The organism is Bradyrhizobium sp. SZCCHNRI2009 (assembly GCF_032485115.1).
Taxonomy (GTDB): domain Bacteria; phylum Pseudomonadota; class Alphaproteobacteria; order Rhizobiales; family Xanthobacteraceae; genus Bradyrhizobium.
On sequence record NZ_JAUEUH010000008.1, the window covers coordinates 1 to 114,220 of the forward strand.

General features: G+C 64.9%; 103 protein-coding genes and 2 riboswitches (1 of these 105 cut by a window edge). Of the genes, 46 read left to right on the top strand and 57 right to left on the bottom strand.

Annotation, left to right across the window (positions count from 1 at the left end; all coding sequences use genetic code 11):
- Window positions 1-518 precede the first annotated feature (518 nt).
- The 4 genes from QX041_RS25590 to QX041_RS25605 all read right to left on the bottom strand — a co-directional run bounded on the left by QX041_RS25590 (window position 519) and on the right by QX041_RS25605 (window position 3,795).
- Complete coding sequence (locus QX041_RS25590; protein WP_316166938.1) at window positions 519-956, bottom strand: hypothetical protein; 438 nt, start codon at window positions 954-956, stop codon at window positions 519-521.
- 260 nt (window positions 957-1,216) lie between these two features.
- Window positions 1,217-1,444 (bottom strand): hypothetical protein, encoded by a 228-nt coding sequence (locus QX041_RS25595; RefSeq protein ID WP_315718641.1) that lies wholly within the window; start codon window positions 1,442-1,444, stop codon window positions 1,217-1,219.
- 330 nt (window positions 1,445-1,774) lie between these two features.
- A complete protein-coding gene (locus tag QX041_RS25600; protein ID WP_315718640.1) occupies window positions 1,775-1,984 on the bottom strand; it encodes a PRC-barrel domain containing protein in 210 nt (69 codons plus the stop codon).
- Between the two features lie 143 nt (window positions 1,985-2,127).
- Window positions 2,128-3,795 carry a tannase/feruloyl esterase family alpha/beta hydrolase gene (locus tag QX041_RS25605; protein ID WP_316166939.1) on the bottom strand — a complete coding sequence of 556 codons (1,668 nt, stop codon included), beginning with the start codon at window positions 3,793-3,795 and terminating at the stop codon, window positions 2,128-2,130.
- A gap of 186 nt (window positions 3,796-3,981) precedes the next feature.
- Here QX041_RS25605 and QX041_RS25610 point away from each other — a divergent pair, with 186 nt between their 5' ends.
- Window positions 3,982-5,340, top strand: a complete 1,359-nt coding sequence (locus QX041_RS25610) for an LLM class flavin-dependent oxidoreductase (protein WP_316166940.1) — start codon at window positions 3,982-3,984, stop codon at window positions 5,338-5,340.
- 12 nt (window positions 5,341-5,352) lie between these two features.
- Here the strand turns inward: QX041_RS25610 and QX041_RS25615 are convergent, their stop codons facing one another.
- Both QX041_RS25615 and QX041_RS25620 read right to left on the bottom strand, forming a co-directional pair.
- On the bottom strand, window positions 5,353-6,003 hold the full coding sequence (locus QX041_RS25615) for an aspartate/glutamate racemase family protein (protein ID WP_316166941.1): 651 nt from the start codon (window positions 6,001-6,003) through the stop codon (window positions 5,353-5,355).
- A gap of 115 nt (window positions 6,004-6,118) precedes the next feature.
- On the bottom strand, window positions 6,119-6,781 hold the full coding sequence (locus QX041_RS25620; protein ID WP_316166942.1) for an O-methyltransferase: 663 nt from the start codon (window positions 6,779-6,781) through the stop codon (window positions 6,119-6,121).
- A 93-nt stretch (window positions 6,782-6,874) separates the two neighbouring features.
- On the opposite strand from QX041_RS25620, the gene QX041_RS25625 reads away from it, so the two are divergent.
- From QX041_RS25625 to QX041_RS25665, 9 genes are all read left to right on the top strand, one after another.
- On the top strand, window positions 6,875-7,525 hold the full coding sequence (locus QX041_RS25625) for a TetR family transcriptional regulator (RefSeq protein WP_316166944.1): 651 nt from the start codon (window positions 6,875-6,877) through the stop codon (window positions 7,523-7,525).
- Window positions 7,526-7,983: 458 nt separating this feature from the next.
- Window positions 7,984-8,742: a hypothetical protein gene (locus tag QX041_RS25630; protein ID WP_316166946.1), complete on the top strand. Its 759-nt coding sequence runs from the start codon at window positions 7,984-7,986 to the stop codon at window positions 8,740-8,742.
- A gap of 116 nt (window positions 8,743-8,858) precedes the next feature.
- Window positions 8,859-9,140 (top strand): hypothetical protein, encoded by a 282-nt coding sequence (locus tag QX041_RS25635; protein WP_315802670.1) that lies wholly within the window; start codon window positions 8,859-8,861, stop codon window positions 9,138-9,140.
- Between the two features lie 1,123 nt (window positions 9,141-10,263).
- Window positions 10,264-11,193, top strand: a complete 930-nt coding sequence (locus QX041_RS25640) for an aliphatic sulfonate ABC transporter substrate-binding protein (protein ID WP_316167223.1) — start codon at window positions 10,264-10,266, stop codon at window positions 11,191-11,193.
- A gap of 80 nt (window positions 11,194-11,273) precedes the next feature.
- A complete protein-coding gene (locus tag QX041_RS25645) occupies window positions 11,274-11,894 on the top strand; it encodes a nitroreductase family protein (protein ID WP_316166948.1) in 621 nt (206 codons plus the stop codon).
- A 92-nt stretch (window positions 11,895-11,986) separates the two neighbouring features.
- Entirely contained in the window at window positions 11,987-13,282 is a 1,296-nt protein-coding gene (locus QX041_RS25650; protein ID WP_316166950.1) for an O-acetylhomoserine aminocarboxypropyltransferase, read from the top strand.
- A 4-nt stretch (window positions 13,283-13,286) separates the two neighbouring features.
- A complete protein-coding gene (locus QX041_RS25655; protein ID WP_316166952.1) occupies window positions 13,287-14,069 on the top strand; it encodes an alpha/beta hydrolase in 783 nt (260 codons plus the stop codon).
- A gap of 123 nt (window positions 14,070-14,192) precedes the next feature.
- Window positions 14,193-14,597 carry a BA14K family protein gene (locus QX041_RS25660; RefSeq protein WP_316166953.1) on the top strand — a complete coding sequence of 135 codons (405 nt, stop codon included), beginning with the start codon at window positions 14,193-14,195 and terminating at the stop codon, window positions 14,595-14,597.
- Window positions 14,598-14,737: 140 nt separating this feature from the next.
- Window positions 14,738-15,250, top strand: a complete 513-nt coding sequence (locus tag QX041_RS25665; RefSeq protein WP_316166954.1) for a hypothetical protein — start codon at window positions 14,738-14,740, stop codon at window positions 15,248-15,250.
- Window positions 15,251-15,310: 60 nt separating this feature from the next.
- Here QX041_RS25665 and cyoB read toward each other — a convergent pair whose 3' ends face one another.
- From cyoB to QX041_RS25730, 13 genes are all read right to left on the bottom strand, one after another.
- Complete coding sequence (gene cyoB / locus QX041_RS25670) at window positions 15,311-17,314, bottom strand: cytochrome o ubiquinol oxidase subunit I (protein ID WP_316166955.1); 2,004 nt, start codon at window positions 17,312-17,314, stop codon at window positions 15,311-15,313.
- A gap of 15 nt (window positions 17,315-17,329) precedes the next feature.
- The gene (locus QX041_RS25675) at window positions 17,330-19,099 is read right to left on the bottom strand and encodes an SDR family oxidoreductase (RefSeq protein WP_316166956.1); all 1,770 of its coding nucleotides are present in this window, start codon (window positions 19,097-19,099) and stop codon (window positions 17,330-17,332) included.
- A 171-nt stretch (window positions 19,100-19,270) separates the two neighbouring features.
- Complete coding sequence (locus tag QX041_RS25680; RefSeq protein WP_316167225.1) at window positions 19,271-20,179, bottom strand: flagellin; 909 nt, start codon at window positions 20,177-20,179, stop codon at window positions 19,271-19,273.
- A 15-nt stretch (window positions 20,180-20,194) separates the two neighbouring features.
- A complete protein-coding gene (flgK, locus tag QX041_RS25685) occupies window positions 20,195-21,952 on the bottom strand; it encodes a flagellar hook-associated protein FlgK (protein WP_316166958.1) in 1,758 nt (585 codons plus the stop codon).
- 27 nt (window positions 21,953-21,979) lie between these two features.
- On the bottom strand, window positions 21,980-22,432 hold the full coding sequence (locus QX041_RS25690; RefSeq protein ID WP_315739743.1) for a flagellar protein FlgN: 453 nt from the start codon (window positions 22,430-22,432) through the stop codon (window positions 21,980-21,982).
- A 15-nt stretch (window positions 22,433-22,447) separates the two neighbouring features.
- A complete protein-coding gene (locus QX041_RS25695) occupies window positions 22,448-22,717 on the bottom strand; it encodes a hypothetical protein (protein WP_315718456.1) in 270 nt (89 codons plus the stop codon).
- Between the two features lie 2 nt (window positions 22,718-22,719).
- On the bottom strand, window positions 22,720-23,958 hold the full coding sequence (gene flgE / locus QX041_RS25700) for a flagellar hook protein FlgE (protein ID WP_316166959.1): 1,239 nt from the start codon (window positions 23,956-23,958) through the stop codon (window positions 22,720-22,722).
- Window positions 23,959-23,980: 22 nt separating this feature from the next.
- Window positions 23,981-24,646 (bottom strand): flagellar hook assembly protein FlgD, encoded by a 666-nt coding sequence (locus tag QX041_RS25705; RefSeq protein ID WP_316166961.1) that lies wholly within the window; start codon window positions 24,644-24,646, stop codon window positions 23,981-23,983.
- 364 nt (window positions 24,647-25,010) lie between these two features.
- Window positions 25,011-25,283 (bottom strand): hypothetical protein, encoded by a 273-nt coding sequence (locus tag QX041_RS25710; RefSeq protein ID WP_315754497.1) that lies wholly within the window; start codon window positions 25,281-25,283, stop codon window positions 25,011-25,013.
- Between the two features lie 231 nt (window positions 25,284-25,514).
- On the bottom strand, window positions 25,515-25,940 hold the full coding sequence (locus tag QX041_RS25715; protein ID WP_316166963.1) for a flagellar export chaperone FliS: 426 nt from the start codon (window positions 25,938-25,940) through the stop codon (window positions 25,515-25,517).
- Complete coding sequence (gene fliD / locus QX041_RS25720; RefSeq protein ID WP_316166965.1) at window positions 25,940-27,655, bottom strand: flagellar filament capping protein FliD; 1,716 nt, start codon at window positions 27,653-27,655, stop codon at window positions 25,940-25,942. Before fliD ends, QX041_RS25715 begins: the two co-directional genes overlap by 1 nt.
- 61 nt (window positions 27,656-27,716) lie before the next feature.
- Window positions 27,717-28,541: a flagellin gene (locus QX041_RS25725; protein ID WP_315718450.1), complete on the bottom strand. Its 825-nt coding sequence runs from the start codon at window positions 28,539-28,541 to the stop codon at window positions 27,717-27,719.
- A 138-nt stretch (window positions 28,542-28,679) separates the two neighbouring features.
- Entirely contained in the window at window positions 28,680-29,384 is a 705-nt protein-coding gene (locus tag QX041_RS25730) for an RNA polymerase sigma factor (RefSeq protein WP_315754502.1), read from the bottom strand.
- A 940-nt stretch (window positions 29,385-30,324) separates the two neighbouring features.
- Between QX041_RS25730 and QX041_RS25735 the strand changes: the two genes are divergently transcribed.
- Both QX041_RS25735 and QX041_RS25740 read left to right on the top strand, forming a co-directional pair.
- A complete protein-coding gene (locus tag QX041_RS25735) occupies window positions 30,325-31,656 on the top strand; it encodes a hypothetical protein (RefSeq protein WP_316166967.1) in 1,332 nt (443 codons plus the stop codon).
- 18 nt (window positions 31,657-31,674) lie between these two features.
- Window positions 31,675-32,400: a formyltransferase family protein gene (locus QX041_RS25740; protein WP_316166968.1), complete on the top strand. Its 726-nt coding sequence runs from the start codon at window positions 31,675-31,677 to the stop codon at window positions 32,398-32,400.
- Here QX041_RS25740 and bluB read toward each other — a convergent pair whose 3' ends face one another.
- Window positions 32,401-33,057: a 5,6-dimethylbenzimidazole synthase gene (gene bluB / locus QX041_RS25745; RefSeq protein WP_316166969.1), complete on the bottom strand. Its 657-nt coding sequence runs from the start codon at window positions 33,055-33,057 to the stop codon at window positions 32,401-32,403.
- Window positions 33,054-34,394: a cobyrinate a,c-diamide synthase gene (locus QX041_RS25750; protein WP_316166970.1), complete on the bottom strand. Its 1,341-nt coding sequence runs from the start codon at window positions 34,392-34,394 to the stop codon at window positions 33,054-33,056. Before QX041_RS25750 ends, bluB begins: the two co-directional genes overlap by 4 nt.
- Before the next feature lie 47 nt (window positions 34,395-34,441).
- On the opposite strand from QX041_RS25750, the gene QX041_RS25755 reads away from it, so the two are divergent.
- Entirely contained in the window at window positions 34,442-35,572 is a 1,131-nt protein-coding gene (locus QX041_RS25755; RefSeq protein ID WP_316166971.1) for a cobalt-precorrin-5B (C(1))-methyltransferase, read from the top strand.
- Here QX041_RS25755 and cobM read toward each other — a convergent pair.
- The 3 genes from cobM to cbiE are packed head-to-tail and all read right to left on the bottom strand — an operon-like array spanning window position 35,542 to window position 37,936.
- Window positions 35,542-36,303 carry a precorrin-4 C(11)-methyltransferase gene (gene cobM / locus QX041_RS25760; protein ID WP_315718443.1) on the bottom strand — a complete coding sequence of 254 codons (762 nt, stop codon included), beginning with the start codon at window positions 36,301-36,303 and terminating at the stop codon, window positions 35,542-35,544. The two genes, QX041_RS25755 and cobM, sit on opposite strands and share 31 nt — an antisense overlap.
- Window positions 36,300-36,704, bottom strand: coding sequence for a cobalamin biosynthesis protein (locus QX041_RS25765; RefSeq protein ID WP_316166972.1), 405 nt, complete (start codon window positions 36,702-36,704; stop codon window positions 36,300-36,302). The genes cobM and QX041_RS25765 overlap by 4 nt, the downstream gene beginning before the upstream one ends.
- Entirely contained in the window at window positions 36,701-37,936 is a 1,236-nt protein-coding gene (gene cbiE / locus QX041_RS25770; RefSeq protein ID WP_315754517.1) for a precorrin-6y C5,15-methyltransferase (decarboxylating) subunit CbiE, read from the bottom strand. The genes QX041_RS25765 and cbiE overlap by 4 nt, the downstream gene beginning before the upstream one ends.
- Before the next feature lie 14 nt (window positions 37,937-37,950).
- Between cbiE and QX041_RS25775 the strand changes: the two genes are divergently transcribed.
- The gene (locus QX041_RS25775; protein WP_316166973.1) at window positions 37,951-38,724 is read left to right on the top strand and encodes a cobalt-precorrin-6A reductase; all 774 of its coding nucleotides are present in this window, start codon (window positions 37,951-37,953) and stop codon (window positions 38,722-38,724) included.
- Here the strand turns inward: QX041_RS25775 and cobJ are convergent.
- From cobJ to QX041_RS25815, 8 genes are read right to left on the bottom strand one after another with little or no spacing between them, the layout of a single operon-like run.
- On the bottom strand, window positions 38,688-39,455 hold the full coding sequence (gene cobJ, locus QX041_RS25780; RefSeq protein WP_316166975.1) for a precorrin-3B C(17)-methyltransferase: 768 nt from the start codon (window positions 39,453-39,455) through the stop codon (window positions 38,688-38,690). The genes QX041_RS25775 and cobJ overlap by 37 nt on opposite strands.
- Window positions 39,452-40,210 (bottom strand): precorrin-2 C(20)-methyltransferase, encoded by a 759-nt coding sequence (locus QX041_RS25785; protein WP_316166977.1) that lies wholly within the window; start codon window positions 40,208-40,210, stop codon window positions 39,452-39,454. Before QX041_RS25785 ends, cobJ begins: the two co-directional genes overlap by 4 nt.
- Entirely contained in the window at window positions 40,207-40,839 is a 633-nt protein-coding gene (locus QX041_RS25790; protein ID WP_315718437.1) for a precorrin-8X methylmutase, read from the bottom strand. Before QX041_RS25790 ends, QX041_RS25785 begins: the two co-directional genes overlap by 4 nt.
- Window positions 40,832-42,106: a precorrin-3B synthase gene (gene cobG / locus QX041_RS25795; protein WP_316166978.1), complete on the bottom strand. Its 1,275-nt coding sequence runs from the start codon at window positions 42,104-42,106 to the stop codon at window positions 40,832-40,834. The genes QX041_RS25790 and cobG overlap by 8 nt, the downstream gene beginning before the upstream one ends.
- Window positions 42,103-45,522, bottom strand: coding sequence for a cobaltochelatase subunit CobN (gene cobN / locus QX041_RS25800; protein ID WP_316166979.1), 3,420 nt, complete (start codon window positions 45,520-45,522; stop codon window positions 42,103-42,105). The genes cobG and cobN overlap by 4 nt, the downstream gene beginning before the upstream one ends.
- 9 nt (window positions 45,523-45,531) lie before the next feature.
- Window positions 45,532-46,569, bottom strand: coding sequence for a cobalamin biosynthesis protein CobW (gene cobW / locus QX041_RS25805; protein ID WP_315718434.1), 1,038 nt, complete (start codon window positions 46,567-46,569; stop codon window positions 45,532-45,534).
- 20 nt (window positions 46,570-46,589) lie between these two features.
- Window positions 46,590-46,985, bottom strand: coding sequence for a DUF1636 domain-containing protein (locus tag QX041_RS25810; protein ID WP_316166980.1), 396 nt, complete (start codon window positions 46,983-46,985; stop codon window positions 46,590-46,592).
- Window positions 46,986-46,988: 3 nt separating this feature from the next.
- Complete coding sequence (locus QX041_RS25815; protein WP_316166981.1) at window positions 46,989-47,621, bottom strand: HupE/UreJ family protein; 633 nt, start codon at window positions 47,619-47,621, stop codon at window positions 46,989-46,991.
- A 118-nt stretch (window positions 47,622-47,739) separates the two neighbouring features.
- Window positions 47,740-47,933: riboswitch (cobalamin riboswitch) on the bottom strand.
- Between the two features lie 34 nt (window positions 47,934-47,967).
- Here QX041_RS25815 and cobU point away from each other — a divergent pair.
- The 3 genes from cobU to QX041_RS25830 are packed head-to-tail and all read left to right on the top strand — an operon-like array spanning window position 47,968 to window position 50,627.
- Window positions 47,968-48,504: a bifunctional adenosylcobinamide kinase/adenosylcobinamide-phosphate guanylyltransferase gene (gene cobU, locus QX041_RS25820; RefSeq protein ID WP_316166982.1), complete on the top strand. Its 537-nt coding sequence runs from the start codon at window positions 47,968-47,970 to the stop codon at window positions 48,502-48,504.
- 16 nt (window positions 48,505-48,520) lie between these two features.
- Window positions 48,521-49,129 (top strand): cob(I)yrinic acid a,c-diamide adenosyltransferase, encoded by a 609-nt coding sequence (cobO, locus tag QX041_RS25825; RefSeq protein ID WP_316166983.1) that lies wholly within the window; start codon window positions 48,521-48,523, stop codon window positions 49,127-49,129.
- A 4-nt stretch (window positions 49,130-49,133) separates the two neighbouring features.
- Complete coding sequence (locus tag QX041_RS25830; protein ID WP_316166984.1) at window positions 49,134-50,627, top strand: cobyric acid synthase; 1,494 nt, start codon at window positions 49,134-49,136, stop codon at window positions 50,625-50,627.
- Here QX041_RS25830 and cbiB read toward each other — a convergent pair.
- Entirely contained in the window at window positions 50,614-51,585 is a 972-nt protein-coding gene (gene cbiB, locus QX041_RS25835) for an adenosylcobinamide-phosphate synthase CbiB (RefSeq protein WP_315828433.1), read from the bottom strand. The genes QX041_RS25830 and cbiB overlap by 14 nt on opposite strands.
- A 37-nt stretch (window positions 51,586-51,622) precedes the next feature.
- Between cbiB and cobD the strand changes: the two genes are divergently transcribed.
- A complete protein-coding gene (cobD, locus tag QX041_RS25840) occupies window positions 51,623-52,654 on the top strand; it encodes a threonine-phosphate decarboxylase CobD (protein ID WP_315828434.1) in 1,032 nt (343 codons plus the stop codon).
- On the opposite strand, the gene QX041_RS25845 is transcribed toward cobD, so the two are convergent.
- Genes QX041_RS25845 through cobT form a run of 3 tightly spaced genes read right to left on the bottom strand, consistent with a single transcriptional unit; the run spans window position 52,651 to window position 55,015 of the window.
- Window positions 52,651-53,370: an adenosylcobinamide-GDP ribazoletransferase gene (locus QX041_RS25845; protein ID WP_316166985.1), complete on the bottom strand. Its 720-nt coding sequence runs from the start codon at window positions 53,368-53,370 to the stop codon at window positions 52,651-52,653. The two genes, cobD and QX041_RS25845, sit on opposite strands and share 4 nt — an antisense overlap.
- A complete protein-coding gene (locus tag QX041_RS25850; RefSeq protein WP_316166986.1) occupies window positions 53,367-53,960 on the bottom strand; it encodes a histidine phosphatase family protein in 594 nt (197 codons plus the stop codon). The genes QX041_RS25845 and QX041_RS25850 overlap by 4 nt, the downstream gene beginning before the upstream one ends.
- A complete protein-coding gene (gene cobT, locus QX041_RS25855) occupies window positions 53,960-55,015 on the bottom strand; it encodes a nicotinate-nucleotide--dimethylbenzimidazole phosphoribosyltransferase (protein ID WP_316167226.1) in 1,056 nt (351 codons plus the stop codon). The genes QX041_RS25850 and cobT overlap by 1 nt, the downstream gene beginning before the upstream one ends.
- Window positions 55,016-55,158: 143 nt before the next feature.
- Between cobT and QX041_RS25860 the strand changes: the two genes are divergently transcribed.
- A complete protein-coding gene (locus QX041_RS25860) occupies window positions 55,159-57,516 on the top strand; it encodes an Orn/Lys/Arg decarboxylase N-terminal domain-containing protein (protein WP_316166987.1) in 2,358 nt (785 codons plus the stop codon).
- Window positions 57,517-57,524: 8 nt separating this feature from the next.
- A complete protein-coding gene (locus QX041_RS25865) occupies window positions 57,525-58,097 on the top strand; it encodes a GNAT family N-acetyltransferase (protein WP_315718423.1) in 573 nt (190 codons plus the stop codon).
- Between the two features lie 9 nt (window positions 58,098-58,106).
- On the opposite strand, the gene QX041_RS25870 is transcribed toward QX041_RS25865, so the two are convergent.
- Entirely contained in the window at window positions 58,107-58,319 is a 213-nt protein-coding gene (locus tag QX041_RS25870) for a hypothetical protein (protein WP_315754543.1), read from the bottom strand.
- A gap of 431 nt (window positions 58,320-58,750) precedes the next feature.
- The gene (locus tag QX041_RS25875; protein WP_316166988.1) at window positions 58,751-59,800 is read right to left on the bottom strand and encodes a hydroxyacid dehydrogenase; all 1,050 of its coding nucleotides are present in this window, start codon (window positions 59,798-59,800) and stop codon (window positions 58,751-58,753) included.
- Window positions 59,801-59,951: 151 nt separating this feature from the next.
- On the opposite strand from QX041_RS25875, the gene QX041_RS25880 reads away from it, so the two are divergent.
- The 3 genes from QX041_RS25880 to QX041_RS25890 all read left to right on the top strand — a co-directional run bounded on the left by QX041_RS25880 (window position 59,952) and on the right by QX041_RS25890 (window position 61,583).
- Window positions 59,952-60,503, top strand: coding sequence for a thiamine pyrophosphate-binding protein (locus QX041_RS25880; protein WP_316166989.1), 552 nt, complete (start codon window positions 59,952-59,954; stop codon window positions 60,501-60,503).
- Complete coding sequence (locus QX041_RS25885) at window positions 60,500-61,099, top strand: thiamine pyrophosphate-dependent enzyme (RefSeq protein WP_316166990.1); 600 nt, start codon at window positions 60,500-60,502, stop codon at window positions 61,097-61,099. Before QX041_RS25880 ends, QX041_RS25885 begins: the two co-directional genes overlap by 4 nt.
- Before the next feature lie 130 nt (window positions 61,100-61,229).
- The gene (locus QX041_RS25890; protein WP_315718418.1) at window positions 61,230-61,583 is read left to right on the top strand and encodes a VanZ family protein; all 354 of its coding nucleotides are present in this window, start codon (window positions 61,230-61,232) and stop codon (window positions 61,581-61,583) included.
- Window positions 61,584-61,635: 52 nt separating this feature from the next.
- On the opposite strand, the gene QX041_RS25895 is transcribed toward QX041_RS25890, so the two are convergent.
- Window positions 61,636-62,025, bottom strand: coding sequence for a DUF1236 domain-containing protein (locus tag QX041_RS25895; RefSeq protein WP_316167227.1), 390 nt, complete (start codon window positions 62,023-62,025; stop codon window positions 61,636-61,638).
- A gap of 878 nt (window positions 62,026-62,903) precedes the next feature.
- Window positions 62,904-63,512 carry a hypothetical protein gene (locus QX041_RS25900; protein WP_316166991.1) on the bottom strand — a complete coding sequence of 203 codons (609 nt, stop codon included), beginning with the start codon at window positions 63,510-63,512 and terminating at the stop codon, window positions 62,904-62,906.
- Window positions 63,513-63,898: 386 nt separating this feature from the next.
- Here QX041_RS25900 and QX041_RS25905 point away from each other — a divergent pair, with 386 nt between their 5' ends.
- The gene (locus QX041_RS25905; protein WP_316166992.1) at window positions 63,899-65,302 is read left to right on the top strand and encodes an ABC transporter substrate-binding protein; all 1,404 of its coding nucleotides are present in this window, start codon (window positions 63,899-63,901) and stop codon (window positions 65,300-65,302) included.
- Between the two features lie 171 nt (window positions 65,303-65,473).
- On the opposite strand, the gene arr is transcribed toward QX041_RS25905, so the two are convergent.
- The 4 genes from arr to QX041_RS25925 all read right to left on the bottom strand — a co-directional run bounded on the left by arr (window position 65,474) and on the right by QX041_RS25925 (window position 68,066).
- Window positions 65,474-65,887, bottom strand: coding sequence for an NAD(+)--rifampin ADP-ribosyltransferase (arr, locus tag QX041_RS25910; RefSeq protein WP_316166993.1), 414 nt, complete (start codon window positions 65,885-65,887; stop codon window positions 65,474-65,476).
- 122 nt (window positions 65,888-66,009) lie between these two features.
- Entirely contained in the window at window positions 66,010-66,642 is a 633-nt protein-coding gene (locus QX041_RS25915) for a glutathione S-transferase family protein (protein ID WP_316167229.1), read from the bottom strand.
- A 271-nt stretch (window positions 66,643-66,913) separates the two neighbouring features.
- Window positions 66,914-67,276, bottom strand: a complete 363-nt coding sequence (locus QX041_RS25920; protein WP_316166994.1) for a hypothetical protein — start codon at window positions 67,274-67,276, stop codon at window positions 66,914-66,916.
- A 319-nt stretch (window positions 67,277-67,595) separates the two neighbouring features.
- Window positions 67,596-68,066 (bottom strand): GNAT family N-acetyltransferase, encoded by a 471-nt coding sequence (locus tag QX041_RS25925; protein WP_316166996.1) that lies wholly within the window; start codon window positions 68,064-68,066, stop codon window positions 67,596-67,598.
- A gap of 45 nt (window positions 68,067-68,111) precedes the next feature.
- Window positions 68,112-68,221: riboswitch (SAM-I-IV-variant riboswitch) on the bottom strand.
- 189 nt (window positions 68,222-68,410) lie between these two features.
- On the opposite strand from QX041_RS25925, the gene QX041_RS25930 reads away from it, so the two are divergent.
- Window positions 68,411-68,890, top strand: coding sequence for an energy transducer TonB (locus tag QX041_RS25930; RefSeq protein ID WP_316166997.1), 480 nt, complete (start codon window positions 68,411-68,413; stop codon window positions 68,888-68,890).
- A gap of 143 nt (window positions 68,891-69,033) precedes the next feature.
- On the opposite strand, the gene hyi is transcribed toward QX041_RS25930, so the two are convergent.
- From hyi to QX041_RS25960, 6 genes are all read right to left on the bottom strand, one after another.
- Window positions 69,034-69,825 (bottom strand): hydroxypyruvate isomerase, encoded by a 792-nt coding sequence (gene hyi / locus QX041_RS25935; protein ID WP_316166999.1) that lies wholly within the window; start codon window positions 69,823-69,825, stop codon window positions 69,034-69,036.
- A gap of 34 nt (window positions 69,826-69,859) precedes the next feature.
- Window positions 69,860-71,647, bottom strand: a complete 1,788-nt coding sequence (gene gcl, locus QX041_RS25940; RefSeq protein WP_316167000.1) for a glyoxylate carboligase — start codon at window positions 71,645-71,647, stop codon at window positions 69,860-69,862.
- Between the two features lie 171 nt (window positions 71,648-71,818).
- Window positions 71,819-73,621 (bottom strand): adenine deaminase, encoded by a 1,803-nt coding sequence (locus tag QX041_RS25945; protein WP_316167001.1) that lies wholly within the window; start codon window positions 73,619-73,621, stop codon window positions 71,819-71,821.
- Between the two features lie 203 nt (window positions 73,622-73,824).
- Window positions 73,825-74,835 (bottom strand): hypothetical protein, encoded by a 1,011-nt coding sequence (locus QX041_RS25950; RefSeq protein WP_315828563.1) that lies wholly within the window; start codon window positions 74,833-74,835, stop codon window positions 73,825-73,827.
- A 281-nt stretch (window positions 74,836-75,116) separates the two neighbouring features.
- On the bottom strand, window positions 75,117-75,941 hold the full coding sequence (locus QX041_RS25955) for an IclR family transcriptional regulator (protein WP_316167003.1): 825 nt from the start codon (window positions 75,939-75,941) through the stop codon (window positions 75,117-75,119).
- Window positions 75,942-76,067: 126 nt separating this feature from the next.
- Entirely contained in the window at window positions 76,068-78,209 is a 2,142-nt protein-coding gene (locus QX041_RS25960; protein WP_316167005.1) for an acetate--CoA ligase family protein, read from the bottom strand.
- Between the two features lie 188 nt (window positions 78,210-78,397).
- On the opposite strand from QX041_RS25960, the gene QX041_RS25965 reads away from it, so the two are divergent.
- The 3 genes from QX041_RS25965 (at window position 78,398) to frc (ending at window position 82,268) form a co-directional block, all read left to right on the top strand.
- The gene (locus QX041_RS25965; protein ID WP_315828566.1) at window positions 78,398-79,129 is read left to right on the top strand and encodes a GntR family transcriptional regulator; all 732 of its coding nucleotides are present in this window, start codon (window positions 78,398-78,400) and stop codon (window positions 79,127-79,129) included.
- A 61-nt stretch (window positions 79,130-79,190) separates the two neighbouring features.
- Window positions 79,191-80,924: an oxalyl-CoA decarboxylase gene (gene oxc / locus QX041_RS25970; protein ID WP_315754568.1), complete on the top strand. Its 1,734-nt coding sequence runs from the start codon at window positions 79,191-79,193 to the stop codon at window positions 80,922-80,924.
- A gap of 66 nt (window positions 80,925-80,990) precedes the next feature.
- Entirely contained in the window at window positions 80,991-82,268 is a 1,278-nt protein-coding gene (frc, locus tag QX041_RS25975) for a formyl-CoA transferase (protein WP_315718405.1), read from the top strand.
- Between the two features lie 157 nt (window positions 82,269-82,425).
- Here the strand turns inward: frc and QX041_RS25980 are convergent, their stop codons facing one another.
- The 3 genes from QX041_RS25980 to QX041_RS25990 form a co-directional block, all read right to left on the bottom strand.
- The gene (locus tag QX041_RS25980) at window positions 82,426-83,025 is read right to left on the bottom strand and encodes a hypothetical protein (RefSeq protein WP_316167007.1); all 600 of its coding nucleotides are present in this window, start codon (window positions 83,023-83,025) and stop codon (window positions 82,426-82,428) included.
- Window positions 83,026-83,383: 358 nt separating this feature from the next.
- Window positions 83,384-84,115 carry a PRC-barrel domain-containing protein gene (locus tag QX041_RS25985; protein ID WP_315828658.1) on the bottom strand — a complete coding sequence of 244 codons (732 nt, stop codon included), beginning with the start codon at window positions 84,113-84,115 and terminating at the stop codon, window positions 83,384-83,386.
- A gap of 87 nt (window positions 84,116-84,202) precedes the next feature.
- Complete coding sequence (locus QX041_RS25990; protein ID WP_410051891.1) at window positions 84,203-85,339, bottom strand: HWE histidine kinase domain-containing protein; 1,137 nt, start codon at window positions 85,337-85,339, stop codon at window positions 84,203-84,205.
- A 1,903-nt stretch (window positions 85,340-87,242) separates the two neighbouring features.
- Here QX041_RS25990 and QX041_RS25995 point away from each other — a divergent pair.
- The gene (locus QX041_RS25995) at window positions 87,243-89,039 is read left to right on the top strand and encodes an ATP-binding protein (RefSeq protein ID WP_315716175.1); all 1,797 of its coding nucleotides are present in this window, start codon (window positions 87,243-87,245) and stop codon (window positions 89,037-89,039) included.
- 306 nt (window positions 89,040-89,345) lie between these two features.
- On the opposite strand, the gene QX041_RS26000 is transcribed toward QX041_RS25995, so the two are convergent.
- Entirely contained in the window at window positions 89,346-89,822 is a 477-nt protein-coding gene (locus QX041_RS26000; RefSeq protein WP_315753028.1) for a peptidoglycan-binding domain-containing protein, read from the bottom strand.
- A gap of 483 nt (window positions 89,823-90,305) precedes the next feature.
- Here QX041_RS26000 and QX041_RS26005 point away from each other — a divergent pair, with 483 nt between their 5' ends.
- The 8 genes from QX041_RS26005 to QX041_RS26040 all read left to right on the top strand — a co-directional run bounded on the left by QX041_RS26005 (window position 90,306) and on the right by QX041_RS26040 (window position 98,688).
- Entirely contained in the window at window positions 90,306-90,443 is a 138-nt protein-coding gene (locus tag QX041_RS26005; RefSeq protein WP_315716173.1) for a hypothetical protein, read from the top strand.
- Between the two features lie 390 nt (window positions 90,444-90,833).
- Window positions 90,834-91,832, top strand: coding sequence for a tripartite tricarboxylate transporter substrate binding protein (locus tag QX041_RS26010; protein ID WP_315828284.1), 999 nt, complete (start codon window positions 90,834-90,836; stop codon window positions 91,830-91,832).
- Window positions 91,833-91,841: 9 nt separating this feature from the next.
- Complete coding sequence (locus tag QX041_RS26015) at window positions 91,842-92,336, top strand: tripartite tricarboxylate transporter TctB family protein (protein ID WP_315828283.1); 495 nt, start codon at window positions 91,842-91,844, stop codon at window positions 92,334-92,336.
- Window positions 92,337-92,377: 41 nt separating this feature from the next.
- Entirely contained in the window at window positions 92,378-93,877 is a 1,500-nt protein-coding gene (locus QX041_RS26020; RefSeq protein ID WP_315828282.1) for a tripartite tricarboxylate transporter permease, read from the top strand.
- 208 nt (window positions 93,878-94,085) lie between these two features.
- Complete coding sequence (oxlT, locus tag QX041_RS26025; protein ID WP_315716169.1) at window positions 94,086-95,372, top strand: oxalate/formate MFS antiporter; 1,287 nt, start codon at window positions 94,086-94,088, stop codon at window positions 95,370-95,372.
- 243 nt (window positions 95,373-95,615) lie between these two features.
- Window positions 95,616-96,935, top strand: coding sequence for an oxalate/formate MFS antiporter (gene oxlT, locus QX041_RS26030; protein ID WP_315716168.1), 1,320 nt, complete (start codon window positions 95,616-95,618; stop codon window positions 96,933-96,935).
- Window positions 96,936-97,162: 227 nt separating this feature from the next.
- Window positions 97,163-97,582 carry a CBS domain-containing protein gene (locus QX041_RS26035; protein ID WP_015665845.1) on the top strand — a complete coding sequence of 140 codons (420 nt, stop codon included), beginning with the start codon at window positions 97,163-97,165 and terminating at the stop codon, window positions 97,580-97,582.
- A gap of 137 nt (window positions 97,583-97,719) precedes the next feature.
- Window positions 97,720-98,688, top strand: coding sequence for a zinc-binding dehydrogenase (locus QX041_RS26040; protein WP_315828281.1), 969 nt, complete (start codon window positions 97,720-97,722; stop codon window positions 98,686-98,688).
- A 74-nt stretch (window positions 98,689-98,762) separates the two neighbouring features.
- Here QX041_RS26040 and QX041_RS26045 read toward each other — a convergent pair whose 3' ends face one another.
- A complete protein-coding gene (locus tag QX041_RS26045; protein WP_315716165.1) occupies window positions 98,763-98,891 on the bottom strand; it encodes a hypothetical protein in 129 nt (42 codons plus the stop codon).
- Between QX041_RS26045 and QX041_RS26050 the strand changes: the two genes are divergently transcribed.
- From QX041_RS26050 to QX041_RS26065, 4 genes are all read left to right on the top strand, one after another.
- Window positions 98,872-100,185, top strand: a complete 1,314-nt coding sequence (locus QX041_RS26050) for a cation diffusion facilitator family transporter (RefSeq protein ID WP_315753035.1) — start codon at window positions 98,872-98,874, stop codon at window positions 100,183-100,185. The genes QX041_RS26045 and QX041_RS26050 overlap by 20 nt on opposite strands.
- A gap of 207 nt (window positions 100,186-100,392) precedes the next feature.
- Window positions 100,393-102,717: a PAS domain-containing sensor histidine kinase gene (locus QX041_RS26055; RefSeq protein WP_315753037.1), complete on the top strand. Its 2,325-nt coding sequence runs from the start codon at window positions 100,393-100,395 to the stop codon at window positions 102,715-102,717.
- 308 nt (window positions 102,718-103,025) lie between these two features.
- Window positions 103,026-103,538, top strand: coding sequence for an isoprenylcysteine carboxyl methyltransferase family protein (locus QX041_RS26060; protein ID WP_315828280.1), 513 nt, complete (start codon window positions 103,026-103,028; stop codon window positions 103,536-103,538).
- A 114-nt stretch (window positions 103,539-103,652) separates the two neighbouring features.
- The gene (locus QX041_RS26065; protein ID WP_315828279.1) at window positions 103,653-103,994 is read left to right on the top strand and encodes an antibiotic biosynthesis monooxygenase; all 342 of its coding nucleotides are present in this window, start codon (window positions 103,653-103,655) and stop codon (window positions 103,992-103,994) included.
- A 206-nt stretch (window positions 103,995-104,200) separates the two neighbouring features.
- Here the strand turns inward: QX041_RS26065 and QX041_RS26070 are convergent, their stop codons facing one another.
- Window positions 104,201-105,094: a LysR family transcriptional regulator gene (locus QX041_RS26070; protein ID WP_315716160.1), complete on the bottom strand. Its 894-nt coding sequence runs from the start codon at window positions 105,092-105,094 to the stop codon at window positions 104,201-104,203.
- A gap of 261 nt (window positions 105,095-105,355) precedes the next feature.
- On the opposite strand from QX041_RS26070, the gene QX041_RS26075 reads away from it, so the two are divergent.
- The 5 genes from QX041_RS26075 to QX041_RS26095 are packed head-to-tail and all read left to right on the top strand — an operon-like array spanning window position 105,356 to window position 111,372.
- On the top strand, window positions 105,356-105,832 hold the full coding sequence (locus QX041_RS26075) for a formate dehydrogenase subunit gamma (RefSeq protein WP_315753146.1): 477 nt from the start codon (window positions 105,356-105,358) through the stop codon (window positions 105,830-105,832).
- Window positions 105,829-107,385, top strand: coding sequence for an NADH-quinone oxidoreductase subunit NuoF (locus QX041_RS26080; protein WP_315753040.1), 1,557 nt, complete (start codon window positions 105,829-105,831; stop codon window positions 107,383-107,385). The genes QX041_RS26075 and QX041_RS26080 overlap by 4 nt, the downstream gene beginning before the upstream one ends.
- A 25-nt stretch (window positions 107,386-107,410) precedes the next feature.
- A complete protein-coding gene (gene fdhF, locus QX041_RS26085) occupies window positions 107,411-110,290 on the top strand; it encodes a formate dehydrogenase subunit alpha (RefSeq protein WP_315768112.1) in 2,880 nt (959 codons plus the stop codon).
- Window position 110,291: 1 nt separating this feature from the next.
- A complete protein-coding gene (gene fdhD, locus QX041_RS26090) occupies window positions 110,292-111,140 on the top strand; it encodes a formate dehydrogenase accessory sulfurtransferase FdhD (protein WP_315768114.1) in 849 nt (282 codons plus the stop codon).
- Window positions 111,130-111,372 carry a formate dehydrogenase subunit delta gene (locus tag QX041_RS26095; RefSeq protein WP_315716156.1) on the top strand — a complete coding sequence of 81 codons (243 nt, stop codon included), beginning with the start codon at window positions 111,130-111,132 and terminating at the stop codon, window positions 111,370-111,372. Before fdhD ends, QX041_RS26095 begins: the two co-directional genes overlap by 11 nt.
- Before the next feature lie 33 nt (window positions 111,373-111,405).
- Here the strand turns inward: QX041_RS26095 and QX041_RS26100 are convergent, their stop codons facing one another.
- Window positions 111,406-114,220: the 3' portion of a bifunctional [glutamine synthetase] adenylyltransferase/[glutamine synthetase]-adenylyl-L-tyrosine phosphorylase gene (locus QX041_RS26100; RefSeq protein ID WP_316167009.1), read on the bottom strand. The gene runs 143 nt beyond the window's last position; only the last 2,815 of its 2,958 coding nucleotides appear in the window; the start codon falls outside the window, past its right edge; its stop codon occupies window positions 111,406-111,408.

The window sequence follows — 114,220 nt, forward strand, 5'->3', positions numbered from 1 at the left end:
CAAATACCATGGTGTTACCTTTGAAACATTGTCCGCCGAAGTCTTCTCGTCCGATCCCAGAACCAAAAGCCGAAGCCTTCAATCCCGAGACCCGCAAGGACTCCGCCGTCCACGTTTCTCTTTCTTCATCTTCACTTGTCAAACAGCCCGCACTTGTTAGTTCGCTTCGAACTAATTAGTGCATCAACTTCTTTGGTCTCTTTCACCGTGGAAGTCCCGATTGCCGGGGCGCTTCACATAGCTGATTTTGAGAGACCGTCAAGAGCCTTTCTGAAGAAAAACTCAGGAGCCAGTCGGAAGAAGAAACATCAAAGAAAACAACGTTGGTCCCGAAAGTCGGGGGCCTCAGTCATCAGTGATGTCCGGCTGGCGTGGTGGTGAGATAGTGCGATGCCGCATCCCGCGCAAGAACTTTTTGCGACGGCTGTGCAGAAATGTGGATAGCGCTGTCGCCGCCCACGCTCGGCCTCCTCACACGCCGTTTCTGTTCCATTTTGGAGCGGCGGGCGCGCGCAGCGTCAGGAATTGCTCGCCTTCGGTTGCACCAGCGCACGATGCGAGTGCGGCATGGGCATCAGGACGAGATCCTTCCGCCGGACGAGGTTGGTTGGACAGACGCTGTCGAGATTGCTGGTGCCGATTTCGAGGGTCGCGATCCCCTCCCCCGCCTGCGACGATCGCGGCGCGGCGGGGAACGCCAATGGTTCCGGACCGAACGGGCCGCTGAGCCCGGGATCGAAGTTCGCGGCGTCGCACACATTCGCGAATGCGAACTGGCATTGGTCTCGCCACCGCGAGCACGGAAGTGATGCCAGGGATACGATCGGCGATATCCGCAAGCCTGGCGGTGACGCGGCCGGGAATGGCTCGGCTGTCCCGGCCGGATCGGTCAGCCCTGTTGCCGCAAGCTCCGGAAATACCGCCAGCCCGACGAGGGCGCCCTCGCCACCAACCAAACATGCTTCAATCAGCGCGGGCTTGGAATTGGTTCATCGTGCTCGCGTCTCTGGACTGACTTGCCCAACGCACGGACGTTACGGTCGCTTGGGACGTCGATCCTGTCGAGCGCGTCGTTGCAGCGATGCCAGCATCAATTCGAGCCCGCATGCAGCAAGAGCAGCCGCGGCATTGTTGCTTGGTCGACATTGTTGCCTGGTGACCTGCCGCGTGGTGACCTCCGCGGCGCCGCGTCGTCCGAGGCCGGCGCGAGACGGCGTCAACGCGATCGCGGCGGCGTGCTGCGTGCTGGAGCCGTCAGGAAGCGATCGAGCTCGACGATCGCTTCGGCCTCGCGGGCGCGCCGCAGCTGCCTGGCCTGCTCGATGCCCGGGGGCAGACGTTTCGCCCTGTCTCGCGCTTCGCGCGCCATCTCCAGCAACCGCTCACCCAACGACATCGTCTGCTTGACACGCCGGCGCCGCTTCTTTTGACCTTCTACGTCCATGCGGGATTGCATCCAGTTTCATTGATGCGTATCGACGACTCTAGATCAGGAGCTGCCGCGCGCATCAACATAAGTGAATCGGCCGTGACCAACGAAGTCCGGGCGGCAGAGCAGCAGCGGCCGGCCGCGCCGGGAGCATCGAGGCTAGCCGCAGCACCGCCGACGGCTCCTTCGCACGGCTGGGATGCGTGGACCGGGGGCGGTCTCTGCCCGCCCCGGTCCCATCGGCTGATGCGCGCGGTTGGGCAGAACGAGCATGCGCTTTCGCCGCAGCGTCCGGAGCCAGTCCAGCACGTCGTTGCGCGACCTAAGTGGACGAGGCAATGCCACTCAGGCCTGCGCGAACTTGATGGTCGACACCGGCCAGCGGCCGTCATGGCCACCGATGGTGATGCGCAGACCGTGGAGTTCGTCAAGATGGACGTACTCCACTGTTCCGGCCTTGCCGTCGCTCAGCGCCACAGCCTTGCCGACCAGCTCGGTCTGCGCCCGTTCGAATTCGCGCAGGATGCAGAAGGCTCGCGTCTTGACGGCAACCATGAGGAACTTCGAGACCTGAGGGGGGAACCGCCGGGCAGCACAGGCCGCTCGACGGTCGTTCAAGTCGGCACGCGGACGCCGAACGTCAACCCGTCCTCAAGCAATCGTGCGCGCCGCAAGGCAGCGAGCGCCGGGCTTGCCCATCAGCGGCACTCGAAATTCGCCGCATCCTCGAGGCTGCCGCTGCCCTTGTAGGTCAGCACCCTCGGGAACGCGCAGAGATCGCGTGTGCGCCCGGGCCATGGCACATCGGGCGCGCGACGCGCGGTGGCCCGGATCGCATCGGGCGCCGCGGCCGTGCCCTCCACCCATCGGTCCAACGCGGTCAGCAAGTCGAACTGATCGGTGGCGGGTCCGCCGCCGCAATGGTTCATGCCGGGAACCAGGAACAACCGTGCGAAGCCGTCGGCATCAGCGCCGTATTTGGTCTTGAGCTGATCGACATAGTCGACGGTGTCGAGCGCCGAGAAGATCGGATCGGCCGTGCCGTGATAGAATAGCATCTTGCCGCCCTTCGCCTTGAAGGCGTCGAGATCGGTCGAGGTCGCGGCCTCATATTCCATGCCGGCGTCGAAGCCGCCGGCGCCCTTCATCACCTTCCGCGTATCGCGGTCGAGATCGAAGTTGCGCACCCAGGCGACGAGATCCTCCGGCGTCTCCGGCGGGCTCATGAAATCATAGGCGACGCCGCCGGGAATGAGCGTGAGGTTGCGCGCATTGGGCGGACTCGCTTTGGGCGTACCGAGCTTCCAGGCGCGCCAGCCGGGCGCGGCGAGGCCGGGATCATACGGCCAGCGCGCATAGATCAATCCGCCCATGGAATTCCGGCTGCCGTCGAACATCAGCTTGACGGCTTTCAGCTTGGGGACAGGCAGGCACTGCGAACTCTGGCCCTCCTTGCAGGCGAGCACGGCCGGATCGAAGCGGCAGGCCATGACGTCCTGCACCATGCCATCCTTGGCGCCGTCGGCGCCATCGCACGACGCGGTCACGGCATCGGCCACCAGCTTCAGGTCCTCGTCGCTCAGCGCGCTGCCGACATCGGCCTTGCCGTCCGGGCCGGGCGGCGCGATCGCCAGCAGCGCCTGCTCCTGCGCGATCACATCGATGCCGGCCAGCGGCACGCGATAGGCCGGCGCGCCGGCGATGACGCCGTCGAACAGCTCCGGGAAGCGCTGCGTCACCGCCATCGCCTGGCGGCCGCCGTTGGAGCAGCCGGCGAAGTAGGACCGGCGCGGCGCCTTGCCGTACAGCTTCTCGGCCGCGGCCTTGGCGGCAGCAGCCACCGGCGGAATCGAGCTGTAGCCCTTGTCGCGCCGCGCCTGCGGATCGAGGCCGAACAGATAGGGCCCGAGCGGCCCCGGCTCCTCGAGATGGCCTGCGTCGGTCGAGGCCACGGCATAGCCGTTGGAGAGTCCATTCGGCGGCGTGGCGCCGGTGAGCAGGCCGAGTGCCGGGCGCAGCACACCGTCGACGCCGCCGCCGCCCTGAAAGACGAACTTGCCATTCGACGTCGCAGGCAATCGCAGCTCGTAGCCAACAGCATAGGGCTTGCCGTCGATGCCGGTACGCTCGTTGATCTTGCCCCGGATCAGGCAGTGATCCGGCGCAGGTGCGGTCGCGCCCGCAGGCGCGGGCGGCGCCAGTTGCACGCCGCCCGCAGCGACGAATTCCGCCGTGACGATGCGGCCGCTGCCGGAGAAGCCCTGAGCCAGCGTGGCGCAGCTCGCCTTGAAATCCTCCGCCTGCGCGGACGCCATGGCCGACGTCGTCAGCAAGACCGCGGTCAGCGCCGTCACACGGATCGTCATCACGGTCGTCCTCACACCTGCGGGCCAAGGCCCGTCACGCATCGTCGTTGCTTCGCGGCGCGCTCGATCGCTTCCGACCATAGCCAAGCCTGCGCCCGCCGCAAGCGGCCGTGCGCATGGGTGCGATTGAAAACGTCAGCCGAAGCGTGCCATCTGATGGGTGTCAAGGAAGCGTCGAGGGACATCATGGCTGCGGACATCAGGTTGAATGCGTTTGCGATGAACTGCGTCGGGCACCAGTCGCCCGGCCTGTGGCGGCATCCGCGCGACCGTTCCTCCGACTACAATCGCCTGCCCTATTGGCTCGACCTCGCCAAGACCTTGGAGCGCGGCCGCTTCGACGGACTGTTTCTCGCCGACGTGCTCGGCGTCTACGATGTCTATGGCGGCAACCCCGACGCGGCGCTCCGCCACGCCATCCAGGTGCCGGTGAACGATCCGATGATGCTGATCTCGGCGATGGCCGCCGCGACCTCCCATCTCGGCTTCGGCGTCACCTGCACGCTGTCCTATGAGCCGCCCTACCCGTTCGCGCGGCGGATGTCGACGCTCGATCATCTCACCGAGGGCCGCATCGGCTGGAACATCGTCACCGGCTATCTCGACAGCGCCGCACGCGGCATGGGCAGGGAGCGCCAGACCGCGCATGACGACCGCTACGACGTCGCCGACGAGTACATGGAGGTCGTCTACAAGCTATGGGAAGGCAGCTGGGAGGACGACGCCGTCAAGCGCGACCGGACCAGCGGCGTGTTCACCGATCCCACGAAGGTTCACCGCGTCAGCCACCGCGGCGAGAACTACCAGCTCGACGCCATCCATCTCTGCGAGCCGTCGCCGCAGCGAACGCCGGTGCTGTATCAAGCCGGCACCTCGCCGCGCGGCCGCGTGTTCGCCGGCCGGCATGCCGAATGCGTGTTCATGTCCGGCCCGTCCGCCAAGATCATCGCGCCGCGCGTCGCCGCGATCCGCCAGGCCGCCGCCGACGCGGGTCGCGCGGGCAGCGACATCGTCATCTTCAGCATCGCCACCGTCGTGCTCGGCGAAACCGACGCGGCGGCCGAGGCGAAGTTCGCCGACTATCGCCGCTACATCGACCACGAGGCGTCGCTGACCCTGATGTCGGGCTGGACCGGCGTCGACTTCTCGACCTACGACCTCGACCAGCAGGTCCGCCACGTGCTCAACGATGCCGGCCGCAGTGCGATGGACAACGTCACGCGGGCCGATCCGGACCGGGTGTGGACCGTGCGCGAGGTTGCCGAGCATGTCGGCATCGGCGGTATCGGCCCGGTGTTCGTCGGCTCACCGGCGAAGGTCGCCGATCTCATCGAGAGCTGGATCGAGCAGACCGGCGTCGACGGCCTCAACCTCGCCTTTGCGCTGTCGCCGGAGAGTTTTGCCGATGTCGCCGACATGCTGGTGCCGGAGCTGACCAGACGCGGCCGCTACAAGCAGGCCTACCGGCCGGGTACTTTGCGCGAGAAGATGTTCGGCCGCGCCCGGCTCGCGGCACCGCATCCGGCGGCGAGCTACCGGCCGTAATGCCGCTGGCACTCAGCCCGACAGACGCGACAGCAACACGGCCACCGCCGCCTCGATCGGCTTGATGATCGGCACGGCGAATTGCCGCTGCAACTGATCGGCGGCCTGCGCCAGCGGCCCGCCGCCGATGATCACGGCCTCGGCGCCGTCCTCGGCAATACAGGCGCGCGTGGCGTCAGCCAGGGCGGCAGCAAGCCGCGCCGGATCGACGGCGAGCGCGGCCGGGTCGCCCTGCGTCAGACGCGTCCCGGTGAACTGCGCCGACAGGTTCAGCCTGTCTGCAAGGCCCGCGATGCTCGCGACCAGCGCGGGCGTCACCGTGGCAACGCCGAAGCGCCGCCCGCCCTCTGCGGCCTCGCGCATCGACGCCTCGCCGATGCCCGCCACCGGCAGCGAGCACTGGCTGCCAAGCTCCGCGGCGCCGGGATCGCCGAACGCCGCGACGATGATGCCGTCGCAGGCATCGCGATGCGCGCGGCCGATATCGACCACTTCCGCCGCCGATGCGGCCAGCGCCTCGGCATCCACGATCATGGCCGGCGCCCGCGTCGCGGTCGCGCCGACCACCTCAGCCCGGCCGGCGCAGCAGGCGGCCGCAATCGACACCATCATCGCGGTGGTCGTGGCCGAACTGTTGGGATTGATCAGGAGGATGCGGGGCATGAGGACGGTTGCTCAGATGACGAAGCTCTCCTCGTGAACAATCGTCGGCCAAAGGTCAACTCCAGGCCCATTCGCCTATGAGGGTGGCGGGCATCCGCCGTTCGTCGCCGGCCGCTCACCCGATCCGCATCGACAATTCGACTTCGTCGCCGAACGGCACCGACAGATAGCCGTTAGCCGGCGAACGGACGTAGGCGAGGTAGTCGGGGCTGTGGTCGGCATTGTCAGCGACGATGAACGCGCCGGCGCTGAGCCGGCTCTCGAGCAGCGCCAGGATATCGCCATACAGCGGCTTGGCGCCGTCGAGCAGAACCAGGTCGATCGCGTCCGGGAGATCACCGCTCAGCGTCTGCATGGCGTCGCCCTGGCGGATCTCGACCAGATCGGCCAGGCCGCCCTCCGCGAGGTTGGCACGGGCACGGGCAACCTTGGACGGCTCGAACTCCGTGGTGATCAGCCGGCCGCCGCCATTGTCGCGCAGCGCCGCGGCGAGGAACAGCGTCGAGATGCCGAACGAGGTGCCGAATTCGACGATCGATCGCGCATTGACGCCGCGCACCAGCATGTAGAGCAGCATGCCGGTGTCGCGCGACACGGGCAACGGAAAGTCCTTGAGCTGCGTGTAGAGCTCGACATGGCCGGACCTGCTGCGCATCAGTTGCGCGCCCCGTTCGGCCATGCCGGCGAAGATCGGGCTCGTCTCCGGCCGCAGCAACGTGGCCTCGGCAAGCAGGCGATCCAGCAGCGGCGCCACCGGCTGAGTGGTCAGGGTGATCATTGATATTCTCCGTGTTCTCGATACGTGTCGTTTGCGTCGAAGTCAGAATACGAATAATAATTCGCATTCGCTAATCGCATTTCGGAACGCTCCATGGCCCCGGCTCGAAAAGCCCCGATTTCCCCGCGAAAACTGCCGCAACAGACACGGTCGGCCGACCTCGTCGCGGCCATTCTGCAGGCGGCTGTTCAGGTTTTGACCAAGGAAGGCGCGCAACGTTTCACCACGGCCCGTGTCGCCGAGAAGGCCGGCGTCAGCGTCGGCTCGCTCTATCAGTACTTCCCGAACAAGGCGGCGATCCTGTTCAGGCTGCAGAGCGACGAGTGGCAGCAGACGACGAAACTGCTGCACAGCATTCTGGAGGACACGCGCCGTCCGCCTCTGACGCGATTGCGCGCACTCGTTCACGCGTTCCTGCAATCGGAGTGCGACGAGGCCGCGGTGCGCGGCGCGCTCGACGACGCCGCCCCGCTCTATCGCGACGCGCCCGAGGCACGCCAGGCCAGCGCCAGTGGCCGCCGCGCCATGCTCGCCTTCATGCGCGAGGTGCTGCCTGGTGCCGGAGAGGCCGAGCGCGCGCGGACCGCCGATCTGATCAAGACGACGCTCGGCCAGGTCGGCAAGCACTTCTCGGAGACACCGCGCAGCCGGGCCGAGATATCGGCCTATGCCGATGCGATGGCCGACATGTTCTGTGCGTACCTCTCCACCGCGAACAAGCCTCACAGACGTAAGGCCGGGTAGTCCTAGAGCCGGCGTCTCTCCGGTCAAGCGGCCTCTTGGGGCACTCCCGCCATGCGCGGGCTTGTCCCGAGCATCCACGCCTCTCCCACGCAGACTGGGAACCTCTGCACGGCCACGGGCTGCCGCGACGCTACGTTGACTTGATGCCGTCGTATCCCAGATCGCCTCCGACTTGATGCAGCGCCGCAGGTCGGAGGCCCGCAGCCAACAACGGACCTCTCATCAGACTCCGGGAGTGCCCGTTAAGGGCGATTATCGGACTCCAGCGCATCGAGGGCGGACGAGAACCATAAGCCAAATGCGCCATGGCATGCCGGCCACCATTGGCCCGGCCCCGCTCGGCTTAAAGCCGAGAAGCCGGAGGAGATGCTGGTTTCGGATAGTGATCATGCGAATTGCAATTATCTGGCTCCGGCCCCAGATAACCAGCTTTGATAAACTGGCTTATGGAGCCAAAAATGATTGATTCTCCGGAACAGGCGCTGTCCCCGGCATCCGGACCCTCGCCAGATAGGCGGAGATTTCTGAAGCTTATCTCGGCGTTTGGTATCGACCGTTGGATCGAGCTGTTTCTCGCCCTAGGGATCTTTGCTGTGACTGCCTCACAGTGCAGCATCAGCAAAGACCAGTGGAAGGCGATGATAGAAAGCAACAAAATAACGCGAGACGGCTACAGCGCGGGAAACCGCGCATTTATCACAGCCAACAGCTACGACCTCGTGAACTATGGCCAGCATGATCCGGATGACAAGGACAACGCGAACCCGATCTGGATCATCACGCCGCGCATCGAAAATACGGGCAACACGCCGACGAGGTACCTCAACTTTTCAAGCGACACCGGCTTAGGCGCTAAACCTATGAGCGCTGAAACCTTCGATAAATTGAGTCCATACAATGAACGCTTCAGTTCTGCAGTAATCGGACCTAAGGCCAGCGTGAACGGCGCGATCTTTTTGATTCGTCCCCCGATGCTCAACCAGCTCGTCAAGCGTCAGGCCTTCGTCGGTACCACGGGAGTGGTACGGTACGAGGACGTGTTCGGCGAGAAGCATCTGACCGAGTTCTGTTTCGTCGCTCAATTGCTTCCAATCAATTTTTCTACTTTCCCGGCCGGGCAACCGATCAGAGTCGGTGGAATACCATGCGATCGTCACAACTGCTCAGACGCTGAGTGCGGCCCAGATTGGGAGAAGCGTGCCGCAGGCAAAAGCTAAAGGAAATCCTCGCCACGTGCCCCTCGAAATCGTACTCGCGCCGATCGTAGATCGCCCGGATCGACAGGCCCAGTCATTACACTTAAACTTTGGCACCCCTTATCCAGGAGGCATCCATGCCGAAAGAGCAAAAGACGCTCGCCGAGCTCGACGACATCGTCCACAAACACATCGAGCGAAACCACCGCGGGCCGCTAGGCGGAGCGCAATTCTTGAAGATCGTGCCGGTCGAGGGTAACCCCGACCGCACCTGGCGCATCGCCCACGGCGGCCAGGCTGGCGGATTCGGCGTGGCCCTCGACGAGGCCGAGGCAGAGCTCGTCAAGCTCTACGATCTAGTCCGTCACACCGCCGGTGGGTATCAGACCCAAGTAACAAATCAGCCGGATCGGTACTAACGTCCGAGAGGGGCTGAATGTGGACGCCGCTGACTCGGTCGCGGAGGTCTGCCGTAGTCACAGGCTGTCCTCCCGAATGCGCTTGTCCGCGGCTCCTGCCCCCAATGGCTGCCGATTTGCTGCACCACGTAAGTCGGAGGCCTCAGGCCAAATCCGCTCATGAGCTTCCGCGCTTCATTTCGGCCGGCAGTTGCAAGGCCGTTCGATCGCCCCCCCAACCCTCCGTGGAGAGTTGCTAAGACGTAGGTGGCCGGAACGAGGCCCGGCCATGACGTGGGGGCAGAGGGGCACAAGCTGATTGTGATATGCCGAAGCCCCAGGGCTTGCGTGACGAGCCAATGGCTTCTCCTCGCGCGTGCGCGACGAAACGGAATTCGCCTGCATTCTCAGGCTGATTTGCCCTGTCCAGTCCCGCGACGAAAAATATTCTTGTTTCTTTTTTTTCAGAATTCATGGTTGAATCACCCCATCCCGCCCGATCGAGAGGGGCGCTTCGCGAACGTCACGAAACGTTGGTGCGGGATGCGATGGCCGGTTCTCGTCGCAGCGTGCGTCAAGCGCGCGGACGAACGATGGGAGCCGGACGGCGAAATCGCGTGGTCCTGATACTCCGACGCTAGTATCAAGTTCGCGGAGATGCTTGCGTGTCTCGTGGATGACGGTGGCCAGAAAGCCCGGCGCACCGGGGAGATCGCGTATAAGCCGTAAGCCCGTTGCGCAGGGAAGGCCGGATGTCCGGCTGATCCTGTGGTAACCGCCGCGTGCTTCCTTTTTTGCACGCGGGCCATGGGTGTCAGTCGACGCCCGGCCTTCCCTGTGCCCTCTCTCGATGGAGGGACGAACGGCAGACATCTCTCGGACGCTCTGCGCGTGGCGAGGATGCGAACGGCTGTCTCGTCAGATCTCGCGCGCCAAGAAAACAAAACTTCTCGCGGCATGGGCACATGAGAAACTTTCCTCTCCATATGAACAGATCTGCAAAATTGCGCAGGGCTGACGATCCTGCGAATGATCCTGGACATTGCATGCAACCGCCTGTTTGGGAGATTGCCGAATGACACCGTCCTTCAGCGGCCTGCGTCGCGCGCGGCCCTTGCATCTCGCCCGTCGCGGCGTCCTGATGATGGCCGCGGCCCTGCTCGGCGCGCTCGCCACGTCGCAAGCCGATGCAGCCGAGACGCTGCGCATCGGCTATCAGAGATCCTCGACCCTGATCGCCCTCCTCAAGACCAATGGCGAGTTGGAGAAGGCGCTGGCGCCGCTCGGCATCAAGGTGTCGTGGCACGAATTCTCCAGCGGCCTGCCGCTGCTGGAAGCGATCAACATCGGCAGCATCGATGTCGGCGCCGATGTCGCCGATACCGTCCCGGTGTTCGCGCAGGCCGCGGGCGCGAGGCTCGCTTATGTCGCCGAGGAGGCCGCCTCGCCGTCGGCGCAGGCGATCCTCGTGGCAACGGCTTCGCCGACCAAGACGCTCGCTGAGCTGAAAGGCAGGAAGATCGCGGTGACCAAGGGCGCCGGCAGCCACTATCTGCTGCTCGCCGCGCTCGCCAAAGCGGGTCTCACCTTCAAGGACATCACCCCCGCCTATCTGCCGCCCGCCGACGGCAGGACCGCTTTCGTCAGCAACAATGCCGATGCCTGGGTCGCGTGGGATCCGTTCCTGACCAGCACCATCCGCCAGTCAGGGGCGCGCGTGCTCGCGGACGGCAGCGACGGGCTTGCCAGCTACAAGCGCTACTATCTCGCATCCGCCGACTACGCCGCCGGGCATGGCGACGCCCTCAACGTCATCTACGGCAAGCTCGTCGAAACCGGCAAATGGGTGAAGGCCAATCCGGCCGCCGCGGCGAGCCAGCTCGCTGCCCTGTGGGGCATCGATGCCGCCACCGTCGAGGAGGCCAACAGCCACCGCTCCTACCAGGTCGGCGCGGTCACCGCGGCCGGCCTGTCGGAACAGCAGAAGATCGCGGACGCTTTCCTGGCGGAGCGCGTGCTGCCGGCGAAGGTGGACACATCGGCGTTGGCGATCTGGACTCCCAAAGCGCCGTGAGCCACACAGGAGCCGAGATTGTGCCCGGCAGCGAAGCGCGGCACGAGGCCCGACGACGGGCCTGAACGAAGGAGACCCCCGTGACTGCCCATCTTCCTCCCCCGACCGGCCGCATCACCGAGCATCCGGCGCATCGCATCTTCGTCGATCGCTGGTCGCCGCGCGGCTTCAGCGACGAGGCGCTTCCCGAGACGGAGCTCCTGACCTTCATCGAGGCGGCACGCTGGGCGCCCTCCTCCTACAATTCGCAGCCCTGGCGCTTCCTCTACGCGCTGCGCGGCTCGGCCGAGTTCGACACCTTCCTGGCGCCGCTGGTCGAGTTCAACCGCGGCTGGGCGCAGCATGCCGCGGCGATCGTCTACGTGCTGTCGAAGAAGACCTTCATCCCGGCGGGCAAGACCGAGCCGGCACCGACGCGCACGCATTCCTTCGATGCCGGCGCGGCCTGGGCCAATTTCGCCAACCAGGCCGCGTTGTCCGGCTGGATCACCCATGGCATGAGCGGCTTCGACGTCGCCGCCGCGCAGACGGCCCTCGGGGTGCCCGCCGGTTTCGCCGTGGAGATCGCGATCGCGGTCGGCCGCAAGGGCGATGGCGAAAAGCTGCCGGCCATGCTCAAGGAGCGCGAGAAGCCGAGCGCACGCCTGTCCATCGCCGAGATCGCCTCGGCCGGCCTGTTCCCGCAGCGCTTCGGCGGCTGATCGATGTCGCAGGGGCGGCGCACCGCGCCGCTCCTGACGGACCGCGAAATCTGTGGCAGAAGATGCGATCTGCTTGAGGAGAGTTGATCCGCATGCCGCCGCCGAAACCGCCCGCCTTCGAGACCCTGAGCCTGCACGCGGGCCAGCACCCGGATCCCGCGACCGGCGCCCGCGCGGTGCCGATCTATCAGACCACGTCCTATGTGTTCGACGACACCGAGCACGCCGCGGCGCTGTTCAATCTCGAACGCGCCGGCCACATCTATACCCGCATCTCCAACCCGACCACGGCCGTGCTCGAAGAGCGGCTCGCCGCGCTCGAAGGCGGCGTCGGCGCGGTCTGCACCGCGAGCGGCCAGGCGGCGCTGCATCTGGCCATCGCCACGCTTCTGAATGCGGGCGATCACATCGTGGCCTCCTCCTCGCTCTATGGCGGCACCATCAACCTGCTCGCGCACACGCTGCCGCGCTTCGGCATCACCACGAGCTTCGTCAAGCCCAGGGATCACGACGGTTTCCGCGCTGCGATCAAGCCGAACACGCGGCTCCTGATCGGCGAGACCCTCGGCAACCCCGGCCTCGAGGTGCTGGACATCCCCAAGGTCTCGGCGATCGCGCACGCGGCCGGCGTGCCGCTCCTGATCGACAACACCTTCGCCACGCCCTATCTGAGCCAGCCGATTTCCCAAGGCGCCGACATCGTGATGCACTCCGCGACCAAGTGGCTCGGCGGCCATGGCATCGCGATCGGCGGCGCGATCATCGATGGCGGCCGGTTCGACTGGCGCGCCTCGGCCAAGTTCACGCAGCTCACCGAACCCTATGCCGGCTATCATGGCATCGTCTTCGACGAGCAGTTCGGCGCGGCCGCCTTCATCATGCGCGCGCGGACCGAAGGCCTGCGCGATTTCGGCGCCTGCCTGTCGCCGACCAACGCGTTCCATCTGCTGCAGGGCGTCGAGACGCTGCATCTGCGCATGGAGCGGCACGTCACCAACACCCGCGCGGTGCTGGAGGCGCTGACCGCCAACAAGGCCGTCGACTGGGTGCTGCATCCTTCGCTCGAGACCCATCCGGACCATGCGCTCGCCAAGGAGCTGTTGCCGCGCGGCGCCGGCTCGATCATCTCGTTCGGTATCAAGGGCGGACGTCCCGCGGGACGCAAATTCATCGAGAGCCTGAAGCTGATCAGCCATCTCGCCAATGTCGGCGACGCCAAGACGCTGGTGATCCACCCCGCCTCGACCACGCATCAGCAGATGGACGCCGCCCAGCTCGCCGCGGCCGGAATCGGCGAGGAGCTGATCCGGCTCTCGGTCGGCATCGAGGCGGCCGGCGACATCATCGACGATCTCGGACAGGCGCTGCGCGCCTCGCAGAAGGTGTGAGCCCATGCAACTGTCGATCGGAGATCATGAGGTCTTCGCCGCCACGGGCGGCCGCGAGTTCGATTCGTCCCTGCCCGCCGTCGTCTTCATCCATGGCGCCGGCTTCGATCATTCGGTCTGGGCGCTGCACAGCCGCTGGTTCGCCCATCACGGCTTTGCCGTGCTGGCGCCCGATCTGCCGGGCCATGGCCGCTCGACGGGGCCGGCGCTGCCGACCATCACCGCCATGGCCGATTGGATCGTCGCGCTGTTGCAGGCGGTGAACGCGAAGCCCGCTCACCTGATCGGGCATTCGATGGGATCGCTGATTGCGCTGGATGCCGCGGCGCGCCATCCCGATCGCGTGTCGGCGCTCAGCCTGATCGGCACCGCGGCAGCGATGACGGTCGGACCTGACCTCCTGAAGGCCGCCGAAGCCAACGATCACGCCGCCATCGACATGGTCTCGATCTGGGGCCTCGGTTTTGCCGCCGAGCTCGGCGGCAGCCGCGCGCCCGGGCTGTGGATGCATGGCGGCGCGCAGGCGACCCTGGAGCGCTGCGCGCCGGGCGTGCTGTTCAACGATCTCTCCGCCTGCAACGACTATCAGGATGCGCTGGCAGCGGCGGCCAGGATCAAGGTGCCGACGCGGCTGATCCTCGGCGAAAAGGACATGATGACGCCGCTGAAGGCCGGCAAGGCGCTGGCGGCTGCAATCGCGCAATCGCGCACCATCGTGCTGCCCGGCGCGGGGCATACGATGATGACGGAATGTCCGGATGCGCTGCTCGACGCGCTGATCGAGTAGCTTGCGGTCACGGTTCGCTCTTGGCTGCGACCTCGTGCCGCCGACATGCTCCTTTGCAGCGCGGAACGGAGGGCGACGGCGAGCCGTTGCCCTCCGGCACAACGAACAGAAAGGAGCACGCAGATGGATCTGCGCAAACTTTTGACGGTCACCACCATCGGAACGATGTCGCTCGCGGCCGCATCGCCGCTCGCCGCCGCGCCGTTGCTGCCGAACCACGCGGCGCCGGCCGCCGCCACGCAGAACGCGACCGAGCTGCAGCAGGTGCAATATCGCCACTGGCGCGGCGGCTACGGTCATCGCCACGGCTATTACGGCCATCGCTATGGCGGGCATCGCCACGGCTACGGTGCGGGTGCCGCCGCCCTGGGCGGTCTCGCGGCCGGCGCGATCATCGGTGGCGCCATCGCCAACAGCCGCGCCGAGGCCGCCAACGCCCAGGCCTATTGCGCCCAGCGGTTCCGATCCTACGACCCGGGCTCCGGCACCTATCTCGGCAATGACGGCCTGCGCCATTCCTGCCCGTAGCGACATCAAGGCCGATGCCGGTCTCCGGCATCGACCGCCGCCTGGACCCATGGCGCGCGACAAAACGTCCGCCGCGACAAATGCAACGAAGTGCGTCTCATCCGGTTGAGTATGAGCCTGAATCAACGGGAGACATCGGGATGGTCACCTTCAAAGCCGCCGCGACGCTCGCCATCGCCGGCGCACTTTCTTTGTCCACGCTGCACTCGGTCTCGGCTGCGCCGCTGACGTCGCTGTCGGCAGCCGCCAAACCGGGCGCCGAAAGCTCGAATGCCGTCCAGGTCCGCTACGGCGGCTGGCATGGCGGCTGGGGCGGCGGTGCCGCAATCGGCGCGGGGCTGTTGGCGGGTGCCCTGATCGGATCGGCGATCGCCGCCCCCTCCTACTATGGCGGCTACGCGCCCTATCCCTACTACGGCGGGTATCGCTACGCTGCCTATCCCTACGGCTATGGCGGCTACTACCCGGCCTACCGCCCCTATTACGGCGGCTACGGCTACGGCTACAGCTACGTGCCGCGCCCGATCTATCGCAGCTACGGCTATTCCTATGGCCCGCGGCCGTGGCGCCACAGCTACGGCTATTACCGCGGTCCGGGTTGGGGCCATCACCGCCACGGCCATGGCGTGATCCGCGCCCATCATCGCTGGTGATGTGAATTCGCCGGTGCGTGCGGTTGGCCCGACGCACCGGCAGCTTCCCTTCGATGGGTCTCAGGCCCCGGCAGCCGCTGACGACGAGAATCCCTGCCGCGCTTCGATGATGCCCCGATCGATCCGGGCGACCTCCGCCGCAGGGATGACGTACTCGTCGTGATCGCGCCAGGCAAACACGACGAATGTCGCCAACGCGCCCATTGCGCCGAGCGCCACCATCCACCAGATGTGCCAGATCAGCGCGAAGCCCATGACCGTGGCGAAGAAGGCGCAGACGAATCCCGTGGGGGAGTTTTTTGGCAGCTCGATGTCTTGGTAGTCCTTTTCCCGCGTATGGAGCTGCTGGTCTTTTGCATTTTCCTTGATCCGCCAATACGCATCCTGCCCCGTCACATTCGGCAGCACCGCAAAATTGAACACCGGCGGCGGTGAGGACGTGGCCCATTCGAGCGAGCGGCCGTCCCAGGGGTCGCCGGTCGTATCGCGTAGGAGCTCGCGATCGCGGATGCTGAAGACCAGTTGGAGAATCTGAAGAATGACGCCGATCGCGAGCAGCGCCGTGCCGAACGTTGCAGCTGCAAGCCAGGGACGCCATTCCGCGACATCGTAGTGCTGCATCCGTCGGGTCATGCCGAGCAGGCCGACGACATAGAGCGGCATGAAGGTCACGTAGAAGCCAATGAGGGTGAACCAGAACGCCGCCTTGCCCCAGCTCTCATACAGCCGAAAGCCGAACGCCTTTGGAAACCAGTAAGTGACACCCGCGAACACCCCGAACAGCACGCCGCCGATGATGACGTTGTGGAAATGGGCGACTAGGAACAAGCTGTTGTGCAGCAGGAAATCCGCCGGCGGCACCGCGACAAGCACGCCGGTGAGCCCGCCGATCATGAAGGTGATCATGAAGCCGACCGACCACAGCATGGGCGTCGTGAAGCGCACCCGCCCGCCATACATCGTGAACAGCCAATTATAGATCTTCACGCCCGTAGGCACCGCGATGATCATGCTCGCAATGCCGAAGATCGCGTTCACGTTGGGGCCCGCCCCCATCGTGAAGAAATGATGCAGCCAGACCATGAAGGAGATGACGCAGATCGCCATGGTCGCCAACACCATCGAGCGATAGCCGAACAGCGACTTGCTCGAGAACGTCGCGACCACCTCGGAGTAGATCCCGAACGCCGGCAGAACCAGGATGTAGACCTCGGGATGTCCCCAGGCCCAGATCAGGTTCATGAACATCATCATGTTGCCGCCGGCCTCGTTGGTGAAAAAGTGGAAGCCGAAATAGCGGTCGAGCATCAGCATCGTCAGCGTCGCCGTGAGGATCGGAAACGCCGCGACGATCAGCAGGTTCGTTGCCAGCGTGGTCCAGCAGAACATCGGCATGCGCAGATAGCTCATGCCCCGGGTGCGCAGCTTGAGGACGGTGGTGACCAGGTTGATGCCGCTGACCAGGGTCCCGACGCCGGAGATCTCCAGCGCCCAGATGTAATAGTCCACGCCGACTCCCGGCGAGTAGGTCAACTCCGACAAGGGCGGGAACGGCAGCCAGCCGGTGCGCGCGAACTCGCCGACCACGAGGGACACGTTGACCAGCAGCGCGCCGGTGGCCGTGAGCCAGAAGCCGACGGAGTTCAGCGTGGGAAAGGCGACATCCCGTACCCCGAGCTGCAGCGGCACGACCAGATTCATCAGCCCGATCACGAACGGCATCGCCACGAAGAAGATCATGATAGTGCCGTGGGCGGAGAAGATCTGGTTGTAGTGCTCCGGCGGAAGATAGCCGTTGGAATGAAACGCCACCGCCTGCTGCGTTCGCATCATGATCGCATCGGTGCCGCCACGCAGCAGCATCATGAAGGCGAGCAGCATGTACATCACGCCGATCCGCTTGTGATCGACGCTGGTGATCCATTCACGCCAGAGATAAGGGAAGTACCCCTTCGCCAAGACCCATCCGAGGACACCGAGGATCGCCACCAGCACGAGGCCTGCGGCCACGAGCGGGATGGGCTGGCCAAAGGGGATCGCCGACCAATCGAGCTTGCCGAGCATGGACGCCCCCGGGGATCAGCGAGTAATATGTCGGCGCGATGGCCGCGAAGGCCGGCGGGCGCGCGCAAGAGCAACCAACGCGATGCCTCCGAGCCCAAGTGCCAATCCAATTCTGCTGAGCTGCCCGGCCGGCGGCAGCTTCTTGCGCACGAGCCAGCCGCCGCTCACCGCGGTGCCAGCGGCGATCGGCGCCAACACGGCACCTGTGCTGCGTGGTGCGCCCTTCGCGCGCGACAACAGGAAACGGAACGCCGTGCTCAGGAGTCGCTCGGTCGGCCAGCGCGCCAGGGCATAGGAGATCTGCCCGAGCCGCGCCGGCCAGCCGACGGCGACTTCGTCGTGAGGAGCGCGGATCAACTGCAAGAACGTCTCGGCGACGTCCTCAGGCCGATACAGCAGCGGTCCTGGATCGAGATTGCGGCCGGACATGTTGGCGCCATGCACGAAGCCGGGCGTGTCGACCATCGCGGGGAATACGCTGCAGACGTGGATATCCTTGTGACCGGCGAGTTCCTGACGCAAGCTCGCCGAGAAGCCCCGGAGGCCGAACTTGCTGGCGGTGTAGGCGGCGGCGAACGGAGTCGAAGCCCATCCACCGAGCGAGATGTTGTTGATCAAGGTTCCGCGCTGCTGCCGCAGGAAGACCGGCAGAACCGCATAGGCACCGTTCATCGTCCCCAGCAGATTGACCTCGATGGTCTTACGGTGGAGCGCGATGTCGGCGTCCTGATAGGCGCCGAACACCCCGGTTCCGGCGTTGTTGATCCAGACATCGATGCCACCGAACGTCTGCACGGCCTGATCGGCCAAGTGCATGACCGCGGCTGCATCGATCACGTCGGTGCCGACGGCGATGGCGCGCCCGCCAAGGGTTTCGCATTCAGCCGCGACATCTTTCAGCACGTCCACGCGCCGCGCGGCCAGCACGATGCTGGCCCCTTCCCGCGCCAAGGCGAGGGCCGTCGCCCGGCCGATGCCGCTCGAGGCGCCCGTCACCACGACGCGCGTTCCCTTCAGATCACGCATCAGCCGGCGCGCCTCGGGGCAGGCATCCAGCAGCCAGCCGAGCGCGCGGCGCAGCTGCTGCGCGCCCCCGGTATCGAACCATCGGCCATGGGAAAAGACAACGCGTTCGGGCGCCAGCGCAATCAACCGCGCCGCCGCGAGCCGGACGGCACGGCCGCCGAGCCGCAGCAGCATCCGCAGATAGGTCGGTGCCTTGCCATCAGGCGCGGTGATCCCGAGCAGATTCGCGGCGGTCCGCGCCACGATGCCCAGACCTTCCGGTGCAAGGTTCTGCACGAGGTCTGTCAGGACGAGTGTGCGGCTCGGCCTGTGAAACAGCGCCACTTCGGTGAACATCGGTGCGGCAACGAGCACCAACTGGATATCTTCGGACCATTCGTCCGGCGTGACGTCGGTCAGCTCACGATCGATACGCAGGCCGCTGCGGCGAACCTGCTGGCGCTGTGCAAGGCCGGGCGCTGCGAAGACCCGTGCATTCGGCAGGGCCGCCTGCCAGTCCGGCAGGAACATCCAGTGCGCGACGTTGGGCGCGAGCAGATATTTGATGGGTCCCAGCTGCTCCAGCTCCTCCCGCAGCGCATGAGAGAACGGCGTGGGCGAGTGCAGCAGCAGATCACCGCTCGACAGGCGGATCACCGCCATGCGTACGGGGAGCGGCAGTCCGGCGGCCCGAATCCGGCCGCCGTCGACGATCCACACATTGTCCGCCACGGGCCGCAAGCCATGGCCGTCGCTTCGAGGCTGAGTTATCTGGTCCATGAGAGGTCCGCCGACGAGATGCCCGTCAACAAACCTCCGGCGCGGCGCATGGTTTCAATCGGCTGGGAATGCGGATCCCAAGGCCGGCCGCCGGCAAGGTCTATGCCCGCCCAGGAGATCCGGCTCTGCTCGGGTCCCTGCGCCCTGCGGCGCCGCGCGATAAGTCGGGGCTCAACGCAGGTAACTGGCCAGGTTCAGGCTCTGGATCTTGGAGATGGCGGTATAACTCGCCGTGAGCTGGGCTTGATAAGTCGAGAGCTGGGCGGTGACCGCCGCCACATCGACGCTGGTCAGGTCGGTCGCCAGGCTCTCGGCATAGCTCTTGTAATCGGTCTGCTGCGACTTCGCGCTCTCGATCCGGGACGCCGCATCGGAGAGCTTGGCCTGTACCGTGGCGACATCGTCCACCGCCTGATCGGCAAGCGACAGCGCGGAGGTGATGTCGGTTCCGGACAGGGTCGAGCTGTTGGCCACGAACTTCAGGACCCGCATGACCTCCTCGAACGCCGGGTTGTCGGCAGTAACGCCATAGGTGACCGACTGCCCTTCGGAAACCCGGACCGAGGCAAGCTCGCTGTCGCCCTGAAAATAGCTGGTATCCGTCGTGGTCAACGATCCCGTGCCGGAGGCGAAGCTCGATGTATCGACCGCCGCCGTCGCGGTCCGCGCACCGCCGAACAGATATTGCCCGTCGTACTGGGTGTTCAGAATGCCCGACATCTGCTGCAGCAACTGCTGCGCACTGCTGATCGCGGACGTGGTTCCCGTGCTGCTGCCGGAGCTCGCAGCGCTCAGGGCCGTGCGCAGCTGACTGACGATGTCCGACACCTGCCCCACGGCAGAGTACATGACCTGCACTTTGCTGTCCGCCAGAGTCGCCGCGTCGATGTAGGACTGCGCCCGCGTGACAGAGACCTGCAGATTGACGACGTGCTGGGTGTCGGCGCCGTAACCGGCGAGATACTCGGCCTTTAGCCCCGAGGCCTCCTGCACCTGGAGGTTGGCCATGGTCGCCTGCGTCCGCAGCGCACCCGTGATCATCTGGTCGGAGTTCGAGAATGTCGCAATCCGCATCGTCATGATGTGCACTCCGGACTAGGTCGATTGCACGGCCGTGAGCAGCGACGAGAACATGCTGTTGATCACGGAGATCAGCTGCGAGGCGGCAGCGTATTTGTTCTGCAGCGAGCTCAGCCGCGCCGTCTCCTCGTCGAGGTTGACGCCCGATTGCGAGGACAGCGAACTGGCATAGCTCGACTGGGCCGTCGACTTCGCGGTGTAGGCAGTGGAGGCCTGCGACGCCTTGCTGGCGACGTTGGCAACGATCGCCGCGGCATAGTCGGCAAACGAGCCGGTGGTCGCGCTGAGACCGCCAGCCGACGCGAAGCTGGTCGAGCCGGTCAGCTTGCCAACGAGCGCGTCGATGACCGTCGCCGAGCCGGCCGTCAGCACCTGGCTGCCGGTCGTCAACGTCGCGGAGCCGTCGAGCGTGCCGGTGGGCAGACCGGCAGCGCCGCTCAGGATGCTGCTGTTGACGGCAAAATTGGCGGCGCTCGTGCCGGTGACGAGGTCATTCATGCCGAAATAGTCGGAGAAGCCGCTGCCGCCGACCGCGCTGGTCATGTCGTTGATCGCGATGCCGTTCGACGACGACGTGGCGCTGATCGCCAGGTGTCCGCTGGAATCGATCGAGGCGGAGACCCCGGAGATGCCGTTGAGCGCCGTGACCAGATCGCCCACCGTCGCATAGGACGACAGGTGGAGATCCTCGTACGAAACGAGATTGCCGCTCTGGTCAGCCACGGCGATGCGGACCGTTCCGGACGCCGACAAGGCCGTCGTGCTGCTGACGCTCGCCGACCCGGTCAGAGTGGTCGGAGGTGGAACGGCCGATGCGCCATTGGTGATCGCATTCAGCGACGATTTCAGCTGCGAGGCCAGCTGATCGAGCTGGGTCTGCGCGGCCGGCAGGGTCTCGTCCCGCAACGTGACCAGCGAACCGATCTTGCCCGATGTGATCTGCGACGTGACGTCGACGCCGTCGACCATGATGCCGCTGAAGCCGCCGGACGCGTAGCTCGACGCCGCCGAGACATTCGCCGAGGCCGTATAGCTCAGCGTGTGCGCCGAGCTGTCGACGAGGGCTCGCCCCGACGAGGTATAGACCTGAAGGTCGCCATTCGACGCCGCGTAGTAGCTAACGTTCATATAGGACGAAAGGTCCTGCAACGCGGCGTTGCGCTCGTCCTCGAGATCGGCGGTCGATTGGCCGGACGCCGCCATCCTGCGGATCTCGACATTGAGATCGGCGATCTGTTGCAGGTCGTCGTTGGCGCTCTGAACCGACGACGCTATGTCCTTGTCGGAGTTGGCCCGCAACGTCTGCACACCGCTCGACGTGCTGCGCAGCTGGCTGGCGAAGTCATCCAGCGCGCTGACGACGGCCGATTGCAGCGAAACACTGCTGGGCGAGCTCGCCAGCGACGACAACGCGGACTCCAGCGATGCCAGCGAGTTTGCCAGCGACGTTCCCGTCGTCGAGGTGCCGGATGTGGACGCGCTGCCGAACAGCTGCTGCAGTTGCGTCAGGTAGTTGTTCGTGGTGTCGGCCGCGCCGAGCTCCGAATTGGCTCCGATCAAGGATTTCAGCAGCAGCTTGTCGACATTGCTCGAAATGCCGGTAATTGAAACGCCCGTCCCGATTCCGCTGGTCACGTTCGTGACCTGGTTGGCCGTCTTCTGCGTATACCCCTTCGTGTCGGCGTTCGAGATGTTCGACGACGCCACGCTGATCTGCAGCTCCGTGGCCGAGATGCCGCTGAAGGCGACCAGCCGTGCTATGTCGAGCGACATTGCCCTACTCCCGCTGTTGGCTGGCCATCACGCCCTCACATTGGTTCCGCAGGACGTCGCACGCGCGGTACGACGTCCACCGGCGCCATAGGGCGAGGCATTCGCGATCTGCTCGCGGATCGCCTGCATCACCGCCTCGATGCGACGATTGCTGGCTTCGATCGCAGCCCGCAGCCGAACGAGGTTCTCGTCCATCGCGCCACGGAGGTTGAAGATGTGCTCCATGAGCTGTTCGCGCAGCACACGGTCGCGGACGTCGAGGCTCGCCGTTCGCCTGGCGCATTCGGCGACCCGCTGCTCAAACAGCCCGGCGAGCCGATTCTTATCGTCGAGCTGCTTGGAACGCGAGGCCGGGAGCCCCTTGGCAAGCTCCGCATTCTCCTCCGACACCACCGCGATGAGTTCGTCGATCAGCGCGATCAAGGTCCGCACTTCATCTTCGCTGGCCGGCCGCTGATCGGCCTGAACTGCGTGTTTCATCCTGTCACTCCCATCCTACTGTTCACGCTGCGGTCGGCGACTGATCTGCGCGACACGGGCGTAGGTATTCAGCGCCGTCACCCTCACGGTGGCGACCTTGAGCTCTTCGTCGAGCAGCGCGCATTCACGCAGCAGCTTTCGTCGGACCGTTTCAATATCGTCGATCAAGGCCAGCAGTTGCGCGCGGTCGTCCTTGCCGGCGGTCGCGGCGCGCAGTCTCAGCCGCCGCAGCCTCTTCAGCAGAGCCTCGCCCTCGCCGAGCCGCTCCCTCTTCAGGTCGGCCATGATCACCTCATCGACGAAATCAGTGTGTCGTACATCTTGTTGACGGCCGAGATCACCTGCGATGCCGCCGAATAGGCCTGCTGAGCCGAGATCATGTTGCTGAACTGGCCCGTGGTGTCGGTCGTGCTCGATTCCAGCTCACTGCCGTAGATGGTTCCTGCACCATTCTCGCCGGACGCCTGCAGGGTCGCATTGCCCGACGTCGCCGTCGACGTGTACATGCCGCTGCTATGCGCCACGAGTCCATTGGGATCGGCGAAGGTCGCCACCGCGAGCTTGTAGATCGGAACCGTCTGTCCGTTGGAATAGGTCGCCTCGACGAGGCCATTCTTGCCGACCGAAATGCTGCTCAGCGTGCCAAACGAGATGCCATCGGAATTGGCGCTGAAATTGGAGACGCTCGGCGTCGTGCTGCCGGACGACAACTGGGTCAGGCCGTCGGTGCCGCCGCCGGTGGTGCCGAAGCTGAGCGCGATCGAGCTCGCCGCGGCGCCGTTGTTCCAGGTGATACCGAGATTGGTCGAGGAGACCGTGCTGAGCGAACCATCTGAGTTGAAATCGATCGTATAGGCGCCGCTCGTCACGGTGCCGTCCGACGCCGTCGCCGGCGCGAAATCGGCCGTCCATTCGTTCGCCGTCGCCCCCTTGGTCCAGGTGACGTTGAGCGTGTGCGATTGCCCCAGCGAATCGTACACGGTCATCGAGCTGCTGAAGGTGTCTCCGCTCGCGGCATCGGCCGGCAGGTTGGCCGCAAGCGACGTCTTGGTCGTCGCCCCACCATTCGTCAGCGCCACCTTCGTATTGACCGGCTCGAGGCCGTTGCCGACCACGTTGCCGGTCGCATCGGTGCGCCAGCCTTCGAGATAGTAGCCGTCGTTCTCGAGATAGCCGGCATTGTCGGTGGTGAACGCGCCGTTGCGGGTGTAGAAAGTCTCGCCTCCGGCCGAAGTCGAGTTGGTCGCGACGAAGAAACCCGAGCCCTGGATTGCGACGTCGGTCGCGTTGGTAGTGGCGGCCAGCAGCCCCTGCTGCGTGATGTTGGCACGGCCGGAGACCGAGACGCCACCCGAGGAATAGGCTTTCGAACTGCTCGATGCCGTCACCAGCTGCTCGAACAGGCCGGAGGTGGTCTTGTATCCGGTCGTATCGGCGTTGGAGATGTTGTCGCTGATCATGGCGAGCGACGAACTCTGCGCATTGAGCGCCGAGATCGCCGATGACAGGGCTCCAGAAAGACTCATGATTGTACTCCGGGTAATGCCGTCAGGAGGTGACGCCGATGATGTTGCTGGCGCTGACAGGAACGCCGCCGACGGTGAGCGAGGGCGTGCTGGTCGAGGTGTCGATGCCGGTTACGGTCCCGGTGACCGTCGTGTAGTTGAGGACCGAGGTGCCCGCGGAGTCCGTCGCCGTCACGGAGATCGTGTACTGGCCGTCGTCGCTGAGCTGATTGCCGCTGGAATCGGTGCCGTCCCAGGTGATCGAATTGGTGCCCTTGTTGCCGGTCCCGGTGCCGGTCCAGACCGTGCTTCCGGAGGAATCCTTGATCGAGATCGAAACGTTCGACGCTGCCGACGACAGCGAATAGCCGAACGTCGCCGAGCCGTTCGAGAGAATGGCGGTGTCACTCTTCGCCTCGACGGTGTGACCGATGTAGTTCACCGAATTCAGCGTCACCAGGCTCGAGAACGAGCCGGCCAGCGAGGTCATGCTGCTGTTGAGCGACTGCTGCGAGGTGTAGTTGGCGTAAGACGTCATCTGGTTGATGAAGTCGGTCACGCTGGTCGCGTTGAGCGGATCCTGGTTCTGGAGTTCGCTCACCAGGAGCTGAAGAAAGTCGGTCGAGCTGAGCGTCGTACGCGATGTATCGCTGGATGATGAGGTCGATGAGGTGGTCGCAGTCGACGAACTCGCGGCAGAAACGGTCATGGCAGAACTCCGGCTCGCGCCGCGAACGGCGGCGGGACACAGCACGACCACGCGGTCGTGAAGGCGTTTGCTGATCAAACGGCCGGAGCGCCGATTCCAGGCGCATAATTAGTCGGTCGAATTAGTTGATCCGACGGCAGAATTTGCCGCCGCGCGGTTGCGCTGAGTGGGCAAAAATCGCCTGGTGCGAGGCCCCGATCTGCATCGGCGCGACGGCTCGCCGTCGGCGCACTCGGGCGCCTGGATTCGCGCGCAAGCGAGCTCGACAGATTGAGCGAGATGACAGATGCGATAGTGTTGCGGTTCCAGCGCCGAAGTCCAACCGGCCAAAGCGTAGCCGCCCAAGGTCGGCCCTGGCTAGGGCTCAGCCAGGCTGGTGGGCGTCGGCCGGGGCGGTTGCCGCTTCCTCTTGGGTCAGGCGATGGGCCGCAGCAAGGATGCGCGACGTCAAGCCCGCGGGTGCACGCGCTGGCGGCGACGACAGCGCCTCACGAACAAGACGTGCCTCGGACAGCAATCGATCGGCTTCGGGAGAGGATGCAAGCAGATCAGCAGCTGATTGACGCTGCTCCGCTGGCCAGCGCGAGATGTCCTCACCCAGCCTGCCGATCAGATCCTCGAATTCCCTGACGTCCATCGTCCGCCCAATCCAGCGCTTCCAGCTTGGTCATAAAGCATTCAGCCCGCGAACGAAATTGATATCGGCAATTGTGGCGATCGACCGCAACCGGACACGGAAAACTCCGTACTTTTCGGGAGCCGTATGCACGCGAGGCCGCACTGGATACCGAAACGGGAGACAATGCAGCCCGTTTCTGATCCGTTTCCCAAGATTTCCGCGGTGCGGCAGGGGCCTGATTCGCCAGAGCTACCGAGGGTTGGCCGAATCACCGGCCGCTCGCTTTCCCCGGGCTGCCGCCTCGACAGCCTCCCACGCCTCCCGCAGCTCCAGCAGACTTCCGGTGATCCGCTGGAAATTCTCGCGCATGTGAGGTCGACCGTAGGCCCGCAGCGCGGCCACGATCAGGGCGTTGTAGGTTCCGAACAGCTGGTCGGCGACCGGCCCGCCGCGCGTCGGATCGAGGTGAAGGCTCAATCCGCGCAGAATGGCGGTCGCCCGGGTCACATGGATGTGCCCCTCCTCGAAGCGGCGAGCCTCCTGCGCCTGCAGCGACTTCTGCAAGCTCATCATCGCTCCGTTGAGCAGCATGATGACGGCCCGCAGCGGCGGAACGGCCACCGCAGCGCCGCGATAGGCCTGACTTGCGAATTGCGCCATCGAATTCTGGGTCATCAGTTACTCGAACTCGCGTTGAGAAGGGCTTTCAGATAAGTGAGCGTGTTGTTGGCGCTCTCGATCGCAGCCTGATATTTGGCGTACTGCGCCGTAAGCTGCGTCTGGAACGTGGAGGCCGAGCTCTTGATGTCATCGACCTTGGCCTGCATCGTGTCGTCCTGCGAGGTCAGATTATCGATCAGCGTCTGCAGCGATCCCGTGCTGGATGATGCGGTCTTGGCGATCTGGTAGATCTGGGTCGCGAGCCCCTGTGTGGAGGTCACGGTGATCGATTGCGACGTCGAGCCGGCATAGGTGAAGGCCATCCCGGCATAGATCGTCCCGGAATTGCCCACGATCGTGTTGCCGCTCACCGTGAACAGGGAGCTGTCGCCACCGACGGACGCCGCCGAAAGATTTCCCGACGAATCCACCGTCAGATCAAGGGTGAACGACTGCGGCGACGACCCGGTATTGACCACGCTGAGCTGGCTCGACGAGGTCTTGGTCTGCGCCGACAACAACGTCGTCACGCCGCTCAGATTGGTGCTGAGGATCGTCGACAGCGTGCTGGTATCGAGTTCGAGCTCGTTCTTCTCGTTGAACGACAGGCCAAGGTCGGCCATCGTCAACCCGCCGACCGAGGTTCCGAGCACGGCCTGAAGCGAATTCATGATGTCGCGCATGGTGCCGTCGCCGAACAGGACGGAGCTCGAGGACGCCGTCCCGTCTGAATTGGTGGTCTGCTGCGCGATCACGGCATCGCGGAATGCATTGTAGTCGGTAACGAATGTCTGCAATGCCGACGAGATCTGGCTCGTGTCCGTCCCGATCGTGACGGTCAGCGTCGTTCCGGACGGGGTCGCCTGCAGCAGGTCGAAGGTGACGCCACTGAGAACGTCGGTGATGTCGTTGGTATCGCGCGTCAGGCTGATCCCATCGAGCGTGAATTCCGCTGCCTGCGCGGTCTGCAGCACCGTCGCGAAGGCTCCCGAGCTGTCGGTCACCCCGAGCTTGTTGAGGATGTCGTCCCCGGACGAGCTTGCATAGGTAATGTCCGCGGCATCCTGGGTCCCCGTCAACACCAGCTGATAGGACCCGCTCGATACCTGGACGATCGACGCCTCGACATTGGTCGTGGAGCTCTGGGCATTGATCGCGTCGACGACATCCTGCAGCGACATGCCGCTGGTGATGGTGATGTCGGCCGTGCTGCCCCCGGACAGGCCGAGCGAGAACGTACCGGAATAGCCGAGTGCCGCGGTCTGGCTCGACTGCGTCGCGCCCGTCACCTTGTGAGCCGTGGCGACCTGGCTGATCGTCAGCGTGTGGCTGCCGGTCGCGGCTCCGTTGCTCACCGACATCGACAGAGCCGATGAGGCGCTGACGTCGCCGGTCGCGCTGATGGTGGCGGCCCGCGTGGCGAAGGCGTTGGTCGCAAGCGAGTTCACCATCGACGTCGCCAGTGACGACAATCCAGATGACAGCGTCTTCAGCGCGGTCTGCAGCGTCTGATACGCCGTGATCTTGGCCTCATTGGCCGTGATCTTGGTCGAGATCTGGGTCGCCTGGGTGAGCTTGGCATTGACGGCGGACTCGATCAGCGCGGTCCAGTCGATCGTGCTCGTCGTGCTCGTGCCCGACGTCGTGAGCGAGCTGCTCGAGCTCGTCGACGATGATGAAGACGACGACGTCGTGCTGCTCGTGCTCGAGGTTGCGCTGCTCACCGTCATCCGTCGTCGTCCTCCAAGGAAGAAGCCGGACCGGCGAGGCGCCGGCCCGGCAGATCACGGCTCAGCCCAGCAGCTTCAGGAGGTACTGCGGGATCTGGTTGGCGGCGGCTTCCGCCGACACCGCGGCCTGGGTCTTCACCTGCGCCGACGACAGCTTCGCCTGCTCGGACGCGATGTCGACGTCCTTGATCGCGGAATTGGCCGATTGCAGGTTCTGCGTCTGCGTGGAGATCGAGTCGGCCGAGAAGTTGAAGCGCGACTCCTGCGCGCCGATGTCGGCGCGGGCCTTCGACACGGTGTCGATCGCGGTGTCGAGAGCGGTCAAGGCTGCGGTCGCGCCGGTCTGGGTGCTGACGTCGAGCGACGAGACGCCGAGCGTGCTCGCGGTGAGATCCGACAGCGTGATGTTGATGGTGTCGGACGCGGACGAGCCGACCAGGACCGAGACGCCCGACGAGAAGGTGCTGGTGCCGTCGAGCAGGCTCTGGCCGCTATAGCGCGTTCCGGTCGCGATCGACGAGATTTCACTGGTGAGCTGCGAGAATTCCGACTGGATGTAGGTGCGGCTGGTTCCGACCGTGGTGCCCGATGCGGACTCGGAGGCCAGCGACTTCATGCGCGCCAGGATGTCGCTGATGTTGGATGCGCCACCATCCGCGGTCTGCAGGATCGACGTCGCCTGCGCCGTGTTGGTTGCGGCCTGCTGCAGCGTGGTGATGTCCGACGAGATGCGCGTCGAAATGGCGAGACCGGCCGCGTCGTCCGAGGCTGACGTGATGCGCGAACCGCTCGACAGCTTGGAGAGCGAGCTCGTCTCCTGGTTGGAGTTGATGTTCAGGTAGCGGACGGCGGAGTTGGCGGCGATGTTGGTGGAAATTGCGGGCACGGTGAGGACTCCTGAGTGATCGGCAAAGCACGCCGCATCGTGGAAGGACTGACGGTGCGGATCGGCCCCGTCTGACCGATCAAACGGAAGCGCCTGCGGGAATCAGGCGGGAATTCTCCCGCGACGGGATTTTTATGGTTAGCAATCCGTGAAGGCGCCGCGAATGTCGCGCTCGTGACGCCGCAGCATGTCGCGCAGATGCTGGCGCCCCCGTTTCAACAGCGACTCCACGGCGGCCACTGTCGTGTCCATCACCTCGGCGATCTCGCCGTTGCTCATGTTCTCGTGATACGACAGGATCACAGCGATCCGTTGCTGTTCCGGAAGCCGCTGCATCGCTCCTTCCAGGAGGTCGCTGAGCTCCGCACGCTCGATGACGCTCACTGCATCCGGCTTGCCGTCCGCAACCTCGGGCACCACATCGACATTCTCGGTCCGCGGCTTGCGCCGGATGTCGATGCAGCGGTTGCTGACGACGCGATAGAGCCAGGTCGAGAATTTGGCGCGGCCGTGCTGCCACCGCCCGCGGTGCGTCCAGACCTTCAACATCGTATCCTGCACGACGTCCTCTGCATCGGCGGCATTGCCGACGATGCGCAACGCAATCGCATAGGCGCGGTCGATGTGGCGCTCGACGAGGAGACGAAATGCGAGTTCCTCCCCGGTGGCCAGCCGGTCGAGCAGATCCTTGTCCTCATCAAAGATCGCGGCCTCGCCTGGCGGCGCGGAGTCGGGAACGGTGCTGGCCGACTCGCTCGACAGCAGCGTCGCAACGTCCGGCGCCTCCGGCTCCTTCGAAGATACGCCATCGGCCGGGGCCCAGACGTCCAGCGCGTAGCTCATTTCCGAATCTCCAACCCGCAATGCCGACTACGCAATTCGCAGACGGCTTCCGATCGTTGAACGCTGCGATCGAGAGAAGCAGGCGAAGATTTTTTGTGACTTTTCAGGTAGTTAGATGGAATGTTTTGCCTAGGGACAGGCAAATTCTGCCGCACGCGGATCGAGCGCTCGACGGTCGTTGAGAAGGAAAGGCCGATGTTCGGCATGGCGGGGATTTCATTCCGGAAGACGAATTCAGCAGAAAACGCGAGCCGCAACGCTTACTAACAGCATCCGTGGATGCGTACCGCGCACGCCAAATCCGCGCTCGCGCAAGGTCCGGAATTCTTGCGAAACGATCATCTCGCCCGGCAATTTTTTCCGAATCACCTCGACGAAATTATCTCATTTTTCGACTCTGTCAGTTGCCGCAGACGCGATTTTTGAATCGCGTGACGATTTTTGCGACATGACGCGCCTGATCTGTCGCGTTCTTACGTTGTAGTTGCTGGTGACGCGACAAATGAAGCGAACGACGTGATGCGTCGCGCGCCATCGACACGCGCCTGGATGTCCATCGATGTCCATAGCGTCACCGAATGTTGCTGAATGTTTCGATCGATACAAACTCTCCGGAGCGGAGTTGCGTTCAACGTATCAGCGTGAAGCGCGGGATCCGCGCAGCGATCGCTTTTGCGCGCCCAATCGCTCACGTCAGTGCTGGTCAACTTGATCAGACCGGACGCGAATGCTCGTACTTCCGCTTCTGCAATCACGATGTCGATTCAACCGTTCGGGTTTCGAGCGGCGCGCCCGGCAACATTGCGAAACGAAGTTCGCGTTTTCCGTGTCGAGAGCCTCGTCCTACGCGCATCATCGCAATTCATCAGTGCAAGCACATGCGCGATCGACGCGCCTGATTGGCTGACGTGGTCCGTTTGATTGTGCAGGAGGACCCGGCATGACGCGACAAGACCCGAAGACCATTGACGACGACCCGCTGCAAGCCCTGCGCGCTCTTGGCGTCAAGCTCGGTCAGCAGCAAGGTCGTCGTCTCCAATGGCTGTCGCGGACGTTCGGGCCGCCGATTCACTGCGGCGACCGTCCATCGCTTGGCCGTGGCCGTACGGTCGTCCTGCTCGACCCGCCGACGGGCGCGGGTGCCGAACTGCTGCATGGCTCGCTGACAACGTATGACGCCGTGGTCATCCCCTTCGGCGAAAATCCTGCGTTCGATTTCCTGAAATCCAAGTTGACCGCGTTCGGTACCGTCGGCACCTCAGCCGACGGTCCGCATGAATTGTGGTGGGGCGGCCGCGACTGGCCTGCTCCGGAGGCGGCACCCGCAACCGCGATGCGTGTCGTGTCCTGCCATCCAACGACGGTCGGCGACCTGCACGTCTATCATCTCAGACGCTCGCTGCAGCGGTTCGGGCTCCCATTCGACATCGAGGCGATCGATCGACGCCCCGGCGAGCGTCTGAGCGCTGCCGACAAGGCCGACTTCATCGCGCGGATGTGGCAGCGTCACCGCGAGCCGCTGTTGTACGTCGAGGCCGACGTGATGTTTCAAGCCTCCCCGGACCTTCCTCATCTGACGGGCTGCGACTTCGCCGTCCACAAGTGGAACGGCTGGGAGATGTCGCCGCGCACCCTCTATTTCGGTCGCTCCGAGGCGGCCGAGACAATGCTGACGACCTGGCGTCAGATCGCCTCGTCATACCCCGATGTCTGGGGCGGCTATCTGATCGACCAGGCCTGGAGTGCGGTAACGTCTCAGATCGCGCTCGACACGGTCTGGCTTCCCCGCAGCTTTCATGCCGTTGCAGGGGAAGCCGGTGTCCGCAACGCGACGATCGTGCACAATCTGAAGCCGACCAAGGCTGATCTTGGTCCCGACCCGGACTTTGCCGAGGTGGCGCGGTCGCCGCGGCGGGCTGGGCGCGTCGGCGCGCTGGAGTCGCTGCTCGTGGTGCGCTCGAGAGCGAAATCCGACCGGGGCATCACGGTCATCCTGCGCGACGTCGAACGCAGTAGCGCACGCGCAACGGCGGACAGCATCGAGAGGCTGACGAGCGCCTTCGTCGCCGATTGCGGCGGCTTTGGCCGCCTCGAGCTTTCGCTGTGCTCGTGGCCGCCGGAGGTTCGCATCGCGAGAGAGGCCGCCTTGCTGGCCGACAACATGGTGCTCGAGATCATCCCCGGTCAGGAACTGCCGGCCGATCTGTTCGCCGCCACCGCCGCCTCGGAAGCGACGCGCCGGCCCGCCAGCTTCAACGCCCATCGCCACTGACGCCAGCCAGGACAAATCATGTTCGACACCATCATCCTTCTCACCGGCAGCCGCGACCAGCAGCTCGCATTGTCGGAGCTCCTGCGGGCGCACAACCCTGCCCTCGCATTCCGTTTCGCGGTCAGCCTGCAGGACATCGAAGCCATCGAGCGCGACGTGCTCGGCAGATCCCGCCTGCTTGCCTTCACGACCGGCGTCATCGTGCCCGCCGCCATCCTTCAGGCGCTCGGCCACGGCGCCTACAATTTTCATCCGGGCCCGCCGGATTATCCCGGCTGGGCACCGGCCCATTTCGCGATGTACGACGGTGCGACGCGCTTCGGCGCGACGGCCCATGCGATGGAGACCCGGGTCGACTGCGGCGCGATCGTCGGTGTCGAGACGTTCGACATCCCGCAAGGCGTGGATGTCCGCGGCTTGGAGCAGATGACGTTCGTGCGGCTCGCCTATCTGTTCTGGCGGATGTCGCGCGACCTCGCCTGCCATGCCGGCCCGCTGCCGGCACTCGGCACCGGTTGGAGCGGCGCGAAGAGCACCCGGCAGATGTACGCCGCCATGTGCGACATGCCCGTCGACATCGATCCGGCCGAAATGGCGCGCCGCATCCGCGCCTTTCACGACGATTTCCGCGGCATTCCACTGACCCTCAACCTGCACGGCACACGGTTTCAGCTCATGCGCGCCGCGGACGCTGTCGGCGAGCCGATGACGGTTGACGCACCGGCGTTGGCGCTCGCATCGTGACTAGCGCTTGAGCGGCTTGACCACGGTCTGGTCGAGCCGCGTTTCCCAGCCGTGACGTTCCAACTCGGGATCGTCATGCTCCTCCTGCGGCCAGCCGACGCAGAGATACGCAATCAGGCTCCAGTCGGACGGCAACTCGAGTTCACGACAGACAGCCGCCGGGTCCAGGATCGACACCCAGCCGACGCCGAGACCTTCCGCGCGCGCTGCCAGCCAGAACGTCTGGATCGCCGCCACCACCGAGTAGCGGAGCGTTTCCGGCATCGTGGCGCGGCCGAGACGATGACCGGTGGCAGCGCCCTCGTCGGCACAGACAGCGAGATGGACCGGCGCCTGCGTCAAGCCTTCCAGCTTGAGGCTTGCATAGAGCGCGCGGCGCTCACCATCATAGCCGGCGAGCGCGGCCTGGTTCGCGTGCTGGAAGTTCTCGATGACCGTCGCGCGGCGCTCAGGGCTCTCGACGAGCACGAACCGCCAGGGCTGGCAGAAGCCGACGGATGGCGCATGGGACGCGAGCGCGAGCAACTGTTCGATCAGCTCTGGGGAGACCGGATCGGCGCGGAAACGGCGGACGTCGCGACGCCAGCGCACCAGCTCGGCAAAGCGCTGCCGGAATGTCGCGTCGAACTGCGGAGGGCTTCGGCCTGGCTCGCTCATGCGCCCTCCCCGCTCAGGACGTGCAGGAACGATCCGGTCACCGACCCGCGCCGGGCGCCGTGCTCGGCGACAACGCCGCCCGACGCATCGCGGCACGCGATCAGCGGATCGTCTGCCTCGCTCAGGATGGTTGCATAGTGGAATTCGTGACCGTGAACGACGGCCCCTCTTCCGCCGAGACTGCAGTCGGCCAAGAGCGTCGCTTGACGATAGCCGAGATGCAGGCGGCGGCGCGCGAACGACGTTTCCAGCGACAGCAGCCCGGCCATCGCATGCCGGACACCGTGAGCATCCTCGAGTCCTGTCCCCAGCGTCATGTAGCCGCCGCACTCACCGTGGATCGGCACGCCGCGTAACGCCATCGCGCGCAACGCATCGAGGAACGACCGCGCCGAGGCCAACCGTCCCGCGTGCAATTCGGGATAGCCGCCTGGCAGCCAGACCGCGTCGGCTGCGGGATCGGGAGCCTCGTCGTTCAACGGCGAGAACGGAATGGTCTCCGCGGCCTGAGCGCGCCAGTGCCGGAGGAGGTGCGGATAGCTGAACGAGAAGGCGGCATCTGCTGCGAACGCGATGCGCTGTCCGGGCGGTTTGAGGCCGAGGCTGGATGTCTGCGCCGCCAGATCGGGCGCGCGGATCGGGTTCGCGAGAGCGAGCAGCGCGTCGAGATCGACCGATCCGGACACGCTGGCCGCGAGACGCTCGAGATGGGCCTCGATGGCCGTGATCTCCTGGGCCTGGACCAGGCCGAGATGACGTTCCGGCAAGGTCAATTGCGCGTCCCGCGCCAGAGCGCCGAGGACCTTGATTCCGATAGCCGCGAACGCCGGCTCGATGAGCGCTCGGTGGCGCTCGCTCGCGACCCGATTGAGGATCACCCCGGCCACGCGAACATCGTCGCGAAAACGCGCGCAGCCGAGCGCGACGGCGGCGGCCGTCTCGGTCTGCCCACTGACATCGAGAACGAGCACGACTGGCCAGCCGGTCAGGGCTGCGAGATCCGCGGCCGAGCCGCTGCCCGCGCGCCCGGGATGTGACGCACCATCGAACAGGCCCATGACGCCCTCGATGATGGCGATATCGGCGTCGGCGGCAACGCTGCAGGCAAGCCCGAGCAGTTGCCGCGCCGACATCGCCCAGCCGTCGAGATTGTAGCTCGTCCGTCCTGCAGCGGCCGTGTGATAGGCGAGATCGATATAGTCCGGACCGCATTTGAAGGGTTGCACGCGCGCGCCGCGCCGGCTGAGCGCACGCAACAGCCCGAGCGTGACCGTCGTCTTGCCGGCGCCGGAACGCGGCGCGGCGACGATGATTCCGTTGGGCGCCACCATGGTCATGGCCGCAACGCCGTCGAGGCATGGCAAAATGTGCTATGCGAGCGGACATGATGGAAACCGTGGATCCGCCGAACCGACCGCTGAAGCGTGGCTGGACGACCGGCAGCTGCGCCACGGCCGCGGCGCGCGCCGCCTACGAGCTGCTGATCACGGGCAACTGTCCTGCCATGGTCGAGATCGCCCTGCCGGGCGGACGTCGCGTCGGCTTTGCGATCGCGATGCATGAGGCCGACGGCACCAAGGCAACCGCGGGCGTGGTCAAGGACGCCGGCGACGATCCTGATGTCACGCACGGTGCGCTGGTCAAAGCGACTCTGCAGCGCGGTGCAGACAAGTCCGGCGTGACGTTCCGCGCCGGCCCCGGCGTCGGCACAGTGACGCGACCGGGATTGCCGCTGCCGCCGGGAGAACCTGCGATCAATCCGGTGCCGCGCGAGATGATCGCGGCGGCGATCAATGAGGCCGCTGCCGCGCTCGGCGCGGCGCGCGATGTGGCCGTCGAGATCTCCATTCCCGGCGGCGAGGAGCTCGCCAGGAAGACGCTGAACCCGCGGCTCGGCATTGTCGGCGGCCTGTCGATCCTCGGCACCACGGGAATCGTGGTGCCGTTCAGTTGTGCTGCCTGGATCCACTCCATCTATCGCGGTATCGACGTCGCGCGCGCGGCTGGCCTGCCGCACATCGCCGGCGCGACGGGAAGCACGTCCGAGAAGGCCGTGCAGCAGCTCCATGGCCTGCCGGAGACGGCGCTGATCGACATGGGCGATTTCGCCGGCGGCATGTTGAAATATCTGCGCCGGCATCCGGTCGCCCGCGTCACCGTGGCCGGCGGCTTCGCCAAGATGACCAAGCTCGGCCAGGGCCTGCTCGACCTGCATTCGCGCGCCGGCGAGGTCGATCTCGGCTGGCTCGCGAACACGCTGCATGACGCGGGGGCGCCGGCCACGCTGGTCACGAGCGCACGCACGGCCAACACCGCGCTGCAGGTGCTGCAGGAGGCCGAGCGGGTCGGATTTCCCGCCGGCGAGGCCGTCGCGCTCGCCGCCTGGAAGACGGCGCGGCGTGCGCTGGGCGACAACGACATGGTCCTCGACGTCGCCGTGTTCGACCGTGACGGCCGGCTGGTGGGACAAAGTCAGGGACCGGCTCATTCGCCCCTCCCCCGGAAGCGCCGCTGATAGCCGGTATCGTACAGCGCGCTGTCGCGAAAATCCTCGGCTGCGAGCGCGCGGCCCACGAGGATCAGCGCGGTCCGCTCCACGGCGGAAGCCGCGGCTTGTCCGACGATCGTCGCCAGCGTGCCGGTCAGGACCAACTGATCCGGCCAGCTCGCGCGATAGACGATCGCCACCGGGCAGTCGTCGCCGTAATGCGGCCGCAGCTCGTCAACGACTCTATCGAGAACGTGGATCGAGAGATGGATGGCGAGCGTGGCGCGCGACTGCGCGAACAGCGAGAGCTGCTCCGTCTCCGGCATGGCCGACGCGCGGCCGGACGTCCGCGTGAGCACCACCGATTGGGCGAGGCCCGGCAAGGTCAGTTCGCGGCCAAGCGCGGCGGCAGCCGCCGCGAACGACGGCACGCCCGGTGTGATCGTGTACGGGATCCGCAACGCATCGAGGCGCCGCAATTGCTCGCCGAGTGCGCTCCAGATCGAGAGATCGCCGGAATGCAGTCGCGCCACATCTTCGCCCGCGAGCGTGGCGCGCTCGATTTCGGCGACGATCTCGTCGAGCGACATCGGTGCCGTGTCGACGATACGCGCGCCGGGTGGACAATGATCGAGCAGCGCCCGAGGGACCAGCGAGCCCGCATAGAGACACACCGGGCAGCGCGCGATCAGGTCGCGGCCGCGCAAGGTGATCAGGTCCGGCGCGCCTGGACCCGCGCCAACGAAATGCACCGTCATGAGGCAGGCTCCGCAACAATGGCGCCGTCGCCCTCCGCCACCGCGCAGGTCGCTACGGCGTTTGCGACGCGCGCGAGAATCAGCCGGGCATTCACGCCAGCGGCAGCGAGCGCCGCCGTCTCGGCAACCGAAGGTACACCCTTCAAGCACCTGACGCGATCGCTCCGCGTGATCGCGCGATCGGCAACAGCCGCCATGTCAGCAGAGGCGATGGCGACGAGCGGACGGCCAAGCCGCTGCGCGGCGCAGATCACGCCAGGCTCACTGGCCTTGTCAGCCGCAGTGGCGAGCACCGCCACGTCTGCGGGCGCGAGGCGCGCAAGCGAGAGCGCATGCGCGATGACCGCCTCGATATCTGCGACGTCGGCGGCACGCCGGCAACCAATCCCGAGCGCGATCATGGCTTCGTCACCCGCCACTGCGTGATCGGCATGGCCTGCCGCCAGCCATGCATGCGGCCAACCGGCTCGATGCGCGAAACGGCGATGCGGATCAGTTCACCGCCATGCTGACCGAACAACGCGCTCAGCCGCGTCTCGCCTTCGAGCGACACCACGTTGGCGACGAGGCGGCCGCCGGGTTTCAACCGCGACCAGACGGCTTCGAACACCCCCGCTTCCGAAATGCCGCCGCCGATGAAGACCGCATCCGGCGTTTCGAGATCCGCCAGCACCGCTGGCGCGCGCCCCGTCACCAGTGTCAGCTCGGGAGTGCCGAGCGCCAGCGCGTTGCGCATCGCCCGGTCGGCCCGGTCCTGGCGCGCCTCGATGCCGATTGCGCGCAACGAGCCATGACGCAGCAGCCACTCGATTGCCACCGAACCCGAGCCCAGCCCGACGTCCCACAACAGCTCGCCCGGACGCGGCGCCAGGGCCGACAACGTCACGGCGCGGACCTCGCGCTTGGTCAACTGGCCGTCATGCTCGAACAGGTCATCGGCAAGACCGGCGGTCAGCGGGATCACGGGCGCATCAACCTCCGCGTCGACATCGATCGCGATCGTCGTCAGCGGATGAATATCAGAGAGATCGAACGCGTCGGCCGACGCGCTGCGCACCCGTTCGTGCGCGCCGCCGATCGCTTCCAGCACCGTCAGGCGCGAGCGTCCCATGCGGCGTGAGGTCAGCAGCGCGGCGAGCCGTGCGGCAGTGGAACCGTCCCAGGCCAGGGCCAGAATGCGCGCCGCCGGCGCGAGATGGCGGATGATCCCTTCGAGCGGGCGGCCGTGCAGCGTCACCTGCGCCACATCCTGCAGCGGCCAGCCGAGCCGTGCCGCCGCGAGGCTGAAGGCCGAGGGCTGCGGGACGCAAAGCATCTCGGCGGACGCGAAACGCTGCATCATCTGCTTGCCGACGCCGTAGTTGAAAGGATCGCCGCTTGCGAGAACGACGACGGGCTCTCCCCGTCGCGCCGCGATCTGGTCGAACGCGAGCTTCAGCGGGCTGGGCCACGCCAGCCGTTCCCCCGCAATCAACGGCGCCGCAAGCTCGAGATGGCGCGCGCCGCCGACCACGAGCGCCGCCTGCGCGATGAGACGTCGTGCAGACGTTGAGAGACCGTCAACACCATCCTCGCCAATCCCGACGATGGACAGCCAGCGCTGCGCGTTGCAAGTTGCGGCCGAGTTCACCATGGATCCTGCCCCGCATGCGCATCCTCATTCTCGGCGGGACGACCGAGGCTTCGGAGCTGGCGAAGCTGCTCGCCGGCGACGACCGGTTCGCAGCGACGCTCTCGCTCGCCGGCCGCACCGCTTCGCCCAAACCGCAGCCGCTGCCGACGCGCATCGGCGGCTTCGGCGGCATCGCCGGACTGGAAGCCTGGCTGCGCGATCATGCAATTGACGCCGTCGTCGATGCCACGCATCCCTACGCCGACCAGATCTCGCGACATGCGGTTGCAGCCTGCCATGCGCTGTCGGTGCCGCTGGCGTCGATCCGGCGCGCGGCATGGCAACGTCAGGACGGCGACCGCTGGATCGAGGTCAGCAGTGCCGACGACGCGGCTTCCGCGCTCGGAGCAGATCCGGCGCGTGTGTTCCTCAGCCTTGGTCGCCTGGAGCTCGCAGCCTTCGCAGCAGCCCCTCAGCATCACTACGTCGCGCGAACCATCGATCCGCCTGGCGACGTCGCGTTGCCGCCCGACATTCGCTTCGTCCACGATCGCGGGCCTTTCGACGAGGCGACAGAGGAAGCCTTTCTGACCCAGGAGCGCATCGCCTTCGTGGTGTCGAAGAACTCCGGAGGCGCCGCGACCTATCCGAAGATCGCAGCCGCGCGACGGCTCGCGATTCCCGTGGTGATGATCGCCCGACCCGACAAGCCGCAGGGCGTCGCGCTGGACGGCGCGCGAGCCGCGTTGCAGTGGCTGGAAGCACGACTGGCTCATGCGCCGCCCTCGACCTCGCGGCGCAGCGTATAGACGTAGGGCGCCTTTCCCTCGCGCGCGATCAGGCGCGTGGCGGTCGATCCGATCAGCACGAGCGTTCGCATGTCCGCCTTGCCGGGATCGACCTCGCCCAAGGTGGTGACGATCCGTCGGACATCACCACTGCCCGCGGCCCGCACGATGACGACGACGGTCGAAGCCGGCTTGATCCGCCGCAGCAGCGCGAACGCCTCGCCCAGCTGATGAGGTCGCGCCTTGGACAGCGGATTATACAGCGCGATGACGAAGTCGGCGGCGGCCGCCGCCTCGAGGCGGCGGCGGATGGTCGTCCAGCTCTTGAGATTGTCGGACAGCGAGATCGCGCAGAAGTCGCCACCGAGCGGCGCCCCGACCTCGGCCGCCGCCGCCAGCATCGCGGTGACACCAGGCTCGACGCGAATGTCGAGGTCACGCCACGCCGCCGGTCCCGCCTCGACCGCTTCGAACACCGCCGCGGCCATCGCGAACACGCCGGGATCACCGCCGGACACCACCGCGACCTGCTTGCCGTCGCTTGCGAGCGCGAGTGCGTGGCGGGCGCGGTCGAGCTCGACGCGATTGTCGCTGGCGTGCCGGATTTGACCCGGACTCGTCGTGGTCACCCTGTCGAGATACGGTCCATAGCCGATCAGATCGGTCGCGCCTGCGATGGCGGCCGCGGCGGCCGGCGTGATCAGTTCGGCCCGCCCCGGGCCGACGCCCACGATCGTCAGCGTACCCGTCATAGCCGACGCCCTTGTCCGGGGATCAGGATCATCGAGAAATAGGGGCCGCGGTCCAGTTGCACCTCGGCCAGCGGCGCGACACGCTGCGCCTCCATCGTGCCGCGCTCGACATAGAGCGCGCGATCGAGCAATCCGGCGCTGATGATCGCGCGCTTCACTTTAGCAAGGTTGCGCCCGACCTTCATGATGACGGCGGCCTCGCAACGCGTCAGCCGGTCATGCAGGACGTCCTCGCCCAGCGTGCCCGGCAGCACGGACAGGACATCGTCGCCCCAGGTGATGGGAACATTGGCCTTGGTCCAGCAGCCGGACATGCCGGTGACGCCCGGGACGACCTCGACCGGATGATCGCGCTCGAGCCGCCGCCACATATGCATGAACGAGCCGTAGAAGAACGGGTCGCCTTCGGACAGCAGACCGACCGATCGCCCCGCCGCAAGATGCGCGGTGATGCTCTCCGACGCGCGCCGGTAGAAATCGGCGATCTGGGACTGATAGGACAAGTCGGCGACGGGCAATTCCTCCGTGACCGGATATTCGAGCCGCAGCTCGTGGCGGCCGGATTCCATCAACGGCGCCACGATCCGTCGCGCGTTGCCTTCCATGCCGCGCTTGGCAAAGAACGCCACCACATCGACGGACCGAACCAGACCAGCGGCGCGCAAGGTCAGATAGCGAACGTCGCCCGGACCGACGCCGATGCCGTACAGCGTACCCGGATCGGCCGAGCCCGCGATGGTGTCGAGCAGGCTCATTCGACGTCGCTCGCGATCGCATTCACCGCCGCAACCGCCATGGCGCTGCCGCCCTTGCGGCCCTTGACGATCAGATACGGTACCCGACCATCGGCCGCGAGCGCCTCCTTGGACTCGCGGGCTCCCACGAACCCCACAGCCGTTCCGATCACCGCCGCCGGTCGCGGCGCGCCCTGATCGAGCATGTCGAGCAGATGAAACAATGACGTCGGCGCATTGCCGATCGCCACCAGGGCGCCGCCGAGGTGCGGCCGCCACAGCTCCAGCGCTGCTGCGGATCGGGTCGTGCCGAGCTGCGCGGCGAGCGCCGGCACCTCGTGCGCATCGAGCGTGCAGATGATCTCGTTCCTCGCCGGCAACCGCGCCCGCGTGATCCCCTGCGCCACCATCTTGGCATCGCACAGGATCGGCGCGCCACGATCGAGCGCCTCCCGCGCCGCGGCGGCGAAATGTTCGGACATCGCGATGTCGGAGGTGATCTCGACCATGCCGCAGGCATGGATGATACGCACGGCGATCTTCTCTTCCAGTCCGCGGAAGCGCGACAGATCGGCCTCGGCGCGGATGGTCGCGAACGAGCGGCGATAGATCTCCGCGCCGTCCTTGATGTAGTCGCGCAGCTCAGACATCGGCCTTTTCTTTCGTTTCGAACAGCCCGTCGACGTCGATCTCGGTGGGATCGAGCATGCCGCAGGGCTCGCTCTTCACCGTGCCGTTGCGGACGACGTGATAACCCTCGCCCTCGCCGACCAGCACGACGTCCGCGGCTGCCGAGCGTGCGCAGCCCTTGGCGCAGCCGGAGACGTGCAGCGTACCGTTGAATCCGGTCCGAGCCATCGCATCCGCGAGCAGGCCGGCATGCTGTCGCGTCGCCAGTCCAGTCGATGGACAGCAGCCGACGCCCGAGCAGGCGTCGATGCGCATCAGTGGACCGGCATCGTCGACGACCAGGCCGAGCCGGGCGGCATCCGCCGCCAGTTGCTCCGCGGTCACGGCACCCGCGGCGACATACAGCGCGCGCCATGGTGACAAGCGGACCTCGGCGACATCGTGTACCGCAAGCATGGCCGCAAGCCGCGCCAGCGTGCCGCTATCAATGCGGCCGAACGGCACGCCGAGACCGACGGCGCAGATTTGATCCGTCAGAGCGATGACGCCGCAACGTCGCTGCGAAATGGTTGCTGACGCCGTCGCGACGGCGTTTGAAACATCGAGGCCCAGTTCGGCGCGGATGGCAGCGCTCGCTTGCGGCTGCAACGTCGCGGAACGCCGCGTCGGGCTGTGTTGCAGCACCAGCCGCGCGAGGTGAACGGCCGTCGACGCCGCGTCGGTCACGGCTGCCGTTCCCAGCCACACATCGTCGTTCGAACCGGCAATGCCGACGGCGATCCGCCTCGCCTCAGTACCACCACAGGCGACGAGACGAACGTCCGCGGCGAGCCCGGTCAGCGGCAGCCTGCCGCCACCGTCCAGCGCAAAGCCGAACTTGGGCGGCAGCGCATGGAGCGCCTGATCCGAGGCCAGCAGCGTCTCCAGCTCGGCGGCGACGGGGCGCATGTCGACCCATTCGGCCGGGTCGAGTCCCGCCAGCGGGTTGACGACGATGTTGCGGATGGCCTCGAGCTCGGCGCTGTCATCGAGCAGGCCGAGCGATGCCATCAGCTCCCACAGCGGCGCGAGCGTCTCGGACGATACGCCGCGTATTTGCAGATTGGCGCGGCGCGTGAGGTCGATCTGGCCGTTGCCGTAGCGCCGAGCGGCCTCGGCAAGCTCACGCAGCGCCGACACCGGCAACGCGCCGCCATGCGGCCGGACACGAACGATGAGGCCGTCGCCGCTCGGCATCGGCCGCCGCGCGCCCGGGCACCAGCCCTTGATCTCGACCGAGGCGGTCATGACGCGCTCTCCGCTTGCGTCAGGCGCGTGCGGGCATGCGCAAGCTCATCGGCGACGGCATTTCGGCGTGGCACCCACAGCTGCCGACGCAGCGCGTCTTCGAATCGCGCCACGATCGCGGCGACGGCCGCGGGATTGCGTGCGGTCATGCCGTCCAGCACGGCCTCGTCACGCAGCAGCGCGCCATGCGCCAGATCGAACAGGTGCTCGGCAACGGTGTCGGAGGTAGCCGCAAAGGCGTAGAGCGCGTCGACGCCCTGCGCGATCTCGGCGACGCCGCGATAGCCATGCGCGAGCATTCCCGAGATCCAGCGCGGATTGGTGAGACGGCCGCGCACCACGCGGGCAATCTCCTCGCTGAAGCTCCGCGCCGCGGGCGCCTCCGGACGGCTGGTGTCGAGATGCAGCAGTACGGGCGACGCGCCGAGCGACGCTGCAGCGGCTGCGAAGCCTCCGGCGAAATCGGCCACCTCCTCGCCATCGAGGAGGTCGCGCTCACGATCGTCCTGCGGATGCACGAGGGCATCGGCGCTGCGGACGCGGGCGCGGAACGTGTCGGAGGCCGACACGCCGTCATGCGCTCCGCCGAAACTGTAAGCGGTGCTCTCAAGATACGCTTCGCCGAGCTGCGACCGGCTCGTCCAGTCCATCCCGAGCGCGAGGTCGGCGGCAACGGCGCCGTAGCTGCCGGGTGCGCCGCCGAACACGCGCGCCAGGCTCTCGCCGCGCCGCCGTGCCGCGGCCAGCGGATTGTCGGCATCGTCCTCGTCGAGTGACGCCACCTTCTGCACGGCGAGATCAAACAGCGCGATCTGCGCTTCGAACAGGTCGCGGAACAGCCCCGAGATCCGCAGCGTCGCATCGATGCGCGGGCGGTCGAGCATCGCCAACGGCAGCACGTCGACGCCGGTGACCCGATTGGAGTTGAGGTCCCAGCGCGGCCGCACGCCGAGATAAGCCAAGGCCTGGGCCAGATCGTCGCCGCCCGTGCGCAGCGATGCGGACGCCCAGAGATCGAGCATGAGCGCGCGCGGGTAGTCGCCATGATCCTGCAAATAGCGCCGGATCACCTCATCAGCCGCGCGTACGCCGACCAGGGCCGCGGTCCGGGTCGGGATCGCGCGCGGATCGATCGCGGTCAGATTGCGGCCCGTGGGCAGCACGTCGAGACGGCCGCGGCTCGGCGCTCCGGCGGGACCGGCAGCAACGCGCCGGCCATCGAGCGCGGCGAGCAACGCGCTGCGCTCGGCCGCAGCGCTCGCGGCGATCCGTGCGGCGATGTCGGCGCGATCGACCGTCACCGCCTGCCCCATCGCCGCCGTGATCGCATCGGCCAGCAGGGCGGTCGCCGCCGTGTCGGGCGCCTCCCCAAACACGTGCAGGCGGTCGCGCACCGCGAGCTCCTTGATGTCGCAGAGCTGCGCGTCGAGCTGCGCGATCGCCTCGCGTCCGGTCATGGCACGGTCGAGCCCGCAATCGGCGGCTAGGCCGCCCTGCCAGGCCCGCGCGACGATCTCCTCCTCGAGCAGTTTCAGGCGGCGTTTGTCGAGGCCATCCGCCTCGGCATATTCCTCGACCAGCCCCTCCAGCTCCAGCAGGGATCCGTGCAGACCGGCCTGCGACAGCGGCGGCGTCAGATGCCCGAGCGTCAGTGCCGACAACCGCCGCTTGGCCTGCATCGCTTCGCCGGGATTGTTGACGATGAAGGGGTAGATCACCGGCAGCGGGCCCAGCACGGCCTCCGGCCAGCAGGCATTTGACAGCGCCAGCGCCTTGCCCGGCAGCCATTCCAGCGTGCCATGCGCACCGAGATGGATCAGCGCATCGATCCGCTCGGCCTCTCGCAGATATGCATAGAGCGCGACATAGGCGTGCCGCGGCGGCACGCTGGTGTCGTGATAACCGGACTTGCGATCGGCGCGACTGCCACGATCCGGTTGCAACAAGATCAGGAGTTTTCCCGCACGCAGCACCGGAAAATGGAAGGCGCCATCCCGGAACGCGGGGTCCGCTTCCGCCTCTCCCCAGATATCATGTAGCGCACGCTGCAGGTCGTCCGGCAACGGCGCCAGAGCACACCGATAGGCCGCGAGCGGCACCACGAGCTCATCCGCCTCGTCCCGCAGCAGCGTTTCGATATCGTCCGTGGTCGGCGCTACACGGCCGATGTCGTACCCCGCCTCCGCCAACAGCCGCGCAATGGCGGCTGCGCTTGCGCTGGTGTCGAGACCGACGGCGTAGCCGCGGCGGCCGCCGCGCGACGGATAATCGGAGAGCACCAGCGCCACGCGCCGCTCGCCGGCCGGCAGCCCCCGCAATTGCGCCCATCGCGCCGCCAGCTGCGCGACGTAAGCAATGCGGTCCTGTTGAGGCACATAGCGCATCGCGCTGAACTGCAGACGCTCATCCGCCGGCGCCTCGCCCTTGAACGCAATCGGGCGCGCCAACAGCCGGCCGTCGAGCTCCGGCAGCACGACATTCATCGCGAGGTCCGTCGGCGACAGTCCGCGCGCCGACGAGGCCCAGGCCTCTTCCGTGCTCTGCGCCTGGATGATTTGCAGAACTGGTGCATCGGCCACGTCGAGCACCGTGGTGCCGTCGTCGCGCAGCGCCGAGAACGCGGTGGCGTTCAAAATGATCGCAGGACGCCGGCGCTGGACGAGTCGCGCCAGTGCATCCCCGATATTGGGATCCTTCAGGCTGGTCACCGCGACCGCGACTGCCGCCAGCCCTTTGGCTTCGATCGCCCGCATCAGCTCAGCCATCCCGGCCGTATCGGCAGCGAGCAGGCTCGCACGGTAGAACACGATCAGCGCGCTCGGCCGCGCATCATCAGGGCTGCAGAGATCATCGATGCCGACGGCTCCGCGATCGGGCATGAAGCCGACGATCGAACCGATCGCGATCGGTTCGGCAAACTGCGCGTCGCGCCCGAGCAGCGTCGCGAGATAGCGCAGGGCCTCGCGCGCATTGCCGACACCGCCCTCGTGCAGATAACCGTAGAGACGCGAGGTCGCGTCCTGCGGCAAGGTCGAGAGCTCAGCAAGCCTGTCGTCGGCGCGATCGTCACCCGGCAGTGCCGCGAACAGGATGTGGCGGCTGCGACAAAGCGATGCGATGCGCTCCAGCCCGTAGCGCCAATAGTCGAGCCCGCCGAGACAGCGCACGACGACGGCGCGCGCGCTCAGCACGACGCGGTCGACATAGAGATCGACCGACATCGGATGCTTCAGCCGTTTCAAGCTGGCGAGGCGCAGGCTCGGCAGCTCATCTGACGACGCGGTCCAGGCTTCGGCCAGCGCCGACAGGTCGGTGTCCGAGAACGACAGCACGACGATCTCGGCCGGCGACTGTGCAAGATCCACGGCCTGTTCGAGGTCGTCGAGATCCGCGCCCGTCGTCGCCAGCAGGTGCATCGGTAACGCCTATCCTGTGATCAGGCTCTGGATGGCAGCGGCATCGAGGCCGCGCTCGCCGATGATCACCAGCCGCCCCTGCCGCGATTCGCCCGAGCGCCACGGGCGCTCGAACTGATGCTGGATGCGGCTGCCCACGGCCTGCACCAGGAGGCGCAGCGGCTTGCCGGCGACTTCCACGAACCCTTTCACCCGTAACACATCATGCGCGTCGACGGCGGCCGCGATGCGGTCGACGAGCGCATCGGGCGAAGCCTGCGCCGGAACGTCGAGCACGAAACTCTCGAAATCGTCGTGATCGTGCTCGGCCTCGTTGTCGTGATGCGACGGCCGGGCCGCGAGATCGTCCTCCGCGGCGGCACCGAGCCCGAGCAGCACCGAAGCCGACAGCCTGCCGTGCTCCGTCGCGATCACCTTGACGGCACGCTGCACCTTCGCCGCGATCTCGGCCGCGACATCCTTGCGCTGCTCCTCGCTCATCAGGTCGCTCTTGTTCATCACGACGAGATCGGCGCACAGCAGCTGGTCCTCGTAGACCTCCTCCAGCGGATTGTCGTGATCGAGCGACGCATCGGTGGCGCGCTGCGCGGCGAGCGCTTCGGGATCATCGGCGAAGCGTCCCGCGACCACCGCCGGACCATCGACGACCGCAACGACGCCGTCGACGGTGACGCGCGTCGCGATCTCGGGCCAGTTGAAGGCCTGCACCAGCGGCTTCGGCAGCGCCAGCCCCGAGGTCTCGATCACGATATGCTCAGGCGGCTCCTTCTGATCCAGCAGGCTCCTGAGCGCGGGGACGAAATCATCGGCAACGGTGCAGCACAGGCAGCCGTTCGACAGCTCGACGATGCGATCCTCCGGACAATCCGGCACGCCGCAACCCTTCAGGATGTCGCCGTCGATGCCGACATCGCCGAACTCGTTGACGATGATGGCGAGCCGGCGACCGTTCGCGGTCTCGATCAGGTTGCGCACCAGCGTGGTCTTGCCGGCGCCGAGGAAACCGGTGACGATGGTGCAAGGCGTCTTGGCGAACGACTTCGTCATGGCGATACGATCTCTCGTTTTCAGCGTGGCGCTGACAGCGCAGGCACGCGCGCGACGGTGTTCTTGCGAATGTATTCGGGACGCTCGCGCCAGGCCGGCAGGCCGGCGTCATGGCGCTGATGCAGTTGCGCAAATGTCAGCACATCCCGCGCATGCAGATCCGGATCGAGGGCGCCGAGCACATAGGTCCATTTGCCCGGCGCCGTCACCGCAACCGTGCACGCACGATTGCAGTTCGACAGACACTCGACACCGACAACGGTGACACCGGCGCGCTGCGCGGTCGGCAACGTCTCGATCGCGGCGAGCAAACGGGCTCCGGCCCGCGGCTGATCAGGCGGCGTAGCTTCCGTCGCCTGCGAACGGCAAGTGACGCAGACGAACAGCGTCGTCTCATCAGTCTCTGATGCGGTCATCAATCAGCCGATCACGCCGGCCGCCGTCGCCGCGGCGACCCCACCCACCAGCACGATGGCAGCGCCCGCGAGCCGCAGCGCCAGCGGCGCAGCCGCCTTGGCCTTCGCCGACAGCAGCCTGGTGCCGAGGAACGCGCCGGCGGCGATGATGGTCTGGATCACGAGCAGACCGACGAGATAGGCCCCGAGCGGGGTGTTCTCGGCCCCGACGATCGATTCACCCAGCGCATATCCATGGACGAGGCCGGTCACGGCGAACAGGCCGGCGACGGGCAGCACGCCGAAACGGCCACGCATCACCACCACCAGCCCAACCACGACGGTGGTCAGGCCGACCAGCAGCTCGGCAGCCGGGATGTTGGCCTTGGCCACATGAAGGCCGACGCCCGCGATCATCGCGGTGGCGAAGGCGAGCACCGGCGCGAAGCCGCGGCCCAGAAGCGCTGCAACGATGCCCGCGCCCACGATCGCCGCCAGATGGTCGATTCCGATGACAGGATGGCCGAGGCCGGACAGCATCCCCTGCGCAAACGTCTGCGGCAGTTTGCCACCCATCATGTGATGCGCGAAGGCGGGATCGGTGGCGAGCAGCATCAGGCTCGCGGCTGCAAAGGTCGTGGTACGGGTCAACTTCATGGCCGTCTCCGTCGCTTGCCGGCTCCCCAGAGGACCGGACGATGCGCTGCATCCGACGGCACCCCGCCCATCCCGGCGGGATCAGAACCAGCATCGCGACTCCCCGCGCGACGGGTCGGCCAACAGCAATGTCGACGGCAGGTCTCCTGGCTCTCGGGTCACCGCATGAAGCCACCTTCCCGGTTTCCCAGTGGTGTCTTGGCCTCACACTCGCCGATTACAGTTGCGGGGGCAGCCACGGCTTTGGGTCAAGAACCCGCACCGTGTTCCCTAAATCTCTCCTTTCGGAGAACCGTCATCTGTTAGATACGGGTCGCACCAAAGCCCGTCAATCGGAATCGTCCCCATGGTCCCCGCCCCGCCGCATCCCGCCCTGCCGCGCCTGACGCTGGTGCTCGGCGGTGCGCGCTCGGGCAAGAGCCGCCATGCCGAGGCCCTCGTCACCGCCCTTCCCGCGCCTTGGACCTATGTTGCGACCGCGCAGGCCTTCGACGCCGAAATGACCGACCGGATCGCCCAGCACAAGGCGCGCCGCGCCGAGGGATGGCAGACGCTGGAGACGGCGCATGATCTCGCGGGCCTCGTCCGGTCAAGTGGAGAATCGGGCGTACCGATGCTGATCGATTGCCTGACGCTCTGGCTCAGCAACGTGATGCTCGCCGACATGAACGTGGCGGCAAGATCAGCCGAGCTGATCGACGCGCTCAGGAACGCGCATGGCCCGATCGTGGCCGTGTCCAACGAAGTCGGACTGGGCATCGTGCCGGACAACGCGCTCGCGCGCGCCTTTCGCGATGCCCAGGGGCGACTGAACCAGGACATCGCGGCCTTAGCGGATCGCGTGATCCTGATGGCGGCGGGACTGCCGCTGACGTTGAAGTGACGAGGAGACAATGCCGATGACCGGAAGCGCCGACGATTCACGCCACAAGGCGAAGATGGAGAACCGCAAGGCGGTGCAGGATGCCGAGGTCGCCTCCAAAACCGTGGAGAAGGGCCTGCTGATCGTTCACACCGGCAAGGGCAAGGGCAAATCGACGGCGGCGTGGGGCCTGATGCTGCGCGCACTCGGCCGCGGCTTTCGCATCGGCGTCGTACAGTTCGGCAAAGGCGCGTGGGAAACCGGCGAGCGCAAGGCGATCGAGAAGTTCGGCGATCAGGTGTCGTGGCACACGCTCGGGGAAGGCTTTACGTGGGAGACGCAGGATCGTGCGCGCGACGTCGCCGCGGCCGAGCGCGCCTGGGCGAAGGCTAAGGAGCTGATGGCGGATCCGTCGATCCGGATGCTCGTCCTCGATGAGCTCAACATCGCGCTGCGCTACGATCACCTTGATATCGCAGACGTCGTCGCCACGCTCGCAGCGCGCCGTCCCGATCTGCACGTCGTCGTCACCGGCCGCAACGCCAAGCCGGAGCTGATCGAGGCCGCCGATCTCGTCACCGAGATGAACCTCGTGAAGCATCATTTCGCGGCCGGCGTGAAGGCGCAGGAAGGCATCGAGTACTGAGCTCATGAGCGCGCGGGCCATCATGTTCCAGGGCACCGGCTCCGACGTCGGCAAATCGCTGATCGTCGCCGGGCTCGCGCGCGCGCTGACATTGCGCGGCCTCAAGGTGGCGCCGTTCAAGCCGCAGAACATGTCGAACAACGCCGCCGTCACCGCTGATGGCGGCGAGATCGGCCGTGCCCAGGCGCTGCAGGCGCGCGCGGCGCGGCGGCCGATGACCGTGCACATGAATCCGGTGCTGCTGAAACCGCAGAGCGAGATCGGGTCGCAGGTCGTGGTGCAGGGCCGCGTCATCGGCACCGCCAAGGCGTCGGCCTATCAGGCGATGAAGCCGCAACTGATGGCGGCCGTGCTCGACAGCTTCCATCAGCTCGCGGCGGATGCCGACATCGTGCTGGTCGAAGGCGCAGGTTCCGCCTCCGAGATCAACCTGCGCGGCGGCGACATCGCGAACATGGGTTTCGCGCAGGCGACGCAGATTCCGGTGGTGCTGATCGGCGACATCGATCGAGGCGGCGTGATTGCGAGCGTGGTCGGCACCAAGACGGTGATCGCGCCCGACGATGCCGCACGCGTGGCGGGTTTCCTCGTCAACAAGTTCCGCGGCGACCCCGCCTTGTTTGCATCGGGCATGAACGAGATCGCGCAGCGGACGGGGTGGACGTCGCTCGGGCTCATTCCACATTTTCCGGATGCGCGCCGCCTGCCGGCGGAGGACGCGCTTGGCCTGGCTGAACGCGGATCATCGGGAGGACAGCGACCGAAGGTCGTCATCCTCGCCTATCCGCGCATCTCCAATTTCGACGAGTTCGATCCGTTGCGGCTGGAAGATGGAATCGATCTGCAGTTCTTGCGGCCTGGCACGCCGATCCCCGGCGACGCATCGATGGTGATCCTGCCGGGCTCGAAGGCGACGATCGCCGATCTCGCCGCCTTGCGTGAAGTCGGCTGGGACATTGATCTCCGCGCGCATCTTCGCCGCGACGGCCGCGTGCTCGGCATCTGCGGCGGCTATCAGATGCTGGGGCGCGTGATCAGCGATCCGGATGGGCACGAGGGTGCAGCTGGTTCCGTCGCGGGACTTGGCCTGCTCGACGTCGAAACGACACTGACCGATGACAAGGCGTTACGCGAGGTCCAGGGCACGCTGACGCACGATAAGCTCTCGTTCCGCGGCTACGAGATGCACATCGGCCGCACGGAGGGACGGGCGACACAGCGCTCCTTCCTCACCTTCTCCGATGGCCGGCGCGATGGCGCCATCGCGCCTGATGGCCTGGTAGCCGGCTGCTACGTGCATGGCCTGTTCGCCGACGACGGCCTGCGCAGCCATTGGCTGCGCGGCCTCGGCGCGACGACCAGCGGCCTCTCCTATGAGATCGATGTGGACACGACGTTGGATGCACTCGCGGCGCATCTAGAGCGCTACGTCGACGTTGACCGTATCCTGGCATTGGCGAGCAAGCCCGCGCCGCCCGTGGCGGCTACAGGATCCTGACCAGGACGAGCCCTGCGACGACCAGGGCTTGAACCAGACAGGCCAGCCGATACAGCCGCAAGGCCTGCCGGATGTCGGACGCGTCGAGATCGGCGCGCCCGTCGCCCATCCAGGCATCGGTGACGAGATGACCGTGATAGACGCGCGGCCCCGCCAAGCGCAGTCCGAGCGCACCGGCCATCGCCGCTTCCGGCCAGCCGGCGTTGGGCGAACGGTGCTTCGACGCATCGCGTGCGACGGCTCGCACCGCGGCCGAAGCCGAGGCGCTCGGGATGCAGGCCGCGGCGGCTGCGATCCACAGCGCGGACAGGCGCGAGGCCGGCAGATTGACGAGATCGTCGAGCCGCGCCGCCGCCCAGCCGAACGCGCGGTGACGGTCCGAGAGATGACCGATCATGCTGTCGGCGGTGTTGAGAGCCTTGTAGATCAGGATGCCCGGCAGCCCGCCGACGACGAGCCAGAACACGGGCGCGACGACGCCATCGGAGAAGTTTTCTGCCAGGCTCTCGACCGCGGCCCGCGCGACGCCGGCCTCATCCAGCCGATCGGGATCGCGGCCGACTATCATCGAGACGGCTCTGCGGCCGCCCTCGAGCCCCTCCTGCCCCAGTCCCTCTGCAACCGCGGCGACATGCGTGTCGAGACTGCGCTGGGCCAGCAGGCTGCTTGCCGCCACACCAAGGATGATGGTTGCGACCGGTTCGCCGACGAGCGCCTGCATGACCCATGTTGCGGCGAGACCGGTGGCCATCATCCCCGCGACGAGCAGGCACACGAGCGCCATGCCGCGCGCGCGTCGTGCGGCAAAGCCGTCTGCTGCCCTGTTCCAGCGGCGGTCCCCCCATGCTATCAGCGCGCCCACCCACATCACGGGATGACCGATCCGCTGCACCAGGACCTGGGGATAACCGACCGCCGCCTCGACGAGGAGCGCCGTGAGCGCGAGAGAGACGAACATCGATCTCCGCTGAAGGAAAGACATGTAAAGGAAAGAGATGGACGACAGAGCGACTAGCATGCGCGCGGACGAGCCGGAAGCGATCCTTCACGGCGGCGATCTCGCTGCGATCAGCCGTCGCTATCCGGATGCGCCACAGCCGTGGATCGATCTGTCAACCGGAATCAACCCGATCCCCTATCCCGTGCCGGCGATCCCGGCTGAGAGCTGGGCGCGTCTGCCTGGCAAATACGAGAATGACGCTTTACGCGCAGCGGCCGCGGCTCGCCATGGCGTGGCAGAGCCCGACATGATCGTTGCCGCGCCCGGCACGCAGGCGCTCTTGCAGATCCTGCCCAGACTGCGCCCACCCGCGACCGTCGCCGTGCTCGCGCCGACCTATGAGGAGCATGCGCTGTGCTGGCGCCGTTGCGGTCATCGCGTCAGTCTGGTCGATGATCTCGATGCGCACGCTGGCGCCGATGTCGCCGTGGTCGTGAATCCCAACAATCCGACCGGCCGCCTGCTGCCGCGCGACGCACTGATCAGCATCGCAGCGGGGCTGCGCCGGCGCGATGGTCTGCTGATCGTCGACGAAGCATTCATCGATCTTTATCCCGCCGATGCCAGCCTGGCAGCCGACCTGCCGCCGGCGACGATCGTGCTGCGCTCGTTCGGCAAGGTCTACGGCCTTGCCGGCGTCCGCCTCGGTTTCGCGATCGGCTCCGTCGACATTGTACGGCAACTCCGTGATGCGCTCGGGCCTTGGGCCGTGTCCGGACCGGCGCTCGCGATCGGAACGACGGCGTTGGCGGATGAAAACTGGTTGCACCAGACACGCGCCCGTCTCGCGAAGGATTGTTCGCGCATTGACGATCTTCTGAGCAAGGCCGGCTGCGCGGTCCTCGGCGGCACGCCGCTGTTCAGACTGATCACATCGCCGAGCGCGCCTGACATTGCCGAGCGGCTCGCCCGCCATGGCATCCATGTCCGGCGTTTTCCGGCTCAAACAAGCTGGCTGCGCTTCGGCCTGCCGGGCCATGAGACAGGCTGGCAGCGGCTGGCGCAGGCGCTCGGCAGCGCGTCCTAGCCGAGAACGCAGGCGGCCAGCAGCAGCGTTTCCGTGACCTCGATGCTGGCGCCATGGCAATCGCCGGTGATGCCGCCGAGCCGCCATTGCCAGTAGAACGCGACCGCCGGAACGAGACCAATCACAACCAGCGTCGGCACCGCGCCGGCCAGCGCGCCGATCGCGAGTGCGCCGCCCCAGGCGACGATGACGTTCCAGCCGACGCTGTTCGAGATGCTCGCCCCCAGCCCCGGCTTCAACGACAGCAGGGTCTTATTGCAGATCAAAGTCCCCCAGCGTGCCCAGGCCGGGATCAGCACCAGCGCCCAGGCCGTCGGGCCCGTCGCCAGCTCGGCGATCAGCACCAGCTTGGCGGCGATCTGCAAGCTGATCGCGACGACGGCAAAGCTGCCGGCATGGGGATCGCCCAGCACGGCGATGAAGCGTTCCGGCTTGCCATGCGAGGCGCCGAACGCGTCGGCGACGTCGCCGAGCCCATCGAGATGCAGCGCGCCGGTGATCCCGATCCAGGCGACCAGCACGGTCAGCGCGACGATCCACGGATCGGCATCATGAAAAAGGCGGGCGACCAGCGCCAGACAGGCGCCAATCACCAGTCCGGCTGCCGGAAACCAGACCGACGCCCGCGCCAGATCGTCCGGTCGTAACTCAGCGACCCGCGGTGTCGGCAGCCGTGTCAGGAATTGCAATGCGATCCAGAATTCACGAAGCATCATGGCTGGATGATCTCGACGATTTCGCCCCAAGGTACACCATCATCGCCCTGCCCGGCTTCGAGCGTGATCCGCGTACCAGGGCGAATGCGTAAGCTCCACAGCTGGTGCAGCGGCCAGCCGAGCAGATGCGAGAGCGCTGCGCGTATGGCGCCGCCATGGGTCACCACGAGAACCGGCGCAGGCTCGGGCCGGACAAGGATACGATGTGTTGCGCGCGCCACTCGCGCCTGCAAATCGGACCAGCTCTCACCGTCCGGCGCCCGAACCTGAGCATCGGCATGGAAGGTGTCGAGCAAGGCTTCGCCTCCGGGCTCGGCAGCGATGTCGCGATGCGTCCGCCCGTCCCACAGGCCGAAATCGACCTCGCTCCAATCCACGTCGATGTCCAGCGCGCAGCCGGTCAGCCGGGCATAATCCTCCGCTGCCACACGTGCGCGCGCCAACGGCGAGCTGACGACGCTGTGCCAGATCCGGCTTTGCGTCTGCCGCCGGAATTGATCCCAGCCGGGCTCGCTGAGCGGTGGGTCGGTGCGGCCGTCGAGATAGCCGTCCCGTCCTGTCGTCCCGTGCCGCAGCAGATCGATCCGCATCAGGACTTGGCTCCCGAGACGGCGGCCTCCGCAAAGGTGGCCATGCCCCCGTGGAGCGCGCAGGCCAACCGAATGATCGGCAGCGCAGTGGCGGCGCCCGAGGCCTCGCCAAGCCGCAGATCGAGGTCGATCAGCGGACGGGCACCGAGCGCGTCGAGCACGATGGCGTGGCCGCGCTCGGCCGAGCGATGCGAGAACAGCAGCCACGGACGGCAGGAGGCATTGAGGCGGACGGCGACCAGCGCCGCGACAGAGACGATGAAGCCGTCGACCAGCACCGGCCAGCGCCGCTGCGCGGCGGCGACGATCGCGCCGGCCATCGCAATGATCTCGAAGCCGCCGACGGCAGCCAGGACATCCGCGACGGCCGCTCCCGCCGTGAGCCCGTGTCGCCCCAACGCATCGGCAATCACCGCAGCCTTTCTGGCCCGCCCGGCGGCGTCGAGCCCGGTGCCGCTGCCAACGATGTCCGCGGGCGCGCATGACAGCAGCGCGGCGGCAATCGCTGCCGCCGATGTCGTGTTGCCGATCCCCATCTCGCCGAAGATCACGAGTTGCGGCGCGTGATCGGCCTGTCGCACCACCGCGCGCCGTCCGGCTTCGGCCGCGAACGCAACCTCTTCCAGCGTCAGCGCCGCCTCGGTGCTGAAGTCGCGCGTGCCGCGCCGCGGCTTGTCGACGACCACGCCGGGCACCGGCTCGCTCGCCAGCGTGCCGACGTCGACCACCTCCAGCGGACAGCCGAGGCTGCGCGACAGCACCGAGATCGCCGCACCGCCGCCGGCGAAGTTGTGGAGCATCTGGACCGTGACTTCGGGCGGATAGGCCGAGACCCCCCGCGCCGCGATGCCGTGGTCGCCTGCGAACAGCACCACCGGCACCCGGTCGGCCCCTGGACGTTCCGACGCCTGCAGCGCGGCCAGATCGACCGCCACCTGCTCCAATCGCCCAAGGGCGCCAAACGGCTTGGTCAACTGGGCCTGGCGTTCCAGCGCTGCCTGCCGATGGAGCTCGGACGGCGCCACACAATCAAGGCTGATCCATTCAGGAAGCACCACGGATCCTTTCAGCGTCACTCGGGTTCGGGACGATTGCCACTGCGAGGCGGCCGAGACAAGCTCCGTGAGGCGTCCTATTGTCATCGAAGCGTCATCGAACGTGACGACAGGTGGCTGCCCACCCAGCCCGAAAGACTCTCATGGAATACTTCCGCCGCTTCACCTTCCTGTTCGCCGCGCCCGTGTTCGAGACCGACGACCTTGCGGGGCTCCGCTTCAACCAGATCATCGAGGAGATCCAGCGCTCGGGCTTCGAGGTGGTGCGCGCCCGCAAGCTGGAGGACGCCGAGATCGCCGTGCAGACGGATGCCGCGATCGGCTGCATGGTCGTCGATTGGGGCAAGAAGGGCCTGGAAGGCAAGACGGCGTCGCTGATCAACCTGATGCGCCGTCGCGGACTGGACTTCCCGATCATCCTCCTGATCCGCCGCAAGCGGTTCGAGGATCTGCCGGTCGAGGTGCTCGACTTCATCGACGGATACGTCTTCCTGTCGGAGGAGACTCCAGCCTTCATCGCCAAGAACCTGGTCAGCCGGCTGAAGCAATATGCCGAGACGCTGAAGACGCCATTCTTCGGCGCGCTGGTCGACTACGCCGAGGAAGGCAACCAGCTCTGGACCTGCCCCGGGCACAATGGCGGCGTGTTCTATAGCCGCAGCCCGATCGGCCGGGTCTTCGTCGAGCATCTCGGCGAGGCCGTGTTCCGGGACGACCTCGACAATTCCGTGCTCGATCTCGGCGATCTCCTGACCCATGAGGGGCCGGCGCTGCGCGCGCAGAAGGAAGCGGCGCAGATCTTTGGCGCCGAGAAGACCTATTTCGTCCTCAACGGTACCTCGACCTCCAACAAGGTCGTGCTCGGGGCCCTGGTCACCGACGGCGACCTCGTGCTGTTCGACCGCAACAACCACAAGGCCGCCCATCACGGCGCGCTGCTGATCTCCGGCGGAGTCCCGATCTACGTCCCAACGGTTCGCAACCCCTGGGGCCTGATCGGCCCGATGCGCTGGGATCTGCTCGATGAGGAGCACCTCCGGCAACAGATCCGCGACAACCCGCTGGTCAAGGATCCTGACGCCTGGCGCAAGCCGCGCCCGTTCCGCGTCGCGGTGGTCGAGCAGTGCACCTATGACGGCACGATCCACAGCGCCGAGATGATCCTGAAGCGGATCGGGCACCTCTGCGACTACATCATGTTCGACGAGGCCTGGGCGGGCTTCATGAAATTCCACCCGCTCTACGCCGGCCGCTTCGCCATGGGCCTCGGCGATCTCGGGCCCGACGCTCCCGGCATCATCGCCACGCAATCGACCCACAAGCAGCTCGCGAGCTTCTCCCAGGCATCGCAGATCCACGTCAAGGACCGCCACATCAAGGGGCAGCGGCGGCGGATCGAGCATCGCCGCTTCAACGAAAGCTTCATGCAGCACGCCTCGACATCGCCGTTCTATCCGCTGTTCGCCTCGCTGGACGTCGGCGCACAGATGATGAAGGGCCGCTCCGGTGAGGTGCTGTGGGACGACACGATCCGGCTCGGCATCGAGTTGCGCAAGAAGATCCGGGCGATGCGCCGCGAATTCGAGGAGAAGGAGAAGGATCCGGCGCGGCGCTGGTTCTTCGAGCCATTCGTTCCGGATCGCGTATCGATCCCCGATGCGGCCAATCCCGGGGCTAGCCACGACGTGGCCTGGGAGGCGCTCTCGACCGACCAGCTCTCGACCGATGCCGCGCTGTGGCAGCTCGCGCCCGGGGCGGCATGGCACGGCTTTCCGGATCTCGCCGCTGGCTTCACCATGACCGACCCCAACAAGCTGACCCTGCTGACCCCCGGCTTCGATCGCACCACCGGCGGCTATGCCGATCACGGCATCCCGGCTCCGATCGTCGCGCAATATCTGCGCGAGAACCGCATCGTGGCGGAGAAGAACGACCTCAACTCGCTGCTCTTCCTGCTGACGCCGGGGGTCGAGGCGAGCAAGGCCGGAACCCTGATCAGCGGTCTGGTCGCCTTCAAGCGGCTCCACGATGACAACGTGCTGCTCGAGGACGCCATTCCGGAGTTCACCCGCAAGCGCTTTGCGCGTTACGGCAAGCTGCGGCTGCGCGACCTCTGCGCCGAGATGCACCGCTTCTACCGCGAGGCCGAGGTGAGCGCGCTGCAGGCGAAGCAGTTCCAGCCGCAGCACTTGCCCGAGATCGCGATGTCGCCGCGCGAGGCGGCGCGTGCGTTGATGCGAAACGAGGTCGACTACCTGCCGATCGACCAGATCGCCGGGCGCATCGCGACGACGCCGTTCGTGGTCTATCCGCCGGGCATCGCCACCATCGTTCCGGGCGAACGGCTGTCCGAACGCGCCCAGCCGATGATCGATTACCTCAAGATGTTCGAGCGGGCGTTCAACGCCTATCCCGGTTTCGACGTCGAGATCCAGGGGCTGTACAAGGAGCTCGACGAGTCCGGCCGGATCCGGCTCCATACCTATGTCTGCGCAGAGTAATTCGAACCATGGACAGCGCGATCACGGCTCGCGAGACCGAGCCGACGGTCCTCGTCAGGCCGTCACGCGACGAAGATGTCGAGGCCATGCTCTCGATCTACCGGCGGCACGTCCGCCGCGGGGTCGAGGACAGCGCCGCCGGTTCCGGGGCGCCCGAGCCGGACGATCTCAAGCAGCGGCGCAAGAATCTGCGCAATCATCGGCTGCCACATCTGGTCGCGACATTCCGCGGCGAGGTCGTGGGCTATGCCTATGTCGTCCTGTTCAGGAAGCGGCCAGCCTATCGGTTCGCGGTCAAGCATTCGATCTATGTCCACCATGAGCATCTCGGCCGTGGTGTCGGCCGGCTGCTGATGCAGGCGCTGATCGATGCTTCCGCAGCGGCCGGATATCGCCAGATGATCGGCTATATCGACGCCGACAACGTCGCCTCGCTCGGCATTCATGAGCGCTTCGGGTTCGCCAGGGTGGGGCTGCTTCCGGGCGTCGCCTACCGTTACGGCCGCTGGTGCGACACCGTGATGGTGCAGCGCTCGCTGGGCCCCGGGGCCAGCGACGCACCGGCTGGGCTGCGCCGCTGAGCCGCAGGGTCAGGAGGGAAAGTCGGCCGCCTTCACCTCGATGCGGTCGGCATGCAGCGACCAGTCGCGCAGCTCCTGCTGTTCGCAGAACCGGGACTTTGCGATCTCTGCGGCTTCGCCTTCGCTCTCGGCCTCAACCTCCAGCGTGCTCTGGCAAATCTCGCACTGGCGGCCGTTCTCGCCCAGCACGTCCTTCATGAAATGGATGACATAGCGCGACATGCAACCTCCCGTCTCTCACGGAGTGCTCGGAGGTGATGTTACCGCGCTTCCCAGCTCGCTGTTGACCGATATCAAGCGGTCGATGCAAATATTTGACGCAGCTCGTGGAACCGGCGCTCAGGCGCCGACCGAAGGCAGGCTCGCCGCGGCGATTGCGACGAACTGCGAGACGGCGCGACGGACGCGGCCGTGGGTCGACTTCAGGATCGCGTTCAGCCTGCGCATCGGACCAACTTCCCTTCCGCGCCGAGCGAAAAACGTGGCCTAAGCTCATGGCGCCACAGGAAAAATGATCAGCCTCCATCGTGCTGTCGAGACAGCTCGGAAAATAGCAATGTCCGCTTCGCGGAAGCCGCCCGGGAGAGAAGATTTGTCGCCGCCTCGCGGCTTGCGACGCATGAAATCTTCTCCTCGCAATTCCCCTCTCCCGGCTAGGCGGGTGTCACTCCGAATGCCTCGCGGAAACGGGCGCTGTAGCGCGGCCAGGCCTCGGGGTTGATGAGGCGCGGCGGCCGCCCGCCGTCGAGCGCGGCGAGCAGTTGCTCGGCGGCGATCCGGCCCATGTTCTGCCGCGCCTCGCGAGTCACGCCGGCCGTATGGGGACTCGCCAGCACGTTGTCGAATTGGAGCAGCGGATGGTCCGGCGGCGGCGGCTCCTTGGCCCAGACGTCGAGGCCGGCGCCGGCGATGCGCTTTTCGCTGAGGGCGGTGAACAGCGCCTCCTCGTCATGGATGAAGCCGCGGGCGGTGGTGACGAAATAGGCGCTCGGCTGCATCAGTGCGAACTCGCGGGCACCGATCATGCCCCGGCTCTCCCTCGTCAGCGGGCAGTTGATCGAGACGAAATCAGAGCGCCGCATCAGGTCATCGAGTTCCACCTTCTCCGCGCCGCGTGCCGCGATCTCCTCCGGCGAGAGATACGGGTCATAGGCCAGCACCGTCATGCCGAGGAGGCCGCGGCACAGCTCGGCAACCCGGCGGCCGACATGGCCAAGCCCGACGATGCCGATCGTCCGCCCCTGCACCTCGTTGCCGATCAGATCGTTGCGGTTGACGTCGCGCTCCCGGCGCAGCCGGCGGTCGGACTGGATGATGCGCTTCGACAGGGTCAGCATCATGCCGAGCGTGTGCTCGGCCACCGAATGCGCGTTGCCGCCGGACTGGTTCACGACGAGGACGCCGGCCCCGGTGCAGGCGTCGACGTCGACCGGGTCGTATCCGGCCCCGTTGCTCGACACGACGAGGAGGTTTGGGGCGCGGCGCAGCAGGTCTGCATCGACATGGAAGCGCGGCGCGAGTTCGTCGCGGGCCGCCCCGATCTGGTAGGCGTGAGCCGCCGCGAGGATCGGCGCCGTCTCGGCCTCGGAGCTCTCGTTCTCCAGCCGGTCGAGCCGGACGTCGGAGCGTGCGGCGAGCAGCTCGCTGAAGATCGGGTGGGCCAGATATTTGACGTAGAAGACGCGCTTGGAATTCGCGGCCATGAACAGGCGACCTCCTGGTGTCTTGGTTCTTGATGTCGGACTTGAAAGCGGATGCCTGACCGGCCGGGCCGGCATGTTGACAATCGTCCCGGTGCCGTCAAGCTCAGCGCCAAACAGCGCCCCCCCATCAGGGACGACCGGAGGAACAGCAATGGCCGCCGATGCCGATGCGGCGCGATCCGCGAGCACTGTGCCGAATTGGCACGAGATCGTGCTGCAGACGTTCAAGCGCAACGCCGTCGACCTCATCCCCTACGTTCCCGACCGCGTCCTGACGCCGCTGATCCACAGCCTGCACGACGATCCGTTCTTCACGACCTTTGCGACGGCGCGCGAGGAGGAAGCGGTCGGCGTTCTCGCAGGCGCCTGGATGGGCGGGCGGCGCGGCGCGCTCCTGATGCAGACATCGGGCTTCGCGACCTTGCCCAACGTGCTGGCCTCGCTGGTCGTGCCCTGCCAGATCCCGCTGATCATGATCGTGTCCGAGCGCGGCACGCTCGGCGAATTCAACTACGGCCAGTCGCTGGTGTGCCGGACCATGCGCCCCGTGCTCGATGCGCTGGCGATGGAGCATCACACCATGACGCGCCTCGACGAGCTCGAATTCATCATGGACCGCTCGATCAAGCAGGCGGTGGCGACACAGGCGCCGGTGGCGCTCATCCTGTCGCCGCTGCTGACCGGCGGAAAGGTGTTCGCATGAGCGCGACCATCAGCAACACCAAGGTCATGAACCGCACCGACCTCACCTGCCGGCTGGTCGCGAAACTCAAGCACGAGGAAGCTGTCATCGGCGGCATCGGCAACACCAATTTCGATCTGTGGGCGGCGGGCCCGCGGCCGCAGAATTTCTACATGCTCGGCAGCATGGGGCTTGCCTGCCCGATCGCGCTCGGCGTCGCCCTGGCGCAGCCGCAGCGCCGGGTGTTCGCGCTCGAGGGCGACGGCTCGCTGCTGATGCAGCTCGGCTGCCTGACCACGATTGCGACGCTGGCGCCGAAAAATTTGGCCATCATCGTCATGGACAACGGCATCTACCAGATCACCGGCAGCCAGCCGACCTCGGCCCGGCAGGCCGACATTGTCGCCATTGCCGCCGGTTGCGGCATTGGCGCCAGCCATTGGGCTGTAGACGAAGAGGATTTCGAACGCTTGATCGATGTTGCGTTCGAGGCGCCCGGTCCAGTGCTGATTGCGGCGAAGATCGACGACAAGCCCGGTACGGGCGCCACGAGGCGCGATCCGGCCCAAATCCGCGAGCGCTTCATGCAGGGTCTGGGAGTCCGGCAGCCGATCTGAGGCGCCGGACGAAAGCTGTTCGCGGTACGATGAGAAGGCCATGTTCCGGCTTCCGAGCCACGTTAACTAAACCGGTGCCTCAAGCGACCGTGACCCCGGTTCGTGGCCCGGAACGTGCTAAGCAGCGTCCATGAAGATCGCGATCCGCCTCTCGGCCTGGCTGCTCGCCGCAGCCGTTGCCTTCGCAACGCTGGGCCCGCCCAGCTATAGGCCCCATTCGCAGCTTGGACAGGACGGCGAACACGCCCTCGCCTTCATCCTGATCGGCCTTGCGTTCGGCCTCGCCTATCGCAGTCATCGGCTGCTGACCACCGGGATTGCGGTGATCCTGATCGGTGCACTCGAACTCGCGCAGTTCCTGGCGCCAGGGCGTCACGCACGGCTGGAAGACTTCGTCGTCGACGCCGCGACCGCCTGCATCGGATTCGGCCTGTCCGCGGCCATCGACTGGCTCATCCGACAGATCCGCACGCAAACCGCATGACAAGAGGCCCCGCCGCTGATGCGACGAGGCCCCTGCCTGTCAGAATGTCAGATCACTCGATGATCTTGATGACGTGGCGGGTGCGCGGATCGACGATCACGCGGCGATCGTTCACGACGGCATAGCGATACTCGGTGTAGCGCGGTACCGGACGCAGTTCGACGGTGGCGGGCAGCGGCTCGCCGACCACGACACGCTCATGGACGACCACCGACGGCGCGCGCTCGGCCTCGATCGAGTTGATGACCGCGTTCGGAATCTCCAGGCCCGCACCGACGGCGGCGCCGACCGTGCCACCAACCATGGCGCCGACCGGACCGGCAACGGCGCCGCCGGCCGCAGCACCATTGGCGGCACCTTCGACGGTCGTGGACTGGGCGAACGCAGCGGTCGACGCCAGCAGCGAGGTGGCGATCAGCGAAACGGCAAGACGGGTTCTCATCATTGTCTCTCCTCCAGTGCTTTCGAGATGCCGTTCAACACCAAGGGATCGCCTGCAGTTCCGGTTCCAAATGGCCGAAACTTCATCATGCCAAGGGAACCATCATGCCAAGGGAACCAAGCCTCGAACTCTTCACCATCGTCGGAGATGATGGAGAGATTGCTCAGTTGCTATCCACGTTTCAAACAACCGCGCGCAGGTTCGCACTCTCGCGGCGGATCACGCCCGAGTCCCGCGATCGACGGCCCTCCGATGAATCGAGAGGGCACAGGGAATGCCGGGTGAAGGCCTCACCCATGGCCCGCCTGCTGAAAGAATGCAGGCGGCAGGTACCACAGGTTCAGCCGATCAACCGGCATTCCCTGCGCGGCAGTCTTAACGCTTCTTTCGCGCTCTCCTCGGGGACCGGCTGATTGACCCCGTCGCCCGCGCGAGGGCATGAGCCCTCGTCGCGCGCTTGACCTCGGCACCGGGAGGCCAGGACCACACGACTTCGCGTCCGTGCTGCGTCGTTCGTCCACATGCGCGTAAGCGCATGCTGCGACACCTCACGGCCACCGCATCCCTGCCCCACGTGTCGTGACGATCGCGCGCAACGCCCCTCTCGGCGAGACAGGATGGGTGCATCATGCATGATTTCTGTAAAAAAGAAACATCTATTCTCACTTCCTCAACGGCGATCGATGACATCTGATTGAGCAAGTTAGCGATTTTCGAATCGATTCAAGGACACACCTTCGGCGATCCGACCGCGAAATGGGACGGCGCATGCCGAGTCCCATCAGTGATTTGCCCGACGAGCACGAAAGAAGGCCGTGGCACGAGCTCAACTCTGACGTTTCCAAAGAGGTTGAAATCAATGACGACAGCAGACACAGCTACTGCTGCTTTGTCTTACGCACATCGTTCCGGATTTTTGTCACGATGGCAGACACTTTATCATGAGACTCCTTCTCCAAAGCCTTCATCTCCACTGGAGCAAAGGACTTTCCATGACTTGAATATGTATCGAAGACAACTTGTCTGTTTCTGCTGCACCCTACGAGTGCCCCTTGCTCAATCGTGTCGATAGGATCTTCGGACGTTTGAGCCAACCGCCGAGCAGTGCCCTCGAGACAGAAGGAATAGGCGCGTACAGCTTGCTCTTCGAACGCCTTATCTGGATCCGTCTTCAAGAGCTGCTCCGTCCGGTGCTGCAGTTCGACGATCCAGGGGATCTCCTTGAAGAATGATCCTACGGCCTCGTCAACGTAGGACCGCTCATCTGCGCGGTGCGCGCTATCCAATGCGCTCTGCCGACAGGCCGAAAACAGGTCATTAACAATGTCAGTTCTTGCACTGTCCTCCGCGCGGTTCAGTCTGTCTGGACCATTTGCGATGACGAAGCGGCGCAAAGCCGCGGGCAGTTCGTGCTTCACGCAGTCGTGGAAATATTGCAGCTCGTCAGCGGCCGTCGCCCGGTGCGGGTGGAGAAGCCCGAGACCCATGACCAAGATGCGTAGAATCATAAGGCACGGCTGAGATGATCGGCTGGGCTTCATTCCAACTCCTCTATCAAGCTCCAATCATATTGACCGCAGATTGATAAGCCATGAAATGATCGCTTCGAAAGACGCGCGATGGTCATGTCTGCTTGCGGCCCGAGGCGGCGGACCTTCCGACTGGACGCAAGAAACGTCTGTTCTCTGAGAGCACCGTTGCGGGGGCTTCATCCACAGCTGGTCCATGGCGCACCGGACATTTGCACATCGACGAGGTCGACCCCAAGTTCCCTGTACCTGATCCAGTCGACGGAACATTCCGGGTTGACACCGGTTCGCCCAAGTTCCAGTGCGCTTGGAGCCGACACGCGTTTTTCTCAAGGGGTCCGCTGATGTCATCGTCCGATGTGGTCAGGAGTGCTCACGACCGCCGTCAACGAAGGCTGCTGATCGTGTTGGCCTTGGGATTTGTCGCCTTTGGCGCCGCTGCGGCCGGCCTGTTCTACGTCTTGCAGCCCGAGACTCTCCGGATCGCCGTCGGACCGGCGGCGAGCGACGACCACAAGGTGGTCCAGGCGATGGCCGACGCCTTCGGTGAGGAAAGCAGGACCGTCCGGCTCTCCCCGATCACGACCGGCGGAGCGGCTGAATCCCTGGCCCTGCTGGCCGCCGACAAAACCGACCTGGCGGTCGGCCGCGGCGACCTCGGCATGCCGCCCGATGCGCAAACACTGGCCGTCCTGCGCAAGAACTATGTCGTGCTGTGGTCGCCCTTCGGGCGACGCGGCAACGAGCCCAAGCAGAAGGCCGGCGGCAAGATCGCAGATATCGCCCATCTGGCAGGTCACAAGGTCGGCATCATCGGGAGGACCGGAGCAAACGTCGCGGTGCTCCAGGCCATTCTGGAGGGCTCCGGCGTGCAACCCGATAAGGTTGCCACGGTTCAATTCGGGACAGACGAGATCGAGAAGCTTGCGCAAGACCCCACCCTCGATGCGTATCTCGCCGTCGGTCCGCTCGACAGCAGGATCACGGTGGACGCCATCACCGCGACCTCCCGAGCCCGCGGAGCTCCGACGTTTCTTCCGATCGAAGCATCGGAGGCCATTGCCCTGAAGCATCCGCGCTACGAGGCCGAGGAAATTCCAGCCAGCGTCTTCAACGCGAAACCGGCCTGGCCGGAGGACAAGGTCGACACGATCAGCGTCAATCACCTGATCCTGGCCAAGAAGGAGCTTTCAGAAGCCAAGGCGGCGGCCTTCTACCGGCAGCTTTTCGCGGTCCGCGACACGATCACGCAAGGCCTCGCCGGCGCTTCGCACATCACGAAGCCCGATACCGAGAAGGAGACCGAGCCTTCCGTACATCGAGGCGCCGCGGCGGTGATCAACGGCACGGAGCGAACCTTTCTGGACAAGTACAGCGACTATTTCTGGTTCGCCTTGCTCGTACTTTCCGGCATCGGTTCGGCCGCCGAATGGCTGCGCCGCTATCTGAACCGGGATGAACTGGAGGACGACACCAGCGGCCGCAACCGCATTCTTGCGGTGGTTTCGGAGGTGCGCAATGCCGGCTCAGAACACGATCTGCTGACCTGGCAACGAGAGGTCGACGGGATCATCGTCGAGACACTCAAGGGCTATGACGATGGAGCCATCGAACCAGAGGACTTGGCGGCATTCGGCTTGGTCCTCGAACTCTTCAACCATGCCGTCGCCGAAAGGCGAGCGACGCTGCCGAGCGGCGCCCCCGATCAATCATGGACGCCAAGTCCAACCCTCGCCTCTCGGCGATAGGCTCGGCTCATGAGGAGGAGATTTCGTGCGTCGACACCAGTTCGAACGCACCTTGCCACCGGACTTTTTCGATGTTCTGGACGGAGGGCGCCGCGTGGCGAGCGCGTCGCAGCATCCGCAAACAGCCATCGGGCGCGACGGATCGACGGCAGTGCGATGCCGCCGCGCCGTTCAGTCGATGATGCCCGGCCCTTCGGTCATTGCGCGCGCAACGCCCTCCTTCATCTGCCTCACCACATCCGGCGCGTGCCCCTGCCAATGAACGACCTCGGCAATGACGCGCAGCGGCGCGCGGGATCGATGAGACCGCGTCGGATTTCCCGGGAACTTCTTGTCCGTCAGGTTCGGGTCGTCAACGAACGGACCTGTGGGCTCGACGACGTAGATCCGTCCCCGTCCGTCACCGGCAGCCAACTCGGCGCCCCAGATCGCCGCATCCAGCGTGGCCGTGAAGTAGACCCAGGACAGCGGCTCCGCGTCGGTGAAATTGGACGGATACCCGACAGCGATCAGATCGCCCGGCCGCAAATCAGCGCGCGTGCCGTGGAAGAACGATTGCGCAAACACGGTCGCAACAGATGACATCGGTGACCTCGGATGGGTTTCCAGCACTCGTCATCTGCCGCGGAGCGACGGTCGAATGCAAATGATCGTTTCGTCTGTTGAAGACATTGTCGGCGACCTACTCGCCTCTCTCGTTCCGCAACCTAGCTGGTCCACCAGCGCCGCGTGGCCTGGCACGTCTCCAGCGCCCGCTGGTAGCCGGCGCGGACTCGCAGCCGGGTCATGTATGCTTGCTCCGCATCACCGAACACCACACCGACGTTCTTCCGCGCCATCTCGAGCGCGTAGCCCACCGAAATGTCCGCCGCGGTGAACGCATCGCCGGCCATGTATGGCCCGCGCTCCAGCCGTCGCGTCACCAGGCTCAATCGGGTCGTGAACACGTCCATCGCCTGCCGCGCGCTCCAGTTGTTGCACTCGCTTTCAGGCGCAAGGTGCCGGGCTCCCGAAACGAAATAAAGCGAGGCTGCGAGGCCCGCCTCACCGAGGTGGAGAAACTGCTGATAGGCAGGAAAAGCAACATCATGTGCCGCGGGCGCCAGCGCCGTCGGCCCATACCGCCCCAAGATGTACTCCATGATCGCAACGGACTCGACCATCGTGACGTCGCCATCGCGGATCGCCGGAATGAATCCGGCGGGATTGATCGTCAGGAACTCGGCGTCGTTCTCGACCCCGGCCAGGAGATCCACATCCCGCAGCCGGTATGGGAGGTCCATCTCTTCCAGCAACCAGACGACGCGGAAGCCTCTGCCCTCTCCGTACACAGTGATCATCGCTCGCAATGCCCTCGGTTGTCCGTTCCGAGGACGATTCTCCGTTGGCCAGGCCGACAAGCAACCGGAGATTTTTTCCGCGGCTCCTCGGGCGCCGGCCTAGCGCAGCACATGGTGGTCAAAATCGAAGATGAAAAGACGCATTAAAGATGTCGGCTGTTCGTCCCGAACCGTCCAAACAGATGAAAGCTCGGCTCGCTTTCAGGTCTCGACCGGAGGCAGGCGACCAAGGTCCTCAATGGTTGCATTTGACCCGTACCGGAACTTACGCCTAGGTGCGCGGTGACACGAGCCAGTCACGCCAAAACTGCTCTTGTGCGGCAACTGAAGCAGGTACTACATCGGGACCTTCGGAAAATATATCGACGAGGTCTTCCCTTCGCGCGTGCCGCCCCATCGTCATCTTGTAGGCCTTGAGGCCCTGCCCCATATCCCTCGCCATTCCTGAAGGATATACGTTCAGGCTTGCTCCGTAGCAAAGTGGGATGAGACCATCTTGAGCTAATAGATTGCGAACATCGCAGAGAGCTTGGAAGAAGTCGGTTGCAGTGCTTTCAATGATCTTATCTCGATATTCGCACCGAAGGCGACAATGCGCGCGCGCATGATCGCTTTCGTCAAACAGCATGAACATGGCCGTCTCGCCCTTGGTGCCGCCGAACAAGAGTATTCTGTTCCGTTCTTCCAAACCACACCCCCATTTCCGCAGGCACCGCTTCGAAAACTTCAATCAGCATACCAAGCCAGCGCAGCAATGTCGCCTGTTGTGAAGGGTTTCGGATGCCGGCCGCATGATTGGCGGCGCGGCATATTCGGGCGGCCGGCGTCCGAAGGCCTCCAAGGGAGGAAACCGCGCATGTTGAGCGGGGTGGCGCGGCAAGCGCTATGGGAATTTGAGCAATCTAAGAGCAGACTTGATCATCTATTCCTTGTCGGCACATCGCCCTCGACGATCATTTCGTCAGCCATCTCTCGAAGTACAAATTGATCGGGTTGGAAACGTAAGGGCCATACGCTGGGCCCGGAACGAACCCCTTCGCCCGATAGAGCCTCTGGGCATCGGGAAGAAATTCCGTGGTTTCCAACCGCAGAACCGGCAGCTTGGCGATCAGTGCCGCTTCCACGACGCGCGTCAAGAGCCTGCTGCCTATTCCAGTTGTCCGAACCTCGGTGACGACATACATGCGCTTCACCTCTCCGGTACCATCCGCGAACACCTGCAGCCCCGCACAGCCAACGGCTTGTCCGGCAATCCGCGCGATAAACATTTGCGTGTCGTCGTGCGCTAGCCGATCAATTGGAGAGCCGTGATTCCTTTCCACCCCGCAGACCTTGTTTAAGAAATCGTCCAGCGCGGTTACGAGGTCAATCAGGTCCTGGGACCTTGCATCGGCCGGCTCAATTTCGATTCTATCGACAGTCATTCTCGTCCCCTTCTTCGAAGAGAGGAGCGCATGACGCCGTGGTGGCTTGTCCCGTTTAGTTGCCGGACCGGCCACATCTTCTTCCGAAGGAAGAAAGCCACCTTGCTCGGGGAGCAGGTTGGCGCTGGGCGTCGGCCCAACTCTTGATGTTGGAGTTGACGATAGCGGGCACTATCGAGCTTGGCAAGCACGCCCCAGTTTGAGGAACAACGCGCGGCCGCTCCTGGCCCAACGCGGACCTTTTCAGCCGACGCTGGCGACGTACGAGACGGGCGCTTCGCGCAACTGCGCCATACCGGCAATTTTTGGTTGTGAATTATCTTCGCGTGTGATGAAATCTCCCTATGAACGCTAGAAGTCCTTCGCTGGCCGGTCTGTTCGTACTGCTACTGGCTTCGGCGTCTTTCTCATATGCGCAAACAGAAAGTGTCGGCGCTCAGGCAAGCGCTCGCGAAGCGTGGAAAAAGAAGATTGTAATACTGCTAGTGAGCAAGAGAACGTTTCCGCCAGGGGCGGCCGGTCAAAGTGGCACGGCCAAGGTCAAGTTTGTCATTGATCGGCAGGGGAAACTGATTTCCAGAGAACTGGTGGAAAGCGCCGGCTCCGAACTACTCGATACGGCGGCCCTAAGTATGATTGAGCGAGCGGAACCATTTCCGGAGCCGCCCGCAGAGATGAGCGACGATAGCTTCACCTTTACGGTACCCATCAACTTTGCCAACAGGAAGCAGTTGCCTTGGGCAGGCGGACAATGGCCTGCCGAGTGGGTCGACGAGCAGAAGAAGATTGACACAAAAATTCACGGCATCTGTCGTGGCTGCTAAGGCGTGAGTGAAACTCACGCGCTACAACACTGAAGCTGCGCCATCCTGTTGCGCTCGATGCAATCCATAAGCCTCGCGTGAAGGGACCGGAGCGGCGGCATCTTCCTCGGCGGCCAACCCGGGCTGAATGGCACGTAGTAAACTCAGTTCGCGGGAACGATCGCCCGGTCCGTCAGCCAGCCAAGTCCCTCCGCGGTCGTCGTCTGCGGCTTGTACTCGCAGCCGATCCAGCCGGAATAGCCGATCGTGTCGAGATGGCGGAACAAGAAGGCGTAGTTGATCTCGCCGGTGCCCGGCTCGTGGCGGCCGGGATTGTCGGCGAGTTGGATGTGGGCGATGCGGGCGAGATGCTTCTGCATCGTGCGGGCGAGATCGCCCTCCATGATCTGCATGTGGTAGATGTCGTACTGGACGAACAGATTGTCGGACTCGACCTCCGAGATCAGCTGAAGCGCTTGTGCCGTGCGGTTGAGGACAAAGCCGGGAATGTCGAGTGTGTTGATCGGCTCGATCAGCAGCTTGATCCCCTGCGCCTTCAGCGCGGTCGCGGCGAAGCGCAGGTTGCGGACCAGCACCTGGTTGAGCTCGCGCGGATCGGCATCGTCGGGCGCAATGCCGACGAGGCAGTTGAGCTGGCGGCAATCCAGCGCCTTCGCATACTCGATGGCGCGGCGAACGCCGTCGCGGAATTCATCGACACGATCCGGCAGGATGGCGATGCCGCGCTCGCCCGCGGCCCAATTGCCGGCGGGCAGATTGTGCAGCACCTGCGTCAGCCCGTGACGCGCGAGCTGCTCGCGCAGCTCGGCCTTGTCGAAATCATACGGGAACAGATATTCGACGCCGCCGAAGCCGGCCGCCTTGGCGGCCGCGAAGCGGTCGAGGAACGGCAGCTCGTTGAACAGCATCGTGAGGTTGGCGGCAAAACGCGGCATGTCATGGGTCCTCGACTGAGTGCGATGGCTGCGGTCAGGCCGGTTGCAAGGTGCGCGCCGGCTCGGCCGGCGTCTCGTCGACCGGCAGATCGAGCACCTCCTCGAACTCCACGACGTTGTCGATCTCGGTGCCCATCGCGATGTTGGTGACGCGTTCGAGCACGAACTCGACCACGACAGGCACCTGGTATTCCGCCATCCATTCGCGCGCGGTCGCGAACGCAGCCTGCGCCTGGCGCGGGTCGGTGACGCGGATCGCCTTGCAGCCGAGGCCCTGCGCGACCGCGACGTGGTCGACGCCATAGCCGCCGACCTCCGGCGCGTTGATGTTCTCGAACGAGAGCTGCACCTGATAGTCCATCGAGAAGCCGCGTTGCGCCTGACGTATGAGGCCGAGATAGGCATTGTTCACGACGACGTGGATGTAAGGCAGGTTGAACTGCGCGCCGACCGCGAGCTCCTCGATCAGGAACTGGAAGTCGTAGTCGCCGGAGAGCGCGACGATCTCGCGCCTGGGATCGGCGGCGCGGACGCCGAGCGCGGCCGGCAGGGTCCAGCCGAGCGGCCCCGCCTGCCCCGCATTGATCCAGTGGCGCGGATGGTTGACGCTGAGGAACTGGGCGCCGCCGATCTGCGACAGGCCGATGACGCTGACATAGCAGGTGTCGCGGCCGAACGCCTTGTTCATCTCATGATAGACGCGCTGCGGCTTGATCGGCACCTGGTCGAAATCGCTGCGCCGGAGCATCGTGCGCTTGCGATCCTGGCACGCCGCCGGCCACGCCTGCCGCTCGCGCAGTCTGCCCGCCTTGCGCCACTCGCGCGCGACGGTGATGAACAGCTCGAGCGCCGCCTTGGCGTCCGAGACGATGCCGAGATCGGGATTGAACACGCGGCCGATCTGGGTCGGCTCAATGTCGACATGCACGAAGCTGCGACCCTTGGTGTAGGTCTCGATCGATCCGGTGTGGCGGTTGGCCCAGCGGTTGCCGATGCCGAGCACGAAATCGGACTCCAGGAAATTGGCGTTGCCATAGCGATGGCTGGTCTGCAGGCCGACCATGCCGGCCATCAGCACATGATCGTCGGGAATGGCGCCCCAGCCCATCAGGGTCGGCACGACAGGAACGTTCACGGTTTCGGCGAACGTCACGAGGAGTTCGCTGGCATCGGCGTTGATGATGCCGCCGCCGGCGACGATCAGCGGCCGCTCCGCGGCATTGAGCATCTCCAGCGCCTTCTCGATCTGCTTGCGGCTCGCCGCGGGCTTGTAGACCGGCAGCGGCGCATAGGTCTCGTCGTCGAACTCGATCTCGGCGAGCTGCACGTCGAGCGGCAGGTCGATCAGCACCGGGCCCGGACGGCCCGAGCGCATGATGTGGAACGCCTGGCTGAACACCCGCGGGACGAGGCCGGGCTCGCGCACCGTCACCGCCCACTTGGTCACGGGCTTGGCGATCTGCTCGATGTCGACGGCCTGGAAATCCTCCTTGTGGAGCCGCGCGCGCGGCGCCTGGCCGGTAATGCAGAGGATCGGAATGGAGTCTGCGATCGCCGAATAGAGCCCGGTGATCATGTCGGTGCCGGCCGGGCCCGAGGTGCCGATGCACACGCCGATGTTGCCGGCCTTGGCGCGGGTGTAGCCCTCGGCCATGTGCGAGGCGCCCTCGACGTGGCGGGCGAGAATGTGCCGGATCGAGCCGCGCCGTTGCAGCGCGGAATACAGCGGATTGATCGCGGCGCCGGGAACGCCGAAGGCGCAGGTGACGCCTTCCTTCTCCAAGATTCGCACCGCAGCATCGATCGCCCGCATCTTCGCCATCTCGCGCTTCCTCTTTTGGTTGATGCGCGAGGATCGCTGCTGACGGCTGCGATCTCAATTCAGTCGTCGATTTTTCCCACGATACGGCACGCTCGGCAAAACACGGGTGGCCTCAGTTAGTTAGGACGACAAACAGCTGACATGTCCTAACAGCATGACGGTTCGATGGTGCTATTCGAACAGCGGCGCAAGCTCCATCTGCGGCACCAGCACGAGGCCCTTGTCGGTGATACGAATTTCCGGAATGACCGATAGAGGAATCAAATTGAAGCCCATGTAGGGAATGGTGCAGCCGGCTTCCGCCCATTCCTTCTTGAGCAGCTTCACCTCCTCGGCGACCTCGGTGACGCGCTTGTCCGACAACAGGCCGGCGATCGGCAATGGAACCATCGCCCGCACCTTGCCGTCGGCCACGACGCAGACGCCGCCCTGCTGCGCGCCGATCGCGGCGACGGCGGCCTGCATGTCGGCCTCGTTGGTGCCGGCGACGATGATGTTGTGGCTGTCATGGCCGACGCTGGAGGCGACGGCGCCGCGCTTGAGGCCGAAGTCCTTCAAGAGCCCGTGCGCGACATTGCCGGCCGACTTGCCGTGGCGCTCGATCACGGCGACGAAGCAGAGACCGTAGCGCGCAAACAGCGTCTCCCAATCGTTGGCCGGCTCGATCGCGACCTTGTCGTGGATCAGCGTGATGCCGGGCAGCGCCGTCTTGATCGCATTGACGGTGCAGGCCTTGGTGGGCAGCTCCGGCGTCAGCGTCACCTTGGCCGGCAGCTTCACCGTGGCATAGGCCGCCTTCGGGTACTGATAGCGCTGCGACAGCGCCTGATCGAGACGCGGCGTGATCTTGCCTTTGTCCACCACCAGCTCGCCGCCATACCAGGTCGATTGCGGCTTCAGGCCGTCGTCGAGCAGCACCAGATCGGCGCGGCGGCCACCGCCGAGACCGCCGATCTCGCCATCCATCGCAAAGCGCGTCGCGCCGTGCAGCGAGCCCATCGACCACGCCTGCTCCGGCGACATCCCCGCCTTCACCGCCTCGCGCACCACCCAGTCGAGGCCGAACAGCATGAGATCATCGGCATCGCGATCGTCGGTGCACACGGCGGTGCGCTTGTGCGAGGCGCCGAGCTCGGTGACGGTGCGGATCGCCTGCGGCAGGCTGTGCCACGGCGTCGTCGGCGGACCACCGCGCAGAAAGATCCAGACGCCGGCATCGAGCAGGTCGTCGGCGATGTCGCGGTCGATCGCCTCATGCGTATCGGTGACGCCGCTCGCGGCATAGGCCGCGACGAACTCGCGGCCATAGACATGCCCGGACACCGGCCGTCCGCGCTGCAAAGCCGCCGCAAGGATGGCATGGCTGCGCTCGTCGCCCATGCAGACCGGCACGAAATCCATCTTCTCGCCGAGCGCGACCGCCTCCGGCCAGCGATCGAACAGGCCGGCGATCTTGTCCGGCGTGAGATCGCCGCCCGCCGTCTCCAGCGCCGCCGAGGTCGCCGGCACGGTCGAGGGCACGGTGAGGAAGATCGACAGCGGCGCCTGCCGCGCATCCTCCAGCATCGCCTCAACGCCGGCGACGTCCATGACGTTGCCGATCTCGTGGCTGTCGCAGAAGATCGTCGTGGTGCCGTTGAGCAGCGCAGCCTCGGCATAGGCGCAGGCCGTCACCATCGAGGATTCGATGTGGATGTGCGGATCGACCAGCCCCGGCGCGATGATGCCGCCGGCCGCGTCGTAGATGGCGAAGCCGCCGGGAAGCGCCTTGTGGGCGCCGGCCGGCTTCACCGCGGCCACGCGCCCGCCGGTGATCCACAGCTCGCGGCCGGGGAGAATGCGCTCCGAATAGGTCGACAGCACACGCGCCCCGGTGATCACGAGATCCGGCGCGACACGGCCGGAGGCGACGTCGGCGAGGCGCCGCGTCATACTGTGCAAAGGGGCGACCGAGAAGCGGGTGAGTTTGGACATGGCACAACTCGCTGGACGTGTTCGGGTGATCCGCCACGATGCTCACGTGCGGCGCGCCCGACTGCAAGTCCAAATAGGCCATCTCCCCGATCACGGTTTGGGCAGCTGGGCGAGGCCTGCCCTCCCCTCGCTACCGCTGCGCCGACCGTAGGCCTTCTTCAATCGAAGCATTCTCATCTTCGAGGAATGAAGCACTTCCTCAGTTAGGTCCTAGTGTCGACCCTTAGAATATTGTACTGCTCCTTAGCGCTCGCCGCGTCGCTGCCAATCTGGGTCAAAGTTTCCAAGAATTGGTTGAACGATGCCCCCGCAGGAAGATGAGCAAGAGCCGCATTCTGTTCAATAATTGCATCAAGCAAACCGACGTAATCAGAACGGCGCGCGACAAATGCTTCGCGCTCATCGAGATAGGACTTGTATTCTGCTGCGAACAAGAGCGTCGGCGACCTAGTCTCGCCTGCAGTGTTCTCAATCAAGCCCTTTCGTTCAAGATAAGACGGAGGCATAGAGGGGTTGTATTCACGATAGAAGAACAAGCGGTCTAGCGCGCAAGACTCCCACTCCTTGAACGCCTGCGCTTCGTCATCCGTCAAGTCCTTCAACAATGCTTTGGATAAGACCTTCTCTCTTGCCTTCTTCAAAGGCTCTTCCGCGAAGGCCGCGGTCTTTATGACAGCAACTTGGAATGCGTATTGGTCGCCAATTTGCGCGAGACCAACAGCATCATTCATGACCTTTAGCACTAGAGCAAATTCGCTCGGAACAAACCCTTGATATGCCGCAATCAATTTCTTCAGATTTGCGTATGCCTTGACACGCTCATCCCGGGCTTTGGTGAGCGCCGACAAAGCTTCTCCGTACGCTACGATCGTTTCGAAGTCCGCGTACTTGTTGCGGAGGTACTCTAATTTCTTCTTCTTTACCGCCGCAATTACTACGGCTTGTTCGCGCGCAATTTTTGGCGTGATATCGGTGTACACGGTCACCTTTTTATAGTCGGCGCTATCTGGACCGCACGAGTAGGTGCCGTACGATATGAATTCCAGCTCAGCATTTTTGCGCGCGATATTGCGCCGCAATGCTCCCTGAAGGTCGATGTCAGCTCCGAGTTGCGATCGCAGCCGATCGGAAGCCGTCTGCGAATTTGTTAGCTGCTCCGCTAAACCGGCGCAGCCAGACAGAAATATCAGCGGTGCAATAAAAACGAGACGCATGCCCTCCCCCCTTAAAAGAGCAATTGTGGTCAAGTAATTAGCGCAACACCAAGTTGATTATCTATGTTTGTTCAACTTATCCCCACAATTTCGCTGGGATGATTTTCGCCCTTGCGATTGGGCCCGACTAGATCACCCCAAATTCATGGCCCCGATTCTGAATAGACTTTCGGCTTAGTTAGTGACTTCCTTTCCCCCATATGCCGAATTTTTGGCCATACTCCGGAGTGACGACGAGGATTGTCGACACGATGTGGGCTCAGTCATCGGCCTGTCGACCCTCATTGCCGCTGGACGGCAGCCCCACCGAGCGCCGCTGTCAACTCCGCGGCAATATCCCGCACCATGCCCCCGACCACCGGCACCCGCTCCTCCGTCAACCGGCTCGCCAGGCCGGACACCGAGATCGCGGCCAGCGGCTCGCGGCAGGAATCGTGAACGACGGCGGCGATGCAGCGCAGGCCGAGGCGGGCTTCCTCGTCGTCGACGGCGTAGCCCTGGCGGCGGATGGTCTCCAACTCGCGGAACAGGTCGCTGGCGCGGATGATCGACTTCTCGGTCAGGCGCGGCATGCCCTGGCGGTGGATGATCGCATTGACGTCGTCGTCGGAATAGGTCGCAAGCACCGCCTTGCCCATGCCGGACGCAACCATCGGGAGGCGGCCCCCGACCTTGGTCAGCGAGCGCATGATCTCGCGGCTGTCCAGCCGCAGCAGCACCATCAGCGATTCATCGTCGACGACGGCGAGATTGGCGGTCTCGCGCGACTGGTCGCGCAGCCTTCGCAGATAGGGAATCGCCAGCGCGACGAAATTGCGCCGACGCGTGAAGGTCGCGCCGACGGCAAAGCTCTGCGCGCCGACGTGCCATTTCGATTCCATGCGGTCGAACTGGACGAAGCGGCGCTTCTCGAGCGTGGTCAGCAGGCGATGAACGGTCGAGGTCGAAAGCCCGGCACGGACGGCGAGATCGCTGAGGCGATAGCCTTCGTCGTCTTCGGCGAGAAGCTCCAGGATCTGGAGCGCGCGGCCGACGGATTGCACGCCGCCGTCGCGGGGTTCGGCCGCAGCATCCGCGCGTGGCTCGATCGTCTTGCGACGGATCACGTGGCGCCTCTCTGCACCGCCCTCACAGGCGGCGCCGTTGTCGGACGGACGGATCTTGCTTCGTCACGCTATCAAAGAAAGTGCCGCCCCGGCGGGACGCCGGAGCGGCATTCGCATCGATTTGACTTAGAGCAGGCCCGCGCCGCGCGCCCACTTGTACTTGGCGCCGAGCACCTCGACCGGCAGCTCGGTCGAATAGGCATAGGCCGGGATGCCGTTCTGGTAGAGATATTCGGCGGCCTCCTCGACCTCGACGTCGCCGGCGAGCGAGGCGACGATCGGCTTGACGAAGCCCTTGGCCTCCATCTCCTTCTTCACCTCGACCATGTTGCGGGCGAACACCATCGGCGGGGTCACGATCGTGTGCCAGTAGCCGAGGATCAGCGCGTCGATGCGGTCGTCCGACAGGCCGAGCTTGACCGTGTTCACATAGGTGATCGGCGGCTCGCCGCCGGTGATGTCGACCGGGTTGCCGGCGGCACCGAACGGCGGGATGAACTTGCGGAAGGCGGCATCGAGGTCGGCCGGCATGGTCATCAGCGATAGGCCGTTGTCGACGACGGCGTCGGAGAGCAGCACGCCCGAGCCGCCGGCGCCGGTGATGATGAGGACGTTCTCACCCTTCGGCGTCGGCAGCACCGGCACGCCGCGAGCGAATTCGAGCAGCTGGCGCAGGCTGCGGGCGCGGATCACGCCCGACTGCTTCAGCACGTCCTCGTAGATCTTGTCGTTGCCGGCGAGCGCGCCGGTGTGCGACGAGGCCGCCTTGGCGCCAGCAGACGTGCGGCCAGCCTTGAGCACGATGACCGGCTTCTTCTTGGAGACGCGCTTGGCGGCTTCCGCAAAGGCGCGGCCGTCCTTGAGGTCCTCGCAGTGCTGCGCGATCAGGTTGGTGTTGGGGTCCTGCTCGAAGAAGGCGAGCAGATCGTCCTCGTCGATATCGGACTTGTTGCCGAGGCCCACGATGGCCGACACACCCATTTTCGCCGAGCGCGAAAAACCGATGATGGCCATGCCGATGCCGCCCGACTGCGACGACAGCGCCGCGTGGCCCTTGACGTCGTAGGCGGTGCAGAAGGTCGCGCAGAGATTGGCCGGCGTGTAGTAGAAGCCGTAGATGTTCGGCCCCATCAGGCGGACATTGTACTTCTTGCCGATCTCGACGATCTCGGCCTGCAGCTCGGGCTCATTGGCCTCGGCAAAGCCCGACGGAATCAGCACTGCGCCGGGGATCTGCTTCTCGCCGCATTCGGTCAGCGCGCCGGCGACGAACTTGGCGGGGATCGCGAACACCGCGGTGTCGATCACGCCGGGCACGTCCTTGACGCTCTTGTAGGCCTTGTAGCCGAGGATCTCGGAGGCCTTCGGGTGGATCGGGTAGATCTGGCCCTTGTAGCCGCCGTTGATCAGGTTCTTCATCACCGAGTTGCCGATCTTGCCGTCCTCGGCGGAGGCGCCGATCACGGCGACCGCCTGCGGCTTCATGATGCGGTTCATCGCGGTGACGATTTCCTCGTTCGAGCGCGGCGCCGGACGGGGCTTGTAGTCGAAATCGACGACGATGCGGACGTCGGCCGCAATCGCGCCGGTCTTGGTCGCGAACACCGGATTGAGGTCGAGCTCGACGATTTCAGGGAAATCGCTGACCAGCTTCGACACCTTGACGATGACGTCCGCCAGCGCCTCGCGGCTGACGGCATCGCCGCCGCGCACGCCCTTCAACATTTCGTGGGCCTGGATGCCGTCGAGCATCGACAGCGCGTCGTCCTTGGTCGCGGGGGCGAGGCGGAATGTCACATCCTTCAGCACCTCGACCAACACGCCGCCGAGGCCAAAGGCCACCAGCTTGCCGAACGAGCCGTCGGTGATCGAACCGACGATCACCTCGGTACCGCCGGTCAGCATCTGCTGCACCTGGATGCCTTCGATCTTGGCGTCGGCCTTGTACTTCTTCGCATTCGCGAGAATGGTCTCATACGCTGTCTTCGCATCGTCGGCGGTCTTGACGCCGACAATGACGCCGCCGGCTTCCGTCTTATGCAGAATGTCCGGCGAAACGATCTTCATCACGACCGGAAAACCCATGTCGCCCGCGAGCTTGGCCGCTTCGGCCGCGGACTTCGCCAGGCCCTCCTTCGGCACCGGAATGCCGTAGGCGTCGCACACGATCTTGCCTTCGGGCGCGGTGAGGCTGGTGCGTTTATCCGCCTTCACACGATCGAGAACGTCTCGGATCGTGGCCTTGGCATTCGGGATGGCGTCAGACATCGGGGCTTCCTCCTGGGGATTGCTGGTCGTTTATGGCATTTGGTATGCCAGACGCAAACTTTGTCAAGCGCGACGAAGATGTGGACACGCTGAAAAAGCTCGCAGCTTGACATCCTGGCATCTGGTATGCCAAAAAACTTGGACGCAAAATGCTGTAAACAAGCATCTCCCAAGGAGAGGAGACGGTCTTGTCTACAGAAAAAACGAACAAGGCATTGCCCATCATGGCCGAGGCCGACATCGCGATCGCTCGCATCGCCCCGGAGACGAGCTTCAAGAATAAGGCCTATGAGGCCTTGAAAGAAGCCATTCTGAAGATGGACATCTACGCCTCGCCCGAGCCTGTCATGCTCGACGAGCGCGCTCTCTCCGAGCGCCTCGGTGTCAGCCGCACGCCCATTCGCGAAGCGATCGCGATGCTGGAGCAGGACGGCTTCGTGAAGACCGTGCCGCGCCGTGGCATCGTCGTGGTGCGCCGGACCAAGAGCGAGATCGTCGACATGATCCGCGCCTGGGCGGCGCTGGAGAGCATGGCGGCGCGGCTGATCACCACGATCGCGCGCAAGAAGGACATCAGCGCGCTGCGCGACTACTTCAAGGACTTCGGCAAGGACCGTCCGCCGCAGGAGCATATCGAGGAATATTCCAAGGCGAACATCGCGTTTCATCAGGCGCTGATCTCGCTGTCGGAGTCGCCGGTGCTGGTCGACATGACCAACGACATCCTGCTGCACGTGCGCGGCTATCGCCAGCTCACGATCGGGCGCACCGATCGTATCGCGGCCTCCCTGCCCGAGCATCTCGCGATCATCGAGGCGCTGGAGGAACGCAACACCGAGCTCGCCGAGAAGCGGGCCCGTGATCATACGCTGGGCCTTGCGACCTATGTCGAAACGCACGGCCAGGAACTATTCAGCTGACAGGTTCAAACAGAAGAAGACGCCGCAAAGCGCCTTCGTAGACGACCAGGGAGAGAGGCGCATGGCGCAGACTGCTGTTAAGACCGAGGCACCGGACACGCACGAGGAGCTCACGGACGGTTTTCATCTCGTCATCGACGCGATGAAGCTGAACGGGATCGACACGATCTACAACGTGCCGGGCATTCCGATCACCGATCTCGGTCGCATGGCGCAGGCTGAAGGCATCCGCGTGCTCTCCTTCCGTCACGAGCAGAACGCCGGCTACGCCGCCGCGATCGCCGGCTTCCTCACCAAGAAGCCGGGCGTCTGCCTCACCGTCTCCGCTCCCGGCTTTCTCAACGGCCTCACTGCGCTCGCGCATGCGACGACGAACTGCTTCCCGATGATCCTGGTCTCGGGCTCCTCGGAGCGCGAGATCGTCGACCTGCAGCAGGGCGACTATGAAGAGATGGATCAGCTCGCGATCGCCAAGCCGCTGTGCAAGGCGGCGTTCCGCGTGCTGCACGCGCAGGACATCGGCATCGGCTTCGCCCGCGCGATCCGCGCCGCCGTCTCGGGCCGTCCGGGCGGCGTCTATCTCGACCTGCCGGCAAAGCTGTTCGGCCAGGTGATGAACGCGCAAGCCGGCGCGGCCTCGCTGGTCAAGGTGATCGATCCGGCCCCGGCGCAGATCCCCTCCCCCGACTCGGTGAAGCGCGCGCTCGATCTGTTGAAGAACGCGAAACGCCCGCTGATCATCCTCGGCAAGGGGGCGGCCTACGCGCAGGCCGACGAGGCGATCAAGACCTTCGTCGAGAAGAGCGGCGTGCCGTTCCTGCCGATGAGCATGGCCAAGGGCCTCCTGCCCGACCTGCATCCGCAGTGCGCCGGCGCGGCGCGCTCGACCGTGCTGAAGGACTCCGACGTCGTCATGCTGATCGGCGCCCGCCTCAACTGGCTGTTGTCGCACGGCAAGGGCAAGAGCTGGGGCGAACAGCCGAAGAAGTTCATCCAGGTCGACATCGAGCCGAAGGAGATGGACTCCAACGTCGAGATCGCGGCCCCCGTGGTCGGCGACATCGGCTCGGTCGTCACGGCTTTCAGCGAGGCGATGGGCAGCAACTGGCCCAAGGCTTCGGTCGAGTGGCTGAGCGCGGTGCAGAAGAAGCGCGAGGACAACGTCGCCAAGATGGCGCCGCGGCTGATGAACAACAACTCGCCGATGGACTATCACGGCGCGCTCGGCGTGCTCCGCACCATCATCAAGGAGCGTCCGGACGCGATCCTGGTCAACGAGGGCGCCAACACGCTCGACCTCGCCCGCGGCGTCATCGACATGTACCAGCCGCGCAAGCGGCTCGACGTCGGCACCTGGGGCGTGATGGGCATCGGCATGGGCTCGGCCATCGCCGCCGCGGTCGAGACCGGTAAGCCGGTGCTGGCGATCGAGGGCGACAGCGCCTTCGGCTTCTCCGGCATGGAGGTCGAGACGATCTGTCGCTACAATCTTCCGATCTGTGTCGTTATCTTCAACAATGACGGCATCTATCGCGGCACCGATCAGAACTCGGCGGGCGACGACCCGGCGACCACCGTGTTCGTCAAGGGCGCGCGCTATGACAAGATGATGGAGGCCTTCGGCGGCGTTGGCGTCAACGCGACCTCGCCAGACGAGCTGAAGCGCGCCGTCAACGAAGCGATGGATTCCGGCAAGCCGACCTTGATCAACGCCGTGATCGATCCCGCAGCCGGATCCGAGAGCGGCCGTATCGGCAACCTCAATCCGCAGAGCGTGCTGACGAAGAAGAAGTAAAGGCCACCCGCAAGGACATCAGATGCCCGCTGTCGCGGGATGACCAATCGTTACGGAGAGCAAGACATGACCAAGGCGCTCGAGGGCGTTCGCATTCTCGATTTCACCCACGTCCAGTCCGGACCGACCTGCACGCAGCTGCTGGCCTGGTTCGGGGCCGACGTGATCAAGGTCGAGCGGCCGGGCGTGGGTGACATCACCCGCGGCCAGCTTCAGGACATTCCCAACGTGGACAGCCTCTATTTCACGATGCTGAACCACAACAAGCGGTCGATCACGCTCGACACCAAGAACCCCAAGGGCAAGGAGGTTCTGACCGAGCTGATCAAGAAGTGCGACGTGCTGGTCGAGAATTTCGGCCCCGGCGTGCTCGATCGCATGGGCTTCCCCTGGGAGAAGATCCAGGCGATCAACCCGAAGATGATCGTCGCCTCGATCAAGGGCTTCGGCCCTGGTCCCTACGAAGACTGCAAGGTCTATGAGAACGTCGCGCAGTGCACCGGCGGCGCCGCCTCGACCACCGGCTTCCGTGACGGCCTGCCGCTGGTCACCGGCGCGCAGATCGGCGATTCCGGCACCGGCCTGCACCTGGCGCTCGGCATCGTCACCGCGCTCTATCAGCGCACCCACACCGGCCGTGGCCAGCGCGTCACCGCCGCGATGCAGGACGGCGTCTTGAACCTCTGCCGCGTCAAGCTGCGCGACCAGCAGCGCCTCGAGCACGGCCCGCTGAAGGAATACAGCCAGTTCGGCGAGGGCGTGCCGTTCGGCGACGCCGTGCCGCGCGCCGGCAATGATTCCGGCGGCGGCCAGCCCGGTCGCATCCTGAAGTGCAAGGGCTGGGAAACCGACCCGAACGCCTACATCTACTTCATCACCCAGGCCCCGGTCTGGGAGAAGATCTGCGACGTGATCGGCGAGCCGACCTGGAAGACCGACCCGAACTACGCCAAGCCCGCCGCCCGCCTGCCGCGCCTGAACGAGATCTTCGGCCGCATCGAGCAGTGGACCATGACCAAGACCAAGTTCGAGGCCATGGACATCTTGAACGAGTTCGACATCCCCTGCGGCCCGATCCTGTCGATGAAGGAGATCGCCGAGGACGAGTCGCTGCGCAAGACCGGCACCCTGGTCGAGGTCGACCACCCGACCCGCGGCAAGTATCTCTCGGTCGGCAACCCGATCAAGCTGTCGGACAGCCCGGCCGACGTCACGCGCTCGCCGCTACTCGGCGAGCACACCGACGAGATCCTGCGCCAGGTGCTGGGCTTCAGCGACCATCAGGTCGCCGAGATCCACGACTCCGGCGCACTCGATCCGCCGCGCAAGGAAGCTGCTGAGTAAGCGGCAACGCAGCACCAAGGCAGGAGCGGCGCGAGCGCCGCAGCACCTACCTCCCACCGACATCAAGCCGCCGGCATCGCCCGGCGGCTTTTTGATTCCCGCCCACCGAGACTTGACCTCTCCTGGCACGCTTCTGCGAAGGATATCGCCCGCTGCCCTACTTGTCGCGCTGAGATCCACCCAAATCCCAGTCGGGCCGAACCTTTTGGTCTCTTGCGCGGCGATAAGCTGGCACCGGGTCGCCGGGTCGCGTCACCGCCAGCGCCGATAGTCGCTTGAGAGCTTTCTCGCGAACGCGCGCTGACAAATCAGACTGCGATAAACGTTGGAGTTTCTCGGCTGCCTCGAGCGTACCGATATCATGCAGCGCCCAGATGCACTTGATTGCCAGGGATTCATTGTCGTTGTAGGCGAGATAATCATGCTTGCACAACGCGGTCCGATACAGGCAGTCAATGGTGACCGGCAAACGCAAATCTTGAAGGGCGCCGGCTATGTCTTCGTGACTGTGGTGCCAATCTTCTCCCATCAGCTTGCACAGCAACTGAGCCCATTGCCGCGAGAGACCAAACCGAAATGCGAGGATGAGCGCAACTCTGAGGTTATCGGTCGACCTCTCTGTCAAACTCTCCTCAAGCTCGACGCGAACGATCTCGGGCGTAGTTCGCGGATTTGCGCCGAATTGCGCGATGAAGGATTCCTCCGAGAGGCCTCCTTGCACAAGGTCCCAAATGAGGCGCCTTTTCGGGACGTCCATATCCGGCTCCAACGTCCAACGCTTCCAGTTCGATCGACCAGCTGAGGACAACAATAGTTGTCGATCTTAGCTAGATAGATTTGCAATGTCGACGCGAGCGTCTGGACGACGCCTGTCCCAGTCGTAGAGAATTCGACGGCTTAGGACCCGGAGCGGACATCCTGAGGCAGTTGCGCGAGGTTGCCCAGATGAACGCGTACGATCCGAGTTTCACGACGATCTTGGAGATTTCTTCATCCAGATCGAATGGTCGGACGTTACGGTCAACGAAACGATTGAAGCGTTGCAGACGATCGGGGCCGACGAGCATGGGCGTTTGCTCGCACCTATAGTCTGAACCCAGATTGTTCATCTGTACTCAGCGACCCTGAAAAAACCCGTCATTATGGGTACGCCACTTTTTATCCGACAGCCACAAGTAGTCCTGATCAGGCATGAGGGGCACGGCTTTCACGATCTCTCTGGAAATCGGAAGAAAGAAGCTCGACCGATCCTGCGTCACCTTGAGCGATTTGATCGGCACGACGATGCTTTCCTTTCCCGTTGTAAAAAAGCCGCCAGAAGCGACGATCGCGTAATCTCGGCCATCTTTCGTGCCAAAAACGATATTTCTAACCTCGCCTACGATCTTGTCGTCGGAACTGCGGACTTCCGCGCCGATCATTTCGTCCGTCCTCAAGCCGGGGGTGAGTTCATCAATCCTTGAAAGCGGCTTTGCGCCCTTTTTGTCACGACTGCCCAGCGCCGCTCCGCGTTTAGCTCTCGGCTCTCGCGCTGCGTTTTGTTTATCGGCATCTTCCTCGTCATTATCGCCCAACGAGCCCATTGGCGGCCCGGCTATCAATTCACGGATATTTGCTAGAAGACGCTCACAGTCCTCCTGACGCCCGTAGGATCGGAGCGTGAATGCAGCATCCCGCAAACTTCTTAGATCGCGTACCGACTGACTATTGGCGGGACCACGCAGCTTGGGATTCTGTTGTATAGCTTCTTCCAGCTTGGCGTCGGCGATCTCACACTCTGCCTCAGCGCTTGTGGCTCCAATGGTTGCCAGAAAGATGGTCACTATCAGCGCTTGCAACTTCATCATTTTGTTGATCCGATTATCGGTAATATTCTTATGCGCTCAGTTCTCGAATCTGTTCAACAGTCTTGCGAACCGGATCGACGGAATGGCTCAAGCTTTCGCGATGATTGAGCTTAGCGGCACATCCAGCGAGTAGATCAAGCCGGCTGGCTCGTAAGAAAGCTGCACCTGGCCATGGAGCTGCTGACCGAGGGATTGCATCATGCGCGTCCCAAAGCTGCTGCGCGTGGGCGGCCGAACGGGCGGACCTCCTCGTTCCGTCCAAGTCAGGCAAAGCCGCTGCTTTTCCTCATCTATCTTCCAGGCGACCTCCACGCTGCCAGCGGAGGTCGACAGTGCGCCAAATTTTATGGTGTTGGTGCAAAGTTCATTGAGCGTCATTGCGAGGGCAATAACGGCACTTGAGGCCACCTTGATATCTGGCCCATTGAAATGGAAACGTCTGTTTCCTTGACTGTCAAAGGGCTCGGTTGCGCCGCTCACGGTGCGGGTAAGGCTGGCATTCGACCAACTGACTTGCATCAGCAAATCATGGGCGCGCGATAGCGCCAGCAACCGGCCTTCCATAGCCTTCTGCCCGTGCTCGATGCTGGTTGTGGTCCGAAAGCTTTGCGACGCGATGGCACTGACGGTTGCGAGGTTGTTCTTTATGCGATGATGGAGTTCGCCCACGATCAGCTTCTGCAACTTGTCTGCTGCATCGCGCTGCTCTGCATCGATAGAAGACTGCATGAGCAAGGCCTTGGCATCGATGTTGGCCTGCTCAAGTAATAAGCGAAGGCTATCATTCTCTGCGGAGAGCGCGGCCTCTTGTGCGGATATTCGCTTAAGTTCGATTGCTTCCGGGCTGTAACCGTTCTTATCTGTCGGCAACAGGGACGCGTCTGGAATCGTCGTCAGTGCGCCCGCACCGACCATCGCCTGCAGTTCGGTGATCATCTGGCCATTGCTTAGCGGCTTGCCAAAGAAGCGGCTGTCCTGAGGCCTATCTGCGTCGGAAGGCTCAACTTGGCCGGAAACCAAAATGATCTTGATGGCCGGCCAGCGGTCGTGGACCGCGTGAGCAAGCTTGAGCCCATCCATGCTGCCGGGCATCTGAATATCGGTAAAGAGGAGCGATATGTCAGAGCGTGATTCGAGAATAGAGAGCGCCTCGTCGGCATCGACGGCCTGCACGGGAGAGAACCCGGCATCTTCCACAATATCCACCGCCCGCATACGCAGCATCATTTCGTCCTCGACAACGAGGACTCTTGGTACTTCAGGTAAATCGGAGGTCATGCATACCCTGGAAAAGAGGAAGATGAGTGCGTTTCACGGCATCGTCATGAGTTCGCGTCGGCCGGGCCGACACTTCTGCGAAGCCCCAGTTCGCAAGCTGGCACTTTTCTGGCCATTGTCTTCAGGCGCGCGACGAACCATCGTATGCTGGACGATGATAGCTTTCGGCGCCTTAGCGGCCGGCCGTTACCAGACGAGCTTGCACGATTGTTTGGCTTGAACTCATGTTTTGCAGACAGGATGTAGTGAAGTGAGGCCACGTCTGCGCTGAGCAGTTTGCGGACGCCGTTCTCACTGCCAGCCGGTCTCCCTTGGCTAACGCGGCGACCTCGCTCGCTTCGAGCTTTGGTGCAAAGCCAAGCAAGGCAACTGTCAGCGCTCCCAGAAGCGCGAAAATGCCGAGGGCTGTGAATGATCTTTTCATTGTGGTTTGCTGCCCCAGGTCGTCTCGATCTATCCACTCCGGAGATCATGGATGACAACAGCCATAACGAGAAATTGTTCCAGTTCCGCAATCCTCGCGTCGACGACTGGATTGCCTATAATTTGCCGATTGGCGCGCGTGAGGCCGTCAATTGGGGAGGCCCGGAGTCGCGGACGCGGTGCTCACTTCCGAAAAGCCCCTCGGCGTGGCGGAACAGATGCGAAGGGCGGCTAAAGCTAGCAACGCGGACGAGGCGATTGCCATCCTAGAAACGCGCCCGGATATTCATGTCGTCTTTACCGATATCCAGATGGCCGGATCGATGGATGGGCTGAAGCTCGCGCACTTTGTGCGTGGTCGCTGGCCCGATCAAGATCATCGCGACTTCAGGACATCATGCGTTCAAAGAAGCCGATTACCGGAGGGAAGCAGATTTCTGCCTAAGCCTTATGGCTCTGACAGCATCTCCTCGATACTCCGGGAGCTAACCTCTCAAGCTTTGTAGTTTCCATTTAAGGAATTGTCTTGTTCCAGAGTCGAGTTGTGTATTTGGAACACGCTACGCTCGGAGCTCTGCACCGGCGCTCCCAATTCACCGCGCAACCAGCCCTCTACCGTTCGAGATTTCATTGGATCGACGAATCCGATTACCCGCTGATGAATTTCCTCACACGCGGGGCATTTGAACGTTCGGATACCAAGACCAGACGAACCGGGCGTGATACGCGCCAAGATTGTGGGTCTCCGGCACTTAGGACATGGTGGCTCGTAAAACAGGCTCATGACGTACTCCCTCGCATCAGACGTGAACGCGATGCTCCCAGTCACCGGATAGATGCCCGCGACTGACCGGTGGGAATAGCTTTTACCCTCGCACTCCAACATGCTGATCAATACAGATCACCTCTCAGAAAAGTTAACCGGTGGAAATCCGCCAAGAGGGGGACAAACGGCCAGCCGCGCGATCACCGCCTACGGCTGACGATCGGGCCTGTATCGGCATGTCCGGTATTAGGGACGCAGCGGACGTGACACAGTCGCCGGAGGTTCGACCGCTTGTGGACCCATCTGAGACATTTCGCTAGCATCCCACATTGTAGTAGCGAAGGCCCCTTCCAGAGTTCTGCTTTGAACCGACACGATGGTCTTCCCTCAGCTTGAGGGCAGGCATGAGGCTGCGAAAATTCCCGATCCCATACCTGGAGGCGGGGCGTTGGCCCGCGTTCTCATCGTAGGCGTTTGACTCAAATCAAATAGAACCCGCCTTAGGCTCATAGGGTTTTGCATGGTGGGCTGTCGCGAGGTTCTTTCCAAAACTCTATCGGTGAAGAGTTCATGTCCAGGCGCGTACCTCCTGTCGAAAACCGTGGTCGATCCATTCGGTTCTGGTTGGGGTTGCTCCTCGTGGTCTGCACGGTTCCGGCAATGCTGGTCGCCGGCTACCTGATCACCGACTCGTATATTGCGGCACGCGACAATGCAGAACGCAATACCGTGGCCACAACACGCGCGCTGATGCAGGCGGTCGACCGCGAGCTGCTCAGCGTCCAGTCGAGCTTGCGGGTGCTTGCAAAGTCACCCTACCTGCAGTCCGGTGATCTTGCTGCCTTTCACGAGCACTCGCGCGAACTGCTGCAGTGGCTGACAGGCAATGTAATTGTCATCGCGGACGCGGCCGGACAACTCCTGGTCAGCACGATGGTCCCCTACGGTCAGCCGTTGCCCAGAACCAGCATCCCAGGCCTGGTCCGCACCATCTTCGAGTCCGGCCGACCTGCGATTTCCGATTTTTATATCGGAGCCACATCGAGACAGCCTCAAATCGCCGTCGGTGTGCCCGTGTTTCGGGACGGGAAGGTCGCGTATGCGCTTGTGATGGGCATTCTTCCCGCGAATGTTGCCGTAATCTTGGAGCGGCAGAAGATACCGGAGGGCTGGATCGTGGCGATCCTCGACACCGGCGGGACTATCGTCGCCCGGACCAAAGATCCGGAACTGTTCATCGGCCAGCAGGGAACGCCTGAATTCCAACGCCAGACGTCGAGGGCGCAGGAGGGCATCTACGAGACCCCGACGCTGGAAGGTATCGCAGTCATCGGCGGATACCACCGGTCGTCGATCACGGGCTGGATGATCGCATTCGGCGTTCCCAAGAGCGTCTATACGACGAATCTGCGATGGGCACTGATGATCCAGAGCGCTACCGCGGTCCTCGTGCTGTTGCTCGGTGCGTTGTTGGCGGCAAGTATCAGCAGGCGAATCGTCCGCTCGATCCGCGCGATGACGACCCCGGCGCTTGCGCTGGGACTGTCCAGGAAGATTGATGTCCCGACGGTCGAAATTCGGGAGGTGAACGAGCTAGGTCACGCTCTGACAACGGCTTCCCAATTGATCAACCAGCGCGAGGTCGAGCGCGACGAGGCGCAGCACCAAAAAGCGCAAATCGAGGAGTCGCTCCGGCGATCACAGAAGCTGGAAGCGATTGGCCAGATGGCCGCCACCATCGCCCACGATTTCGGAAATCTGCTCACCCCGATCCTAGGAAACTTGGATATGCTCGAGGAGCGGATCGATGATCCCCGCTCGCGATTGCGTATCAATAATGCCCTGGCTAGTGCCAAACGGGGCCAGCAGCTCGTCCGCTCCCTTATGGCCTTCGCACGCCAAGAGCCGTCGGCAGTGACGATCATCGACATCAATCAGGCGATCCTTGCCATGGAGGGAGTGCTGGAGCAGTCGCTGGGCACAATCGGCAAGCTGATCTTCAACCTCGCATCGGAGGCTTGGCCCGTACGCGGCGACGCAACCCAACTGGAGATGGCGATCATCAACCTGGTCGTCAATGCGCGCGATGCCATGACCGCGGAAGGCACCGTGCAAATATCGACGATGAATAGGACGCTGCACGGCGAGCTCGACAATCTCTCGGGCGATTACGTGGCAGTCGCGGTTTCCGACACGGGCTCGGGCATGCCGCCTGAAATCCTCGCGGTTGCATTCGAGCCCTTGTTCACGACCAAAGAGCCGGGCAAAGGCACCGGGCTCGGTCTCGCCAGCGTTTATAGATTTGCCAAACAATGCGGCGGTGTCGCGGTGATCGAGAGTGAGCTCCGCAAGGGAACCACGGTCACGATCTATCTGCCGCGTGCGCGCAACGACGCAACGACTGATAGCGGTGACTCGCGGCTCGGCCAGGCCGCCGACCTGGGCGACGTGAAGTGACGTGCTTGGCCCATTTCGGGCCCAGAGGTCATTGATTGCGACGGTGTCGTTGAGAGCCACAGCAGACATCTGCCGAAGATGCGACAGCCTCTTCGTATCCGGCGGCCGGCCAGGCCGCATCCCGCAAGGGGTGGGAGGACTCGTAGTGGTCAAAGCAAGTTGATCCGATCTGCTTCATCCCCCGACATCCACGCCGCCATGCGCATACTCTGGTAACATGAGTTCGCCCGGCGAATCGTGGTCACAACCGTCCTACAACGTGCCAGGTTGCGATGGCCGTCCTCCAGCTCTTTCGAGGTTGAACGCTTACCTGCCGAAAATTCCGCCCACCACGCGGTGCATCGCACCGCCGATCGCGCCGATGGGACCTCCGACATTGCGCTGATGTCGCGCGCGTCCCGTGCTGCGACGGGCTTGGCGGTCGGATTTGGCAGCCTCGGCGGCCGCGTCCATCAGGACCTTGTGCTGGGCGGCATTGAGGAAGCCGGTCGTGGGGTAGCCGCGCTCCTCCTGCCAATGGGCGAGGGCGGCGCGGGTCTGTTCGTCGAACGTCCCGTTGATCTTGGTGCCGAACCCGAGCCTGGTCAGCCCTCGTTGCACCGCGCGACGCTTCGCCTTGGTGAGGCCGATCTGGTTCTCGGCCTGCTGATTGGCGTCCTGGGCAGCGATCACGGTATCGGCGGGTGCCGACGCTTCACGAGGTGTGCTGCTCAGACCAGCGTGAGCGACCTGCGCGCTTCCGGCGATCGCTAGGAGGGACAGTGCCAGGATCAAGGCGCGCATGGCCTTTCCTTCGCCGATGATACGTTTCTAGAAGAGATACAGCGCGCCGAACTGAACGATCAACATCCGGTCATGCCGCTCCGTGCGATTGCAGGGTAACTGCGGCCCGGGCGGCACGGTTCCCTGGCCCCGCGCCATTGTTCCCTCGCGTTGCACGCGGAGCACGCGATCGGAGCGCACCTGGGAGGTGTCCAGCAGTGGCCGCGATCCCCGGATCGTCGTGGGCGAGCCAGCCGCGGCAGGCAAGCCGTCGCATAGCCGCGAATGCGTATCTAATTACCCTTCAACTGCTCAGAGCTCCCCATTGGGCGGCTCTTTCTGCATGCGAAGTCAAATTTCGATTGAAAATCCAAATCGTCACATTCCTGCTGCATCGCAAAACGCTCATACCGCCATGCAATATAATCCGTTGTATCTGGCATCTGGTATACGTAAATTCTCCTCAGTCAGAACGTCATACCGCCTCACTGAAGGAGACAAACCATGGCCAAGACCGTCGCCCTCCCCCTCGTCCAGCCCGTGTCGCTGTTCGGCCGCCTGCTGGCGACCCTCGACCGCGTGCTGATGACCAGCGCCCGCGCCGCCAACCGCAACGGCGACCTGCCCTATTTCGGCCTCTGAGGCTCGGCGCGCTTCGCGCGCGCAGGCAACCCTCGAAGCCCAACCAAGAGCCCCGGATCTCCGGGGCTTTTGCTTTTGCGCCCCCCCACGCAACCTGCGACATATTGGCCCCGTGGGCGTCCCACCCGATCTCCTCAATTGCGGTCGGTCACCTCTTCATACCAAAATCAAATCGGTCGATTTGCTGCGGATGCTCCTCTTGCTGCCTGATCCCGGCTGCCAACACAACTTTTGGCTGCATGGGCATGGCAAGGAAGTCCGGGGCTGGCGACGGCCTGAAGCTGGTCACGGTGGGGATGACACCGGCGGGCTCGACAGGTCGGTGGTTCGATTGGGCACAGCGGCCGGAAGAAGCCGTGCGCTCTCGGGAATGAAGGGGAGAAAGCGTCGATGAAGCGTTCCGTGCGCGTGGCCGTTATGGCTGGCATCGCCCTGATGGCAGGGCATATCCCGGCTCTGGCGGGATGGGAGCCTGTCCGGCCCGTCGAGTTCATCGTTCCGGCTGGCACCGGCGGCGGTGCCGATCAGATGGCCCGGACGATCCAGGGCATCGTCACCAAGCACAACCTGATGAAGCAGCCGCTGGTCGTGATCAACAAGTCCGGTGGCGCCGGCGGCGAAGGCTTCCTCGACGTCAAGGCGTCGGCCGGCAATCCCCACAAGATCATCATCACGCTGTCGAACCTGTTCACGACCCCGCTCGCGACCGGCATTCCGTTCAACTGGAAGGACCTCACTCCCGTCGCGATGCTGGCGCTCGACGAGTTCGTGCTCTGGGTCAATGCCGAGAAGCCCTACATCACCGCCAAGGACTACGTCGATGCGGTCAAGCAGGCCGGCGGCACCCTCAAGATGGGCGGCACCGGCTCGAAGCAGGAAGACCAGATCATCACGGTAGCCATGGAGAAGGCGACCGGCGCGAAGTTCACCTACATCCCCTACAAGGGCGGTGGCGAAGTGGCCGTCCAACTGGTCGGCAACCACATCGATTCCACCGTCAACAATCCGATCGAGGCGGTGGCGCAGTGGCGCGGCGGCAAGGTCAGGCCGCTCTGCGTGTTCGACGACAAGCCGATGGGCTTTGACGAGCCGATCACCGACGGCAAGGCCTGGAAGGACATCCCGACCTGCAAGTCGCAGGGGCTCGACATCGAATATCTGATGCTGCGCGGCATCTTCATGTCGCCGCGGGCCACCAAGGACCAGATCGAATACTACGTCGACCTGTTCAGGAAGGTGCGAGAGACGCCGGAATGGCAGGACTTCATGAAGACCGGCGCCTTCAACACCACCTTCATGACCGGTGCGGACTACGCGAAGTGGGTCGAGACCGAAGAGAAGCGGCACGAGCTCCTGATGAAGGAAGCCGGCTTCCTGGCCTCGAACTGAGCGGCTCGCATGAGAAGTCACGATGGATCGGCCGGCCCCAGCCATAAGGCGGTCGAGGCCGGCGTCACGCTCGCCATCGCGCTGTTCGGGATCATCGTGATCATCGGCAGCGTGAAGGCGGGGATCAATTGGGGCGCCGAGGGACCGCGGGCGGGGTTCTTCCCGTTCTACGTCGGCCTGCTCATCGTCGCGGCCAGCGCGATGAATGTCCGCAACACGCTGCGCGAGGACGACGGCCGTGTCTTCGCCGAATGGGGCCAGCTCCGCCAGGTCATGAGCGTAGTGGTGCCGACGGCGATCTATGTCGGCGCCCTGCCCTTCATTGGCCTCTACCTCGCGTCCATGATCTTCATCGCCTGGTTCATGCGGTGGCTCGGCAAATATGGCTGGCTCACGGTGGCAGCGGTCGCCATCGGCATGCCGGTCGTGACCTATCTGATCTTCGAGCGCTGGTTCATGGTCCCCCTCCCCAAGGGGCCGATCGAGGATTGGCTCGGACTCTAACAAGAAAGCTCATCCGCTGAGGGTTGCAGGACCAAGCTGGCATGGAAGAACTCGCCAATCTGTTTCACGGCTTCGCAGTCGCCCTCCAACCGTTCAACATCATGGTGATGATCCTCGGCATCGTGCTCGGGGTGATCATCGGCGTGCTGCCGGGACTGGGCGGCGCCAACGGCGTCGCGATCCTGCTGCCGCTGACCTTCAGCATGCCGCCGACCTCGGCGATCATCATGCTGTCCTGCATCTATTGGGGCGCGCTGTTCGGCGGCGCCATCACCTCGATCCTGTTCAACATCCCCGGCGAACCATGGTCGGTCGCCACCACCTTCGACGGCTACCCGATGGCGCAGCAGGGCAAGGCGGGCGAGGCGCTCACGGCAGCGTTCACCTCGTCCTTCGTCGGCGCGCTGTTCGCGGTCATCATGATCACGCTGATCGCGCCGCTGGTCGCTGGCTTCGCGCTTCAGTTCGGCCCGGCCGAGAAATTCGCCGTCTATTTTCTCGCCTTCTGCAGCTTCGTCGGCCTGAGCAAGGAGCCGCCCTTCAAGACGATCGCGGCGATGATGATCGGCTTCGCGCTCGCGGCCGTCGGCCTGGATTCCATCACCGGCCAGCTCCGCCTCACCTTCGGCGTCACTGAACTGCTCAACGGCTTCGACTTCCTGATCGCCGTGATCGGCCTGTTCGGCATCGGCGAGATCCTGCTGACGATGGAGGAAGGCCTGAGTTTCCGCGGCGGCAATGCGCAGATCAATCTGCGTGTCGTGCTGCACACCTGGAAGGAGATGCCGGCCTATTGGGTCACGTCGCTGCGCTCCTGCCTGATCGGCTGCTGGATGGGCATCACCCCCGCCGGCGCCACGCCGGCCTCGTTCATGAGCTACGGCATCGCCAAGCGCCTCTCCAAGCGCGGCAAGAATTTCGGCCATGGCGAGATCGAAGGCGTCGTCGCTCCGGAGACGGCAGCCCATGCGGCGGGCACGGCGGCGCTGCTGCCGATGCTGTCGCTCGGCGTGCCCGGCTCCCCCACGGCGGCGGTGCTGCTCGGCGGCCTCTTGATCTGGGGCCTGCAGCCCGGCCCGATGCTGTTCGTCGAGCAGAAGGAATTCGTCTGGGGCCTGATCGCCTCGATGTATCTCGGCAACCTCGCCGGCCTGCTCGTCGTGCTGACCTGCGTCCCGGTCTTCGCGGCGATCCTGCGCATTCCCTTCAGCATCATCGCACCGCTCATCCTCGTGCTCTGTGCCATCGGCGCCTATTCGGTGCACTCGAGCACGTTCGACGTGGTGCTGATGCTGGTGTTCGGCGTGCTCGGCTATCTGTTCAAGAAGTGCGGCTATCCGCTCGCGCCGCTGGTGCTCGCCATCGTGCTCGGCGACAAGGCCGAGGAGGCCTTCCGGCAGTCACTGCTGGGATCCCAGGGATCGCTCGCGATCTTCTTCTCCAACGGGCTGGTCGGCGCCATCATGGCGCTCGGGTTGATCGCGCTGTTCTGGTCGGCGATCCAGCAGGGCTACAACCGGTTGCGGGCGCTCGCCGCATAAACTCGCCCTTGCTCCAATAGTTGAACTACAAATATCCTCTGCTGCGTCGTATTGTCGCTGCAACGATTTGCCTTGCTTCTGCAGGCTTTTTTCATCGATCGCTGGCCTAGCAGCGGGCACGGGCTCGATGAATCCGCTTGTTTATTGGCATATCATATACCAAACTCCGTATAGCTGTTAGGACAAGAATAGACAGCCTGGAGGAAACATGACGGACTTGGCTCACGCGGGGGCGCCCGCATCTGCAAGAGTAAGCGACGCCTATCGCTGGACGCAGCTCGCGGTTGGCGTCCTGGCGATGGTGATGATCGCCAACTATCAATATGGCTGGACCTTCTTCGTCCCAGATATCGCCAAGACCTTCGGCTGGGATCGCGCGTCGATCCAGTGGGCCTTCACCCTGTTCGTGCTGTTCGAAACCTGGCTCGTGCCGGTCGAGGGCTGGTTCGTCGACAAATACGGCCCGCGCATCGTCGTGCTCGTCGGCGGCGTGCTCTGCGCGATCGGCTGGATGATCAACGCCTACGCCACCTCGCTCAACGGCTACTATCTCGGCATGATCATCGCGGGCATCGGCGCCGGCGGCGTCTACGGCACCTGCGTCGGCAACGCGCTGAAATGGTTTCCCGACAAGCGCGGCCTCGCGGCCGGCATCACCGCGGCCGGCTTCGGCGCCGGCTCGGCGCTCACCGTCGCGCCGATCCAGGCCATGATCCGCGACTCCGGCTTCCAGACCACCTTCCTGTATTTCGGTCTCGGCCAGGGCATCATCATCGTCATCCTCGCCTTCTTCCTGTTCGCGCCCAAGGAAGGCCAGGTGCCCGCGGTCACTCAGAACACCAACCTCGTCCAGAGCCGCCGCAACTACAACCCGACCGAAGTGATCCGTCAGCCGATCTTCTGGCTGATGTACTTCATGTTCGTGATCGTCGGCGCCGGCGGCCTGATGGTGACGGCCAACCTCAAGCCGATCGCCGGCGACTGGAAGGTCGACAACATTCCGGTGACGCTGATCGGCATGACCATGACGGCGGTGACGTTCGCAGCGACCATCGACCGCGTTCTGAACGGCCTGACGCGTCCGTTCTTCGGCTGGATCTCGGACATGATCGGCCGCGAGAACACGATGTTCATCGCCTTCGGCATGGAAGGCATCGGCATCTGGGCGCTGTACATGCTCGGCCACGATCCGGTGTGGTTCGTGATCCTGTCCGGCTTCGTGTTCTTCGCCTGGGGCGAGATCTACTCGCTGTTCCCCTCAACCTGCACCGACACGTTCGGCACCAAGTTCGCCACCACCAATGCCGGCCTGCTGTACACAGCCAAGGGCACGGCAGCGCTGCTGGTGCCGATCGCGAACTACATGCAGCAGTCATCAGGCAATTGGGACCGCGTCTTCATCATCGCGGCCGGCGCCAACATCCTGGCATCGATCCTCGCGATCGCGGTGCTCAAGCCCTGGCGGAGGGTCGTGGTGCAGAAATCGACGCTCTGACGCGCCCCTTCGCGCTGCAACAAAAATAAAAAAGGACGCTTCCAGATTGACGACGCTCGGCATTTTGCCGAGCGTTTTCTTTTGCTTGGCGGACGATTTCGCTCTCGTTGCAAAGCAACATGTCGCACCCTGTGTCGCAGGCCATATTGCAGACTGGAATATATTATACCAGAATGACTTCGTGCGCAGACGAGGAGCGCGCTCGCAGCGGCATCCTCCAAGAGAGCGCGTTAGGGAGGACACATGGTTTCCAGCACAGAGGCGACACCGCCTGTCCAGGCACAGTCCAGCGGCTTCCGCTGGCTCCAGCTCGCGATGGGCATCATCTGCATGGCGATGATCGCCAACCTGCAATATGGCTGGACACTGTTCGTCGATCCGATCGACGCGAAGTTTCACTGGGGTCGCACGGCGATCCAGCTGGCCTTCACGATCTTCGTCGTCACCGAAACCTGGCTCGTGCCGGTCGAGGCCTGGTTCGTCGACAAATACGGCCCGCGCCTCGTCATCATGTTCGGTGCCGTCATGATCTCGCTGGCATGGGTGCTGAACTCCTACGCCGACTCGCTCACCCTGCTCTACGCCGGCGCCGTCATCGGCGGCATCGGCGCCGGTGCGGTCTACGGCACCTGCGTCGGCAATGCGCTGAAATGGTTTCCCGACCGCCGCGGCCTCGCCGCCGGCGCCACCGCGGCCGGCTTCGGCGCGGGCGCCGCGCTCACCGTCGTGCCGATCGCCAGCATGATCGCCTCAAGCGGCTATCAGAGCGCCTTCTTCACCTTCGGCATCGGCCAGGGCCTGATCGTGTTCGTGCTCGCGATCTTCCTGCGGCCGCCGACCCACGCCGCGCCTGCGCGCAAGAAGCAGCTCAACCTGCCGCAGAGCAAGATCGACTACACGCCGCCGCAGGTGCTGCGCACGCCGATCTTCTGGATCATGTATCTGGTGTTCGTGATGGTGGCCTCCGGCGGCCTGATGACCGCCGCCCAGATCGCCCCGATCGCGCACGACTTCAAGATCGCCAACGAGCCGGTGTCGCTCGCCGGCTTCCAGATGGCAGCGCTGACGTTTGCGATCTCGCTCGACCGCATCTTCGACGGCTTCGGCCGTCCGGTGTTCGGCTGGATCTCGGATACGATCGGCCGCGAGCACACCATGTTCATCGCCTTTGGCACCGCCGCTTTGATGCTGCTGACGCTGGCGAATTACGGCCACAACCCGATCGTGTTCGTGCTCGCGACCGCGGTCTATTTCGGCGTGTTCGGCGAGATCTACAGCCTGTTCCCGGCGACCTCGGGCGATACGTTCGGCAGCAAATATGCCGCGACCAACAACGGCATGCTCTACACCGCGAAGGGCACCGCCTCGCTCCTGGTCCCGCTCGCGAGCCTCGTCTCCGCCAAGTATGGCTGGCAGGCCGTGTTCGTGATCGGCGTTGCGCTGAACGCGACGGCGGCGCTGATGGCGCTGTTCGTGATCAAGCCGCTGCGCCGCGCCTTCATCCTCGGCAAGGAGGCGGCGGTCACCCAGCCTGCGGCGCAGGACGTTCGCACCACGGCGTAAATCACCCGCTTCTTCCCGCGACTGCAGGAGGCGCATCCCGATGCGCCTCCTTTTCTTTTTTCTTTTGGCGCGCCGTGCATGCCAGATGCCAATCCGAGCATACATTTGACAGCATCGCTGACCTTATTTTCCAGGCATCTGCCCAGAAAACATCAAGATCCCAATTGACTTCTGGCATAACGTATACCAGACTTCCTTCTGTTCAAGACAACTAACGGGAGGGTGCCATGAAAGTCGGAGACATCCTGCGCAACAAGACGGCGCGCGTGATCACGGTGCGAATGAATGAGACCGTCGGCGTCGCGGCGCAGTTGATGCGCGCCAGCAATGTCAGCGCCCTCGTCGTGAAGGACGTCGTCCGCACGGAAGGCAACACCGCCGCCGGCATGTTCACCGAGCGCGACGTGGTGCGCGCCATCGCCGAGCACGGCGCCGCCGGCGTCACCATGAAGGTCTCGCAGTTGATCTCGCCGCAGCGGCTGATCTCCTGCAGCACTGAGGACACGCTCGAGCACGTGCGGCATCTGATGAACGTGCATCACATCCGCCACCTCCCGGTCATCGTCGACTTCGCGCTCGCCGGCGTCATCAGCATGCGCGACGTCTCCAGCGCCTTCGACGAAGCGGAAGCTCCGGTCGCCGCCTGACGCGTCCAGCCCGGTCAGCGGAACCGGTTCATCCCCCAGGGAGTCTTGTCGGAGCAGCGCGCCGCCTGTTAGGCGGTGCGCTGAGAACAGCGGCACAGTAAGGTCGCCGCTCATTCTGACCGACAGGATTCCTCGCGATGAAAGCCTATGTCTACGGCGCCCAGGGCGCCGCGATCACCGATATCGCCAAGCCCACGCCGAAGGGCACGCAGGTCCTGGTCCGCGTGCGCGCCTGCGGCCTCAATCGCGCCGATCTCGGCATGACCAAGGGGCATGTGCATGGCGCCGCCGGCGGCGTCGGAACGGTGCTCGGCATGGAATGGGCCGGCGAGGTCGCCGAGCTCGGTCCCGACGCCAAGGGCGTGAAGATCGGCGCCAAGGTGATGGGCTCGGGCAGCGCCGCGTTCGCCGAATACACCCTCGCCGACCACGGCCGTCTGTTCCACGCGCCGTCGAACATGAATTTCGACGAGGCCGCCACGCTGCCGATCGCGTTGACCACGATGCACAACGCCGTCGTTACCAACGGCGCTTTGCAGCCGGGCCAGCGCGTGCTGGTGCAGGGTGCGAGCTCCGGCGTCGGCCTGATGGCGATGCAGATCGCCAAGCTCAAGGGCGCCTCGCTGGTGGTGGGCTCCTCGACCGATGCGATGCGCCGCGGACGGCTCAACGAGTTCGGCGCCGATCTCGCCATCGACTCCAGCGATCCCGCCTGGGTCGATCAGGTGCTGCAGGCGACCAACGGCGAGGGCGTCGATCTGATCATCGACCAGGTGTCCGGCAAGGTCGCCAATCAGAACCTCGCCGCGACCAAGGTCCTCGGCCGCATCGTCAATGTCGGCCGGCTCGGCGGCACCCATGCCGACTTCAACTTCGACCTGCACGCGGCGCGCCGCATCACCTACGTCGGCGTCACCTTCCGCACCCGTTCGATCGAGGAGATCCGTACGATCTTCGACGAGGTGAAAAAGGACATCTGGAGTGCGGTCGAGCAGCGCACGCTGCGGCTGCCGATCGACCGCGTCTTCGCCTTCGACGACATTGGCGCGGCGTTCGCGCACATGGAGGCGAACAAGCATCTCGGCAAGATCGTGGTGACCTTGTGAACGCAACCTTCTGAGATTTAGAAGCACTCGAAACAGCGCGCGGTCCGCGCCCATGGACCGCGCGATCCCGGCTTTCATGGTGCGGCCTCGGCTGCTACATCCGCCGCCATGAGAGACGCCGCCTCCCATGTCGATTCCGGGAAAACCCGTGTCGCCGCGATCTCGATCGCGGCGAGCGCCAGCATGGCCGCGGCGAAGTTCATCGTCGGCGTCCTGATCGGCAGCCTCGCGCTCGTCTCCGAGGCCCTGCACAGCGCCGTCGACGTCGTCGCCACCGTGATCACCTGGATGGTGGTTCGGGTATCGGACCGGCCGGCCGACGACGAGCATCATTACGGCCATGGCAAGCTGGAGAGCCTGTCGGCGCTCGGCGTCATCGCCCTGCTCTACGTGCTGGCCGGCGGCGTGCTGGTGGAATCCGTCAGCCGGCTGCGCGAGGCGGCGCCGCCGCCGTCGCTGTCGGCGATTCCGTTCGTGGTGCTGCTGGTCGACATCGCCGTCAACTTCTGGCGCGCCCGCGCGCTGCACCGCGCCGCGCACGAGACCCACAGCCAGGCGCTCGCCGCCGACGCACTGCATTTCGCCTCCGACGTGCTCGGCTCGATTGCCGTCATCGGCGGCCTGGTCCTCACCGCGTTCGGGTTCTGGTGGGGGGATTCCGCCGCCGCGGTCGCGGTCGCCCTGATGATCTCGGTGCTCGGCCTGCGGCTGGCGCGCTCCACCGTAGAAACACTGCTCGACCGTGCACCAGAGGGCGCGGCCGAAAAGGCGCGCGCCGCGATCCGTTCGATCAACGGCGTCGTCGATGTCGAGCGGCTGCGGGTCCGGCTCGTCGGCGCAACGCATTTTGTCGACGCCACGGTGCAGGTGCCGCGCACCTACCCGATCGACCGTGTGCACGAGATCAAGCGCGATGCGCAGGCCGCGGTCGATGCCAGCCTGTCCGGCGCCGACGTCACCTTCACGACGGTGCCGGTCGCGCTCAGCAACGAGAGCGTGCGCGAGCGCATCATGGTGATCGCGCGCAATTCCGGCCTCGCGATCCATCACGTCACCGTCCACGACGTCGGCGGCCGCCTGATCGTCGCGATCGACCTCGAGGTCGACGGCGACATGAGCCTGTTCGCGGCGCATGCGATCGCGCACGAGCTGGAACGCAGCATCCGCGACGAATTCGGCGCCGACGTCGAGGTCGACACCCATATCGAGCCGCTCGAACCCGAGCTGCCATTCGGCGTCGACGCGCCGGCGCAGCGGATCGCCGAGATCGCCGCCGCCCTGCAGCGTCTCGCCGCCGAGACCGACATGTACGACGTGCACAATGTCCGCGTCCGCAACACCGAGGCCGGCGAGATCGTCAACTTCCACTGCCGCGCGGCGCCGTCGATGAGCGTGCTGAAGGTGCACGACAATGTCGACCACATCGAGCGCGGGGTGCGTCGCGCCTTCCCGAGCGTCAAGCGCGTCATCAGTCACGCCGAGCCGCCGCACGGCTGAAGCCTGAACGTCATGCTGCGTTCCCGCTTCGGACTCACTCTGCCGGCTTTTCGCCATGGCAATTCCGCATTGGATAAGATTTATTAGCTTTTGCCAAATCGTTGACTCTCGACAGCCCGAGAAATCTGGATTCAAATCAACTTGATTCGGAAGCGGCTGGGGCTCTTTCGAAATTCGGGTATCCAAGAAGTTTCGGGGGTCTACAGCATGGCGCGTGCGCATGCCGCGAACGCGTGCGTCCAATCTTCTGATTCCATCAAGGGGTTGGCGCAATCGATCGCGAAACCGGCCTATCAAAGGCTGCTGACTGCTGAGCCGGTATTGCGTCGTGCTGTCCCTACTTTGATCATCGCCTTTCTCGTCACCATCTGTCTCGGCGCCTTCGTCCAGGTGCTCGACCAGAGCCGTCAGAAGCGCGGCGCGACCAAGCGCGACCTGGCCGCGATCTCCGACCTGCTCGCCGACCGTATCGGTCATCTGGCGACGCGCCCGGACCGCATCGCCCACATCGAGCATCTGCAGAGCCTGCTGCCCGACCTGATCCCCGCCTGGGGAGCGGCGGCCGGACGCCACGTGATCGTCACCGGCGCCGACCACCGCATCCTGGCCCGGGTTCCGGTCGACGCCGCGCTCGGCGAGAACGACCGCATCCTCGATCTGATCTCGACCGCGCAGCTCTTGGCCACGCCCGGCCTGCAGGGCGCGGTCACCGAGATCACCTTGCCGAACGGCCGTCCGGCCTTCGCAGTGTCGCAGTTGATCAAGGCGCTGCCCGGCCGCGTCGTCGTGATCCAGGAGAAGCTCGAGCCGATCTGGGGCTCGGACGCCGCGCTCTCGGTGACCCTGTCGGCGACGACGGGCTTCGTCGTGCTGATCCTGGGCTTCGCCTTCCACTGGCAGTCGACCCGCGCCCGCGAGGGCGACCTGATCAACGACGCCGTGCGCGGCCGCATCGACACCGCGCTCAATCGCGGCCGCTGCGGGCTGTGGGACTGGGACCTGTCGCGCGGGCGCATCTTCTGGTCGAACTCGATGTTCGCGATGCTCGGCCTGGAGAACCGCACCGACCTCCTCACCTTCGGCGAGGTCAACGCGCTGGTGAACTCGGACGACATCGACCTGTTCGAGATCGCCGACCAGCTCGTCGCCGGCGACATCCACCAGATCGACCAGAGCTTCCGGATGCGCCACACCGAGGGCCACTGGATCTGGCTGCGGGTTCGCTGCGAGCTCAGCCAGGGCACCTCAGATTCCGGCCTGCACCTGATCGGCATCGCGGTCGACGTCACCGAGCAGAAGAGCCTGGTCGAGAAGACCGTCGAGGCCGACCTGCGCCTGCGCGACGCGATCGAGACGATCTCGGAAGCCTTCGTGCTGTGGGACGCCAACAACCGGCTGGTGCTGTGCAACTCGCACTTCCAGAAGCTGCACAAGCTGCCGGACTCCGCCGTGATCCCCGGCACCTCCTATGAGACCGTCATCGAGGTCGGCAAGATGCCGGAGATCCGCACCCGGCTGCACGACCACAGCCAGCAGGCGCCGGGCGGCCGTACCTTCGAGGCGCAGCTCGACGACGGCAGCTGGCTGCACATCTCCGAGCGCCGCACCAAGGACGGCGGCTACGTCTCGGTCGGCACCGACATCACCCGCATCAAGGAGCACGAGCAGAAGCTCGTCGACAACGACCTGCGCCTGCGCGCCACGGTCATCGACTTGCAGCGCTCGCAGAGCGCGCTGGAACGCCAGGCGATCGAGCTCGCCGACCTCGCCGAGAAGTACTCGCAGGAAAAGACCCGCGCCGAGGAAGCCAACCAGACCAAGTCGAAATTCCTCGCCAATATGAGCCACGAGCTGCGCACGCCGCTCAACGCCATCATCGGCTTCTCCGAGATCATGGGCAGCGGCATGTTCGGCTCGCTCGGCTCGGAAAAGTACCAGGAGTACTGCCACGACATCCTGACCTCGGGTCAATATCTGCTCGAGGTGATCAACGACATCCTCGACATGTCGAAGATCGAGGCCGGCCGCATGAAGCTCGACATGGAGCCGCTCGACCTCGCCAAGACGCTGGCGGAATCGCTGCGCGTCGTCTCCGGTCGCGCCTTGGACAAGAGCCTCGTGCTCGACGCCGACATCGGAGGCAGCATCCCGGTCGTCGCCGACCGTCGCGCCACCAAGCAGATCATGGTCAACCTGCTGTCGAACGCGGTGAAGTTCACCCCGGAGGGCGGCCGTGTCACGATGCGGAGCCGCGTGTTCGAGGACAAGGTCGTGCTCATCATCGCCGACACCGGCATCGGCATCCCTGCGCATTCGCTGGCGCGCCTCGGCCGACCGTTCGAGCAGGTCGAGAGCCAGATGACCAAGACTTATCACGGCTCCGGGCTCGGCCTCGCCATCGCCCGCTCGCTGGCCCAGTTGCACGGCGGCTCGATGCGGCTGCGCTCGCGGCTGGAGCACGGCACCGTCGTGCGCGTGACCCTGCCCCGCGACGCGTACAAGGCCACGGCGAGCATCTCGGTCGCGGCGTGAGCGCGGCGGCCGTACTGCCGTAGCGTGGGCACTTTGCCCACCCTACGGCAACATCATCAAATCGGACTCACATCTCAAAGAGATTGCACTTCAGGATCAGGCCCCACAGGCATGACAGCGCTCTCGCGTGACGGATGATGCCCGACGCATGCGATCGGCTTGCCCTTCGGACATGCAACGCCGACGCAGGCGGATGACGGCATCATGACGTCGCTTCGTGCCTAGTCAGCAACATTGGCGGAACGTGGTATTGACGCACCTGCACGTCAGCAACTAAGGCAGTTGCTCCAAGATCTGGAGTACCGCGCGTGATCATTGCCTTCATCGTTGCCGCCTTCGCCTATCGCTTTGCCATGCTGGGCGTCTCGATCCGCAACGAAAAACGGCTGCGCGCCGACGGCGCAACCGAATACGGCGCATCCGTGTCGCGCTGGTTGGCCATCGCACATGTCGCTTTCTATCTCGCCGCGACGGCCGAGGGCCTCGTCCGGGATGCGCCGCTCGACGCCGTCAGCATCATCGGGTTCGTGATCTATCTGTTCGGCGCGGTGATGCTGCTTGTGGTGTCGCAATTGCTCGGCCGCCTCTGGACCGTCAAGCTGATGCTCGCGCGCGACCACGCGCTGGTGACCCATCCGCTGTTCCGGATCGTGCGCCACCCGAACTACTTCCTCAACATCCTGCCCGAGCTGATCGGCTACGCGCTGACCCTGCACGCCTATCTCACGCTCGTGGCCGGCCTGATCATCTATGCCGTGCCACTGACCTTGCGGATCCGGCAGGAGGAGAAGATCATGCGGGAGCAATTTGCGGCGTACTGAGCGGAGCTAGCCGCTCCGCGAGTTCGCCGCGCGGACCGCAACTTTCACCAAGTCCGACGCTCGACGCCCGTGCAAGGGTTCGGTGACCATCATCGTACCCAAGGGAGCATCGCGATGCTGAAGCGGATCTGGCACGGCTGGACCAGGGCGGCGGATGCCGATGCCTATGAGGACCTGCTGCGGTCAACGATCTTTCCAGGGATCATCGATCGGGAAATCGAGGGATTTCTGAGCATCGAGCTGCTGCGCAGGCCGCTCGAAGACGAGGTCGAATTCGTGACGATCATGACCTTCGCCGATCAGACGGCGGTGGTTCGCTTTGCGGGTCCGGCGCATGACACGGCGGTGGTGCCGCCCGCGGCGCGGAAGCTGCTCAGCCGCTATGACGGCCATGCCGGGCATTATGAGCTGAAGACCACGCGCCACGCGCAAGGTCAGGGTTCCGCGACCGCATGAGAGCCCGAAGTCTGCCGATGATGCCAGCAAGGTCGGTGACGACGCCGACCGTCGCCACGGCAGCAACCTGGATGGCGACGCTGCGCTCGCAATGACGAGAGGAGACAGTGTACGCCATCATGGCGAGCGCTGCGGAGCAAGCCTGGGCCATTGTTCACCGCCGGTGCTGAGGCGCTGGGCCAGCGGCAACTCCGCGGACGCGCGCCTCACGCCTGCAGGCTGGGCGCGACCTCGCGGGCGATCTGGACCAGCGCCGCGATCAGCGGGGTCATCGGGTCACGCTGCGGGATGACCAGGCCGATCTGGTAGTTGATGACGGGATCGACGATCGGGATCGAGCGCACCTTGTCGGCGAGGCCGAGCGTTTCGGCGAGCTTGGCCGGCATCACGCTGGCCCAGCGGCCGGTCTTGACATGGGTGTACAGCACCAGCAGCGAGTTCGACGTCAGCGTCGGCGTCACCTCGTTGCCGGCGGCCTTCAGAGCGCGGTCGATGATGCGGCGGTTCTGCATGTCCGGGGTCAGGAGGCACAGCGGCACCTGCCCGACCTCCTGCCAGGTGACCTGATCGCGATCGCCGAACATCGCGTCGGGCGCGGTCAGCAGCCGGTAGCTCTCGTTGTAGAGCGGGATGGTGCGGACGCGGCCGATCGGCTCGTTCTCGATGTAGGTCAGCCCGGCATCGACCTCCAGGTTCTCCAGCAGCCCCAGCACGTCGGCCGACGTGCACGACATGATGCGGAACCGGACCTCCGGATGCTTGGCGCGGAACGGCGTCGTCAGCGACGCCACCATGCCGAGCACCGTCGGCACCGCCGCGATCCGGATCTCGCCCGATAGCTTGTCCTTGAGGCCGTTGATCTCCTGGCGCATCGCACGGAAGTCGCCGACGATCCGGCGCGCCCAGTCGAGCGTGCGCTCACCCTCCGGCGTAAAGCCCTGGAACCTGGAACCGCGCTGCACCAGCATAACGCCGAGGATCTCCTCGAGCTGCTTGATGCTGGTCGACATCGTCGGCTGGGTCACGCCGCAGGCCTCGGCCGCGCGGCCGAAATGACGCTCCTTGGCCAGCGCCAGCAGCAGTTCGAGCTTGTCAATCAAGAGGTCGGCCTTCCAGCGGTTGAAGGGCCCAGTTCCGCACGTTTTCGGCGGTGCGGGCCACGGAGAAACCTATCACGGCGCGGCGGGCCCGGACACGGTAAAACGCGGCCGCAAGCCGGTCGCGCGAAGGCCTGTTTTTCGTCAACTTCTAGCTATCTCTCGATTGCGTTTCGCTATCGCAGCACGGGACTGCTTTATTGATATCTTGAGCAATTCCAATTTGGATGTGCGAAACGCTTGCAACGCAGAATCGGGATCAGGATGACGCCGGTGTACGAGACGTGGGACGCGGCGCGCGGCGCCGAAATCATCGCCCAACATAGCGGGATGGAGGGAGCAACCTTGCCCATCCTCCATGCGTTGCAGGAGACGTTCGGCCATGTGCCGGAGGATGCCATTCCGATGATCGCATCCGCTCTGAACCTCTCGCGCGCCGAGGTTTACGGCGTGTTCACGTTCTACCATGATTTCCGGGCCAAGAAGGCCGGTCGTCACGTGCTGAAGCTGTGCCGCGCCGAGGCCTGCCAGGCCGCCGGCGGCGATGCGCTCGCGGCGCGCGCCGAAGCGAAGCTCGGCATCTCCATCGGCAACACCACGGCCGATGAGCGCGTCACGCTCGAGCCGATCTACTGTCTCGGCCTGTGCGCAACCGCGCCGTCGGCCATGCTCGATGGCCGCCTGGTCGGCCGGCTCGACGAAGCCCGGATCGATGCTCTCGTCTCGGAGGCCCAGCGATGAGCGTGCGTCTTTTTGTCCCGTGTGATGCCGGCGCCCTCGCCGTCGGCGCCGATGAGGTTGCCCACGCGCTGCACAAGGCGGCGCTGGAGCGGAAGGTCGATATTGAAGTCGTACGCAACGGCTCGCGTGGGTTGTACTGGCTCGAGCCGCTGGTCGAACTGGAGACGGCGCAGGGCCGGTTCGGCTTCGGACCGGTGACGGCAGACGACGTGCCGTCCCTGCTCGATGCGATCGTCGCCGACAAGCCGCACAAGCTCTCGCTCGGCCTGACCGAGGAGATCCCGTGGCTGAAGCGGCAGACCCGCCTCACCTTCGCCCGCTGCGGCATCATCGATCCGCTGTCGCTCGACGACTACCGCGCCCATGGCGGCTACAAGGGCCTGACCCGCGCTCTGACGCTGACGCCCGATGCTGTGATCTCCGAGGTCACGACCTCGGGCCTGCGCGGCCGCGGCGGCGCAGGCTTCCCGACCGGCATCAAATGGAAGACGGTGGCGCAGACCGCGGCCGACCGCAAATACGTCATCTGCAACGCCGACGAGGGCGACAGCGGCACCTTCGCCGACCGCATGCTGATGGAAGGCGATCCCTTCGTCCTGATCGAAGGCATGACCATCTGCGGCATCGCGGTGGGCGCCACCAAGGGCTACATCTACACGCGCTCGGAATATCCGCACGCGATCGCGACCATGACCAAGGCGATCGACATCGCCAGGAAGGCCGGCCTGCTCGGCAGCAACGTCGCGGGCTCGAACTACAATTTCGAGCTGGAGGTGCGCACCGGCGCCGGCGCCTATGTCTGCGGCGAAGAGACCGCGCTGATGGAGAGCCTCGAGGGCAAGCGCGGCATCGTCCGCGCCAAGCCGCCGCTGCCCGCCCATCATGGCCTGTTCGGCAAGCCGACCGTCGTCAACAACCTGTTGTCGTTCGCCGCCATCCCCTTCATCCTCGACGAGGGCGCCAAGGCCTATGCCGATTTCGGCATGGGCCGCTCGCGCGGCACGATGCCGATCCAGATCGCCGGCAACGTCAAGTTCGGCGGCCTGTTCGAGACCGCGTTCGGCATCACGCTGGGCGAGCTGGTCGACGACATCGGCGGCGGCACCTTCACCGGCCGCCCGGTCCGTGCGGTGCAGGTCGGAGGCCCGCTCGGCGCCTACTTCCCCCGCGCCCTGTTCGACACGCCGTTCGACTACGAGGCGTTCGCCGCCAAGGACGGCCTGATCGGCCATGGCGGCATCGTCGTGTTCGACGACAGCGTCGACATGTCGAAGCAGGCCCGCTTCGCGATGGAGTTCTGCGCCATCGAATCCTGCGGCAAGTGCACGCCGTGCCGTATCGGCTCGACGCGCGGCGCCGAGACCATCGACAAGATCCGCCGCGGCGAGCGCGTCGCCGAGAACATCGCCCTGGTCGAAGACCTCTGCGGCACTATGAAGCTCGGATCGCTCTGTGCACTCGGCGGCTTCACGCCCTACCCTGTGCTCTCGGCGCTGAAGCACTTCCGCGAAGATTTCGGCCCCCAGCAGCCGCGCTTGCAGGCTGCGGAATAAGATATCGGGAACAAGGACACCGACCATGTCGCTCATCCACGAAACCGATTACGGCACACCGCTCTCCAAGTCCGAAAAGATGGTCACGCTCACCATCGACGGCCAGAGCATCACCGTTCCCGAGGGCACCTCGATCATGCGCGCGGCCATGGAGGCCGGAACGCAGATCCCGAAGCTGTGCGCGACCGACATGGTCGACGCGTTCGGCTCGTGTCGCCTCTGCCTCGTCGAGGTCGAAGGCCGCGCCGGCACCCCGGCCTCCTGCACCACGCCGGTGGCCGCGGGCCTCGTCGTTCACACCCAGACCGAGCGGCTGAAGAAGCTGCGCAAGGGCGTGATGGAGCTCTACATCTCCGACCATCCGCTCGACTGTCTGACCTGCGCTGCCAATGGCGATTGCGAGCTGCAGGACATGGCCGGCGCCGTCGGCCTGCGCGACGTGCGCTACGGCTATCAGGGCGACAACCACGTGTTCGCCGACGCCTGCGGCGAAGCCAATCCGGCCTGGCTGCCCAAGGACGAGTCGAACCCCTATTTCACCTACGATCCCTCCAAGTGCATCGTCTGCTCGCGCTGCGTCCGCGCCTGCGAGGAAGTGCAAGGCACGTTCGCGCTGACCATCTCCGGCCGCGGCTTCGACAGCCGGGTGTCGCCGGGCATGAGCGAGAGCTTCCTCGGTTCGGAATGCGTGTCGTGCGGCGCTTGCGTACAGGCCTGCCCGACTGCGACCCTGACCGAGAAGAGCGTGATCGAGATCGGCCAGCCGGAGCATTCGGCGGTCACCACCTGCGCCTATTGCGGCGTCGGCTGCGCCTTCAAGGCGGAGATGCGCGGCGAGGAAGTCGTGCGCATGGTGCCGTACAAGGATGGCAAGGCCAATCGCGGCCATTCCTGCGTCAAGGGCCGCTTCGCCTATGGCTATGCGACCCACAAGGAACGCATCCTCAAGCCGATGATCCGCGAGACCATCGACCAGCCCTGGCGCGAGGTCTCCTATGACGAGGCCTTCAAGTTCGCCGCCGACAAGCTGCGCGGCATCCAGGCCAAATACGGCCGCGACTCGATCGGCGGCATCACCTCGTCCCGCTGCACCAACGAAGAAACCTATCTGGTGCAGAAGCTGATCCGCGCCGGCTTCGGCAACAACAATGTCGACACCTGCGCCCGCGTCTGCCACTCGCCGACCGGCTACGGCCTTGCCACCACCTTCGGCACCTCCGCCGGCACGCAGGACTTCGACTCGGTCGAGGACAGCGACGTCATCATGGTGATCGGCGCCAACCCGACCGATGCGCATCCGGTGTTCGGCTCGCGCATGAAGAAGCGGCTGCGCCAGGGCGCCAAGCTGATCGTCGTCGATCCGCGCAAGATCGACCTCGTGAAGTCGGCGCACGTCAAGGCCGACTATCATCTGCCGCTGCTGCCCGGCACCAATGTCGCGATCCTGACTGCGCTGGCCCATGTGATCGTCACCGAAGGCCTCGTCAACGAGACCTTCGTGCGCGAGCGCTGCGACTGGAGCGAGTTCCAGGACTGGGCCGAGTTCGTCGCGCTGGAGAAGAACAGCCCCGAGGCGATCGCCAGCATTTCCGGCGTGGACCCGGAAGCGATCCGCGGCGCGGCCCGGCTCTACGCCAAGGGCGGCAACGGCGCGATCTACTACGGCCTCGGCGTGACCGAGCACAGCCAGGGCTCGACCACGGTGATCGCGATCGCCAACCTCGCGATGGCGACCGGCAATATCGGCCGCCGCGGCGTCGGCGTGAACCCGCTGCGCGGCCAGAACAACGTGCAGGGCTCGTGCGACATGGGCTCGTTCCCGCACGAGCTGCCGGGCTACCGCCACATCTCGGGCGACGCGGTGCGCGACCAGTTCGAGGCGATGTGGAACGTCAAGCTCAACCCTGAGCCGGGCCTGCGCATCCCGAACATGTTCGACTCCGCGATCGAAGGCACCTTCATGGGCCTCTACGTGCAGGGCGAGGACATCCTGCAGTCGGATCCCAACACCACGCATGTGGTGCAGGCGCTATCGTCGATGGAATGCGTCATCGTGCAGGACCTGTTCCTGAACGAGACCGCCAACTACGCCCACGTGTTCCTGCCGGGCTCGACCTTCCTCGAGAAGGACGGCACCTTCACCAACGCCGAGCGCCGCATCCAGCGGGTGCGCAAGGTGATGACCCCGCTCAACGGCATGGCCGACTGGGAGGTGACGATCGGTCTCGCCAAGGCGATGGGCTTCGAGATGAAGTACAATCACCCGTCCGAGATCATGGACGAGATCGCGGCGCTGACGCCGACCTTCGCCGGCGTCTCCTATCAGAAGCTCGAGGAGATGGGATCGGTGCAGTGGCCCTGCAACGAGAAGAATCCCGAGGGTTCGCCGATCATGCATGTCGACGGCTTCGTCCGCGGCAAGGGCAAGTTCGTGGTCACGGAGTATGTCGCGACCGACGAGCGCACCGGCCCGCGCTTCCCGCTCCTGCTCACCACGGGGCGCATCCTGTCGCAGTACAATGTCGGCGCCCAGACGCGGCGCACCGAGAACGTGGTGTGGCATGGCGAGGACGTGCTGGAGATCCATCCGCACGATGCCGAGCAGCGCGGCATCCGCGACGGCGACTGGGTGCGGCTGACCAGCCGCGCCGGCGAGACCACGCTGCACGCGCTGATCTCCGAGCGCGTCGCCCCCGGCGTGGTCTACACCACCTTCCACCATCCGCTGACCCAGGCCAACGTCATCACCACGGACTATTCGGACTGGGCCACCAACTGTCCGGAGTACAAGGTCACGGCAGTGCAGGTGTCGCAGTCCAACGGACCGTCGGACTGGCAGAAAGCCTATGACGAGCAGGCCCGCAACTCGCGCCGCATCGCCCCGGTCGTGGAGGCAGCGGAGTAGCATGACCGATGCAGTGCGCATCGCGGATCGTCTGGTCTGGCGCGACGGAGCCCTCACCGAGGGCCACCGCCGCGTGCCGGAGGAGACCGCGGTCGCACTGACCTACAATGGCGGCACCCAGGCCGTCATGATGGCGACGCCGCAAGACCTCCGCGACTTCGCCATCGGCTTCAGCCTGAACGAAGGTCTCGTCACGAGCCGCGACGACATCATCTCGCTCGACGTCGTCGAGCTGGATGACGGCATCGAGCTCAGGATGTGGCTGCCCGACGCGCAGGCCGAACGCTTGGCCGAGCGCCGCCGCAACATCGCCGGCCCCACCGGCTGCGGCCTGTGCGGCATCGATTCGATCAGCGAAGCGGTGCGGCCGGCGGCGCATGTCCCGGACGGCCGGCGTTTCGCTCCGCGCGACGTCATGGCGGCGCTTGAGGCCATCGAGCCGCTGCAGAAGCTCAATCACGAGACCCGCGCGGTGCATGCCGCGGCGTTCTGGACTCCCGCGCGCGGCATCGTCGGCTTGCGCGAGGATGTCGGCCGCCACAACGCGCTCGACAAGCTCGCTGGCCACCTCGCGCAAACGCGCTGTGCGGCGAGCGAGGGCATCGTGATCCTGACGAGCCGCGTCTCGGTCGAACTGGTGCAGAAGGCTGCTGCCATGGGCGCACCCATCATGGTCGCGGTCTCCGCCCCGACCGCGCTCGCCATTCGCATGGCCGAGGCCGCCGGCATCACGCTGATTGCGGTGGCCCGCAACGACGGCTTCGAAATCTTCACCCATCCCGAACGGATCGTCGCGAGCGCCGAGACCGGCGCGCGATCAACACAGACGGACAACACCCATGTCGCATAACCCCTCCGAGCGCCTCGTCTACATGGCCAACCAGATCGGCAAGTTCTTCCAGAGCCAGGGGCAGGAGAAGGAGGTCGCCGGCGTCGCCGAGCACATCAAGAAGTTCTGGGATCCGCGCATGCTCAAGACGATCTATGCGCACCACGACGCCGGCGGCGCGGGCCTCGACCCGGCGGTGAAGGAAGCGATCGGCCGGCTGAAAGATGCCGCGGTCGCCAAGGAAAAGGCATAGGCGGCCGGCCGTCCTACCGCGCGGCTGGTCGGGTCATCCCTCCACGAGTGCGGTGAACACGCGCCGCACTTCGGTCTGCGTTTCGCGCAGCCGCGCCTCGAGCGCCGAGAAATCCGGCGCGTCGCCCGCCCGGGCCATCACCCGCAGCAGGTCCTCGCCGGCCTGATCCGGCTTGAACTTGTCGCTGACGCACAGCCGCACGATCTGCGTCAGATCGTGATACAGCCGCGCGGCCTGACGCAGGATCACGGCTTCAGCGCGCGGCAGCACGCCGAGCCGCTCGGCATTGTCGAGCACCGCAAGCGTGCTGACATCGAGAATCTCCGGCGTCGTCGCGGCATGGACGAGCTGCAGATATTGCGCGACGAAGTCGATGTCGACCATGCCGCCGGCGGCGTGCTTGAGGTCCCACAGATCGGCCTCGCCCTTCTCGGCCGCGATCGCGCGGCGCATGTCGGCGACGTCGCGCGCGATCGCGCTCCTGTCGCGCGGACGCTGCAGCGCGGCCTGGATGATCTCCTCAATCCGGGCCCGAAACGCCGGCGACGCCGAGATCACCCGTGCCCGCGTCAGCGCCATGTGCTCCCAGGTCCACGCCTCCTGCTCCTGGTAATGCGCAAAGGAGTCGATGTGCGAGGCCAGCGGGCCGGCGCGGCCCGACGGCCGCAGCCGCATGTCGATATCGTAGAGCACGCCGTAATTGGTGCGCGAGGTGAAGGCCGAGATCAGCCGCTGGGTGAAGCGCGCGAAGTAGTGCGCGCCCTGCAGCGAGCGCTCGCCGTCGGAATCCGGCGCATCGCCGTCGAAGTCGTAGAGCAGGATCAGGTCGAGATCGGACGAAGCCGTCATTTCGCGCGCGCCGAGCCGCCCCATCGCGACGATCGCGGTCTCCTGGCCCTTGATGCGGCCGTGCTGGGCGGCGAAGCGCTCCGTCACGAGATCATGCACGGTGTGCACGATGCCCTCGGCGACGTCGGCGAAGGCGGTGCCGGCCTGCTGCGCCGACACCGTGCCGGAGAGGATGCGCGTGCCGATTAGGAACAGGCTCTCCTGGCCGAACAGCCTGAGACGATCGAGAAACTCCTCATAGGTCCCGGCATCCTTTAGCGTCGACGCCAGCCGCTCTGACAATTCGCGCCGGTCGGGGATCGCGCCGAAGAAGCGCGGATCGATCAGGCCGTCCATCAGCCGCGGCTGCCGCGCCAGCATGTCGCCGAGCCGGGGCGCCGCCCCGAGCACGAGCGCGACGAGCGCCACGAGATCGCGGTTCTGCCCGAGCAGGGTGATCAGGCGGCCGCCGAGTTGCAGCGCCTGCAGGAAGCGGTCGAAGGCCACGACGGCGCGATCCGGCTCGTCGGCATGCGCGAGGCCATCGATCAGCGCGGGCAGGAAATCGGTGAACGCGGTGCGCGTCGCATCCGTGCGGAACACGCGGTACTCGCCCGCCAGCCATTGCTGCAGGGTCTTGGCGACCATCACCGGATCGCGGAAGCCCAATCCGGCAAGATGCTCCATCAGGCGCGGCTCGTCGGGACCGGCGCCGTAGTTCACCGCCGGCAGGCTGACGGTGCCGGTGGGATCGCCCTCGAACAGCCTGGCGTAATGTCCCTGCACGACGTCGAGATGGAACAGCAGATCGGTCGCGAACCGCTCGCGGCTGTCGTAGCCGAAGAAGCATGCGAAGCGGCTCACGCCCTCGACATCGTCGGGCAGGCTGTGGATCTGCTCGTCCGCCATCATCTGCAGCCGGTGCTCGACCCTGCGCAGGAACTCATAAGCCGTGGTGAGCTCGTCGCGCGCCTGCTCCGTGATCCACTTGCTGGCGGTGAGCACGTCGAGCGCCTGCAAAGTCGGACGGACGCGCAGCTCGGGATGACGGCCGCCGGCGATCAACTGCTGAGTCTGGGCAAAGAACTCGATCTCGCGGATGCCGCCGCGCCCGACCTTGACGTTGTGGCCTTCGACCGCGATCTCGCTGTGGCCGCGATAGACCTGCATCTGCCGCTTCATGTCGTGGACGTCGGTCAGCGCCTGGAAGTCGAGATGCTTGCGCCATACGAACGGCGACAGCTCCGCCAGCATCGCCTCGCCCGCGACGACGTCGCCGGCACAGACCCGCGCCTTGATCATCGCGGCGCGTTCCCAGGTGCGGCCCTCGCGCTCGTAGTAATGCAGCGCTGCCTCGGTCGACATCGCCACCTGCGTCGAGGCCGGATCCGGCCGCAGCCGGAGATCGACGCGGAACACATAGCCGTCCGCGGTGCGGCTCTGCAGCAGCCGCGCCATCGCTTGCGTCACGCGGACGAAGAACGGCTGCGGCTCGATGTCGCGCGCCAGCGAGTTGATCTCGGGATCGAAGAACACGATCAGGTCGATGTCGCTCGAATAGTTGAGCTCGCCCGCCCCCATCTTGCCCATCGCGAGCACGAACAGGCCGCTGCCCTGCTCCGGATCGTCGGCATCGACGGGCGCGAGCCGGCCGCGCACCGTCTCCAGGCGCAGCAGATACCGCAGCGCCATCTGCACCGAGGACACCGCGACGTCGGTCAGCCCCGCCGTCACCTGCATAACCGGCCAGACGCCGCCGATGTCGCACAGCGCGATCAAGAGCGCCGCCTCGGATTTCAGCCGCCGCAGCAGGCTCATCACCTCGGCTTCGCTGGAAGCGGCAAACACCTCGCGCCCGGTGCGGGCGATCCGCTCGGCGAGATGCGCCTGCGGCTCGCTGCGCAAGAGACGGTCCAGGCGATGGCCGTCGGCGCGGACGAGATCGAACAGATAGGGCGAGCACTCGGCAATCCCGAGCAGGATGGTTCGCGGCCAGCCGTCGGCGAGCAGCTGGTGGAGC

Bases quoted from the DNA above. Each gene is read 5' to 3' on its own strand.
- QX041_RS25595 (WP_315718641.1), bottom strand. From the start codon at position 1,444: ATGGACGTAGAAGGTCAAAAGAAGCGGCGCCGGCGTGTCAAGCAGACG.
- QX041_RS25600 (WP_315718640.1), bottom strand. From the start codon at position 1,984: ATGGTTGCCGTCAAGACGCGAGCCTTCTGCATCCTGCGCGAATTCGAA.
- QX041_RS25605 (WP_316166939.1), bottom strand. From the start codon at position 3,795: ATGACGATCCGTGTGACGGCGCTGACCGCGGTCTTGCTGACGACGTCG.
- QX041_RS25610 (WP_316166940.1), top strand. From the start codon at position 3,982: ATGGCTGCGGACATCAGGTTGAATGCGTTTGCGATGAACTGCGTCGGG.
- QX041_RS25615 (WP_316166941.1), bottom strand. From the start codon at position 6,003: ATGCCCCGCATCCTCCTGATCAATCCCAACAGTTCGGCCACGACCACC.
- QX041_RS25620 (WP_316166942.1), bottom strand. From the start codon at position 6,781: ATGATCACCCTGACCACTCAGCCGGTGGCGCCGCTGCTGGATCGCCTG.
- QX041_RS25625 (WP_316166944.1), top strand. From the start codon at position 6,875: ATGGCCCCGGCTCGAAAAGCCCCGATTTCCCCGCGAAAACTGCCGCAA.
- QX041_RS25630 (WP_316166946.1), top strand. From the start codon at position 7,984: ATGATTGATTCTCCGGAACAGGCGCTGTCCCCGGCATCCGGACCCTCG.
- QX041_RS25635 (WP_315802670.1), top strand. From the start codon at position 8,859: ATGCCGAAAGAGCAAAAGACGCTCGCCGAGCTCGACGACATCGTCCAC.
- QX041_RS25640 (WP_316167223.1), top strand. From the start codon at position 10,264: ATGGCCGCGGCCCTGCTCGGCGCGCTCGCCACGTCGCAAGCCGATGCA.
- QX041_RS25650 (WP_316166950.1), top strand. From the start codon at position 11,987: ATGCCGCCGCCGAAACCGCCCGCCTTCGAGACCCTGAGCCTGCACGCG.
- QX041_RS25655 (WP_316166952.1), top strand. From the start codon at position 13,287: ATGCAACTGTCGATCGGAGATCATGAGGTCTTCGCCGCCACGGGCGGC.
- QX041_RS25660 (WP_316166953.1), top strand. From the start codon at position 14,193: ATGGATCTGCGCAAACTTTTGACGGTCACCACCATCGGAACGATGTCG.
- QX041_RS25665 (WP_316166954.1), top strand. From the start codon at position 14,738: ATGGTCACCTTCAAAGCCGCCGCGACGCTCGCCATCGCCGGCGCACTT.
- cyoB (WP_316166955.1), bottom strand. From the start codon at position 17,314: ATGCTCGGCAAGCTCGATTGGTCGGCGATCCCCTTTGGCCAGCCCATC.
- QX041_RS25675 (WP_316166956.1), bottom strand. From the start codon at position 19,099: ATGGACCAGATAACTCAGCCTCGAAGCGACGGCCATGGCTTGCGGCCC.
- QX041_RS25680 (WP_316167225.1), bottom strand. From the start codon at position 20,179: ATGACGATGCGGATTGCGACATTCTCGAACTCCGACCAGATGATCACG.
- flgK (WP_316166958.1), bottom strand. From the start codon at position 21,952: ATGTCGCTCGACATAGCACGGCTGGTCGCCTTCAGCGGCATCTCGGCC.
- QX041_RS25690 (WP_315739743.1), bottom strand. From the start codon at position 22,432: ATGAAACACGCAGTTCAGGCCGATCAGCGGCCGGCCAGCGAAGATGAA.
- QX041_RS25695 (WP_315718456.1), bottom strand. From the start codon at position 22,717: ATGGCCGACCTGAAGAGGGAGCGGCTCGGCGAGGGCGAGGCTCTGCTG.
- flgE (WP_316166959.1), bottom strand. From the start codon at position 23,958: ATGAGTCTTTCTGGAGCCCTGTCATCGGCGATCTCGGCGCTCAATGCG.
- QX041_RS25705 (WP_316166961.1), bottom strand. From the start codon at position 24,646: ATGACCGTTTCTGCCGCGAGTTCGTCGACTGCGACCACCTCATCGACC.
- QX041_RS25710 (WP_315754497.1), bottom strand. From the start codon at position 25,283: ATGGACGTCAGGGAATTCGAGGATCTGATCGGCAGGCTGGGTGAGGAC.
- QX041_RS25715 (WP_316166963.1), bottom strand. From the start codon at position 25,940: ATGACCCAGAATTCGATGGCGCAATTCGCAAGTCAGGCCTATCGCGGC.
- fliD (WP_316166965.1), bottom strand. From the start codon at position 27,655: ATGACGGTGAGCAGCGCAACCTCGAGCACGAGCAGCACGACGTCGTCG.
- QX041_RS25730 (WP_315754502.1), bottom strand. From the start codon at position 29,384: ATGAGCTACGCGCTGGACGTCTGGGCCCCGGCCGATGGCGTATCTTCG.
- QX041_RS25735 (WP_316166967.1), top strand. From the start codon at position 30,325: ATGACGCGACAAGACCCGAAGACCATTGACGACGACCCGCTGCAAGCC.
- QX041_RS25740 (WP_316166968.1), top strand. From the start codon at position 31,675: ATGTTCGACACCATCATCCTTCTCACCGGCAGCCGCGACCAGCAGCTC.
- bluB (WP_316166969.1), bottom strand. From the start codon at position 33,057: ATGAGCGAGCCAGGCCGAAGCCCTCCGCAGTTCGACGCGACATTCCGG.
- QX041_RS25750 (WP_316166970.1), bottom strand. From the start codon at position 34,394: ATGACCATGGTGGCGCCCAACGGAATCATCGTCGCCGCGCCGCGTTCC.
- QX041_RS25755 (WP_316166971.1), top strand. From the start codon at position 34,442: ATGATGGAAACCGTGGATCCGCCGAACCGACCGCTGAAGCGTGGCTGG.
- cobM (WP_315718443.1), bottom strand. From the start codon at position 36,303: ATGACGGTGCATTTCGTTGGCGCGGGTCCAGGCGCGCCGGACCTGATC.
- QX041_RS25765 (WP_316166972.1), bottom strand. From the start codon at position 36,704: ATGATCGCGCTCGGGATTGGTTGCCGGCGTGCCGCCGACGTCGCAGAT.
- cbiE (WP_315754517.1), bottom strand. From the start codon at position 37,936: ATGGTGAACTCGGCCGCAACTTGCAACGCGCAGCGCTGGCTGTCCATC.
- QX041_RS25775 (WP_316166973.1), top strand. From the start codon at position 37,951: ATGCGCATCCTCATTCTCGGCGGGACGACCGAGGCTTCGGAGCTGGCG.
- cobJ (WP_316166975.1), bottom strand. From the start codon at position 39,455: ATGACGGGTACGCTGACGATCGTGGGCGTCGGCCCGGGGCGGGCCGAA.
- QX041_RS25785 (WP_316166977.1), bottom strand. From the start codon at position 40,210: ATGAGCCTGCTCGACACCATCGCGGGCTCGGCCGATCCGGGTACGCTG.
- QX041_RS25790 (WP_315718437.1), bottom strand. From the start codon at position 40,839: ATGTCTGAGCTGCGCGACTACATCAAGGACGGCGCGGAGATCTATCGC.
- cobG (WP_316166978.1), bottom strand. From the start codon at position 42,106: ATGACCGCCTCGGTCGAGATCAAGGGCTGGTGCCCGGGCGCGCGGCGG.
- cobN (WP_316166979.1), bottom strand. From the start codon at position 45,522: ATGCACCTGCTGGCGACGACGGGCGCGGATCTCGACGACCTCGAACAG.
- cobW (WP_315718434.1), bottom strand. From the start codon at position 46,569: ATGACGAAGTCGTTCGCCAAGACGCCTTGCACCATCGTCACCGGTTTC.
- QX041_RS25810 (WP_316166980.1), bottom strand. From the start codon at position 46,985: ATGACCGCATCAGAGACTGATGAGACGACGCTGTTCGTCTGCGTCACT.
- QX041_RS25815 (WP_316166981.1), bottom strand. From the start codon at position 47,621: ATGAAGTTGACCCGTACCACGACCTTTGCAGCCGCGAGCCTGATGCTG.
- cobU (WP_316166982.1), top strand. From the start codon at position 47,968: ATGGTCCCCGCCCCGCCGCATCCCGCCCTGCCGCGCCTGACGCTGGTG.
- cobO (WP_316166983.1), top strand. From the start codon at position 48,521: ATGACCGGAAGCGCCGACGATTCACGCCACAAGGCGAAGATGGAGAAC.
- QX041_RS25830 (WP_316166984.1), top strand. From the start codon at position 49,134: ATGAGCGCGCGGGCCATCATGTTCCAGGGCACCGGCTCCGACGTCGGC.
- cbiB (WP_315828433.1), bottom strand. From the start codon at position 51,585: ATGTTCGTCTCTCTCGCGCTCACGGCGCTCCTCGTCGAGGCGGCGGTC.
- cobD (WP_315828434.1), top strand. From the start codon at position 51,623: ATGGACGACAGAGCGACTAGCATGCGCGCGGACGAGCCGGAAGCGATC.
- QX041_RS25845 (WP_316166985.1), bottom strand. From the start codon at position 53,370: ATGATGCTTCGTGAATTCTGGATCGCATTGCAATTCCTGACACGGCTG.
- QX041_RS25850 (WP_316166986.1), bottom strand. From the start codon at position 53,960: ATGCGGATCGATCTGCTGCGGCACGGGACGACAGGACGGGACGGCTAT.
- QX041_RS25860 (WP_316166987.1), top strand. From the start codon at position 55,159: ATGGAATACTTCCGCCGCTTCACCTTCCTGTTCGCCGCGCCCGTGTTC.
- QX041_RS25865 (WP_315718423.1), top strand. From the start codon at position 57,525: ATGGACAGCGCGATCACGGCTCGCGAGACCGAGCCGACGGTCCTCGTC.
- QX041_RS25870 (WP_315754543.1), bottom strand. From the start codon at position 58,319: ATGTCGCGCTATGTCATCCATTTCATGAAGGACGTGCTGGGCGAGAAC.
- QX041_RS25875 (WP_316166988.1), bottom strand. From the start codon at position 59,800: ATGGCCGCGAATTCCAAGCGCGTCTTCTACGTCAAATATCTGGCCCAC.
- QX041_RS25880 (WP_316166989.1), top strand. From the start codon at position 59,952: ATGGCCGCCGATGCCGATGCGGCGCGATCCGCGAGCACTGTGCCGAAT.
- QX041_RS25885 (WP_316166990.1), top strand. From the start codon at position 60,500: ATGAGCGCGACCATCAGCAACACCAAGGTCATGAACCGCACCGACCTC.
- QX041_RS25890 (WP_315718418.1), top strand. From the start codon at position 61,230: ATGAAGATCGCGATCCGCCTCTCGGCCTGGCTGCTCGCCGCAGCCGTT.
- QX041_RS25895 (WP_316167227.1), bottom strand. From the start codon at position 62,025: ATGAGAACCCGTCTTGCCGTTTCGCTGATCGCCACCTCGCTGCTGGCG.
- QX041_RS25900 (WP_316166991.1), bottom strand. From the start codon at position 63,512: ATGGGTCTCGGGCTTCTCCACCCGCACCGGGCGACGGCCGCTGACGAG.
- QX041_RS25905 (WP_316166992.1), top strand. From the start codon at position 63,899: ATGTCATCGTCCGATGTGGTCAGGAGTGCTCACGACCGCCGTCAACGA.
- arr (WP_316166993.1), bottom strand. From the start codon at position 65,887: ATGTCATCTGTTGCGACCGTGTTTGCGCAATCGTTCTTCCACGGCACG.
- QX041_RS25915 (WP_316167229.1), bottom strand. From the start codon at position 66,642: ATGATCACTGTGTACGGAGAGGGCAGAGGCTTCCGCGTCGTCTGGTTG.
- QX041_RS25920 (WP_316166994.1), bottom strand. From the start codon at position 67,276: ATGTTCATGCTGTTTGACGAAAGCGATCATGCGCGCGCGCATTGTCGC.
- QX041_RS25925 (WP_316166996.1), bottom strand. From the start codon at position 68,066: ATGACTGTCGATAGAATCGAAATTGAGCCGGCCGATGCAAGGTCCCAG.
- QX041_RS25930 (WP_316166997.1), top strand. From the start codon at position 68,411: ATGAACGCTAGAAGTCCTTCGCTGGCCGGTCTGTTCGTACTGCTACTG.
- hyi (WP_316166999.1), bottom strand. From the start codon at position 69,825: ATGCCGCGTTTTGCCGCCAACCTCACGATGCTGTTCAACGAGCTGCCG.
- gcl (WP_316167000.1), bottom strand. From the start codon at position 71,647: ATGGCGAAGATGCGGGCGATCGATGCTGCGGTGCGAATCTTGGAGAAG.
- QX041_RS25945 (WP_316167001.1), bottom strand. From the start codon at position 73,621: ATGTCCAAACTCACCCGCTTCTCGGTCGCCCCTTTGCACAGTATGACG.
- QX041_RS25950 (WP_315828563.1), bottom strand. From the start codon at position 74,835: ATGCGTCTCGTTTTTATTGCACCGCTGATATTTCTGTCTGGCTGCGCC.
- QX041_RS25960 (WP_316167005.1), bottom strand. From the start codon at position 78,209: ATGTCTGACGCCATCCCGAATGCCAAGGCCACGATCCGAGACGTTCTC.
- oxc (WP_315754568.1), top strand. From the start codon at position 79,191: ATGGCGCAGACTGCTGTTAAGACCGAGGCACCGGACACGCACGAGGAG.
- frc (WP_315718405.1), top strand. From the start codon at position 80,991: ATGACCAAGGCGCTCGAGGGCGTTCGCATTCTCGATTTCACCCACGTC.
- QX041_RS25980 (WP_316167007.1), bottom strand. From the start codon at position 83,025: ATGGACGTCCCGAAAAGGCGCCTCATTTGGGACCTTGTGCAAGGAGGC.
- QX041_RS25985 (WP_315828658.1), bottom strand. From the start codon at position 84,115: ATGATGAAGTTGCAAGCGCTGATAGTGACCATCTTTCTGGCAACCATT.
- QX041_RS25990 (WP_410051891.1), bottom strand. From the start codon at position 85,339: ATGCTGCGTATGCGGGCGGTGGATATTGTGGAAGATGCCGGGTTCTCT.
- QX041_RS25995 (WP_315716175.1), top strand. From the start codon at position 87,243: ATGCTGGTCGCCGGCTACCTGATCACCGACTCGTATATTGCGGCACGC.
- QX041_RS26000 (WP_315753028.1), bottom strand. From the start codon at position 89,822: ATGCGCGCCTTGATCCTGGCACTGTCCCTCCTAGCGATCGCCGGAAGC.
- QX041_RS26005 (WP_315716173.1), top strand. From the start codon at position 90,306: ATGGCCAAGACCGTCGCCCTCCCCCTCGTCCAGCCCGTGTCGCTGTTC.
- QX041_RS26010 (WP_315828284.1), top strand. From the start codon at position 90,834: ATGAAGCGTTCCGTGCGCGTGGCCGTTATGGCTGGCATCGCCCTGATG.
- QX041_RS26015 (WP_315828283.1), top strand. From the start codon at position 91,842: ATGAGAAGTCACGATGGATCGGCCGGCCCCAGCCATAAGGCGGTCGAG.
- QX041_RS26020 (WP_315828282.1), top strand. From the start codon at position 92,378: ATGGAAGAACTCGCCAATCTGTTTCACGGCTTCGCAGTCGCCCTCCAA.
- oxlT (WP_315716169.1), top strand. From the start codon at position 94,086: ATGACGGACTTGGCTCACGCGGGGGCGCCCGCATCTGCAAGAGTAAGC.
- oxlT (WP_315716168.1), top strand. From the start codon at position 95,616: ATGGTTTCCAGCACAGAGGCGACACCGCCTGTCCAGGCACAGTCCAGC.
- QX041_RS26035 (WP_015665845.1), top strand. From the start codon at position 97,163: ATGAAAGTCGGAGACATCCTGCGCAACAAGACGGCGCGCGTGATCACG.
- QX041_RS26040 (WP_315828281.1), top strand. From the start codon at position 97,720: ATGAAAGCCTATGTCTACGGCGCCCAGGGCGCCGCGATCACCGATATC.
- QX041_RS26050 (WP_315753035.1), top strand. From the start codon at position 98,872: ATGGCCGCGGCGAAGTTCATCGTCGGCGTCCTGATCGGCAGCCTCGCG.
- QX041_RS26045 (WP_315716165.1), bottom strand. From the start codon at position 98,891: ATGAACTTCGCCGCGGCCATGCTGGCGCTCGCCGCGATCGAGATCGCG.
- QX041_RS26055 (WP_315753037.1), top strand. From the start codon at position 100,393: ATGGCGCGTGCGCATGCCGCGAACGCGTGCGTCCAATCTTCTGATTCC.
- QX041_RS26065 (WP_315828279.1), top strand. From the start codon at position 103,653: ATGCTGAAGCGGATCTGGCACGGCTGGACCAGGGCGGCGGATGCCGAT.
- QX041_RS26075 (WP_315753146.1), top strand. From the start codon at position 105,356: ATGACGCCGGTGTACGAGACGTGGGACGCGGCGCGCGGCGCCGAAATC.
- QX041_RS26080 (WP_315753040.1), top strand. From the start codon at position 105,829: ATGAGCGTGCGTCTTTTTGTCCCGTGTGATGCCGGCGCCCTCGCCGTC.
- fdhF (WP_315768112.1), top strand. From the start codon at position 107,411: ATGTCGCTCATCCACGAAACCGATTACGGCACACCGCTCTCCAAGTCC.
- fdhD (WP_315768114.1), top strand. From the start codon at position 110,292: ATGACCGATGCAGTGCGCATCGCGGATCGTCTGGTCTGGCGCGACGGA.
- QX041_RS26095 (WP_315716156.1), top strand. From the start codon at position 111,130: ATGTCGCATAACCCCTCCGAGCGCCTCGTCTACATGGCCAACCAGATC.